General features: G+C 66.4%; 102 protein-coding genes, 1 other RNA gene and 2 pseudogenes (1 of these 105 running past the window's edge). 46 read left to right on the plus strand and 59 right to left on the minus strand.

Annotated elements, in window-relative coordinates:
- Positions 1-1,059, minus strand: a 1,059-nt coding sequence (locus tag NFW30_RS00790) for a transposase (protein WP_295371621.1), incomplete at its 3' end; no start/stop codon positions are given.
- Positions 1,060-1,222: 163 nt separating this feature from the next.
- Here NFW30_RS00790 and NFW30_RS00795 point away from each other — a divergent pair.
- On the plus strand, positions 1,223-1,771 hold the full coding sequence (locus NFW30_RS00795) for a hypothetical protein (RefSeq protein ID WP_295349929.1): 549 nt from the start codon (positions 1,223-1,225) through the stop codon (positions 1,769-1,771).
- Between the two features lie 268 nt (positions 1,772-2,039).
- Here the strand turns inward: NFW30_RS00795 and NFW30_RS00800 are convergent.
- From NFW30_RS00800 to NFW30_RS00840, 9 genes and pseudogenes are all read right to left on the minus strand, one after another.
- Positions 2,040-2,290 (minus strand): annotated as a pseudogene (locus NFW30_RS00800) (hypothetical protein); the annotation flags it as partial.
- 234 nt (positions 2,291-2,524) lie between these two features.
- Entirely contained in the window at positions 2,525-3,490 is a 966-nt protein-coding gene (locus NFW30_RS00805; protein ID WP_295349931.1) for a GAF domain-containing protein, read from the minus strand.
- Position 3,491: 1 nt separating this feature from the next.
- Positions 3,492-4,319: an ABC transporter ATP-binding protein gene (locus tag NFW30_RS00810; protein WP_295349933.1), complete on the minus strand. Its 828-nt coding sequence runs from the start codon at positions 4,317-4,319 to the stop codon at positions 3,492-3,494.
- Positions 4,320-4,327: 8 nt separating this feature from the next.
- Positions 4,328-5,224, minus strand: a complete 897-nt coding sequence (gene ntrB / locus NFW30_RS00815; RefSeq protein ID WP_295349934.1) for a nitrate ABC transporter permease — start codon at positions 5,222-5,224, stop codon at positions 4,328-4,330.
- 99 nt (positions 5,225-5,323) lie between these two features.
- Positions 5,324-6,589 carry a CmpA/NrtA family ABC transporter substrate-binding protein gene (locus tag NFW30_RS00820; protein ID WP_295349935.1) on the minus strand — a complete coding sequence of 422 codons (1,266 nt, stop codon included), beginning with the start codon at positions 6,587-6,589 and terminating at the stop codon, positions 5,324-5,326.
- 524 nt (positions 6,590-7,113) lie between these two features.
- On the minus strand, positions 7,114-9,432 hold the full coding sequence (locus tag NFW30_RS00825; protein WP_295349937.1) for a DNA internalization-related competence protein ComEC/Rec2: 2,319 nt from the start codon (positions 9,430-9,432) through the stop codon (positions 7,114-7,116).
- Positions 9,433-9,519: 87 nt separating this feature from the next.
- On the minus strand, positions 9,520-11,541 hold the full coding sequence (locus NFW30_RS00830) for a methyl-accepting chemotaxis protein (RefSeq protein WP_295349939.1): 2,022 nt from the start codon (positions 11,539-11,541) through the stop codon (positions 9,520-9,522).
- A gap of 93 nt (positions 11,542-11,634) precedes the next feature.
- Positions 11,635-12,321 (minus strand): lipoprotein-releasing ABC transporter ATP-binding protein LolD, encoded by a 687-nt coding sequence (lolD, locus tag NFW30_RS00835; RefSeq protein WP_295349941.1) that lies wholly within the window; start codon positions 12,319-12,321, stop codon positions 11,635-11,637.
- Complete coding sequence (locus NFW30_RS00840; RefSeq protein ID WP_295349943.1) at positions 12,314-13,561, minus strand: lipoprotein-releasing ABC transporter permease subunit; 1,248 nt, start codon at positions 13,559-13,561, stop codon at positions 12,314-12,316. Before NFW30_RS00840 ends, lolD begins: the two co-directional genes overlap by 8 nt.
- Before the next feature lie 183 nt (positions 13,562-13,744).
- On the opposite strand from NFW30_RS00840, the gene NFW30_RS00845 reads away from it, so the two are divergent.
- The 3 genes from NFW30_RS00845 to NFW30_RS00855 all read left to right on the plus strand — a co-directional run bounded on the left by NFW30_RS00845 (position 13,745) and on the right by NFW30_RS00855 (position 17,868).
- Positions 13,745-14,800, plus strand: coding sequence for a hypothetical protein (locus NFW30_RS00845; protein ID WP_295349945.1), 1,056 nt, complete (start codon positions 13,745-13,747; stop codon positions 14,798-14,800).
- Positions 14,797-16,512, plus strand: coding sequence for a single-stranded-DNA-specific exonuclease RecJ (gene recJ, locus NFW30_RS00850; protein WP_295349947.1), 1,716 nt, complete (start codon positions 14,797-14,799; stop codon positions 16,510-16,512). The genes NFW30_RS00845 and recJ overlap by 4 nt, the downstream gene beginning before the upstream one ends.
- Positions 16,513-16,875: 363 nt before the next feature.
- Positions 16,876-17,868: a zinc-dependent alcohol dehydrogenase family protein gene (locus NFW30_RS00855; protein WP_295349949.1), complete on the plus strand. Its 993-nt coding sequence runs from the start codon at positions 16,876-16,878 to the stop codon at positions 17,866-17,868.
- Positions 17,869-17,877: 9 nt separating this feature from the next.
- Here the strand turns inward: NFW30_RS00855 and NFW30_RS00860 are convergent, their stop codons facing one another.
- Both NFW30_RS00860 and NFW30_RS00865 read right to left on the minus strand, forming a co-directional pair.
- Positions 17,878-19,392, minus strand: a complete 1,515-nt coding sequence (locus NFW30_RS00860; protein ID WP_295349952.1) for a DUF1302 family protein — start codon at positions 19,390-19,392, stop codon at positions 17,878-17,880.
- Complete coding sequence (locus NFW30_RS00865; protein WP_295349954.1) at positions 19,376-20,185, minus strand: ABC transporter ATP-binding protein; 810 nt, start codon at positions 20,183-20,185, stop codon at positions 19,376-19,378. Before NFW30_RS00865 ends, NFW30_RS00860 begins: the two co-directional genes overlap by 17 nt.
- 53 nt (positions 20,186-20,238) lie before the next feature.
- Between NFW30_RS00865 and NFW30_RS00870 the strand changes: the two genes are divergently transcribed.
- From NFW30_RS00870 to NFW30_RS00895, 6 genes are all read left to right on the plus strand, one after another.
- Positions 20,239-21,036: an outer membrane lipoprotein-sorting protein gene (locus tag NFW30_RS00870; protein WP_295349956.1), complete on the plus strand. Its 798-nt coding sequence runs from the start codon at positions 20,239-20,241 to the stop codon at positions 21,034-21,036.
- A gap of 177 nt (positions 21,037-21,213) precedes the next feature.
- Positions 21,214-22,086, plus strand: a complete 873-nt coding sequence (locus NFW30_RS00875) for a PEP-CTERM/exosortase system-associated acyltransferase (protein WP_295349958.1) — start codon at positions 21,214-21,216, stop codon at positions 22,084-22,086.
- Positions 22,079-24,292 carry an HDOD domain-containing protein gene (locus NFW30_RS00880; protein WP_295349960.1) on the plus strand — a complete coding sequence of 738 codons (2,214 nt, stop codon included), beginning with the start codon at positions 22,079-22,081 and terminating at the stop codon, positions 24,290-24,292. The genes NFW30_RS00875 and NFW30_RS00880 overlap by 8 nt, the downstream gene beginning before the upstream one ends.
- 2 nt (positions 24,293-24,294) lie before the next feature.
- A complete protein-coding gene (locus NFW30_RS00885; protein ID WP_295349962.1) occupies positions 24,295-26,502 on the plus strand; it encodes an EAL domain-containing protein in 2,208 nt (735 codons plus the stop codon).
- A 22-nt stretch (positions 26,503-26,524) separates the two neighbouring features.
- Positions 26,525-28,153 (plus strand): L,D-transpeptidase family protein, encoded by a 1,629-nt coding sequence (locus NFW30_RS00890; RefSeq protein WP_295349964.1) that lies wholly within the window; start codon positions 26,525-26,527, stop codon positions 28,151-28,153.
- A 12-nt stretch (positions 28,154-28,165) separates the two neighbouring features.
- Positions 28,166-28,720 carry a YcbK family protein gene (locus NFW30_RS00895; protein WP_295349966.1) on the plus strand — a complete coding sequence of 185 codons (555 nt, stop codon included), beginning with the start codon at positions 28,166-28,168 and terminating at the stop codon, positions 28,718-28,720.
- A gap of 33 nt (positions 28,721-28,753) precedes the next feature.
- On the opposite strand, the gene rlmD is transcribed toward NFW30_RS00895, so the two are convergent.
- Entirely contained in the window at positions 28,754-30,061 is a 1,308-nt protein-coding gene (gene rlmD, locus NFW30_RS00900; RefSeq protein WP_295349968.1) for a 23S rRNA (uracil(1939)-C(5))-methyltransferase RlmD, read from the minus strand.
- Between the two features lie 217 nt (positions 30,062-30,278).
- On the opposite strand from rlmD, the gene NFW30_RS00905 reads away from it, so the two are divergent.
- Both NFW30_RS00905 and NFW30_RS00910 read left to right on the plus strand, forming a co-directional pair.
- Positions 30,279-30,758 carry a hypothetical protein gene (locus NFW30_RS00905; RefSeq protein WP_295349970.1) on the plus strand — a complete coding sequence of 160 codons (480 nt, stop codon included), beginning with the start codon at positions 30,279-30,281 and terminating at the stop codon, positions 30,756-30,758.
- Between the two features lie 97 nt (positions 30,759-30,855).
- A complete protein-coding gene (locus NFW30_RS00910; protein ID WP_295349972.1) occupies positions 30,856-31,758 on the plus strand; it encodes a DMT family transporter in 903 nt (300 codons plus the stop codon).
- A gap of 165 nt (positions 31,759-31,923) precedes the next feature.
- Here NFW30_RS00910 and NFW30_RS00915 read toward each other — a convergent pair whose 3' ends face one another.
- The 10 genes and pseudogenes from NFW30_RS00915 to NFW30_RS00960 form a co-directional block, all read right to left on the minus strand.
- Entirely contained in the window at positions 31,924-32,337 is a 414-nt protein-coding gene (locus NFW30_RS00915) for a ClpXP protease specificity-enhancing factor (RefSeq protein ID WP_295349974.1), read from the minus strand.
- A 70-nt stretch (positions 32,338-32,407) separates the two neighbouring features.
- The gene (locus tag NFW30_RS00920; RefSeq protein WP_287463356.1) at positions 32,408-33,004 is read right to left on the minus strand and encodes a glutathione S-transferase N-terminal domain-containing protein; all 597 of its coding nucleotides are present in this window, start codon (positions 33,002-33,004) and stop codon (positions 32,408-32,410) included.
- A gap of 103 nt (positions 33,005-33,107) precedes the next feature.
- Positions 33,108-33,818 carry a cytochrome c1 gene (locus NFW30_RS00925; RefSeq protein ID WP_295349978.1) on the minus strand — a complete coding sequence of 237 codons (711 nt, stop codon included), beginning with the start codon at positions 33,816-33,818 and terminating at the stop codon, positions 33,108-33,110.
- A gap of 13 nt (positions 33,819-33,831) precedes the next feature.
- Entirely contained in the window at positions 33,832-35,151 is a 1,320-nt protein-coding gene (locus NFW30_RS00930) for a cytochrome bc complex cytochrome b subunit (RefSeq protein WP_295349980.1), read from the minus strand.
- Between the two features lie 3 nt (positions 35,152-35,154).
- The gene (gene petA, locus NFW30_RS00935) at positions 35,155-35,751 is read right to left on the minus strand and encodes a ubiquinol-cytochrome c reductase iron-sulfur subunit (RefSeq protein ID WP_295349982.1); all 597 of its coding nucleotides are present in this window, start codon (positions 35,749-35,751) and stop codon (positions 35,155-35,157) included.
- A 100-nt stretch (positions 35,752-35,851) separates the two neighbouring features.
- Positions 35,852-36,454, minus strand: coding sequence for a recombination mediator RecR (recR, locus tag NFW30_RS00940; RefSeq protein WP_295349984.1), 603 nt, complete (start codon positions 36,452-36,454; stop codon positions 35,852-35,854).
- Complete coding sequence (locus NFW30_RS00945; protein ID WP_034936654.1) at positions 36,454-36,777, minus strand: YbaB/EbfC family nucleoid-associated protein; 324 nt, start codon at positions 36,775-36,777, stop codon at positions 36,454-36,456. Before NFW30_RS00945 ends, recR begins: the two co-directional genes overlap by 1 nt.
- 21 nt (positions 36,778-36,798) lie before the next feature.
- Complete coding sequence (gene dnaX, locus NFW30_RS00950) at positions 36,799-38,457, minus strand: DNA polymerase III subunit gamma/tau (RefSeq protein ID WP_295349987.1); 1,659 nt, start codon at positions 38,455-38,457, stop codon at positions 36,799-36,801.
- 114 nt (positions 38,458-38,571) lie between these two features.
- Positions 38,572-38,670, minus strand: an RNA gene (gene ffs / locus NFW30_RS00955) — signal recognition particle sRNA small type.
- A 65-nt stretch (positions 38,671-38,735) separates the two neighbouring features.
- A pseudogene (locus tag NFW30_RS00960) lies at positions 38,736-38,855 on the minus strand ((Fe-S)-binding protein); the annotation flags it as partial.
- Between the two features lie 423 nt (positions 38,856-39,278).
- Here NFW30_RS00960 and NFW30_RS00965 point away from each other — a divergent pair.
- Entirely contained in the window at positions 39,279-39,929 is a 651-nt protein-coding gene (locus NFW30_RS00965) for a histidine phosphatase family protein (RefSeq protein WP_295349989.1), read from the plus strand.
- 154 nt (positions 39,930-40,083) lie between these two features.
- Here the strand turns inward: NFW30_RS00965 and NFW30_RS00970 are convergent, their stop codons facing one another.
- Together NFW30_RS00970 and NFW30_RS00975 are read right to left on the minus strand one after the other, a co-directional pair.
- On the minus strand, positions 40,084-40,512 hold the full coding sequence (locus NFW30_RS00970; protein WP_295349991.1) for a CBS domain-containing protein: 429 nt from the start codon (positions 40,510-40,512) through the stop codon (positions 40,084-40,086).
- A 131-nt stretch (positions 40,513-40,643) separates the two neighbouring features.
- A complete protein-coding gene (locus NFW30_RS00975; protein ID WP_295349993.1) occupies positions 40,644-41,279 on the minus strand; it encodes a c-type cytochrome in 636 nt (211 codons plus the stop codon).
- On the opposite strand from NFW30_RS00975, the gene yihA reads away from it, so the two are divergent.
- Together yihA and hemB are read left to right on the plus strand one after the other, a co-directional pair.
- Positions 41,278-42,186 (plus strand): ribosome biogenesis GTP-binding protein YihA/YsxC, encoded by a 909-nt coding sequence (gene yihA / locus NFW30_RS00980; RefSeq protein WP_363322048.1) that lies wholly within the window; start codon positions 41,278-41,280, stop codon positions 42,184-42,186. The two genes, NFW30_RS00975 and yihA, sit on opposite strands and share 2 nt — an antisense overlap.
- Positions 42,187-42,334: 148 nt before the next feature.
- Complete coding sequence (hemB, locus tag NFW30_RS00985; protein ID WP_295371625.1) at positions 42,335-43,351, plus strand: porphobilinogen synthase; 1,017 nt, start codon at positions 42,335-42,337, stop codon at positions 43,349-43,351.
- Here hemB and NFW30_RS00990 read toward each other — a convergent pair.
- From NFW30_RS00990 to argB, 4 genes are read right to left on the minus strand one after another with little or no spacing between them, the layout of a single operon-like run.
- Positions 43,335-44,402: an acyltransferase family protein gene (locus tag NFW30_RS00990; protein ID WP_295371628.1), complete on the minus strand. Its 1,068-nt coding sequence runs from the start codon at positions 44,400-44,402 to the stop codon at positions 43,335-43,337. The genes hemB and NFW30_RS00990 overlap by 17 nt on opposite strands.
- A 28-nt stretch (positions 44,403-44,430) precedes the next feature.
- A complete protein-coding gene (locus NFW30_RS00995) occupies positions 44,431-47,664 on the minus strand; it encodes a PAS domain S-box protein (RefSeq protein ID WP_295371630.1) in 3,234 nt (1,077 codons plus the stop codon).
- Entirely contained in the window at positions 47,661-48,362 is a 702-nt protein-coding gene (locus NFW30_RS01000; protein ID WP_295350000.1) for a pyrimidine 5'-nucleotidase, read from the minus strand. The genes NFW30_RS00995 and NFW30_RS01000 overlap by 4 nt, the downstream gene beginning before the upstream one ends.
- Positions 48,363-48,393: 31 nt before the next feature.
- On the minus strand, positions 48,394-49,281 hold the full coding sequence (gene argB, locus NFW30_RS01005) for an acetylglutamate kinase (protein WP_295350002.1): 888 nt from the start codon (positions 49,279-49,281) through the stop codon (positions 48,394-48,396).
- Positions 49,282-49,407: 126 nt separating this feature from the next.
- Between argB and gluQRS the strand changes: the two genes are divergently transcribed.
- Entirely contained in the window at positions 49,408-50,355 is a 948-nt protein-coding gene (gene gluQRS / locus NFW30_RS01010) for a tRNA glutamyl-Q(34) synthetase GluQRS (protein ID WP_295350004.1), read from the plus strand.
- Here the strand turns inward: gluQRS and clsB are convergent.
- Together clsB and NFW30_RS01020 are read right to left on the minus strand one after the other, a co-directional pair.
- Positions 50,337-51,497 carry a cardiolipin synthase ClsB gene (clsB, locus tag NFW30_RS01015; protein ID WP_295350007.1) on the minus strand — a complete coding sequence of 387 codons (1,161 nt, stop codon included), beginning with the start codon at positions 51,495-51,497 and terminating at the stop codon, positions 50,337-50,339. The genes gluQRS and clsB overlap by 19 nt on opposite strands.
- A 61-nt stretch (positions 51,498-51,558) precedes the next feature.
- Positions 51,559-52,380 carry a mechanosensitive ion channel family protein gene (locus NFW30_RS01020; protein ID WP_295350010.1) on the minus strand — a complete coding sequence of 274 codons (822 nt, stop codon included), beginning with the start codon at positions 52,378-52,380 and terminating at the stop codon, positions 51,559-51,561.
- A gap of 258 nt (positions 52,381-52,638) precedes the next feature.
- Between NFW30_RS01020 and NFW30_RS01025 the strand changes: the two genes are divergently transcribed.
- Entirely contained in the window at positions 52,639-52,773 is a 135-nt protein-coding gene (locus NFW30_RS01025; protein WP_295350013.1) for a hypothetical protein, read from the plus strand.
- A gap of 228 nt (positions 52,774-53,001) precedes the next feature.
- Here NFW30_RS01025 and rarD read toward each other — a convergent pair whose 3' ends face one another.
- Complete coding sequence (gene rarD / locus NFW30_RS01030) at positions 53,002-53,889, minus strand: EamA family transporter RarD (protein ID WP_295350016.1); 888 nt, start codon at positions 53,887-53,889, stop codon at positions 53,002-53,004.
- A 269-nt stretch (positions 53,890-54,158) separates the two neighbouring features.
- Positions 54,159-55,163 (minus strand): cytochrome c peroxidase, encoded by a 1,005-nt coding sequence (locus NFW30_RS01035; protein WP_295350019.1) that lies wholly within the window; start codon positions 55,161-55,163, stop codon positions 54,159-54,161.
- A 289-nt stretch (positions 55,164-55,452) separates the two neighbouring features.
- On the opposite strand from NFW30_RS01035, the gene NFW30_RS01040 reads away from it, so the two are divergent.
- The 9 genes from NFW30_RS01040 (at position 55,453) to NFW30_RS01080 (ending at position 65,963) form a co-directional block, all read left to right on the plus strand.
- Entirely contained in the window at positions 55,453-57,060 is a 1,608-nt protein-coding gene (locus tag NFW30_RS01040; protein WP_295350022.1) for a methyl-accepting chemotaxis protein, read from the plus strand.
- 213 nt (positions 57,061-57,273) lie between these two features.
- Positions 57,274-58,686 (plus strand): pyruvate kinase, encoded by a 1,413-nt coding sequence (gene pyk / locus NFW30_RS01045; protein WP_295350025.1) that lies wholly within the window; start codon positions 57,274-57,276, stop codon positions 58,684-58,686.
- Between the two features lie 64 nt (positions 58,687-58,750).
- The gene (locus NFW30_RS01050; RefSeq protein WP_295350028.1) at positions 58,751-59,056 is read left to right on the plus strand and encodes a c-type cytochrome; all 306 of its coding nucleotides are present in this window, start codon (positions 58,751-58,753) and stop codon (positions 59,054-59,056) included.
- A gap of 11 nt (positions 59,057-59,067) precedes the next feature.
- A complete protein-coding gene (locus NFW30_RS01055; protein WP_295350029.1) occupies positions 59,068-60,348 on the plus strand; it encodes an NAD(P)/FAD-dependent oxidoreductase in 1,281 nt (426 codons plus the stop codon).
- A gap of 175 nt (positions 60,349-60,523) precedes the next feature.
- Complete coding sequence (locus NFW30_RS01060) at positions 60,524-61,963, plus strand: SPOR domain-containing protein (RefSeq protein WP_295350032.1); 1,440 nt, start codon at positions 60,524-60,526, stop codon at positions 61,961-61,963.
- 125 nt (positions 61,964-62,088) lie between these two features.
- Positions 62,089-62,670 (plus strand): NnrU family protein, encoded by a 582-nt coding sequence (locus tag NFW30_RS01065; protein WP_295350035.1) that lies wholly within the window; start codon positions 62,089-62,091, stop codon positions 62,668-62,670.
- Between the two features lie 525 nt (positions 62,671-63,195).
- Positions 63,196-63,675: a VOC family protein gene (locus tag NFW30_RS01070; RefSeq protein ID WP_295350038.1), complete on the plus strand. Its 480-nt coding sequence runs from the start codon at positions 63,196-63,198 to the stop codon at positions 63,673-63,675.
- A gap of 609 nt (positions 63,676-64,284) precedes the next feature.
- On the plus strand, positions 64,285-65,715 hold the full coding sequence (locus NFW30_RS01075; RefSeq protein WP_295350041.1) for a permease: 1,431 nt from the start codon (positions 64,285-64,287) through the stop codon (positions 65,713-65,715).
- An 11-nt stretch (positions 65,716-65,726) separates the two neighbouring features.
- Positions 65,727-65,963, plus strand: coding sequence for a thioredoxin family protein (locus NFW30_RS01080; protein ID WP_295350044.1), 237 nt, complete (start codon positions 65,727-65,729; stop codon positions 65,961-65,963).
- 207 nt (positions 65,964-66,170) lie between these two features.
- On the opposite strand, the gene NFW30_RS01085 is transcribed toward NFW30_RS01080, so the two are convergent.
- From NFW30_RS01085 to NFW30_RS01145, 13 genes are all read right to left on the minus strand, one after another.
- A complete protein-coding gene (locus NFW30_RS01085) occupies positions 66,171-67,538 on the minus strand; it encodes a serine hydrolase domain-containing protein (protein WP_295350046.1) in 1,368 nt (455 codons plus the stop codon).
- 128 nt (positions 67,539-67,666) lie between these two features.
- Positions 67,667-68,278, minus strand: a complete 612-nt coding sequence (locus tag NFW30_RS01090) for a riboflavin synthase (RefSeq protein ID WP_295350049.1) — start codon at positions 68,276-68,278, stop codon at positions 67,667-67,669.
- A 61-nt stretch (positions 68,279-68,339) separates the two neighbouring features.
- Complete coding sequence (ydiK, locus tag NFW30_RS01095) at positions 68,340-69,461, minus strand: AI-2E family transporter YdiK (protein WP_295350052.1); 1,122 nt, start codon at positions 69,459-69,461, stop codon at positions 68,340-68,342.
- A gap of 164 nt (positions 69,462-69,625) precedes the next feature.
- Entirely contained in the window at positions 69,626-70,069 is a 444-nt protein-coding gene (locus NFW30_RS01100; RefSeq protein ID WP_295350055.1) for a nuclear transport factor 2 family protein, read from the minus strand.
- A gap of 1 nt (position 70,070) precedes the next feature.
- Positions 70,071-70,826, minus strand: a complete 756-nt coding sequence (locus NFW30_RS01105) for an SDR family NAD(P)-dependent oxidoreductase (RefSeq protein WP_295350058.1) — start codon at positions 70,824-70,826, stop codon at positions 70,071-70,073.
- The gene (locus NFW30_RS01110; RefSeq protein ID WP_295350061.1) at positions 70,823-71,344 is read right to left on the minus strand and encodes a DUF3833 domain-containing protein; all 522 of its coding nucleotides are present in this window, start codon (positions 71,342-71,344) and stop codon (positions 70,823-70,825) included. The genes NFW30_RS01105 and NFW30_RS01110 overlap by 4 nt, the downstream gene beginning before the upstream one ends.
- Position 71,345: 1 nt before the next feature.
- Entirely contained in the window at positions 71,346-72,563 is a 1,218-nt protein-coding gene (locus NFW30_RS01115) for an MFS transporter (RefSeq protein ID WP_295350064.1), read from the minus strand.
- Between the two features lie 4 nt (positions 72,564-72,567).
- The gene (locus tag NFW30_RS01120; RefSeq protein ID WP_295350066.1) at positions 72,568-73,110 is read right to left on the minus strand and encodes a chalcone isomerase family protein; all 543 of its coding nucleotides are present in this window, start codon (positions 73,108-73,110) and stop codon (positions 72,568-72,570) included.
- Complete coding sequence (locus NFW30_RS01125) at positions 73,079-74,263, minus strand: cyclopropane-fatty-acyl-phospholipid synthase family protein (protein ID WP_295350069.1); 1,185 nt, start codon at positions 74,261-74,263, stop codon at positions 73,079-73,081. The genes NFW30_RS01120 and NFW30_RS01125 overlap by 32 nt, the downstream gene beginning before the upstream one ends.
- Complete coding sequence (locus NFW30_RS01130; RefSeq protein ID WP_295350071.1) at positions 74,260-75,033, minus strand: DUF1365 domain-containing protein; 774 nt, start codon at positions 75,031-75,033, stop codon at positions 74,260-74,262. The genes NFW30_RS01125 and NFW30_RS01130 overlap by 4 nt, the downstream gene beginning before the upstream one ends.
- Positions 75,034-75,040: 7 nt before the next feature.
- Positions 75,041-76,351 (minus strand): FAD-dependent oxidoreductase, encoded by a 1,311-nt coding sequence (locus NFW30_RS01135; protein WP_295350075.1) that lies wholly within the window; start codon positions 76,349-76,351, stop codon positions 75,041-75,043.
- A 9-nt stretch (positions 76,352-76,360) separates the two neighbouring features.
- Positions 76,361-77,161, minus strand: coding sequence for a GTP cyclohydrolase FolE2 (gene folE2, locus NFW30_RS01140; protein ID WP_295350077.1), 801 nt, complete (start codon positions 77,159-77,161; stop codon positions 76,361-76,363).
- 33 nt (positions 77,162-77,194) lie between these two features.
- A complete protein-coding gene (locus NFW30_RS01145; protein WP_295350080.1) occupies positions 77,195-77,752 on the minus strand; it encodes a glutathione peroxidase in 558 nt (185 codons plus the stop codon).
- A 107-nt stretch (positions 77,753-77,859) separates the two neighbouring features.
- On the opposite strand from NFW30_RS01145, the gene NFW30_RS01150 reads away from it, so the two are divergent.
- The 3 genes from NFW30_RS01150 to NFW30_RS01160 all read left to right on the plus strand — a co-directional run bounded on the left by NFW30_RS01150 (position 77,860) and on the right by NFW30_RS01160 (position 82,255).
- Positions 77,860-78,768: a MerR family transcriptional regulator gene (locus NFW30_RS01150; protein WP_295350083.1), complete on the plus strand. Its 909-nt coding sequence runs from the start codon at positions 77,860-77,862 to the stop codon at positions 78,766-78,768.
- A 330-nt stretch (positions 78,769-79,098) separates the two neighbouring features.
- Positions 79,099-80,598, plus strand: coding sequence for a polyamine aminopropyltransferase (locus NFW30_RS01155; RefSeq protein ID WP_295350086.1), 1,500 nt, complete (start codon positions 79,099-79,101; stop codon positions 80,596-80,598).
- A gap of 4 nt (positions 80,599-80,602) precedes the next feature.
- Positions 80,603-82,255, plus strand: a complete 1,653-nt coding sequence (locus NFW30_RS01160) for an NAD(P)-binding protein (protein WP_295350089.1) — start codon at positions 80,603-80,605, stop codon at positions 82,253-82,255.
- A 75-nt stretch (positions 82,256-82,330) separates the two neighbouring features.
- Here NFW30_RS01160 and NFW30_RS01165 read toward each other — a convergent pair whose 3' ends face one another.
- From NFW30_RS01165 to NFW30_RS01175, 3 genes are all read right to left on the minus strand, one after another.
- Positions 82,331-83,962, minus strand: a complete 1,632-nt coding sequence (locus NFW30_RS01165; RefSeq protein ID WP_295350091.1) for a methyl-accepting chemotaxis protein — start codon at positions 83,960-83,962, stop codon at positions 82,331-82,333.
- Positions 83,963-84,224: 262 nt separating this feature from the next.
- Positions 84,225-84,605, minus strand: a complete 381-nt coding sequence (locus NFW30_RS01170; RefSeq protein ID WP_295350093.1) for a PIN domain-containing protein — start codon at positions 84,603-84,605, stop codon at positions 84,225-84,227.
- Positions 84,602-84,802 carry a type II toxin-antitoxin system VapB family antitoxin gene (locus NFW30_RS01175; protein ID WP_295350096.1) on the minus strand — a complete coding sequence of 67 codons (201 nt, stop codon included), beginning with the start codon at positions 84,800-84,802 and terminating at the stop codon, positions 84,602-84,604. The genes NFW30_RS01170 and NFW30_RS01175 overlap by 4 nt, the downstream gene beginning before the upstream one ends.
- 264 nt (positions 84,803-85,066) lie before the next feature.
- On the opposite strand from NFW30_RS01175, the gene NFW30_RS01180 reads away from it, so the two are divergent.
- From NFW30_RS01180 to NFW30_RS01235, 12 genes are all read left to right on the plus strand, one after another.
- The gene (locus tag NFW30_RS01180; RefSeq protein WP_295350099.1) at positions 85,067-85,738 is read left to right on the plus strand and encodes a TetR/AcrR family transcriptional regulator; all 672 of its coding nucleotides are present in this window, start codon (positions 85,067-85,069) and stop codon (positions 85,736-85,738) included.
- A complete protein-coding gene (locus NFW30_RS01185) occupies positions 85,735-86,847 on the plus strand; it encodes an efflux RND transporter periplasmic adaptor subunit (RefSeq protein WP_295350102.1) in 1,113 nt (370 codons plus the stop codon). The genes NFW30_RS01180 and NFW30_RS01185 overlap by 4 nt, the downstream gene beginning before the upstream one ends.
- Positions 86,844-89,927 (plus strand): efflux RND transporter permease subunit, encoded by a 3,084-nt coding sequence (locus NFW30_RS01190; protein WP_295350105.1) that lies wholly within the window; start codon positions 86,844-86,846, stop codon positions 89,925-89,927. The genes NFW30_RS01185 and NFW30_RS01190 overlap by 4 nt, the downstream gene beginning before the upstream one ends.
- A 286-nt stretch (positions 89,928-90,213) precedes the next feature.
- Complete coding sequence (locus NFW30_RS01195) at positions 90,214-90,852, plus strand: ATPase (RefSeq protein ID WP_295350107.1); 639 nt, start codon at positions 90,214-90,216, stop codon at positions 90,850-90,852.
- A gap of 18 nt (positions 90,853-90,870) precedes the next feature.
- Entirely contained in the window at positions 90,871-91,458 is a 588-nt protein-coding gene (locus NFW30_RS01200) for a DUF2764 family protein (RefSeq protein ID WP_295350109.1), read from the plus strand.
- Positions 91,459-91,465: 7 nt separating this feature from the next.
- Entirely contained in the window at positions 91,466-93,199 is a 1,734-nt protein-coding gene (locus NFW30_RS01205) for a V-type ATP synthase subunit A (RefSeq protein ID WP_295350111.1), read from the plus strand.
- On the plus strand, positions 93,192-94,487 hold the full coding sequence (locus NFW30_RS01210; protein ID WP_295350113.1) for a V-type ATP synthase subunit B: 1,296 nt from the start codon (positions 93,192-93,194) through the stop codon (positions 94,485-94,487). The genes NFW30_RS01205 and NFW30_RS01210 overlap by 8 nt, the downstream gene beginning before the upstream one ends.
- A 33-nt stretch (positions 94,488-94,520) precedes the next feature.
- The gene (locus NFW30_RS01215; protein ID WP_295350115.1) at positions 94,521-95,126 is read left to right on the plus strand and encodes a V-type ATP synthase subunit D; all 606 of its coding nucleotides are present in this window, start codon (positions 94,521-94,523) and stop codon (positions 95,124-95,126) included.
- A 160-nt stretch (positions 95,127-95,286) separates the two neighbouring features.
- Positions 95,287-97,047 carry a hypothetical protein gene (locus NFW30_RS01220; protein WP_295350117.1) on the plus strand — a complete coding sequence of 587 codons (1,761 nt, stop codon included), beginning with the start codon at positions 95,287-95,289 and terminating at the stop codon, positions 97,045-97,047.
- Positions 97,048-97,123: 76 nt separating this feature from the next.
- Positions 97,124-97,594 (plus strand): V-type ATP synthase subunit K, encoded by a 471-nt coding sequence (locus NFW30_RS01225; protein WP_295350326.1) that lies wholly within the window; start codon positions 97,124-97,126, stop codon positions 97,592-97,594.
- A gap of 354 nt (positions 97,595-97,948) precedes the next feature.
- A complete protein-coding gene (locus NFW30_RS01230) occupies positions 97,949-98,536 on the plus strand; it encodes a TRAP transporter small permease subunit (RefSeq protein WP_295350119.1) in 588 nt (195 codons plus the stop codon).
- Positions 98,536-100,035 carry a TRAP transporter large permease subunit gene (locus NFW30_RS01235; protein ID WP_295350122.1) on the plus strand — a complete coding sequence of 500 codons (1,500 nt, stop codon included), beginning with the start codon at positions 98,536-98,538 and terminating at the stop codon, positions 100,033-100,035. Before NFW30_RS01230 ends, NFW30_RS01235 begins: the two co-directional genes overlap by 1 nt.
- A gap of 141 nt (positions 100,036-100,176) precedes the next feature.
- Here NFW30_RS01235 and NFW30_RS01240 read toward each other — a convergent pair whose 3' ends face one another.
- Together NFW30_RS01240 and pmbA are read right to left on the minus strand one after the other, a co-directional pair.
- Entirely contained in the window at positions 100,177-101,256 is a 1,080-nt protein-coding gene (locus NFW30_RS01240) for a TRAP transporter substrate-binding protein (RefSeq protein ID WP_295350124.1), read from the minus strand.
- Between the two features lie 121 nt (positions 101,257-101,377).
- Positions 101,378-102,751, minus strand: a complete 1,374-nt coding sequence (pmbA, locus tag NFW30_RS01245; RefSeq protein WP_295350127.1) for a metalloprotease PmbA — start codon at positions 102,749-102,751, stop codon at positions 101,378-101,380.
- 94 nt (positions 102,752-102,845) lie between these two features.
- Between pmbA and yjgA the strand changes: the two genes are divergently transcribed.
- The gene (yjgA, locus tag NFW30_RS01250; RefSeq protein ID WP_295350129.1) at positions 102,846-103,403 is read left to right on the plus strand and encodes a ribosome biogenesis factor YjgA; all 558 of its coding nucleotides are present in this window, start codon (positions 102,846-102,848) and stop codon (positions 103,401-103,403) included.
- Positions 103,390-104,019, plus strand: a complete 630-nt coding sequence (mog, locus tag NFW30_RS01255; RefSeq protein WP_295350132.1) for a molybdopterin adenylyltransferase — start codon at positions 103,390-103,392, stop codon at positions 104,017-104,019. Before yjgA ends, mog begins: the two co-directional genes overlap by 14 nt.
- On the opposite strand, the gene NFW30_RS01260 is transcribed toward mog, so the two are convergent.
- A complete protein-coding gene (locus NFW30_RS01260; RefSeq protein WP_295371633.1) occupies positions 104,001-105,533 on the minus strand; it encodes a hypothetical protein in 1,533 nt (510 codons plus the stop codon). The genes mog and NFW30_RS01260 overlap by 19 nt on opposite strands.
- 166 nt (positions 105,534-105,699) lie before the next feature.
- Between NFW30_RS01260 and NFW30_RS01265 the strand changes: the two genes are divergently transcribed.
- The 3 genes from NFW30_RS01265 (at position 105,700) to NFW30_RS01275 (ending at position 107,584) form a co-directional block, all read left to right on the plus strand.
- Complete coding sequence (locus NFW30_RS01265; RefSeq protein WP_295350137.1) at positions 105,700-106,521, plus strand: thymidylate synthase; 822 nt, start codon at positions 105,700-105,702, stop codon at positions 106,519-106,521.
- Between the two features lie 9 nt (positions 106,522-106,530).
- Positions 106,531-107,061 carry a dihydrofolate reductase gene (locus NFW30_RS01270; RefSeq protein WP_295350140.1) on the plus strand — a complete coding sequence of 177 codons (531 nt, stop codon included), beginning with the start codon at positions 106,531-106,533 and terminating at the stop codon, positions 107,059-107,061.
- Positions 107,062-107,149: 88 nt separating this feature from the next.
- A complete protein-coding gene (locus NFW30_RS01275) occupies positions 107,150-107,584 on the plus strand; it encodes a DciA family protein (RefSeq protein WP_295350144.1) in 435 nt (144 codons plus the stop codon).
- Here the strand turns inward: NFW30_RS01275 and NFW30_RS01280 are convergent.
- From NFW30_RS01280 to murC, 7 genes are all read right to left on the minus strand, one after another.
- On the minus strand, positions 107,571-107,759 hold the full coding sequence (locus tag NFW30_RS01280; RefSeq protein ID WP_295350147.1) for a hypothetical protein: 189 nt from the start codon (positions 107,757-107,759) through the stop codon (positions 107,571-107,573). The genes NFW30_RS01275 and NFW30_RS01280 overlap by 14 nt on opposite strands.
- 4 nt (positions 107,760-107,763) lie before the next feature.
- Complete coding sequence (gene lpxC, locus NFW30_RS01285; RefSeq protein WP_295350150.1) at positions 107,764-108,693, minus strand: UDP-3-O-acyl-N-acetylglucosamine deacetylase; 930 nt, start codon at positions 108,691-108,693, stop codon at positions 107,764-107,766.
- A 94-nt stretch (positions 108,694-108,787) separates the two neighbouring features.
- Positions 108,788-109,954, minus strand: coding sequence for a cell division protein FtsZ (gene ftsZ, locus NFW30_RS01290; RefSeq protein WP_295350153.1), 1,167 nt, complete (start codon positions 109,952-109,954; stop codon positions 108,788-108,790).
- 64 nt (positions 109,955-110,018) lie between these two features.
- On the minus strand, positions 110,019-111,248 hold the full coding sequence (gene ftsA / locus NFW30_RS01295) for a cell division protein FtsA (RefSeq protein WP_034936527.1): 1,230 nt from the start codon (positions 111,246-111,248) through the stop codon (positions 110,019-110,021).
- Positions 111,245-111,997: a cell division protein FtsQ/DivIB gene (locus NFW30_RS01300; protein WP_295350158.1), complete on the minus strand. Its 753-nt coding sequence runs from the start codon at positions 111,995-111,997 to the stop codon at positions 111,245-111,247. The genes ftsA and NFW30_RS01300 overlap by 4 nt, the downstream gene beginning before the upstream one ends.
- Positions 111,998-112,000: 3 nt before the next feature.
- Positions 112,001-112,918, minus strand: a complete 918-nt coding sequence (locus NFW30_RS01305) for a D-alanine--D-alanine ligase (RefSeq protein ID WP_295350161.1) — start codon at positions 112,916-112,918, stop codon at positions 112,001-112,003.
- Between the two features lie 10 nt (positions 112,919-112,928).
- Positions 112,929-113,120, minus strand: the 3' portion of a protein-coding gene (gene murC / locus NFW30_RS01310; protein ID WP_295350164.1) for a UDP-N-acetylmuramate--L-alanine ligase. 1,197 nt of this gene lie beyond the right edge of the window; the window shows 192 of its 1,389 coding nt (coding positions 1,198-1,389); its start codon lies beyond the right edge, outside the window; the stop codon is at positions 112,929-112,931.

Raw genomic sequence — 113,120 nt, forward strand, 5'->3', positions numbered from 1 at the left:
GTTCGCGGGATGAGCGAGCGCCTCAGCCCTCTGGGAGAGGAAGACGTAACACCGGACCACCACCACCCGTCGGGCGCAGGTCCAACCCATCAGCTGGAGGTTGGCCTCCACGGCTTGCTCGCCAGCTCCGACATCCCGCCAGTCACCGTTCTTCCAAAGACGCTCGATCAAGCGAACCACTCCCGCGCTTTGCCGTAGCTTGAAGAGGTAGGGTTGATCGATCGCTTCCAGTTCCTTCATGATCCGCTCGACCCCGAAGCCGATGTCGCCGCGTACCAGGCGCGGACGCGACTCGGGCGGTAGGCGGCCGAGAATTTCGAGCAGTCGCGGCAAGCCGTGGCACCCTGCGATGGCCTTGCCATTCTGGACTTCGGCATCGAGTACCAGACGCATCCCGGAGATCCAGTACGTGTGTACGACATGGCTTGGCCGACCGGGCTTCACGGGGTTGTAACCGATCTCCGCCCCGGCCTGATGACCATAAAGCACCTTCACCGTCGTGTCGATGTCGAGAATCCACTGCGTCCACAAGGCTTCTCGAATGCTCTCGCTCAACGCCATTTCCATCCAGGCGCCAGTCCGCGCCAAACGAGCTTCTCGCTCCAGACGCTCCGCTTCGGAACAGCGCTTCGGTGCCGGGGCCAAGTGCGCGAGCGCTCGCCGCAGACTCTCATCGCTGATGATCGCGCTCATACCGAGGATCTCCGGCGCCACGCCATCGCTGCGCAGTCCCGTCACATGCGCATACCGGCGTTGTCCATCCAGAATCGACAGCAGCCAAGTGCCCAGGACATTGCGCACAGACGGCGCATTCGGGCTCGTGTAGGCCATCGGGCAGCCTTCCAGCCAACGCTCGAACAAACCCGAGAACTCCAGGAACTCCGCGAAGAACGCGAGCTGCCCCAGCGCCGTGGCGCTGCCACCCTCGTCCCAGCGAACCTGAAAGCGGCCCCCCGGTGTGGTCACCCGCAAGGCCTCTGCCACGATCGCCTCCGGCGCGCTCAGCGCGTTCTGAACCGCCACCACCACCGCTCTTTGCTCGAAGCGCTCTTCACCCATTGGGTGATCCCCCTGTCTCGGCTGAAACCCGCATCACACCACGGTCTCGGCAGGTTTGGCGAGCGTCAACTGAGGAAAATAGGTTTATCACATCAACGCGGTCGATTGCGTCACCCAATGGGAGCTGGTCGCCACCTGCGAGAAGATTTCGGAGGCCTACCTATTGCCGGTCATCGAAGCGCTGCTGGAGGCCTTTCCCTTCCGTATCCTGGGCTTTCATGCCGACAACGGCTCCGAGTACATCAACCACCAGGTCGCCAAAATGCTCGATAAGCTCGCGGCAGAATTCACCAAGTCGCGTCCGCGCCATTCCAACGACAATGGCCTGGCCGAAACGAAGAACGGGGCAATCATCCGCAAGCATCTGGGCTACAGCCACATTCCGCAGCGCTTCGCTGCCGAAGTCAATGCCTTCTGCGCCGAGCACCTGAACCCCTACGTCAACTTCCATCGGCCCTGCCTGTTTGCCGAGGAATATCTCGACACGAAGGGCAAGACCCGCAAACGCTATCCGCTCGATGCGGTGATGACGCCGCTGGAGAAGCTGACCTCTCTGCCCAACGCCAGCGATTTCCTGAAACCCGGCGTGACGCTCGACGCCTTGCGGGAAAAATCCCGCGCCATGAGCGACAACGAGGCGGTAGAGCGTCTGAATACAGCGCGCAATCGCCTCTTCCAATCTCTCAGCAAACGATCCCGAAACGCCGCTTGAAAACTCGCTCCCCCAAAACCCTGACCTGTGGATTTGTGGACAGTCGGCTTCGCCGATTCCCGCCTTTGCGCTTCGCGCAATCCTGTGGATGGCCCGTGGAAAACGCTTCGCGTTTCCCACCGCCCACCCACAGGCCGGCGGCTGCCCACAAGCTCCACAGGCCCTCATCATCGGTTAAGAAATATGACATTCAAAACCGACCGTTCAGACTCATACCTTCATTGGAATTGACTTCGTGGCCCGCACCCTGAGCGCGATCCGGCACTCCCGAGTAGGCGCCACCAGCGGTGAACATCAGCGGTTGCTCGACGAGACCGGTGCACGAACCGCAACTCGCGCTCGCCTTGGTGTGCCTGCACACCTCGTCCAGCGTGAACAGGCCCTTCTCCTTGTCAGGTTGCCGGCCGCGAAGAGGTCGATGCCCCTCACTTTCAGCTTGGTGCTGGTCTGGGTGCCCGTGTAGCGGCCGATGCCGAACTGCGCCAGGTGCGTTGCCACGACCTTGCCCTGCTTCGACAGCAGGACGCGGTCGTAGTCGGGATGCGGCTCGGCGCCGACAACCGCGATGTCATGGAGGTCGGGAGCCAGCTGGAGCAGTTCCTCGACCGCACGCATGCCGGCCATGGCCTCAGCCGATGACCGGCAGCTTCCGGCGGCGGCTGGCGCGCAAGTCGCCAGAAGTCTGGGCGGGCTCAAGGGCGGTCATTGTGTCCATCGTCGAAGCTCTCTCGCCGGATTGGGAATGACGTGGGCTCAGAAGTACCAGGCGACGACGGCGCGCAGCCGGCCATCGTGCAGCACGGGTATTGCAACCATGGCGGCGAGCCCGGCAGCGCTGGCCGCACGGCCGACAAGCCCGGGTTCGCTGGTGGCGCTCTCGCCGACCATCGGCACTCCGGTGAATGCGGCGCGGCCGAGGGTGCCCTGGCCACGTTCGATGCTGTCGCTGGCAGCGCCGGCGCGCACGGTGCCGGTGATCTCGCAAAAACCGCCGGCAAGGGTCAGGCACGCGCCATCGGCTGCGGGCAGCCAGGTTTCGAAACGCCGCACGATCGGCGTCGCGATCGCCGACAGGAAGGCCAAGACGAAGGTCGAGGGCCCGCGCGTGGCGCACGGCAGGACAAAACCGCGGTTGATGCCGACCTTGATCGCACTGTCGGCGCGCAGGAAGCGTTCGCCCTTGCCGAGGTCTTCCTGGAATACCGGCAGCCGCGACTGCCAGGCCAGTCCAGGCAGACCGTAACCCTCGCGGAACGCGGTGCGCCGCGAGATGAACTCGAAAGCATCGGCCGTCGTGCCGTAGTAGCCATCATCGAGCGTCATGTCCTTCGATGCCGCGGGATCGTTGGACCACAGTTCGATGGCGCCAGCGTGGTCTTCGTCGTCACCGCAGAAGATGACCAGCACCGCGGTGAGAAAGTCGCCGGCGAACACGGGCAGCGCGATGCCGCAGGTCAGGCCTTCGGCGTGGGCGGCCTCGGTGCGGCGGAAGTTCGCACCTGCGAAGCGTTGCAGCACGATCGGACGGCCTTCCAGCCAGGCCTGACCCGGCAGGCCTTCGCCGAGGCCGAAGCACATCCGCCGACTGGCGGCGCCAAATCGCCGTGCGCTGCCGTACAGGCCGGCGCTGAACTCGAGCATACTGCGGTCGTTGCCCGGCACCCAGACTTCAACGACGCGGATGAAGGTCTTCTTGCTGGCGACGACGGCGGCGTCCATCTCATGCAGCCTTTTCGACGTGGCTATGTCGCGTGTAGAGGAAGTCGATGACCTCCTTGCGATACTGCACGTAGTCTCGGTTCTCCGCCAGCACCACGCGGGCGCGCGGGCGCGGCAGCTCCACGCGCAGCACCTCGCCGATGGTGGCAGCGGGACCGTTGGTCATCATCACGATGCGGTCGCTGAGCAACACGGCCTCGTCGACGTCGTGCGTCACCATCATCACCGTCGCCCCGGTGGTGGCGACGATCTTCATCAGTTCGTCCTGCAGCCGTGCACGCGTGAGCGCATCCAGCGCACCGAAGGGTTCATCCATCAACAGCATCTTCGGCTCCATGGCCAGTGCGCGCGCGATCCCCACACGCTGCTTCATGCCGCCCGAGATCTCGTGCGGACGCTTGGCAACGGCGTGGCTCATGCCGACCAGTTCCAGCGCTGCGAGCGCGCGTTCGCGCAGTTGCGCCTTGCCCTCCTGGTCGCCGAACACCCGCTCGACGGCCAACAGCACGTTGTCCAGGCAGTTCAGCCACGGCAACAGGGAGTGATTCTGGAAGACGACGCCACGATCCGGGCCGGGCCCCGTCAGCTCACGTTCCTGCAGCAGCAGGATGCCGCTGGACGGCGTGGTCAGGCCGGCCACCAGGTTCAACAGCGTGCTCTTGCCGCAGCCCGAGTGGCCAATGAGGGTGACGAACTCGCCGCGTTGCACTTCGAGGTTGATGTCGCGCAACGCGACGAAGGGGCCACGCCGGGTGGGGAAGACCATCCCGACACCGTCTATCTGCAGCGTTCGCCGGGTATTTATCGCAGGACTGGGATTGACGAGCATGGCGAACCTCAGCTGTAGTCGAAGCGACGCGCCACTGCCAACAGCGACCATTCGAGCAGCAGCCCGACCGCGCCGATGACGAAGATGGCGATGATGATGTGGGCAACGTTGAGGTTGTTCCACTCGTCCCAGACCCAGAAGCCGATGCCGACGCCGCCGGTCAGCATCTCCGCCGCGACGATCACCAGCCAGGCGGTGCCCACGCTCAGGCGCACGCCGGTAAGCATGTACGGCATCACCGATGGCAGCAGGATGCGGGTGGCGATCTTCCACTCGCTGAGCTTCAGCACGCGGGCGACATTGAGGTAGTCCTCAGGTACCTTCTGCACACCGACTGCGGTGTTGATCACCATTGGCCAGATCGAGCAGATGAAGATGGTCCAGATCGCCGCCGGGTTCGCGCTCTTGAAGACCAGCAGGCCGATCGGCAGCCACGCCAGCGGCGACACCGGCTTGAGCACGCTGATCAACGGCGAGAGCATGCGGTGGAACAGTGCGAAGCGGCCGATCACGAAGCCCAGCGGAATGCCGACCAGCGCTGCCAGCCCGAAACCCAGACCTACCCGCTGCAGCGAGAACAGGATGTTCCAGCCGATGCCCTGATCGTTGGGGCCGTTGCTGTAGAACGGGTCGGCAAAGAGCTTCACCGCCGCATCGAAGGTGGCCAGCGGCGTCGGGAAGCTGGTGCTCTTCTGTGTCGCCAGAGCCCAGACGGCAATCAGCGCCGCCAGGCCTACCAGCGGCGGCAGCACGCGCGCGCCGAGGCCGCGCCAGTCGAAGGGCTCACGCGGCGGGGCGGCCGGACTTGCCGGCGGGCTCACGACAGCGATCGCGACTCGGCGCGCCAGTGGCGTGTCGGCGGGCTTCGCCGCGTCGCGCGGGTCATGGAGGACGGCTCTGGCCATGGATGCATCCTGGAAAGTGAAGACAATGAATCGCTCATTGGCGGGTTGCGGGCGCCGGGCTGGCCAGCGAGAGGGAACGATCTGCGTTCAGTGCATGGGTCAGGCCCTGATCCCGAAGCCGTCGGCGTACCTGGCCGGGTCCTTGCCGTCCCAGACGATGCCGTCGATCAGCTTGCCGCTGCGCATGTCGCTCTTGGGCAGCGTGACGCCAGCGGCGGCTGCACCCTGCTTGTAGATGTCGATGCGATTGACCTGCCTTGCGACCGCCAGATAGTCGGGATGACTCTTGAGCAGTCCCCAGCGTTTGTGCTGGGTCATGAACCACATGCCGTCGCTCAGGTAGGGGAAATTCACCAGACCGTCGTTGAAGAACTTCATGTGATTCCTGTCGTCCCAGCTCCTGCCGAGGCCATTCTGGTAACGGCCGAGCATGCGGGCGACGATGACTTCGCTGTCGGTATTGACGAAAGCCTTCTGGGCGATCGTTTCGGCCGTCTTCTGCTTGTTGGCGATCGAGGCGTCGATCCACCTGCTGGCATCGAGGATCGCGGCGACCATGGCGCGCGCCGTGTTCGGGTTCTTGTGCACCCATTCGGCGCTGGTGCCGAGAATCTTTTCCGGATGATCGACCCAGATGTCCTGTGAGGTCACTGCGGTGAAGCCGATGCCGTCGATGATCGCCCGGTTGTTCCACGGCTCGCCGACGCAGTAGCCGTCCATGTTGCCGACGCGCATGTTGGAGACCATTTGTGGCGGTGGCACGGTGATGGTCTTGACGTCCTTCATCGGGTTGATGCCGCTGGCCGCCAGCCAGTAGTACAGCCACATGGCGTGGGTGCCCGTCGGGAACGTCTGCGCAAAGGTGTATTCCCTTTCCTTCCGGGCGATCAGCTTCGCCAGGCTTGCGCCGTCGGTGGCTCCCTTGTCGCGCATCTGGTTGGCAAGCGTGATCGCCTGGCCGTTCTGGTTCAAGGTCATCAGGTTGGCCATGTCCTTCTTCGGCCCGCCGATACCCATCTGGACGCCATAGATCAGGCCGTACAGCACATGCGCGGCGTCGAGTTCGCCATTGACCAGCTTGTCTCGCACCGAAGCCCACGAAGCTTCCTTGGTCGGGATGATCTTGATGCCATGCTTTTCGTCGAATTTCATGACCGAAGCCATGACCACCGAAGCACAGTCGGTCAGCGGAATGAAGCCGATCCTGACTTCCTTCTTCTCGGGGGCGTCCGATCCGGCGGCCCAGGCTCCGCCACGGACGCCGGGAGTGACCACGGCCATGAGCGACGCGCCCAGTGCGGCCGAGACGAATTCACGACGAGAGAAAGACGGTTTGCCTGTTTGCTTCGGGTTGTGGTCGTCCATTGCTTGCTCCGGGATCACTTGAATCTGGAGACATGAGGGGCGCCGCAAGCAGGCCACGAAGTTTCGCCAGCATGAGTGGGCGTCCTTGTCCCCAGGGCCCGATCGGATCGATCGAACTCTTGCCCGGCCACCATTGACCGGGCTTCTGATCAATGGCAAAGCAATCGTCGTGCCAGAACCCTGTGCGAAGCCGGCGGTTTGACTTCATCCATCTGATCCAATTCAGGTTTTCCCGTTTACACGCAGGCTCTTCGGTTTCCCCGACGCTGCGGGTGCATCTGGGCACGCCCTGCTGTGGGGCAGCACCGCAACCTGCCCGCACAGCAACGGGGGGGACGCGACAACGCTGGTGGTGGCCATCCAGAGCGCCGAAGCCGGCGGATGTCCGGGATCAGCGGCAGCCGAGGCCCTGGTGCGGAAGCGCGACCACCGGCCGCTGCGCCGGTGGTGCGGCGATCAGGCGGCATCCCGCTGACACGCGACTCCCGCCCTCCCGATCAATCAGGGGAGACCGGAGCACGGCATCACTGCCCATGCCAGTAACGCCGATACTCATTTCGGTACGCCGCAACCGACAACCCTGCCGCCGCCAGGCTGACGCGCACTGCGCCATCGCGATCGGTCCGCCACAGGCGGCTGGCGGCGTAACGATCGACGACGTCGGCCCGGGGATGCTGGAAGCGGTTGCGGTAACCGACCGGAATGATCGCCTCGCGCGCGCCGACGGCGGCGATGAAGGACGGCGTCGATGAGGTCCCGCTACCGTGGTGCGGCACCAGCAGGACGTCGCTGCGCAGGCGGCCGGCGCTGCGTGCGAGCAGCGCCTGCTCGTCGCGTGCCTCGATGTCGGCGGTGAGCAGGACGCTGCCGTGGGCACTGCTGACCTGCAGCACGCAGCTCATGTGGTTGCTCCGCGCGGCCTGGCGCTCGTAGTCGGCGGCGACCGGATGGAGGATAGCGAACCGCACTCCGTCCCACTCCCACGACTGGCCGTCGATACAGGGCTCGGGCTGCAGTTCGGGCACCGACGACAGCCGGCGGCCGATCGGCAGCGCCTCCTCGACGGCGACGACACCCCCCGAATGATCCTTGTCGCGGTGGGTGACGATCAGTGCGTCGAGTCGGCGCACGCCGTGCGCCCGCAGATGGGGAACGATGATGCGCTGACCGGCGTCGGATTCGGCGCTGTACAGCGGGCCGGTGTCGTAGAGCAGGCTGTGCCCGGCGGTACGGACGACGACTGCCAGGCCCTGACCGACATCGAGCACCTCGACCCAGGCCTCTCCCTGCGCCGGCCTTGCCGCCGGCCAGAAAACCGCCGGCAGCAGCAGGCACAGTCCCAGCCAGCGGGCGGGAAAGCCGCGTGGCAGCAACAGCCAGATGACCCCGAGCACAGCCAGCAAGGTCGCCGCCAGCGGTGGCGCCGGCTGCTCCCACATCGGCCACGTTGCCAGCCAGTCGAGACCCGACATCAGGAAGTCGAGCAAGGTGTGCGCGACAAGCAGCAGCAGCGGCCACGGCAGGACGACGAAGAGCAGCGCCAGCGGTGTGATGACGAAGCTGACCAGCGGGATGGCGAGCGCGTTGGCCAGCGGTGACACGAGCGAGAACTGCTGGAAGAGGAGAAGCAGCAGCGGCAGCGTGCCGATCGTCACCGCCCACTGCGTTGCGCCCCAGGCGGCGAGCATCGCGCGCCAGCCCCGCCCGCTGCCCAGACGCGCCGTGCCGACGAAGAAGAGCAGCGCGACGGCGGCAAAGGAGAGCCAGAAGCCCGGCGCCAGGACCGCCCACGGGTCGAGCAGCAGAACGAGCAGCAGGGCCAGCAGCAGGCTGCGACTGGCGCCGAGGTTGCGCCCCGACCACAGCGCCAGGGCGACGACCGTCAGCATGTAGACGGTCCGCTGCGCCGGCACGGCGAAGCCGGCAAGCAGCGCGTAGGCGAAGGCCGCCAGCCAGCCGCCGGCGATCGCCGCCTTCTGCGCCGGCACGGCGAGCAGCAGTCGTTCGCTGCGTCGCCACAAGCAGCCGATCAGTGCGCCGAACAAGGCCGCGACCATGGTGACATGCAGGCCGGAGATCGACATCAGGTGCGTCACCCCTGTCTGCCGGAAGAGCCGCCACTGCTCAGCCGGAATCGCCTGCTGGTCGCCGACGGCGAGCGCGATCAGGATACCGGCGTAGGTGGCGTCGCCGAGCACCTCGGCGAAGGACCGGCGCAGGCAGTCGCGCAGCCGTTCGATGGCGTAGGCGGGCTGCACGACGAAATCGTCGAGACGTTCCACTGCAGCCTGCGGGCGCACGTAGCCGGTCGCGCGCAGGCCGCGCTCGAACAGCCAGGCCTCGTAGTCGAAGGCAAGCGGATTGGCGTTGCCGTGCGGGCGCTTGAGGCGGACGGTGAAGCGCCAGCGCTCGCCGGGGCGAATCTTCAGTCCGTCACGCCACTCGTCGTCGAGCCAGCCGTGATACCAGGAGAGCATGATCCGCCGCGGCACGACTGCCGCCGGTGTTTCCACCGCCTCGACATCGAAGGCGAAGCGCTCGCCACGCTCGAAGCCATGCGGCAGCGCGGCGACGACGCCGACCACCTGGATGTCGCGCCCCTCCCAGGCTGCCGGCAGCCGGTCGTGCAGGCGCTGCCCGGCGAGCAGCGCCGCCCAGGAGAAGCCGAGCAGCGTGCTCGCCAGCAGCGCCAGGACCGGTCCCCACCGGCTCCGCCGACAGGCCGGCCAGAGCAGTGGCAGTGCGACGAGCGACACGGCGGCGAGCAGTGGCCAGGCGGGCAGGGCCTCCTGCAGCTGCAGGAGGCCGACGCCGAGGGCAAAGGCGAGGATGTTGCTGCGCATGGCGCATTAGAGCAGATTGTCGCAGTGTCCAGCCGTCCTTCCTGCACGGCGACCACCGGCGCCGCAGGAAGATCGGCGGCTTGCGGCTCAGCCGAGGCGAAAACGACTCACCTCGCCCTCCAGGCTTGCCGACAGTTGTGCCAACTGCTCGGCCGTCGCGGCATTGCCGGCCACCGCCGAATTGTTCGCTTGCGCCATGCGGGCTACGCTGTCGACGTTGCGCGCGATGTCGCTGCTGGCCGCGTTCTGCTCGTGCAGGGCCTGCGAGATGCCGGCCACCTTGCTCACCACCTGCGCCGCATTGCCACCGATCTCGTTGATCGCCTCGCCGGCCCGAGTCGCCAGCGTGACCCCTTCGGCAACCCGGCTGACGCCGAGCCTCATGCTCGCGACGGCGTCCTGCGTGCCGCTCTGGATGGCGGTGATCATCTCCGAGATCTCCTGCGTCGAGCGAGCCGTGCGCTCGGCGAGCTTGCGCACCTCGTCGGCGACGACGGCGAAACCGCGTCCCGACTCGCCGGCCCGCGCCGCCTCGATGGCCGCATTGAGCGCCAGCAGGTTGGTCTGGTCGGCGATTTCCTTGATCACGCCAACGATCGCCGAGATGCGCTCGGAGCGACCGCCGAGTTCGCCGACGATCGCCGCTGACTGCTGCACCACTGCGGCGATGCGCTCGATCTCGCGCACCACGTCGCCGACCGCGCGACCGCCTTCCGCCGACAGTTCACCCGCCCGGCTGGCGATGCGGTCAGCGTCGCGGGAATCGGCAGAGAGGTGCGCGATGCACGCGCGCATCTCTTCGATGGCGGTCGCCATGGCCGCGGCGGCCTCGGTCTGCCGCTCGCTGCCGCCCTTGATCTCCTTCGCCGACGCCGCCACCTTCCTCGTCGCCTCGAGGACTTCCCGCGCCCCGCGATGGACGTTCTGCAGCACGGAGCGGAACGCCGCCAGCATGTCGTTGAGGCTGTCGCCGACCCTCTTCAGCTCGTCCCGCGTGCCGAGGTCGACGCGCACGCCGAGGTCGCCGGTGGCGATCGTGCGCGCGTTCGCCGCCAGGCGCTCGATGCTGCCGATGGTCGCGAGGTAGAGGGCGACCGAGACATAGGCGTAGAGCAGCAGGATGAGGACCGACACCGCGATGCTCAGCGCCAGTTTGCCCTCGGCACGGTCGATGCGTTCCTGCAGCAGACGCTCGAGCGTCGGCAACAGGGTCTCGAACATCTCCTTGTACGCCTTCTCGAGCGAGGCGGTGGTCAGTGCGAAGTAGTCGCCCGGTGCGGTCGCGAAGGTGCCGGACAGGATGTCCTGGTTGACCAGCGCCGTGACCCTCGCCGCCGCATCGCCGATGTCGGCAACCGAAGCGAGCAGCGACGACTTGAGCGCCGGGTGGTATTGCGCGGTCCTCTCGGCATTGCGCCGCAGGGCATTGACGGCGACGTTGAGTTCCGCCAGCAGGACGGTGAACTCGACCTGCTGCAACAGCACCAGCGGCTGCTTGCGGGTCAGGACGCCGCTGCCGAGCGCGCGCAGTTGCCCCATGCGCTCGATCGCCTGTGGCGATCGGTCGACCGCGGTATCGATCAGGTAGGCGACGTCGATGTCCGGGTCGTTGGTCAGCGCGTAGGCGTCGGCAACCGTCCCGTGCAGGCTGAGCAGATCATCGATCAGCCGGTTGTGGGCGAGAAAGTTCTCGCGCTGGATCAGGTCGAGGCCATCCTTCTCGATGCTGGCCCAGTCGGCGAGAATCTTCTGCCACGGATCGCTGGCCGCCAGCTCTGGCGACAGGCTCTCGCCGACGGCCTTCAGCGCCGCGCTGACCTCGCCCTGCCGCGCCGCCCGCCGCTCCTTCATCTCCTCGTTGCCGCTGAGGAGACCGGAAGACAACCCGCGGTGCACCTGCAGATGCTGCACGGCGCGGGTCAGCGGCTTGATCACCTGCACCCCCGCCAGCTCCAGACGCGAACTGTCGATCACGCGGTGCAGGCTGTGGTAGAGATTCCACACCAGGACGGCACTGGCGACCAGCGCGAGCACCCCCATGAGGGCGAACTTGCCACGGTAGCCCAGCCGGTTCAGCAGGACGATGGCAGGGGCGAACACGTATCTCATCTTCCTCCTCTTCTCCTCCTGATCTCGGTTGGCGATCCCCTGCCGATATCATCGGCAGCGGCAGCGAAAACTTGAGCCGCCGACGAGCGTGGTCTAGGCAGCGGCCGGATGCAGGCAACCGTCACGCAGCGTCAGGATGCGCTCGGCGCGGCCGGCGAGCGTCGGATCGTGGGTGACGATGACGAAGCTCGTCCGGCGTGAAAGGTTGAGCGCCAGCATCAGCTCGAAGACGCTGGCCGCGGTCTGCCGGTCGAGGTTGCCGGTCGGCTCGTCGGCCAGCACGCAGGCTGGCTCGGTGACCAGTGCACGGGCGATCGCCGCCCGCTGCCGCTCGCCGCCGGAGAGCTCCGCCGGCCGGTGGCGCAGACGGTGCCCGAGGCCGACCTCGTTGAGCACCGCCGCCGCCCGCGCCTCCGCCTCCTCCCTTGCCAGGCGCCGGATGTACAGCGGCATGGCAACGTTCTCGAGCGCGCTGAACTCGGCGAGCAGGTGATGGAACTGGTAGACGAAGCCGAGGTGACGGTTGCGCAACTCGCCGCGCCGGGCATCGGCGATCGCCTGCAGATCGCTGCCCATCAGGAACACCTCGCCACCGCTGGCCGCATCCAGGCCACCGAGGAGATGCAGCAGCGTGCTCTTGCCGGATCCGGAAGCGCCGACGATCGCCAGCCGCTCGCCGACACGCACTTCGAGGTCGACACCGAGCAGCACCGGCACCTCGCTGTCTCCCTGGCGAAAGATCTTGCGCAGGCCCTTGCAGGCGAGAACGACCTCACTCATAGCGCAGCGCCGCTGCCGGGTTGACCCGCGCCGCTCGCCAACTCGGATAGATCGTCGCCAGCAGGGCGAGAACGAAGGCGACACCGGTGATCGTCGTCACGTCGCTCCACTGCAGTTCCGACGGCAGGCTGGAGATGTAGTAAACCTCCTTGGCAAGGAACTGCGTGCCGAGCAGGCGCTCGATGAATGGAACGACGACATCTACGTTGAGCGCCAGTGCGACGCCACCGGCGATCCCCATGCCGAGGCCGATGAAGCCGATCAGCGCCCCCTGCACGATGAACACCGCCATGATGCTGCCCGGGCTGGCGCCCAAGGTGCGCAGGATGGCGATGTCGGCCTGCTTGTCGGTCACCGCCATCACCAGCGTCGACACGATGTTGAAGGCGGCGACGGCGACGATCAGCGACAGGATGATGAACATCATGTTCTTCTCGATCTGCACGGCACGGAAGAAGTTGGCGTGGCTGCGAGTCCAGTCGCTGATGAAGGCATTGACGTCGAGCCGGCCGGCCAGCGAACGCGCCACGCGCGGCGCGACGAAGAGGTCGTCGAGCTTCAGGCGCACGCCCGAGACCTTGTCCTCCAGGCGGTAAAGCCGCTGCGCGTCGGCCAGGTGAACCAGCGCCAGGCCGCTGTCGTACTCGTACATGCCGACCTCGAAGACGCCGGCGACGAGAAAGCTGCGCAGTCGTGGCATGACGCCGGCGGGAGTGACCACCCCCTGCGGGGCGATCAACGTCACCCGATCGCCGACGAAGACGCCGAGCGCGCGCGCCAGTTCGGAGCCGAGGACGATGTGGAAGCTGTCCGGCTGCAGCGCATCGAGCCGGCCGCCCTTCATGTGCGGTCGGAAATCGGCCACCCGGTCCTCCTGTTCGGGAAGGATGCCGCGCACCAGCGCGCCGCGAACGGTTTCGCCGAAGGCGAGCATCCCCTGGCCCTGCACGAAGGGCGCGGCGGCGACGACGTGCGGCTCGCCGGCAACCATCTCGACCACCCGCTGCCAGCCGGCCATCTCGCCACCGGCGCCGGTGATCTGCACATGCGAGACGACGGCGAGGATGCGTGAACGCAGTTCGGTCTGAAAGCCGTTCATCACCGACAGGACGACGATCAGCGCGGCGACGCCCAGGGCGATGCCGAACATCGAGATCAGCGAGATGAACGAAATGAAGTGGTTGTGCTTTTTCGCGCGCGTATAGCGCAGGCCGATCAGCAGCTCGTAGGGAATCGCCATCAGCGACCGACGTCCATCTCTGGCAGGCGCCTCCGGACGCCGAACAGCCCAAAAGCCGCTATGCTACACTGTTCGCGCCACAGTCGCGCCGGTCGGCGGACGTGCGACCCGCGCCACCAGCACCGGTCCGACCACCCCCTCAACCCGTCCCCGTCTCGTTGACCGCAGCTTCATTCCCGGCGCATGCAGATCACTCTCGTCGTTCCCGAACTCGTCTGGCCCGAACCGGACGACCGCGAAACACTGGCCGAACTGGCGGTTCCCGGCCTCGCCACCCTGCTCGCGCGCAGCAGGCTGCAGCGCCACGCGCCACGATCGCTCGAGGCGACGCTCTGCGATGCCTTCGGCGTCGCCGACAACACGGCCTACGCCGCCTGCCGTGTGCATGGCGAGGAACATGCCCCGGCGGCCGGCGGCGCCGTCTGGCTCTGCGCCGACCCGATCCATCTGCGCCTGCATCAGGAGCGTCTGATCCTTGCCGATGCCGCGACGCTGGACATCGCGGCGAGCGAGGCAGGGGCCCTCGTCGATGCGCTCGATCGCCACTTTGCCGATGTCGGCAGATTCCACCTCGCCAGCAGCGACCGCTGGTATCTCGAACTGGCCGCCGGCCACGAACCCGGATACTTCGACGTGCTACCGCTGTCGGCTGTGGCTGGCCGCAGTGTCATCCGGCAACTCCCGGAGACGGCCGAGGCCCGTTGGCTCCGCCGCCTGCTGAACGAGGCGCAGATGTTGTTGCACCAGCATCCGGTCAATCAGCGGCGCGACGAGGCCGGTCGGGCAACGATCAACAGTCTCTGGCTGTGGGGGGCCGGCCGCCTGCCGACCGCCGGCGACGCCTCGGTAACCGACGTCTGGAGCGATCTCGCGCTGACGCGCGGCTGCGGGCGCGTCGCCGGCAGCCACATCCGCGATCTGCCCGATGACGCCGCTGCCCTCCTGGCGCAGGCAGCCCGCGGCGGCCGGCATCTGGTCGTGGTCGACGACTTGCAGTCGTGCGTGCAATACGAGGATGGAGCGGCCTATCGCGCCGCCCTGCTCGAACTCGAGGGACGCTGGTTTGCGCCCTTGCAGCAGGCACTGGCCAGCGGCCGGGTGCGCCGGCTGTGCCTGCAGGCGCCGACGGCCTACGGCCTGCTGTCGTGGACCAGCGACGCACGCGCGCAATGGAAGCTCTGGCTGCGACCGCAGACGCTGCAGGCGATCGCCCGCGGCCTGGCAGCGACCGCTCCATGACGCGCCTGCGGCAGAGAGCGGCCAGCTCGCGCAGCCAGTGGCAGCTCGAGCAGCAGGGGCTGCACCCGCTGCTGGCACGCATCTACGCCGGGCGTGGCGTCCGCTCGAGCGCCGAGCTGGACTACGATTTCCGCTCGCTCCTGCCGCCCGCCGGGCTGACCAACGCCGCCGAAGCGGCGCTGCTGCTGGCCGACCACATCGCCCGGCAGCGGAAGATCCTGATCGTCGCCGACTACGACTGTGACGGCGCCACCGCCTGCGCGGTCGCCGTCCGCGCGCTGCGCGCCTTCGGCGCGCGCGTGGACTATCTGGTGCCGAACCGTTTCACCTACGGCTACGGCCTGTCGCCTGACATCGTCGAACTGGCTGCGCGCGCCGGCCCGGACCTGTTGCTGACCGTCGACAACGGTATCGCCAGCGTCGCGGGTGTCGCCCGCGCCCGCCAGTTGGGCATGGCGACGCTGATCACCGACCACCACCTGCCGGGAGACGAGCTGCCGGCGGCCGATTGCATCGTCAATCCGAATCTCGCCGGCTGCGTCTTCGCGAGCAAGGCGCTGGCCGGCGTCGGCGTGATCTTCTACGTCATGCTGGCGCTGCGGGCGGAGCTGCGCCGCCGCGGATGGTTCGCCGAGCCGGCTGGGCGGAACGAACCGAACCTGGCTGCGCTGCTCGACCTGGTTGCCCTGGGCACCGTTGCCGACGTCGTCACCCTCGATCACAACAACCGCGTGCTGGTCAGCCAGGGACTGCGACGCATCCGTGAGGGCCGGCTGACGCCGGGCGTGCGGGCGCTGTTCCGTGCCGCCGGGCGCAACCCGGCGCAGGCTTCCAGCGTCGACCTCGGCTTCCTGATCGGCCCACGCCTGAACGCCGCCGGGCGCCTCGCCGACATGTCGCTCGGCATCGAATGCCTGATCACCGATGATCCGGGGCGAGCGATGAACATTGCCCAGCAGCTCGACGCCCTCAATCGCGAGCGCCGCGAAATCGAGTCCACAATGCAGGCGCAGGCGTCCGAGCAGCTCGCCGCGTGGGGCGCCGAGATGGCTGGCGATGCGGCAGCGGTTTCCCTGTTCGACCCGACATGGCACCAGGGCGTCGTCGGCATCCTCGCCGCCCGCATCAAGGAGAGGCTGCACCGGCCGGCGTTCGCCTTTGCCCGTGCCAACGATGGCGAGATCAGGGGCTCGGGCCGCTCGATCGCGGGCCTGCACCTGCGCGATGCGCTCGACCTCGTCAGCAAGCGGTCGCCCGGCCTGCTGCTGCGCTTTGGCGGGCACGCGATGGCCGCGGGTGTCAGCCTGCGCGAAAGCGACTTTGCGCTTTTCAGCGAGTCCTTCGCCCGCGTCGCCGACGAGTTGCTCGCCCCGGCCGACCGCACGCAGACGCTGGAAACCGACGGCGGCCTCGAGTCGGCCTACTTCTCGCTGGCGACGGCCCGCCTGCTGGCGGCAGAGGTCTGGGGACAGGGCTTTCCGGCGCCATTGTTCGAGGACGAGTTCGTCGTCGAGAGCCAGCGCATCCTCAAGGAGAAGCATCTCAAGCTCCGCCTGCGCAAGGGCACGCAGATCGTGGACGCGATCCAGTTCAACTTCGAGCGGGCGCCCGGCCGCCACATGCGCGCCGCCTACCGGCTGGCGATCAATGAGTACAACGGTGTCGAGACGGCACAGTTGATGATCGAGCACATGGAGAGCGGCGCGGCCTGACCCGAAAACCACCAAACCGGGAATTGGCGAGGATCTTCCCGCCAGCTGCCAGCGCACCTTGATCCCGGTCCACATCCGCGACGGCAGGCGGCGCGGGTCTTCGGGTCGAAGTCGCGCAACGTCTGCGGCCGCAGCAGTACGGCATGGGGGCAGCGTTCGGGTTGCCGGCGCCGACGAGGTTCCAGCGCAGGATGCCGGCATCGGCGAGGCCGTCGTGCGTCGCCGATGCCGGCATCGCCAACGATTTGCCCTGCGCCACACGCCGGGACTAGAATCGCTGCAGCGGCATCCGGGCTTCGCAGCGAGCGATCGCCAGCCGCCAGAGTTGCGCCGCGAAACCGATCACTGCCGCTGGAGGGAGCCATGCAAGCGATGCTTCTCGATGCCCAGGGCACACCGTTGCGCCTGCGCGACGTGCCCCGACCAAGCCCCGGAGCCGAACAGTTGCTGCTCGCGGTGCGTGCCTGCGGCGTCTGCCGTACCGATCTGCATGTCGTCGACGGGGATCTCCGGCAGCCCCGCTTGCCGCTCATCCTGGGTCACGAAATCGTCGGCGTGGTGGTGCGGAAAGGCGCCGCCGTCGAGCGCTTCGCCATTGGCCAGCGGGTTGGCGTGCCGTGGCTCGGACGCACCTGCGGCCACTGCGCGTACTGTACGGGCGGCAGCGAGAACCTCTGCGACGCGGCCGAGTTCACCGGTTATACGCTCGACGGCGGCTACGCCGAATTCACTCTCGCCGACCAGCGCTATTGCTTTGCCCTGCCTGAGGCATACGCGGACGCCGAAGCGGCGCCACTGCTCTGCGCCGGGCTGATCGGCTACCGCTCGCTGGTGGCGGCGGGCGACGCCCGGCGCCTCGGAGTCTACGGCTTCGGCGCTGCCGCGCACATCATCGCGCAGGTCGCCCGCTGGCAGGGACGCGAGGTGTTCGCCTTCACCAGGCCCGGCGACGTTGCCGGACAAGAGTTCGCGCGATCTCTGGGCGCGGTCTGGGCCGGAGGTGCCGACGAACCCCCACCGCAGCTCATGGACGCGGCGATCCTCTTCGCGCCGGCAGGCGAACTGGTACCACAGGCGCTGCGCGGGCTGCGCAAGGGTGGCACCGTGGTCTGCGCCGGCATCCACATGAGCAACATCCCGGAGTTCCCCTACGACATCCTCTGGGGCGAACGCTGCGTCCGCTCGATCGCCAACCTGACGCGACGCGATGGCGAGGAGTTCTTGGCGATCGCACCGCGCGCCGGCGTGCGCACGGAAGTCGAGTGCTTCCCGTTGGCGGCGGCGAACGAGGCGCTCGAGCGGCTGCGCAGCGGCCAGCTGCGTGGCGCAGCGGTGCTGGTCAATCAGCCGGGCTGACGCTGCGGGTCAAAAACTGTAGCGGACTTCGGTGTACACCCGGTCGTTGGCATCATAGCGGCCAAAATAGCCGAGTGGCGGCCCGTGGAAGATGTCGACACCGACCGCGGCACGCCAGTTCTTCTCGAAGTTCCAGCTGACCCGCGGCCGCAGCATCCAGTCGCTGCGATTGAGGCTCGAGATCCACAGCGCCTGCGCCTCCACCTTGTCGCCGAACTTGTGGTTGACGAGCAGGCTGTAGCCGTTCTCGTTGGTCTCCGGGATGATTCCCGGATCACGGTCGAAGATGTGTTGCTGGAACAACTGGACGTTGATCCGCGTGTCCGCGATCTCGTTGTAGTCGAGACCGACCACCCAGCCCAGGACGTTCTGCTCGACGACGCCGTCGGCATCGCTCAGGCTGCTGAAGTTGTTGAGTTCGAAGCCGCGACCACGGGTATACACGGCTTCGGCTTTCAGTACCACCGATCCGAAGTCCTTGGCCAGGGTGGTACCAAACTGGTCGATGCGCTTGTGTCTCGCCTCATACACCACCGTCGGCTGCGGATTGTCGATGACCTGGCGATAGAAGGTCGGCGCTGCGCTCATGCTGCTGTAGGCAAAGGCGGCGACATCCCAGCCGTCACGCAGGACCGACAACCGCAAGCCGTAGTTGGTGTTGGACAGGCTGCTCGACGGAAACCTCTCGTTGAGAAAGACGGTCTGGAAACCAGGCGGCGGTGGCGGCGTGTAGGCAAAGAACTGGGCACCCGGCTTGCCGATGTTGTCGTAGCTGGCCAGCGGTATCCAGATGAACTCGGCGTGGAAATCGTCCTTGAAATACTCTGCCCGTGCCGCCCACTGCGGGATGCGGAGAATCTCGAATTCAGGCAGCACGAAGTGACGCACATCCTTGGCGGACACGACGTCACCGAAGAACAGGCCGACCATCTCGCCCCAAACGATCTGCTGGCGACCGAGGCGGAAATCCCAGTTGTCGGCACTGATGTCCAGGTAGTTCTCACGCAACAGGAAATTGAAGCGCTGGTCGTTCTCGACCGACTGTGGGTAGAAGCTGGTCAGCGAGTAGACCGCATCATAGTCCACCCGCGCACCGAGCTTCCACTTGACGTTGCTGCTCAGGCGGCCCTGAGCGCTGAGGTCGAAATGGTTCATCATCTCCGACCAGTGTGAGGGATTCGGCCAGGTATAGGCCATCCGGTTCTGGAAGAAGCCCTTGAGCGCAGGCGGCGACGCAATGGCGGCAGTGCCGGCGGCAGCCACCGCCGAGGACTGCAGGTCGTCGCCGGCAAACAACGAATCACGACTGCGCGGTGGCTCGGCCGCCGGCTGCCGGGCCGGCAGATCGTCGCCGAAGAGCGCTTCGCGACTGTCCTCTGCAGCCGGCGTCGCAGCGGGTTCGTCGTCGGCAAATAGCGCGGCGCGGCTCTTCGGCAGGGCATCCGCGGCACTGGCTGCCGGTACCGACAGGCTCGCCAGCAGGACCGCGCGGCCAATCATGCGCAAACTAGGTCTGACCTTCATCTGCCCTTTCTCCGGCCGAAGTCGACAGCGGCGTCGGCCGACTGTCGCCGTTGCTGCCACTTCCCTCGTCTGCGACACGATGACGCGCGAAAGACCATTTGGCATCCTTGCGCATCCCGAGCAGCGAAATCTCGCCATCCTCTACGCGCACCAGCCGGTCAGCCTTGGCAATCACTCGCTTGTCATGAGTCGAGAAGATGAAAGTGGTCTTCAGCTTGCGGTTGATGCGCTTCATCAGCAGCAGGATCTCCTCACCAGTCTTGTGGTCGAGGTTGGCCGTCGGTTCATCGGCCAGAACGATCGCCGGCCGGATCGCCAGCGCCCTGGCAATGGCCACGCGCTGGCGCTGTCCGCCACTCAACTGGTTCGGTCGATGGCTGGCATACTTGGACAGCCCGACGATCTCCAGGAAGTGCGCGACGCGCCGCTGTCGCTCTTCGCGCGACAGATCCTGACGCTGCAGCAGCGGATATTCGACGTTCTCCGCCGCCGACAGAACCGGCAGGAGATTGAAGGTCTGGAAGATGAAACCGATCGTTCGCGCGCGCAGATCGGCAAGTTGATCCGGGGTGCGGCCACTGACGTCCTGATCGTTGATGTAGATCTTGCCGCGCGTCGGCGTGTCGATGCAACCGATCAGGTTGAGCAGCGTCGTCTTGCCGCTGCCGGACGGCCCGGCAATGGCGAGAAAGACACCGGGATCGAACGACAGGGTGATGTCCTTGAGGGCTTGGACTTTCTGCTCGCCGAGCAGATAATCCTTGTATACGTGTTCGATGCGGACAACCTTCATGCGGTGGCGCTTCCGGCCAACCGGATCGACGGTCAGCACACAGGGTTAGAACTATGGAAATCATGACCATCCGTCACAGCGCTGTCAACAACGCCGGCTTGCTTCTTGCCGCCGCACTGTTCATCGGCACTGCTTCGGCGTCGGCATCCGAGACACCAGCGCCAACAGCGACCGACGATGGCGAAGCGCGGATGATCGTCGAAAAGGCCGACCAGGTCCGCTTTCCGGCCGATGGCTTCCAGGTTGACGTGACGGTCACCAGCGTGGACAGGGAGCAGAAGGCCGACATCCGCAAGTACCGGGTCCTTGCCAAGGGCAATACGAACAGCGTCGTGATGGTTGTCGAGCCTGCTTCCGACCGCGGCCAGATCATGCTGATGAAGGGGCGAGACCTCTGGGTATTCATGCCCGAGGTGTCGCAGCCGATCCGGCTGGCGCTGTCGCAACGCTTGACCGGCCAGGTCGCCAACGGTGATTTGGCACGCGCCAATTTCACCGGCGACTACAACCCGCGGCTGCTGCGCAGCGAGAAGGTGGACGGCGATGATCACTACGTCCTCGAACTGACCGGCATCGACCGCAGCGTGACCTACCAGAAGGTCCTGTACTGGGTTCGAGCCAAGGACTACGCGCCGACCAAGGCGGAGTTCTATTCGCTGTCAAACCGTCTGCTCAAGACCTGTCGCTACGAGAACTACAAGACCATGGAAGGCAAGAGGCGACCAGCGCGGCTGGTGATGGAAGATGCCTTGCGGGGAGGCGAGCAGTCGGTCCTCGAGTACACCGGGATGAAGTCACGCGACCTGCCCGACAAGGTGTTCACCAAGGACTATCTCAAGAAGCTGGAGTGACTGCCGGACCGCCCGCCAGAACGACGGCCGGGCCGCTTTGCCCGGTTGCGATCGGCGTCGATCCAGCAGCCACGACGGCCGGGCTCGAAGGCCGCGATGGGATCCGCACTTCGTCTTCGTAGTACTATGCCAACTCTTCCACTGCCCGCGGGCAGGTGAGTGATTCAAGAGAGGCAGATGTTTCTTCCCAGCCTGACGGAACTGACTGTGAGCGAGGGCTACCGCCGCTATTTCACGGTGGTTCCCGCGCTGACCAGTGATCTGCGGACGCGGAACTACCGCCTGCGGCATCAGGTGTACTGTCGCGAACTCGGCTTCGAGCCGGTCAATCCTGATGGTCTGGAACGTGACGAGTTCGATGCACGCTCGGTCCATTGCCTCGTCCAGTCCGTCGCCAGCGGACTGGATGTCGGTTGCGCCCGATTGGTGCTGCTCGACCCGGAAGAGCCCGCGGGGCAGCTGCCCGTGGAGCTTGCCTGCGCGCAGACGATCGACCGTGCGCTCGTCTCTGCCATGGCGGGCGAGCGCAGCCGGATCGCCGAGATATCGCGGCTGGCGGTCATCGGCAGCTACCGTCGCCGGCAGGGAGAGCAGGACAGGCCCATCTCGATTTCGGAAGCGGATTTCGGGACCAGCGAACGTCCGCGGCAGCCGTATCTCGCGCTGGCCGTCTACCTGAGTCTGATCGCTCTCGCACGACAATACCGGGTGAGCATCCTGCTGGTCCTCAGCGAGCGCAAGTTGGCGACGAACCTGGCGCGGCTCGGCGTCCGCCTGCAGCAGATCGGCCAGCCGGTCGACCATCGCGGCATGCGCATTCCATCGCTTCTCCGGGTGGAGCAGGTGATCGATGGCATGAGCGAGCCGCTGCGCGCGCTCTTCCAACTCATCTCGCATGAGCTGTGCCAAGGCATCGAGGCAGCCGGAGCGAGCGCCGTGCGCGCGAATCATCGTCCCCTGGAATGTGCATCGGGAACCCTGCGCATGCCGCCCCCTTGCCTGGCAGTCATCGCTGCTGACGGCAGCGCACACGCGCCGGTCGATGCATAGCCTGCCGGAGTCGATCCGACACGCCGTGCAGTCGGGGCGAGTACCCTCGCCACCGCAGATTCTGCTCCGGCTGCTGCAACTGGTCGATGATGACGGCACGACGATGACCGAGCTCGCCCGCCTGGTCGAACAGGATGCCGGTCTGTGCGCCCGCGTCCTGACGGCAGCCAACTCGTCGGCGGTCCGCCGCGGCAAGGAACTGCAAAGCATCGAGAGTTGCCTGATGGCCCTTGGTACGCGTCTGGTACGTTCGCTTGCCACCTGCCTGTCGGTCCGCAACCTGTTTGAAGAAAGGGGATGCGGACCGGAAGTCGATCTCTCAGAGTTCTGGACGCACTCGCTGCTGGTCGCCGAGATTTCGCGCGGGCTGGCGGTCGCCACCCGTTACCCTCGACCCGACGAAGCTTACCTGGCCGCCCTGCTGCATGATGTCGGACAACTCATCATGCTCTCGGCGCTTGGTGAACCCTACGCGCAGGTGCTGGCGGGCTGCCCCGGCGAGTCCTCATTGTCGGCGATGGAGATCGAACTGCTGGGCACCGATCACTGCGAGATCGGCACCTGGCTGGCTGACCAATGGCATCTGGATTCTTCCTTCGCCGACGGCATCCTGTTCCACCACCAGCCGCCGGAGCGGATTGTCGGTGCCGCACAACTGGCCCAGGTCATCTGGCTGGCACATGCGCTGGCCGACTGTGAAGAGGTCCCGGAGCCGGTGGCCGAGATCGCGCGGCAGATGTTCGACGGCATCGGCGATGGCCAACTCTCGGCCATCTGCGCCCAGGCGACGCAGCGCATGTCGATGGTGGCCGACGCCATCGGCATGCGGGCGCCGGCCAGCCGCGAGGGTGGCGCTGCCCGCGGCCTGCCGCGAGTGATCGGCAGCAGAAAGCCCGCATCTGCCGATGCACAGACCGAACTCGCCAGCCTGATCGGCAACAAGGCACTCTTGCAACCGCTGCAGGACGACCTGCTGGCACTCGACACCGATGCCGAGCTGTTCCTCGCCCTGCGTGAAGCAGCACGCATCCTTTTCGACCTCAGCCACCTCGCGTTCCTGCTCCACGATCCGTCCGACGGCAGGCTCAACGGCCAGCAGGTCAGCGGACAGCCAGCGCTCTTCAGCCAGACGAGCCTTATCTGCGAGCCTCACCGGAGCCTCGCCGCTGCCGCCGCAGTCAGCAACCAGGTCCGCTGTTCTCACGCGGACCGCTCGCCGGCCCCGGCCTCGCTGCTCGACATGCAGTTTGCCCGCGCCCTGTGCAGCAGCGGCTTGTTGTGCATCCCGATGACCGCGCACGGCACGACGACAGGGGTGATGATCGCCGGTCTGGGCCGCGACCAGTACGCTTCGCTTTCGCGGCGCCTGCCCTGCCTGCTGAATTTTGGCCGAATCGCCGGCAGCAGCCTCGATAGCTGGCAACGGGCCAGACAGGTGCGCGCGCAGGCAGCGGAGGAGACCGCGGCGCGCCTCCTGCAACGGACGCGGCGGATGGTGCATGAGGCGGGCAACCCGCTGACGATCATCAGGGGCTACCTGCGGATACTCGATGGCAAGCTGCCGCCAGGCGCCGAGGTACACCGGGAACTCGGGGTCCTGACGGAGGAGATCGAACGCGTCTCGAGCATCGTCCGGCGCATGAGCGAGACGCCCCCGATGCCGGCCCGCGACACGGCATTCGACGTCGGCGACCTGCTGCGTGAAATGCTGCTGCTCTACCGGCAGCCGCTGTTCGATGCGCGCGGCATCGCGGTGCAAACGGCATTGCCCACGCAAGCCATGGACATCGGCTGTGACCGCGACAGTGTCAAGCAGATGGTGCTCAACGTCTGGAAGAACGCGTCGGAGGCGCTGGCCAGCGGGCAGGTGATCAGGGTTTCGCTGACGGGCGATGTCCTGCATCAGGGGCGCCGCTACGTCGAGCTGTGCATCGAAGACAATGGACCCGGGATGAGCGAAGCGGCGATGCAGGCGATCTATCGACCGGTCGCGGCACGCCTCGGCGAGCCGCGAGGAATCGGGCTGTCGATCGTCGGTTCGCTGGCGCGGCGGCAGGGGATTCCCGTCACCTGCCGCAGCAAGCCGGGCAGCGGAACAGTGATTTCCTTCCTCTTGCCAGACATGGATCCGTCCGATAATGTGCCGGGCCAGCGAGGCAGGGCGGACCAGGAAAGGCATGTCTCGCCCGACAGGCGTCAGGAGTAAGGATGAAAGCCATACCCAGCGTCGATTTCTCGCCCCAGTTCCCCGAACCCGAAGAAAGCGGCGGCGGCAGCCGCATCCTCATCGTCGATGACGAGGAACGGATACGCGGTGCCTACCGCCATCTGTTGGCCGCCGAGGGTCGGCTGATCGACGACTGCGGCACCGGCAGCGAGGCGCAACGCCATCTTGAAAGACGCGACGTAGACGTCGTCATCCTCGATCTCAACCTGCCCGACTTTGGCGGCCTCGAAGTCATGCAGTGGATGGTGCAGCAGCACATACCAACGGCTGTGGTGGTCTTCAGTGGCGATGAGTCGATCGACTCGGCGATTCGTGCCCTGCGGCATGGCGCCTGCGAGTTCATCCGCAAGCACGATGACCCGCAGGAACTGATCGACACCGTCGGCCGTGTCCTGCACCGGCGGCGGATCGAGAGGGAGCACGCACTGTTGTCGGTGCGGCTCGAGCACTCCGAGCGCCTGCACCGCTTCCTGGTCGACCACTCGCCGGACCTCATCTACACACTCGACCGGAATGGTCGATTCATCTTCGTCAATGGCCGCGTGCAAGCCCTGCTCGGCTACTCGCGCGAAGAGCTCATTGGCCAGCACTACTCGCTGATCGTGCACCCGGACGACCTGGAACATGCCCGCTTCGCCTTCAACGAACGTCGCATCGGCGATCGTGCCAGCACCAACGTCGAGATTCGTCTGCAGAGCAGGACGCGAGGCGTACGGCACTTCGAGAACCGCACCATCGTCGCCATCCTCAGTGCGCAGGGCCTCTACGCCGCCACCGACGGTCCGGCAAATCTCCATTTCATGGGCACCTCAGGCGTCGCGCGCGATATCACCGAGCGCAAGAAGGCCGAGGAGACGATCAGCTTCCAGGCCTTTCACGACATCCTGACCGGACTGCCCAACCGCATCCTGTTCAAGGACCGGCTGGGCGTGGCACTGAAGCAGGCACGCCGGAAGAACCGGCGGGTCGGGGTCATGTTCATCGACATCGATCGCTTCAAGCTGGTCAACGATACCTATGGTCATCAGGAAGGAGACGAACTGCTGAAGTCCTTTGCCCGTCGCGCTGCCAGTTGCCTGCGTTCGGGAGACACCCTGGCGCGCCAGGGTGGCGACGAGTTCACGGTCATGCTGCCCGAGCTTGGCAGCGGCGATGATGCCGCGGTGATTGCCGCCAAGATGCTCGCGGAGCTAAGGCGGCCCTTCAGGATTGCCGGCATCGACTTTCTCGCCACCGTCAGTATCGGCATCGCGCTCTACCCGGACGACGGCGAAACGCCCGAGTCGCTGCTGCGCAACGCCGATATCGCGATGTACCAGGTCAAGGGGCGCGGCAAGAACGGCTACCTGCAGTACGACCCGAGCATGCAGGATGGACACAGCAGACGGCTGACGCTGGAGTCCGACCTGCGCACCGCACTCGCCACAGGCGATCAGTTCGAGCTGCGTTACCAGCCGCAGATCAGGGTCAGCGAGCGCCGGACGGTCGCCGTCGAGGCGCTGGTCCGCTGGCACCACCCGCAGCTCGGGCTGATACCGCCAGACTCGTTGATACCGCTGGCGGAAGAGACTGGCATGATCGCCGCGCTCGGCGACTGGATACGGCGAGCCGCGCTGCGGCAACTGGCCGAATGGCACCGGCGCGGCCTGCACGGCCTGCGGTTGACCCTCAACCTGGCAGCGAAGGAGTTCGAGGGTCAGGACCTGCCTGAACGGCTCGCGCGGGATCTGAAGGAACACGCCGTCGACGCTGGGCTGATCGACCTCGACATCAGCGAGAGCCTGCTGCTGCAGGACGCGGAACGGCACATCGACCTCGTCAAGCAACTGCGCAACCTAGGCTGCCGCATCACGATCGATGATTTCGGCACCCGTCACTCGTCGCTCAACCTCCTCCGGCGCTTTCCGGTCGACAGCATCAAGATCGATCAGTCCTTCCTGCGCGAGCTCGTCCCGCACAACCCGAATGCGACCGCAATCGTCCACGCCCTCTGCTGCATCGCTCGCAGCTTCGGCCTGCGCACCCTCGCCGAGGGAGTCGAGAACGAGGCGCAGGTGCGGCTACTGGGGGAACTCGGCTGTGCGGACATGCAGGGCCACCTCTTCAGCCAACCGCTGCACGCGTTGGACGTCGAAGCCTTTCTCCGCGATGGAACCTTGCCGGCCGTCCAGACCCGGCGGCTGCAGTGATCCACGTCATGGCGGGGCGCCGATGCCGCAGTTGATGCGCGGAATCGCCAGTTCGCAGCGCCGTCGTACCAGCGGACTGCGAGGCTCGGCGATCGCCCTGGGCATCATCCTCATCTGCTGTGGAGGTGGCGCGACAGCGGTCGAAGGGGCCAGCTGGTTTGCCGTTGCCGGCCCGATGCCGGCAGCCCATCGGGCAGCGGAAATCCTGACGCAGGCCAGCGCGGAAGGGCTCTCGCCCCAGGACTACGACATCGAGTGGCTGCGCACGGTCCTCGGCGACAGCTCGTCAGCATTGGACGCCGATGCGACGGGCCTGGCGAACCGCCGTCTGCACCGCGCAGTGCGGCGGTACCTGAACGACCTGCACGCGGGACGGATCGATCCGCAGCAGTTCGGCATCCGCTACGAGCCGGCACAGCGGCGCGATCTCGGTGCCGGCCTGCCGCTTTCTTCCCCCGTTGCCGACGACCAACTGGCCGAAGCCGTACGCAGCGCCGCTCCAGTCTGGCCACAGTACGATGCGTTGCGGCAGGCGTTGGCCCGCTACCGACAACTGGTGGACGATCCAGCCTGGCAGAAGAACCTGCCGCCGATTCCCGCTGGCAGGCTCAACCCCGGACAGCAGTACGCCGGCCTCGCGTTGCTGCAGCGACGACTACTGTTGCTTGGTGACCTGAAGCTTGCAGGCAACAGCGTCCCAGACCGCTACCAGGGCGCACTCGTCGACGCGGTCAAATCGTTTCAGGTGCGGCACTCGATCGCGCCCGATGGCGTCATCGGCAAGGACAGCCTCGAGCAACTCAGCGTCGACCCGGCGGCCAGGGTCCGCCAGATTGGCCTCGCCATGGAGCGACTGCGCTGGACACCCCTGCCGCTCGCGCCGCGAGCGATCGTCGTCAACGTGCCAGAGTTCATGCTGCATGGTCACGAGGTGCACGCCGGTACCAGCGAGCTCCGGCTGGCGATGAAGGTCATCGTCGGTAGGGCTGGCAAGACGCCCACCCCCCTGTTCGCCGCCGACATGCGCTTCATCGAGTTCAGCCCGTACTGGAACGTCCCGCCGTCGATCGCGCGCAGCGAAACCTTGCCCCGGCTGCGTCGCGATCCGGGCTATTTTGACCGCCAGGGATTCGAATTGGTGGGCAGTGATGGCCGGGTCGTCGGCGGTCTTTCGGAAGCCGGGATCGATGCCGTGCAGGCTGGCCAGATGCGCATTCGCCAGCGACCCGGGGCAAGCAACGCGTTGGGCAGCATCAAGTTCGTCTTTCCCAACAGGGACAACATCTATCTGCACCACACGCCGACGCCGCAACTCTTCAAGCGGCTGCGGCGGGACTTCAGCCATGGCTGCATCCGCGTCGAGGAACCGCTGCAACTGGCGAAGTTCGTTCTCGCCGATGCGCCGGAGTGGACCGAGGCACGCATCGCGGAGGCCATGCGCCGCGGCCGGTCGGCCACCCTTCGCCTTGACGAACCGCTGCCGGTGATCATTGCCTACAGTACGACGGTCGTCCGCGATGGCAGCGTGCATTTCCTGCCCGACATCTACGGTCTCGACGCACCCCTGGAGGAGGCGCTGCGGCAGCGCTCGCGCACGCTTCGGGCTTCCCATACTGGAGAAATTCCTGCAGAATCCCCAGCTTCTCGTTGACGGGGAGAAGAGATGTCGAAGCTGCACGACTCGCGGCGGCGCTTTTTCGGCCATGCCGCCCGGCTGCTGGCGGCCGGTGTGGTACTGCCCCTGACCAAGCCAGCCCTGGCATCGCTGCCGAATGCGCGCCAGCTTGCTTTCGAGCACACCCATACCGGAGAGCGCCTGTCGGTGGTCTTTTCGCTCGGCGACCACTACCTTGCCGAATCGCTCAAACGGCTGAACGTCTTTCTGCGCGACCACTACTCTGGAGAGGTGGGCAACATCGACCCACAGTTGTTCGACCTCCTGTACGGAATCAAGCAGGAACTCGCCTGCGAGACCGCCTTCCAGGTGATCTCGGGCTACCGCTGCCCGCAGACCAACAACAGACTGCGCAAGAGCCGCGGCGGAGGAGTCGCCAGACAGAGCCTGCACATCGAAGGCAAGGCGATCGACATCCGCCTCGCCGGCGTGTCGTTGAGCGACCTGCGTGACGCCGCGCTGGCGCAGTCCCGTGGTGGGGTCGGCTACTACGCCAGTTCGGATTTCGTGCACGTCGATACCGGGCGCGTGCGAGCCTGGTGATTCGGCCAACGCAGTAACGCACGTTGCGCTGGCTCAGTCTGCCGGATGGCGCTCGAAGAGGGCGATCGATTCGACGTGTGAGGTGTGCGGGAACATGTTCACCACGCCGGCCCCGCGCAAACGGTAACCCTTCTGCGTGACGAGGATGGCGGCGTCGCGGGCCAGTGTCGCCGGACTGCAGGAGACATAGACGATGCGTCGTGGTCCATCGACCGGAAGCGACTTGACGAGTTCGACGGCGCCCTCACGCGGAGGGTCGATCAACATCCGGTCGAAATGCCCGAGTGCCGCCAGCGACTCCGGTGTCATCTCGAAGAGATTGGCAGCACGGTACTCGACCAGCGCGGCAAGATCATTCGCGGCGGCGTTTTCGGTTGCCCGGTGCACGAGATCGGGACTTCCCTCGACGCCGACGACGCGGGCACCGGAGCGGGCGATCGGCAGGCTGAAGTTGCCGAGACCGCAGAACATGTCGGCGATGCGCTCACCCGACCGTGGCGCGAGGAGTGCCAGCGCGCGTCGCACCAGGACACGGTTGACAGCATGGTTGACCTGGGTGAACTCGGTCGGCGAGAACGGATGCTCGACGGCGAAGTCGGGCAGAGAATAGGACAGCTGCTCGCCAGCCGGCGGATGAAAGCGGTAGGCTGTCGCGGGTCCCTGCGGCTGCAGGTAGAAGACGATCCGGTGCCGATCCGCGAAGTCCCGCAGCCGTTCCGCATCGGCTGGCGTCGGCGGGTCGAGAACCCGCAGGACGAGAGCAGTGATGCGGTCGCCCACGGCCACTTCGATCTGCGGCAGGCGCTCGCGGATCGCAAGGCCGCCAATCAGTTCACGCAGGGGCAGCAGGAGCATCGACAGATGCGCCGGCAGGATTGCGCATTGCCCCATGTCGGCCACGTAACTGCTTTTTCGCTCGTGAAAGCCGACCAGGATGCCACCCTTCTTGGCGACGAAGCGCACCGACAGTCGAGCGCGACGACGATAACCCCAGGGCCAACCATGGATGGGCGCGTAAAGCTCCTCTGCCCTCACTCTGCCGATGTGCCACAGGTTGTCCTCGAGCAGCCGCTGCTTCGCCGCCACCTGTGCCGCGGGCTCGAGATGCTGCATGCTGCAGCCGCCGCAGACACCGAAGTGCGGACAGCGCGGTGCCACGCGGTCGCTGGACGGCTGCAGCAGTGCCACCGTGCGTGCCAGTTCGTAGGCGGGCTTTCGGCGATAACTGGCGTACTCGACGAGCTCGCCCGGCAGGGCACCTTCGACAAAGACCGTCTTGCCCTCGAGTCGCGTCACGCCACGCGCCTCATGATCGAGTGATTCGATGATTCCGGTCGGCATCGGCGACTTCCGCAGCAATGGGGGTGCGCGATTCTATCGCGAAGCACTGCTGCGTGGGCCCCCGGGGACGACCCCGCGAGGTCGGTGCAGGGATCCTGGCGACGGTGGCCCCGTACCGCGAGGAGAAAGCGCGCTGCGGCTCCCGCTTGACTCCCGGGAGCTTTTGTCTCAGCCTTCGGCATCGACACCGCGGGCGAAGCGAAAGGAAGCGCGAGCGATGGGCAGCAGGCTGATCATGCACTGGAGCGAGTACGACCAAGCGGTACAGGAGATCCTCGACCTGTCCCCGACCAGGCTGGAAATCTTCGACGAGGATCTGTCAGCGCTGAAGCTCGAGACCGCGCCGCGGGTGGCCGCCCTGCGCGCTTTGCTCGTCGCTCCCAGTCACCACCGGCATCTGCGCATCGTCGTTCGCAAACGTGAGTTCGTCTGCCAGTACAGCCCCCACCTGATGAACCTGCTGCAGCTCTACGCGCCGTTATTGACGATCATTCACGCGCCGCCCCAGCTGGACAGACTTGACGATTGCCTGATGATCGCCGACGATCGGCACACTCTCGTCCGCTTTCATCGCGACCAGCCGCGTGCCAGGTTGATCGTCGATGATGCTGGCGAGTGCGCCCCCTATTGCCAGCGCTTCGCTGAAGTCCTGGGAGAGGGAGGAGATGCCCTTGGGTCGACGACGCTCGGACTCTAGCGCCGTCACGATCGTTGCAGAACGCGTCTGGTGTCCGCCGCCGGGCAGCCACGGCCGGCAGCGCCGGCATTTTCCCTTCCACGAAGGCAACGCAGCCTTGACTCGCTCGCAAGCCAACCTCGTCCTGCTCAGCGTGGCCCTGATCTGGGGCCTGGCCTTCGTTGCCCAGGCGGAAGGGATGGCCGGGGTGGGACCGCTGACCTTCACCGGCATCCGTTTCCTGCTCGGCGCGGTGATCGTGCTGCCACTGGCCTGGCGCGAGTGGCGGCAACGCTCGACACAGCGCATGCCAGCCCGAGCCGGCGACGTTCTCGTTGTCTGCGCCCTCGGCGTGCTGCTGATGCTCGGCGCGGCGCTGCAACAGATCGGCATCACCAGCACGACGGTGACCAACGCCGGCTTCCTGACGGCACTATACGTACCGCTGGTACCGCTGCTGGCCTGGCTTCTGCTGCGCACCCGGCCGCACTGGTCGGTCTGGCCGACGTCGCTCGGCTGCCTCGGCGGCACTTGGCTGCTGGCTGGCGCGCAGGGGCTGGAGCCCGCCGGCGGCGATCTGTGGGTCGTCGCCAGCAGCCTCTTCTGGGCGCTGCACGTCCTCTTCGTTGGTCGCGTTGCCGGGCGCATCGCGGCGCCGTTCCTCATCGCCTGCGGACAGTTCATTGTTTGCGGCATCGGCAGCCTGCTCTGGGGAACCCTGACCGAGACCATCACCCTGGGTGGGATTCGCCAGGCGCTGCTGCCGATCGGCTATGCCGGGATCGTCTCGGTGGCCATCGGCTTCACCGCGCAGGTGATCGGACAGCGTTACGCGCAGCCGTCCGACGCGGCGATCATCCTCTCGGCCGAAACCGTCTTCGCCGCGCTCTTTGGCTACCTGCTGCTGGGCGAACGGCTGCATGCAGCCGGAATCGCCGGTTGCGGGCTGATCCTGGCCTGCATCGTCATCGTCCAGCTTGCGCCACTGCATGGGGCCCGCCAGCGCGCGCGCGCAGGATGAGCCGGCGCTCCCTTTGGGGCGAGGCCGCCTGGCCGATGGACGACCGACTCGCGGCGGCAGCGGCAACCCACCCACTCCGCCGCGCCCAGAACGGCAGCAGGCGGCGAAAACGGACAACCACGGACTGTGCCGGCTCCGCGCGCCGCCATTCCGCCGCAGCGTTCCTCACTTGACCCGCTGCAGTCGCGCGCGACCGCCGGCGGGCGGCGGTTCCGGCCGTTCCTCCGGATCCGGATCGACCGTCGCCTCAGGCGCGGCGATGCTTTCCGGCTCGAAAGCCATGCCGGCACCGTTCTCGCGAGCATAGATCGCCGAAACACTTCCCATCGGCACCCAGATGTCTCTTGCAACACCGGCGAAACGAGCCTGGAAGCTGACTCCGTCATTGGCGATAGCGAGCTGCGCGGTCGCCTCGTAACCGACATTGAGCACGATCTGGCCGTCGCGGACATGCTCCCGCGGAACGCGCGTGCTGGCATCCACCACGACGGCGAGGTAGGGGGTGAAGCCGTTGTCGCAGCACCATTGGTGAATGGCACGGATGAGATAGGGTTTGGTGGAGGGTAGGTTGGCGTTCATCTTCCAGCGAGCTCAGTCATGGCGTGCTGGGCGAGCGGCGAGCGTCGGCGCCCTGGCAGCGGCACCGCTCTCAGCGGCGCATCGCCTTCTCCGATGGCGTCAGGGCATCGATGAAGCCTTGACGGCTGAAAATTCGCTCGCCGTACTTCATCAGGGGTGCCGCGGCTTTCGACAGCTCGATCCCGTAATGGTCGAGCCGCCAGAGAAGCGGGGCAATGGCGACATCAAGCATCGAAAACTCCTCGCCAAGCATGTGCTTCTGCTTGACGAAGACCGGCGCCATCTCGGTCAGTCGATCGCGGATCTGGACGCGGGAGCGGTCAGCCGCCTTGCTGTTCTTTTCCAGAGCCTCGATGTAGGAGAAGACCTCGCGCTCCATGGTGATCAGCAGCTGACGCGCGCGCGCGCGCATGATCGGATCGGCCGGCATCAGCTGCGGATGCGGGAAGCGCTCGTCGATGTACTCGTTGATGATGTTCGGCTCGTACAGGATGAGGTCGCGTTCTACCAGCACGGGAACGCGCCCGTAGGGATTGATGATGGCGATGTCCTCGGGCTTGGCGAACAGGTCGACATCGATCACCTGAAAATCCATTCCCTTTTCGTAGAGAACGATGCGGCAGCGGTGACTGAACGGGCAGGTAGTCCCGGAGTAGAGATTCATCATGATCAAATACCTCAAAAACGAATCGGCACCGCAACGGCGACAGGCGTTTCGCGCGCCCTCGCCGGCGATGCCGCGGCCCGATGACCCGGCTCTTCTTCTTGGCTTACTTGACGTCCTTCCAGTAGGCTTTCTTCAATGCGTAGGCAAAACCGAAGAGCACCACGAGGAAGGCGAGGACGCCAAAGCCCAGGTTCTGCCGGAATCCCGCATGCGGCTCGGCAAGCCAGACCATGAAACCGACGAGGTCGCCGATGAGCTTGTCGTACTCGGCGGCAGACAGGCTGCCCGGCGCCATCAGCTCGAGCTTGTGATCCTTGTTCATTACCTGCACACCCTGCAGCTGCCAGAGTACGTGCGGCATGCCGACGTTCTCGAAGACGACGTTGTTCCAGCCGGTCGGCCGCTTGTCATCGACGTAGAAGGATCGCAGGTAGGTGTACAGCCAATCCGCACCGCTGCCGTCTGCCGACGACCGGGCTCGAGCGATCAGCGTCAGGTCCGGCGGCGCGGCACCGAACCATCTCTTCTGCTCATCGGGGCGAGCGGCAACGCGCATCGTCTCACCGATCTTCTCGGCGGTGAACATCAGGTTGTCGCGTACCTGCTGCTCGGTCAGGCCCAGTTCGGTCAGTCGCGAGTAACGGGCGAAACTGGCGCCATGGCAGTTCAGACAGTAGTTGACGAATGTGCGGGCGCCGCTCTGCAAGGCAGCATTGTCGCCTTGTACGTTGGGCGCCCTGTCGAGATGGATGGCAGCGCCGCTGGCCAGGGCAAGGGCCGGCGCGAAGAGCAGCGCGGCAAGCAGTTTTTTCATTTTGTCCATTCCTTTACATCGTCACGCGATCAGGTTCCGGCTCGTACTTGTCTATCTTCGACCACCACGGCATGGTCAGGAAGAAAAGGAAGTAGTAGGCGGTGAGGATCTGCGCAACCGGGGCGCCCGGGATGACACCGAAGAAGGCATACGAAGGCGGTTGCGTACCCAGGAATCCAAGCAGGACGAAGGAAATGACGAACAGGGTCAGCAGGGTCTTGAAGATCGGGCCACGGTAGCGAATGGACTTCACCGGGCTGCGGTCGAGCCACGGCAAAAAGGCGAGGATCACGACGCCGGCCCCCATCAGCACGACGCCCCAGAACTTCGCGTCGATACCGAACAGCGGCCAGACCATCGCCCGCAGCAGAGAGTAGTAGGGCGTGAAATACCAGACCGGGGCAATGTGTGGCGGGGTCTTCAGTGGATCCGCCGGCAGGAAGTTGTTGTACTCGAGGAAGTAGCCACCGCCCTCCGGCGCGAAGAAGACGATGATCGAGAAGACCATCAGGAAGACCACGACGCCGACAATGTCCTTCACCGTATAGTACGGGTGGAAGGGGATGCCATCGAGCGGATTGCCATGGACATCCTTGCGTTTCTTGATCTCGACGCCATCCGGATTGTTCGAGCCCACTTCGTGCAGCGCCAGGATGTGTGCCGCAATGAGGCCGAGGAGGACAAGCGGAACGGCGATGACGTGAAACGAGAAGAAGCGATTGAGCGTCGCGTCGCCGACGACGAAGTCGCCGCGAATCCAGATCGACAGCGGCTCGCCGATCAGCGGAATGGCCGAGAACAGGTTGACGATGACCTGCGCTCCCCAGAACGACATCTGCCCCCAGGGCAACAGGTAGCCCATGAAGGCTTCGGCCATCAGGCAGAGGAAGATCAGCGTGCCGAAAACCCAGATCAGCTCGCGCGGCTGCCGGTACGAGCCGTACAGGAGGCCACGGAACATGTGCAGGTAGACGACGATGAAGAATGCCGACGCGCCCGTCGAGTGCATGTAGCGGATCAGCCAGCCCCAGTTGACGTCGCGCATGATGTATTCGACGCTGGCAAAGGCGACCGGGATGCCGTTTTCGTTGAGCGACGCGTCCGGCTTGTAGTGCATGACGAGGAAGATGCCGGTAACGATCTGGATGACCAGCACCAGCATCGCCAGCGAACCGAAGAAGTACCAGAAGTTGAAGTTCTTGGGCGCGTAATACTCGGACAGGTGTCCGCGCCACATCGAAGTCGCCGGGAAGCGCGCATCGAACCACTCGATCAGGTTGCCCTGCAGCGAGCCGTCAGACTTGTATTTTTCGAAGTTGGTATTCGACGCCATGGCTTAGGCCCCCTTCTTGTCTTCGCCGATAAGGATCCTCTTATCGGACAGGTACATGTGCCGGGGCACCTCGAGATTGTCGGGTGCCGGCTTGCTCTTGAAGACCCGGCCGGCGAAATCGAAGGTCGAACCATGGCAGGGACAGAGGAAACCGCCCAGCCAGGCGCTGTCCATCCCCTCTTCCGTACCGCGCCTGAACTTCGCCGAGGGCGAGCACCCGAGATGCGTACAAATACCCACAACGACCATGATCTCGGGCTTGATCGAACGTGTTTCGTTCCGGCAGTAATCCGGCTGCATGTTCTTTTCCGACTTCGGGTCGGCCATTTCGCCGTCGAGCTTGGGCAGCGTCTCCAGCATGTGCGTCGTACGGTTGATGATCCACACCGGCCGACCACGCCACTCGACGGTGATCATCTGGCCGGGCTCAAGACTGCCGATATCGACTTCAACCGGTGCGCCGGCCGCCCTGGCCCGCTCGGACGGCAGCATGCTGGAGACGAAGGGTACGAGCGCAGCGATCGCCCCCACCCCGCCAACCGCAGCGGTGGCAACGATCAGTCGCCGCCTTCCGCCGTCCACCTTGCACTCATTGCTCATAGCGCTGATCCCTAGGACATAGTAAGAGTTGCTGCATACCAAACCGCAACATTATACGCCAATCTCCATACGGTTTTGAATCCGGAACCGCCGCAAGACCCTATCCGGCGAGCGGTCGGCGTTCTCGCAGAGCCTGCGCCAGAGTCCCGGCATCGACGTATTCGAGCTCGCCACCGACCGGCACGCCGCGTGCGATTCGCGATACGCTGACGCCACGACTGCGCAACATCTCTCCGAGGTAGTGTGCCGTCGCCTCCCCTTCGTTCGTGTAGTTGGTGGCGATGATCACTTCACGCACCACCCCATCACACGCGCGCGCGAGCAATCGCTCGAGGCGCAGTTCGGCCGGTCCGATGCCATCGAGCGGCGAGACACGCCCCATCAGCACGTAGTACAGCCCGGCGTACGCATGCGTCTGTTCGAGCATGTTCATGTCGACCGGCGTCTCGACGACGCACAACAGGGCAGGATCCCGCTTGCTGGACTGGCAGCGCGAACAGATCTCCGATTCGCTGAAGGTGTTGCAGCGCTGACAGTGCCGCAGCGCCGCCAGTGCGAGTTGCAACGACCCAGCGAGACGCTGCGCGCCCTCGCGGTCGTGCTGCATCAGGTGATAGGCCATCCGCTGCGCCGACTTCGGCCCCACGCCCGGCAGACAGCGCAGAGCCTCGATCAGCGACTCGAGGCTCGACGGCGTCGTCATCAGAACGGCATCTTGAACCCGGGCGGCAGGTTTAGTCCTGCCGAGAAGCCGGCCATCCGTTCCTGCGAGGCCTGCTCAGCCCGTCGCATCGCGTCGTTCAGAGCCGCCGCCACCAAGTCCTCGAGCATCTCGCGGTCGTCCATCACCGACGGGTCGATCGTCACCCGCCGCACACTGTGCGCGCAGGTCATCAGCACCTTGACCATGCCGGCGCCGGCTTGCCCCTCGACTTCGAGCTCCGCCAGCTGCTCCTGCGCCTTCTTCATGTTTTCCTGCATCTGCTGGGCCTGTTTCATCAGGCCGGCGATTCCACCTTTCATCATTTCTCTTGCCTCGATGCTTTCTCAAACGGGTTTGATTGACGATTCGATCAGGGTCGCGTCGAACATCTCGATGATCTCGCGCACGAACCCATCCTGCTCGACCGACGCGATCGCGCGGTCCATGCGCTCCTGGCGGTCGCGTTGTGCCGCCGCCGCCGGAGTATCACCCGCGCCCTCCGCAACCGCGATGCCCAACTGCATCGGCATGGCGAAATAATCGACGAGTGCCTGCTGCAGCTTGTCCTGCGCCGCCCTCATCAGTAGATGGCGATGCCTTGGCGCCAGCTGCAGCTGGATGCGGCCGGCTGCCAGCTCGCACAGCTCGCAGTGCTGCGCCAGTTCACGCGCCATGCCACTTGGCTTGATGGCGGCAAGCAGCTCGTGCCAGTCGCTGGCTGGCGATGCCGGCCCCGGCCCGACACGCGCCGGCACCAGTGGCGGCGTTGGCGGTGGCGCGGCTCGCCCGACGCCAACCGAGGCATCGGCACGGGAAGGCTGCGACGGCCTCGTCGCATCGGCGAGCGGCAGTGACTTCGTGGACGGCCGGCCGGCGCTGCTGGCCGCCGCCAGTGCCCGCCCGCTGGCGGCCTCCTCCGACTCGGGACGGAAGGCATGCAGGCGCAACAGGGTCATCACGAAACCGGCCTGCTCGTCTGGCGCCAGCGGCAGCTCCTGACGACCATGCACCGCCATCTGATACGCCAGCTGCACATACTCCGGGTCGAGTCGGGCAGCGATGCCGAGCAGTCGCGCACGCTCCGGAAGATCGTCGGCGATCGCCTGCGGCGCGAGTTGCGCGACCTGCACGCGAGTGAACAGGGCTGCCAGCTCCTGCAGGGCGGCATCGAACGATAGGCTGCGCGCCGCCATATCATCGGCCACCTGCAGCATTCCTGCTGGGTCGCCGGCAAGCAGGGCGTCGAGAATGGAAAACAGGTGGTCCAGATCGACGGCACCCAGCATTTGCCTCACCAGAGCTTCCTCGACCCTCCCCGAACCATGCGCAATCGCCTGGTCGAGCAAGGACAGCGCATCGCGCATGCTGCCCGCAGCCGAGCGTGCGAGCAGTTGCAGCGCCCCCGCCTCGGCGCCGATCGCCTCCTCTTCGAGAATCTGCCGCAAGTGGCTGGCAATCAGGGGCGGCGTCATCTGCTTCAGATTGAACTGCAGGCAGCGCGAGAGGACGGTGACCGGAATCTTCTGTGGATCGGTCGTCGCGAGAATGAACTTGACATGCTCGGGCGGCTCCTCGAGGGTCTTCAACATCGCGTTGAAAGCCGAGTTGGAGAGCATGTGCACCTCGTCGATGACGTACACCTTGAAGCGGCCTCTTGTTGGCGCATAGACCGCATTATCGAGGAGCTGCCGCATCTCGTCGACCCGGGTATTGGTTGCTGCATCGACCTCGAGGAGGTCGACGAAGCGCCCGGCATCGATTTCCTGGCAGGCGGAACAGAGCCCGCAGGGCGCCGCGGTGACGCCTGTTTCGCAGTTCAGTGCCTTGGCCAGGATGCGCGCCAGCGTCGTCTTGCCAACCCCCCGCGTGCCGGTGAACAGGTAGGCATGGTGCAGGCGCTGCGCCGTCAGCGCATGCTCGAGCGCGCGCACGACGTGTTCCTGTCCGACGAGGCTGGCAAACGTGCGCGGGCGCCATTTGCGCGCCAGGACCTGATAGCTCATGCGCGGATTCTAGCAGATGGCGCCGCGGGCCCCGTCACAGTTTGCTTGCCACCGGTGCCGCGGGAGGGCGCCCGGGCCATGCCGTCGGCCTGCATCGACACGACCACAGAAGGAAATGGCGAGCCTTACCCCCGGCACTCGCATCAGACGGCTGTGGCTGCTTCCTTCCGGACCTGACCAGGTTCACCATCCTGCGATGCGGGGAGACCCGCCGGAGCGAATGCTATCACATCAACCGCCGCCGCGCCCGAAATGCGGCAGGAAGTCGGCACGAAAGGAGCCTCGCTGCACTGAGTACAGGTATAAGGAGCCTTGGGAGCCTCGTGATGAAAACCGAAGACCTTGATGCGCGACCGCGAGGGGTTGACCATCCCCGTATTCTCATGAGAACAGGCCATTTCGCACTGCAGGCGCCCGGTACCCTTGCCCGGGTCGATGTGCAACGATTATTCCATGACGTCTCCTCCTCTGGGTGACCGATGATCCTGCGGCCCGACATCGCGTCTTCTGCGATCGATGGATCACTATGGGCAAGAGGAGAGATCAATTGAGGTTGCGCTGCAGCAATTCCTGCTGCGCACTCTGTCGATTGGTCGCTGCGACAAAGCTGGCATGCGGCGGCCGACAGCCGGCGGCGCATCGGCACGAACTCGGGCGGCGGGCAGCGAATGCCTTAGAATCCGCCTTTTTCCGTCCACCCGCCGCCTGGCGGCAGGTCGATGGCGCATGCTGCCGGAGGAGGAGCCCTCTCGCCGCGGCACCAGAAACCCGGCGCAGGTGCTGGTGGCGGCAACGCGCCGCCACCCTACGTGAAAATCGTGATGACCAAGAACGAAGCCACCCGAATCTGCCTCGTCCGCCATGGCGAGACCACCTGGAACGCGGAAAAGCGCATTCAGGGTCAGATCGACATCGGACTCAATGCCGCAGGTCTGGCACAGGCGCAGGCGGCGGCAGACTGGCTCGCTGCCGGAAGCGCGGTGACTGCCCTGTACAGCAGCGACCTCCTGCGCGCACGCCAGACGGCCGAGCGCATCGCCCACAGGCTGAAGCTTGTGCCCGCTTTCCGGCCGGAGTTTCGCGAACGACGCTACGGGTTCTTCGAAGGGCTGACCTACGACGAGTCACGCGCGCGCTATCCAGCGGATTACCACGCCTTCGAGACCCGCGATCCAGACTTCGTGATCCCGTTCGGCGGCGAGAGCCTGCTGCAACTGCACACCCGCGTCAGCGGCGGTCTGGGCCAACTGGCCGCCGCACACGAGGGAGAAACGATCATCGTCGTCACGCACGGCGGCGTCCTCGACATCGTCAACCGCCTGGCGCGCGGCAATCCGCTGTCCGCCCCACGCGACTTCCTGATTCCGAATGCCGCCATCAACTGGCTGTGCGTCCGTGGTCAGCAATGGATCCTGGAAAGCTGGGGTCAGACCGAACACCTTGCCGGTTTCGGGCTCGACGAGTTGCCCTAGACGGTGCGTCGAATCGGGATAGGGAGACCAACCGGCTGGAGCACTGGTGCCCGGATGCCGCCCCCACGGCCACCGTTGGCGGGAGGCATTGCTGGCGGCAGGTGACGAGCGCGCAAGGAGACCCGGAAGTTTCGCCGGGCAAGCGCTACCTGTGTCAGCCGGTGATGTACTTCTCCATCTGCTCGATGATGAACTTCTGCTCGCAGATCGTTTCCTTGACCACATCACCGATGGAAACGATGCCGACGACCCTGCCTTCGGCGAGCACCGGCAGGTGACGGAAGTGCTTCTCGGTCATGATGGCCATGCACTCATCGACGGTCTGCTCCGGTGTCACGTAGAGCACCTTGTCGGACATGATCTCGCCGACGCGGGTTTCCTTGGACGCCTTGCCCTGCAGGATCACCTTGCGCGCATAGTCCCGTTCGGACAGGATGCCGACGAGCTTGTCGCCGTCGAGTACCAGGACGGCGCCGACGTTGGCATCCGACATCACCTGCAAGGCACGGAAAACCGGATCTTCGGGCGAGACAACCGCCAAGTCTGCGCTCTTGGCAGCGAGGATTTGCCTGAGTGTCTTCATGAAGCGTCCTTTCTGGTCCGTGAGGCACCCGCTGTGAAACGCCCGAAGCGCGCTCCGAGGGGTGGGAAAAGGGCTGGCGGTTGCGCAGTGAAGGGCACGGCCACCGCCGGCACCAGCCGGCCGCCAGAGGTCTAGCGCAGACCTGCAGCGTACTCGGCAACCGCGTTGATCTGGTGATCGGAAAGCTTGCCGGCGATGACCCGCATCATCTTCTCCGAATCGTTGGCCCGCTCGTGACTTCGGAAGCTCTTCAACTGGGCTGCGGTATACTCGGCGTACTGACCCGCCAGGCGCGGATACTGGCTTGGCAGACCGCCGCCAGCCGGGCCGTGGCAACCGGCACACGCCGGCACGCCCTTGGAAAAATCCCCCATCCGCCAGATGGACTTGCCCTCCGCCAGGAGCTTCTCCTCCTTGGCCACGGAGGGCTTGATCTTCTGCTGTGCGAAATAGAGCGCGAGAGCGTGCATCTCCTCGTCCGACAGCGCCGCAACCATGCCGCCCATGATCGCGTTGTTGCGCACCGGCGGCTTGCCATCGATCGACTTGAAGTTGCTCAGCTGTTTGTAGAGATACTCGGGGAGCTGACCGGCGATGATCGGATTGGCCGCCGCCGGACTGTTGCCGTCGGCACCATGGCAGGCCACACAGACGCCCTCGGCGATTTCCCTGGCCTTGGCCAGGTCGGGCTTTGCCTTCGCCTGATCGGCGGCAAGGACGGGGAGACTGGCGGCCAGGAGAACCGCAAGTGCCGTGGTACGAATCATGTCCAAACTCCCAATGACAACGATGACTGAGCTGAGGCCTGCGAAGCCGGGCAACAAGCTGGTATTCTATATCAGTTTGGCAGCGGGGCGAGTTCCTCCCACCCACGCCACCTTGGCACCCATCCTCCTTCCACCACCCATCGGCTTCCCCATGCCCCTCTTCCAGAAGGCAGTCTTCCAGACGACGGTGGCCCGACTGCAGGATCTGCCAGGCGATTCGCAAGCCGAAATCGCGTTTGCGGGCCGTTCGAACTCCGGCAAGTCGTCGGCGATCAACGCCCTCGCCAACCACACGCGTCTCGCCTTTGTCTCGCGCACACCCGGACGGACCCAGCACCTCAACTACTTCCGGATAGCAGCCGGGAAGTACCTCGTGGACCTGCCCGGCTATGGCTATGCCAAGGCACCGGAAGAGATCCGTTCCCAGTGGGAAGGTCTGCTGGCGCCCTATCTGCGCTACCGCGAAGCGCTCTGCGGCCTCGTCCTGATCATGGACAGCCGACACCCTCTCACCGAACTCGACCTGCAGATGCTCGGCTGGTTTGCGCCAACGGGCAAACCGATACATGTGCTGTTGTCGAAGGCGGACAAACTGACCCGCCAGCAGCGGGATCTCGCGGCGCGCGAGGTCGCCGCGGTACTGGCGGCCGCCGGCGGCCACTGCACGTGGCAGTTCTTCTCGAGCCTCAGGAGATTGGGCATCGTGCAAGCCGAGGCCGTTCTCGCCGGCTGGGTCGGCGTGAGCGCGCAGGAAGCGGCAGCATCGCCCGCCAGCCCGCCCGGCGAGGGCAGCGCGCGCAAGAAGCGAGCGGCGATCGGCTGGAGCGCACGCAGTGCGATCAACGCCGAGCAAAAACAAAAAAAAACCCCCGGCAAAGGGGGGAGCCGGGGGCAGGACATGCCTTAAGGGAATAAGGCACCCGCTCAGGGAGGTGAAGCGGGAGACGGCAGCGCCATCTGCTGCGATGGAGTGCTGCGGTCCCCGAACAGTTCCCGCAGCACGCCGAAAGTCCGATTCATTGTGTTTATCCACCACCTGCAGACAGACGCCGCCCATGCCCAACCACTGCCAGTTCCCTGCCACCCGCATGCGCCGCATGCGACGTGACGACTTTTCCCGTCGCCTGATGCGCGAGAATCACCTGCGCGTCGATGACCTGATCTACCCGGTCTTCGTCGTCGAAGGCAGCGACCGGGTGGAACCCGTTCCCTCGATGCCCGGGGTCGAGCGACAGAGCCTCGACCGGTTGTTGAAGACGGCCGAGCGAGCTCTTTCCCTGGGAATCCCCGCCATTGCCCTCTTCCCGGTGGTTGACGCCAGCCGCAAGACAGCCGCGGCGGAAGAGGCGCTGAACCCCGACGGCCTGGTACCGCGAGTGGTGCTGGCGCTGAAGAGGGAACTCCCGGAACTCGGCGTCATCACTGACGTTGCACTCGACCCGTACACCAGCCACGGGCAGGACGGCCTGATCGACGCCAACGATCCCCGGGCCTACGTTCTCAACGACCAGACGATCGAGGTGCTCGCCCGGCAGGCGCTGGTGCACGCGCAGGCGGGTGCCGACATCGTCGCACCCTCGGACATGATGGACGGCCGCGTCGGCCGCATCCGTCGCGAACTCGACGACGCCGGCGAGATTCACACCCGCATCCTGGCCTACGCGGCAAAGTATGCATCGAGCTTCTATGGCCCGTTCCGTGACGCGGTCGGCTCGGCAGGCAACCTCGGCAAGGGCAACAAGTACAGCTACCAGATGGATCCCGCCAACAGCGACGAGGCTTTGCGTGAGGTGGCTCTCGACATCACCGAGGGGGCCGACATGGTGATGGTCAAACCAGGCATGCCGTACCTCGACATCGTCCGCCGCGTCAAGGACGAGTTCCGGGTGCCGACCTATGTCTATCAGGTCAGCGGCGAGTACGCGATGCTCAAGGCCGCGGCGCAGAACGGCTGGATCGACGAGAAAGCCTGCGTGCTGGAGAGCCTTCTGGGGTGCAAGCGCGCGGGCGCCGACGGCATCCTCAGCTACTACGCCCTGAGCGCCGCCGCCTGGCTCAGGAACTCTGCCTGACGGTGGCGGGCGCGGCATGCTGGCGGCGCGAGCCCTGCATCGCGGCTTCGACGAAACGGTAGAAGAGGGCGGCAGCGGCCATGCTCAGCAGCCACGCAACGACGAGGCCGACGAGGTTGAACCAAGGGTCGTTGCGGGCAAAGCGCGAGAAAAGGGCGTTCACCAGCAGGCAGACCGGAAAATGGACCAGGAACAGGGAATAGGACGTGCGTCCTAGATAAGCGATCAGGCGTGACTTCGGCCAGCGCTCGAGGACGCCGAAGAGCCGGGCGAGGGCAAGCGCCAGCGCCACCACGAGGGCAACCGCGATGCGCGGCCGATACTCGAGCAGCAGGGTGAGCATGACCACCGCCACCACCGGCGCGAGCCAGCAGGCGGCACGCCGCGGCCGATCATTGGTCGCCCAGTAGCTGGCCACTCCGAGCGCGTAGGAGCCGAAGAAATAGACACCCCAACTGTCCCAATCGCCATCGCGATTGAAGTGAACGAGCGACGCCAGTGCCAGCGCCGCGACGAGGCAGGCTGCAACCACCGCTTCGTGCGCAGCGCCAACCGTGACCTGCCGTGCCAGCCACAAGAGGCCAAGCAGGAGCACGAACAACTGGAAGTCTATGGCGATGTACCAGACGCCTGCCGACAGGCCTTCATGGCCGAGAACGCTCTGCAGCAGAAGCACATGTGCCAGCACCTGCGACACGGATGGAGGCGCCGGCAAGGAATCGTGCGTCATCAGCGCGCGACCTGCGGCCGCGCTGAGCAGGGCGACGAGGAGCGCAACCAGATAGGGGCTGGCGAGCTTGCAGTAGCGCTTCCAGAGCACGCCAAGCGGCTCGCTGACCCGCAGGCAACCAGCGGGTGCCAGGCTATGCACGGCCAGGAAGCCACCGACCACGAGAAACACCTGGACCGCGTAACGCGCTTCCTGGCTCAACCAGGAGATCAGATCCGGCGCCAGCGCATGGGCGTGGTCGGACATCGGACCGTAAAAGGCCAGGTGATGGAGGACGATCAACTGCGCAGCGAGCGCCTTGAGCGCGTCTATGAATGGCAATCGGGAAGGCATCGTTCGCACTCTCGGCTCAATGGTCAAGGAAGCGTTGGCGGTATTCGTCGATCGGCAGCGGTCGTCCGCAAAGGTAGCCCTGCATCTCGTCGCACCCTGCGCCGGCCAGGAAGTCGCGCTGCAGGTCCAACTCGACCCCCTCCGCGATGACCGTCAGTTGCAGACTGTGCGCCAGCGCGATCACCGCCTTCGTGATCGCGCAGTCCTCGAGGTCGGCCGGCAAGCCGCGTACGAAGCTCTGATCGATCTTCAGCTTGTTGATCGGCAACCGCTTGAGATACGCGAGCGAGGAATAGCCGGTGCCGAAATCGTCGATGACGAGGCTGATGCCCATCGCCCGCAGATTGTCGAGCACCTGCACGCTGCTTTCGGCATGACTCATGATGGCACTCTCGGTGATCTCCAGCTCGATGCAGCTCGCTGCCAGCCCCGAAGAGGCGATCGCCTTGCGCGCCGTCTGCTCGATTCCGCCACGGCTGAACTCGACGCCGGAGACGTTGATCGACAGCACACCGGGGGCGAGACCGGCGGCAACCCAGTCCGCCCAGTGGCTTGCCGCCGTCAGCAGGACCCATTCGCCGATCGCCACGATCAACCCCGACTCCTCAGCCAACCTGATGAACTCGCCCGGCATCACCAGCCCGTGCGCCGGTCGCAACCAGCGTACCAGCGCCTCGGCCCCGAGCAGCCGGCCATCGCGCAGGGAGAACTGCGGTTGCAGGTAGACGCGCAGATCGCCCCGTTCGATGGCACGGCGCAGGTCGGTCTCCATCTGCAGACGCTCGAGTGACGATCCGGTCAGTGCCTTGGTGAAGAAGTCGTAGGTATTCCGGCCGCGTTCCTTCGCCCGGTACATCGCCACGTCGGCATTCTTCATCAGCGATTCGACATCGTTTCCATCCTGGGGGAAAACGCTGATACCGATACTTGCGCCGACAAAGAACTCCTGCCCGACCGTCACCGGAGCATCCTGCAGAACGGCGAGAATCTTCTCGGCAACCAGCGAGGCGGCACCCGGCTCGGCGATGCCCTCGACGATGATCAGGAATTCGTCACCGCCGAGGCGGCCAACGGTGTCCGATTCCCGCATCAACCGGCGCAGGCGTCGCGCCACCTCGCAGAGGACCCGATCGCCAGCCTGATGGCCGAGGGTGTCGTTGATGATCTTGAAGCGGTCGAGGTCGATGAACAGGACGGCCAGCTCGTCTTCGTCGCGATGCGCCCGCTGCATTGCCTTGTGCAGCCGGTCCGACAACAGCAGCCGGTTCGGCAGGCCGGTAAGGGGGTCGTGGTGAGCCTGATGGTCCAGTTGGTCGTGTGCCCGGCGCAACTCGGTGATGTCCGAAAAGACGCCGACGTAGTGGGTGAGGCGACCCTCGCTGTCCTTGACGGCACTGATCGTCAGCGATTCCAGGAAGGTCTGTCCGTCCTTGCGCCGGTTCCACAGCTCGCCCTGCCAGCGCCCTGCCGTGATCAGTTCGTGCCACATCTGCCGGTAGAGCTCGCGATCCTGGCGACCCGACTGCAGGATGCGCGGGTTGCGTCCGATGACCTCATGCTCGCCGTAGCCGGTGATGTCCGAGAACGCCCGGTTGACGGCAATGATGCGACCGTCGGGGGCGGTGATGGTGATGCCCTCCGCACTGCTGTCGAAGACGGTGGCCGCCTGCTGCAGCCTCTCCTCCATCCGCTTGCGCTCGGTGATGTCGAGCATCACGCCCACCAGACCGCTGCCGGCCTCATCGGCATTGCCGTAGGTCGCCTTGTGGAAGATGACGTCACGATAGGAACCGTCGGCATGCAGGACCTTGGCCTCATGGACCTTGGATCCCCCGCGCGCGAGGAGTTCGTTGTCGGCCGCCTGATAGCGGTCGGCGAGTTCCTGCGGCGCGAGGTCGTGCACGGTGGCGCCCACCACTTCGCTGCGGGACCTGCCGATCATTCGCAGGAAGGCCTGATTGCAACCCAGGTAACGCCCTTCGCGACTCTTGTAGAAGACCGGACCGGGAATTGCCTCGATCAACTGCCGCATGAAATGGAGTTGCTGTGACAGCTCGCGCGTACGATCGGCGACCCGCTGCTCGAGTTCGAGATGGCTTTGCCGCAGTCTCTCCTCGGCCGCCCGCTGCGCCGTGACATCTTCGTAGGTCCAGATCCAGGTATCGGCCTTCTCGTTCTCGCCAATCGTGCGACCGATCACCCGCACCCGGATTGGCTCTCCGTCGCGCCGGCAGTAGACGAACTCGCCGGCAAGTGTCTCCCGTCCCGGACGGTGGTCGTAGACCAGCCGCCCCTCCTCCTCCCATGCCTCGTCGCTGGCAAAGAGGATGCGCACCGACTGCCCGTTCAGTCCTCCCGGGGGATAACCGAAGATCTCTTCGCAGCGACGATTGCAGCGCAGGATGGTTCGCTGCCGCTGGTAGGAGATGCCGATCATCGCGTTGTCGAAGATCAACTGCTGCTCCCACAGGCTGTCGACCAAGGCCTCTTCGGCAGCACGCCGCGCTGTCACGTCTTCGAAGAGCCAGACCAGGCCCTCATCCGGGTTGTTCGGGTTGAGGCGACTGCCCGTGACCTGGCACCAGATCGGCGTGCCATCGGCCTTGCGGTATTCCAGCTCGCCGCTGTACCGCCCGCTTGCATCGATCACCGCGTGCGCACGTTCGCCGGCCTCGCGCCAGAGTGCGTCGTTGGCGAAACAGATGCGGGTCGATTGGCCCGGCAGTGTTCCGGGTTGGTAGCCGAACATCCTCTCGAAACTCGGATTGCAGCGCTGGATGATCCGGTCGCGCAGGAAGGCAATGCCGATCGGCGCCCGCTCGAAGATGAGTGTCTGCTCGCGCAACAGGCTGTCGTTGGCAGCACGGGCGCGAACCTCGTCCGAAATGTCGCGCACGATCCAGACCGTGCCGTTTCGCGGTGTCGCCGGATCGATGGCCCGGGCCACGAGGTGGGCGACGAAGGCGCCGCCATCACGGCGCGTCATCTCCGTCACCAGGTCGAGTACCTGCCCGACGCGCAAGGAGGCGCGCGCTCTTGCGCGAAGGGCGTCGCAGGACTCGCTGTCGGGATAGAAGACGAGGTCTGGCTGTCCGACCAGAGTTCCCGGCAGCCAACCGAAGACTTCCTCGGCGCGCGGGTTGCAACGATAGACCCGACGGTTGCGGATGCAGACCACTGCCACCCCCGAATGATCGAGAATGGCGCGGTATTCCAGCAACTGCTGTGCGAGTGAGTCGGACTTCCTCATGGCGCTCCAGGCGTTCCGCCAGCGTGCCGCCTTCTTGTCCCGGGCAGCGACCGCCAGCCAGACTGCGGCAACTGCAGGCGATGCCAACGCCGTGGCAGATCGAGCACCGAGCGCAAGCGCAGATCCAGCCACGGCGGCTGACGCGTGCTGCAACTGATCCAGACAGTCTTCATCCCGAGATGTTTCGCCGTCTTCAGGTTCACCAGCGAATCCTCGACCATGATGCAGTGCTGCGGCGACAAGCTCTCGCTGCGCAGCAGATGGCGGAACCCGCCGACCGCTGGTTTCGGCTGGAAGCGGAGCCGCTCCACCGAGTAAAGCGCTGCGAACCGGTGGCGCACCCCGACCAGTTCGAGAACCGCTTCGCTGTAGGCCAGTGGCGCGTTCGAGAAGAGGATCTTGCGTCCGGGCAGGCGACCCAGCATCGCGTTCAGCCCGCGCTCGAAGACCAGCATCCGCTCGAGGTCGGGCAAGTCATGCGTGTGGTGAAGGAAGTGGTGCGGGTCGGTGCCATGATGGCGCATCAGGCCCAGCAGCGTCGCACCGTAGCGCTGCCAGTAATCGAGTCGCAGGCTGGTCGCCTCGTCTTCATCGACACCGAGGTGCTGGCGGATATAGGTCGAGATCGCACGGTTGATGTGCGGAAAGATGTGCGGCGTGGCATCGTGCAGCGTGTTGTCGAGGTCGAACAGCCACACCGGCGACACCGCGTTCAGCGCGATCTCCGGCTCAATGCGACCTGATCATCGTGCCGACGCCGTGGTCGGTCAGGATTTCCAGCAGCAGTGCGTGCTCGACGCGGCCGTCGATGATGTGCACGCTCTTGACCCCGTTGCGCGCGGCATCGAGCGCCGAGGCGATCTTCGGCAGCATGCCGCCCGACAGGCTGCCGTCGGCAACCATGTCGTCGATCTGTTTCGGCGTCATGCCGGTGATCAGGGCGCCGCGCTCATCGAGCACACCCGGCGTGTTGGTCAGCAGCACCAGTTTCTCGGCCTTGAGGATCTCGGCCATCTTGCCGGCGACGACATCGGCGTTGATGTTGTACGTCTCGCCATTCTTGCCGACACCGATTGGCGCGACGACGGGGATGAAGCCACCGGCCTCGAGATGGCCGATCAGCGACGGGTCGATCTGCGTGATGTCGCCGACCTGGCCGACGTCGATCAGGTCTTCCGTGTTGTCGCGATCCGCCAGCAAAAGCTTCTTGGCGCGGATGAAGCTGCCGTCCTTGCCGGTCAGCCCGACGGCCTTGCCGCCCGCCTGGTTGATCAGGTTGACGACGTCCTTGTTGACCTGGCCACCGAGAACCATCTCGACGATCTCCATCGTCTCCGCATCGGTGACGCGCATCCCCTGCACGAAACGGCCCTTCTTGCCGACGCGCTTGAGCAGCGTCTCGATCTGCGGCCCACCGCCGTGGACGACGACGACATGCATCCCCACCAGCTTCAGCAGGACCACGTCGCGGGCGAAACATTGCTTCAGGTGCTCGTCGGTCATCGCGTTGCCACCGTACTTGACGACGATGGTCCGGCCATGAAAACGTTTGATGTAGGGCAGTGCCTCGGCGAGAATGGCGGCTTCGTCGGCAGGAGTGAGCGAACGGTCGCGCATGGCGGAAATCCTGATGATGACCGGAAGATTCTACCCGGGCACACGGCAAACACCAAGGCTCCACGCGGCGGAGAACGCGCCGGCGCGGCCCGCCGGGGGCGCGGCGTCGACCGCGGGCGGGCGGCGATGAACGGCAGTGTCGAATCACCGGGCAGGCGCCCGGCTGCCTGCCGTGGCCGCTTTGCCCCTTCACCGACGGGCCGGCTGCACTTCGGCTCGCTCGTCGCGGCCGTCGGCAGCTATCTCGATGCGCGCGCGAGCGGTGGCAACTGGTTGCTGCGCATCGAGGACATCGACCGACAACGAACGGCTCCCGGTGCCGCCGATGCCATCCTCCGCACGCTCGCGGGCCTCGCCTTCGAGTGGGATGGCGAGGTCCTCTACCAAAGCCGGCGCCTCGATGCCTATCGCGCCGCGTTGAGCCAGCTGCGCGACAACGGCGACATCTACCCCTGCGCCTGCTCACGGCGCGAGATTGCCGCCCACGCGCCGGCAGTGGGCGTCGATGGTGCTCCGGTATACCCGGGCACCTGCCGTTCCGGCCTGCCGCACGGCCGCGACGCGCGCTCCTGGCGCATGCTCGCGCCGGCCGACGAGGTCGCTTTCGAAGATCGCGTGCAGGGAACGCAGCGGCAGGATGTCGCCACGGCCGTCGGCGATTTCGTCCTGCTGCGAGCCGACGGTCAGTTCGCCTACCAACTCGCCGTGGTGGTCGATGACGCGGCGCAGGGAGTCAACTCGATCGTCCGTGGCGCCGACCTGCTGGACTCGACGCCTCGCCAGATCTGGCTCGCGCAGCGCCTGCGCCTGACCGTCCCCGCTTACGCGCACCTGCCACTGGCGAGCAACGCCGCCGGCGAGAAGCTGTCGAAGCAGACGCGCGCCAGAGCCATCGACGCCAGCATCGGCAGCCCGCTGCTGGCGGCGGCGCTGGAGTTCCTCGGACATGCCGTGCCGGCCGATGTGCGCCAGGCGCCGCTGCCCGAGTTCTGGTGCTGGGCCATCGCCAACTGGTCGATCACTCGCGTACCGGCACGACGCAGCGCCACACTGGGTCAGCGCCTGCCGCCGTAGCCGCTGATGCCGACGAAGATCCGCAGCACGCCGTAGCTGGCCCGACGCAGCAGGCGCGAGTACCACGGCTGACGTTGCCAGCTGTCAGCCGGCAGCTCCCGTGCGCCGTCGCTCATGGCCGCCGCCAGGCTCTGTCGCAGCTCATCGGCAAAGCCCCCGTCGAGGACGACGACGTTCGCCTCCCGCGCCAGCAGGAGACTGAAGGGATCGATGTTCGACGAACCGACCGTCGCCCAGTGGCGGTCGATGACCGCCACCTTGGCATGCAGGAAGCTGCGCTGGTATTCGAAAATCCTGATCCCGGCGGCGAGCAGGTTGCCATAGAGCGCCTGCGTCGCGTAGTGCAGCAGGCGATACTCCACCAGCCCCTGCAGCAGGATCGTCACCCGTACGCCGCGACCGGCGGCAGCCCGCAGCGCCCGCCGGAAGCGCCGGCCGGGCAGGAAATAGGCGTTGGCCAGGATGATCTCGTCACGTGCGGCGCCGATCGCTTCGAGATAGGCACGCTCGATGTCGCGGCGATGGCGAAGGTTGTCGCGCACCAGGAAAGCGGCCGTCTGCTCGCCGCGCACCGCGGCGCTCGCTTCGACGAGTCCCGCCAGGCGGTAGCGGCGATTGAGCCGGGCCCAGAGGACGAGTTCCCACAGACGATGGAGCGCCCGCTGTATCGGCACCAGCAGGGGTCCTTCGACGCGCACCGCATAGTCGTAGCGCGGCGAGGAACGATACGGCGAGTTGAAGTCGTCGATGACGTTGATGCCACCGACGAAGGCGACCCGCCCGTCGATCAGGGCAAGCTTGCGGTGCAGTCGTCGCAGGCGATGGCGTCGCAGGCGGAAACGTGCAATCTCGGGCCGGTAGACCAGCGCCTGCACGCCGGCAGCGTGCAGGTACGGTTGCTGTCGCGCGGCGAACGCCGGCGCGCCGAAGCCGTCGACGAGAACGCGCACGACGACGCCGCGGCGTGCGGCGGCCGCCAGCGCGGCGGCAACGGCCTGCCCGGTCTCGTCATCCTCGAAAATATAGCTCTCGAGGTGCACCTCGCGCTCCGCCGCGTCGATCGCTGCCAGCAGCGCCGGGAAATACTCGCCGCCGCTGTTGAGCAGCCGCAGACGGTTGCCGGACAGGAACTGGGGGGCCACGCCTGTCCCGGATCAGGGCGCGCTGAACGCCTGCTGCCGTCCAGCGCACCCGCCGCGGGAGCTACTGCTGATTGACGAAAACCACCTGCGCCGGCATCGGCGCCGGAAAACCGGCGGCACCGAGCGACTCGCGAATCGTCCTGTTGGTATCGAAGTACACCTGCCAGTAATGATCGGTGTGGCAATACGGACGGACTGCCAGCAGCGGACCAACTAGATTCAGTTCGAGGATCTCGACATCGACCGCCGGGCTTGCCAGGACGTTGGGAATCTCCGCGACCTTTTCCCTGAGCAGCGCCATCGCCGCCGCGTGATCGGCTGCGCCGGACAACTGCGCCTTCAGGTCAACGCGGCGATAGGCGTTCGACGAATAGTTCTGGATCGTGTCGCCGAAGATCTTGCTGTTGCCGACGAGCGTCAGCACGTTGTCGGGCGTGTTGATCGCCGAAGTGAACAGGCCGACTTCCTTCACCGTACCGGTGACGCCACCGACGGTGACGAAATCGCCGACCTTGATCGGCCGCAGGATGATCAGGAAGACGCCGCCGGCGAAATTGGCGAGCAGTCCCGACCAGGCGAGACCGATGGCGACACCGGCGGCGGCGAAGAGGGCGGCGAAGGTGGTCGTCTGGATGCCGAAGTATCCCAGGATGCCGACCACCAGCAGAATGTTCAAGGTGACGTTGATCACCGTGCCGAGGTAGCGCATGACGGTCGCGTCGACCTTCTGCCGCTCGAGTGCGCTCTGCACCAGGTGGCCGACGGTGCCGATCAGCCAGCGTCCGACGACCCAGAAGGCGATCGCGGCAATGATCTTGATTCCAAGCTCCGAACCATACTGCAGCGCCAGCTCCTGCCAGCGCGAAATATCCTGACTCGTCATGAGGTTCTCCCGTTTATGAGTAGGCCGAAGTTTCCCATCGTCAGCACGGTAGCGCAAGCACCAGCCGCCAGCAGCAGGTTCCTAGCCGAAAATAGGGATGAGAAAATCTCATCCGTGGGCTGAGTTTATATCGTTTGTCTGCCGACGGTGCCGCCGATATATTGCCCGCGTGATCTCCTCGGTCGTACCCGACGGACGACGGTGAGGGGGGTCCGGTCTCGCAGACTGCGGGACCATCGACGACACTGGAGAACGAAAATGTCAGAGAGCATCCCGCTGCTGGGCGCCGGGTTCACGCTCGTGGTCATGGTGGCCTTCCTCTCTTCGCCGGGAATCGGCATCGCGATCGACTGGCTCGCACGGCATCGGCAGGAAACCCGCTCCGGCAGCTAGTCCTGCCCAAACTTTGACAACACCGGCCCGCGGTATCCTGCGCGGAAGGATACCGCGCTCGCCTGCCGGGCAATCTCCACCCACCCGGGCAGCGTCGCGCAGTTCGACGCCACGGACGCGTGACACTGACGCTGGCACGCGCCAGCGGGGTCGAGCGGCCACTCCGGGTGGCATCCAGGCAATGCCCGTTGCCCGCTCCGGCGGTGCGCACGATGGCGGCATCCCCGGTCACCGCGGACCGCGGTACTTGCGCCACGCGCTCCAGCTGAAGATCAGGAGTCCCAGCCAGATCAGGCCAAAACTCAGCAGCCGGCTGGCCTGCATCGGCTCGCCGAAGAGCCCGACGGCGGTGACGAACTGCAGCGTCGGGTTGATGTACATCAACATGCCGACCGTCGCCAGATCGAGGCGCCGCGCCGCGGCAGCGAACGCCAGCAACGGCAGGGCCGTGAGCACGCCGGACCCGATCAGCAGCGCCATGGTCGGCGGCGCGTGCCCGACCCAGACGGAGTGCCCGCGCTCGGCCTGCCACGCCGCATAGAGCACGCACAGGGGCAGCATCGCCAGCGTCTCCAGCCAGAGACCCGGGGCGACATCGACCGGCAGGCGCTTGCGGATCAGGCCGTAGGTGCCGAAGGTTGCGGCAAGAACCAGCGAGACCCACGGCAAACTGCCGAATGCGAGGATCTCGTTGGCGATCGCCGCGACCGCCAGGCTCACCGCCAGCCACTCCAGCCGATCGAGGCGCTCGCCGAGAACGACCAGTCCGAGAACGACGTTCACCAGCGGCGTCAGGAAGTAGCCAAGACTCGACGCGACGACCTGCTGCGTGTCGACCGCCCACAGGAAGACCAGCCAGTTGACGCCGATGAGCAACGCCGCGCCAGCCAGCAGCAGGAGATGCGTGCCGTTGCGCACGACTGCCGCGACGCTGGACCACTGTCGGCGCAGCGTCAGCAGCCCGCTGACGAAGACGCAGGCCCAGAAGGCGCGGTGGCTGAGGATGTCCATCGGCGGCACCTGCGAGAGCTGATGGAAGAACAGCGGAAAGAATCCCCACATGCCATAGGCGACGAGACCGCAGGCGATGCCGGCGAGTTGCGTCCCGGCCTTCAACGCTCGGGCTGCCGGCTCTTGGCGGCAACGGTCGCGCCGGCGGCTGCCGGTGGGCGTGACGACGCAGGCGGCAATCCCCGTACCTCGCCGGCGCGGTCATCGCAGCGATCGCCGGGCAGCGGCTGCCTCCTGGCCGCCTCCCCATCGACGCCGGTTCGCGCCCTCGCGCGGGCTCCGGCGCAGCGCCGGCAGCCGCTGTCCGGCAGCCGCGACGGGATACCGGCTTCGCCGACGCCAGCCGGCAGCCTCTCGTCGCCCATCGGCAGCGGTTACGGCAGCTTCGGCGGGTCGAAACGCTCGTGACTGGTCAGCGTGTCGAGAAAGGCAAGCAGTTGCGCGATCTCGCGGTCGGCGAGCTTGCGGTCGACCAGCAGGCCACTCTTGTTCGGGTCGGCCTTGCCGCCCGAAGCCATGTAACGCACTGCGGCATCGAGGCTGCCGACACTGCCATCGTGGAAATAGGGTCCCGAGATCGCCACCGAGCGCAGCGACGGCGTCTTGAACGCCGACAGATCCTTGACATCCTTGGTGACGGCAAAGCGGCCCGGATCCGGATTCGCCTTGCCCGCTTCGAGGCCGACGTTGTGGAACTGGGCGTCACTGAAGAGCGGTGGCTTGTGGCAGCCGGCGCAGCCGGCCTTGCCGACGAACAACTCGTAGCCGGCGACTGCATCGGCCGAGACGGCGGTCCTGTCGCCGGCAGTGTAGCGATCCCATGGCGACTCGCCGCTGTTCAGCGTCCGCAGGAACGCCGCCAGCGCCTGCGCAGTGTTGTCGGCATTCGGGGCAGCGCCGAACACCGCCTGGAACTCGGCCTGATAGGCGGGAACGGCCGCGATCACCGCTGCCGCCCGGGCTGGATCGGCACCGATCTGCGCCTTCCAGGCCGCCGTGACCTGACCCTCCAGTGTCCTGGCCCGCCCATCCCAGTACCAGGAGGTGTAGTAGCCCGTGTTGTAGACGCTCGGCGTATGGCGCGTGTTCATGCCACCGCCCACCTTGCGTGACAGCGCCAGCCCATCGGTCCAGCCGAGATGGCGGTAGTGGCAACCCTGGCAGGCCATGCTGCCATCGCCGGAAAGCCGCGGATCGAAGAACAGCTTCTTGCCCAGCGCGGCCTTCGCCGGCGTCGTCGGATTGTCGGCTGGGTCGGGTGGCGCCGGCAGCGCCGAGGAACGCGGTTGATCGCCACCGGGTCCCGGGGTGCCGACGCAACCGAAAACGGCTGCGGCGACGGCAATGGTGGCAAGCCAGCGACGTGGTGTCGTTTGCATCGTTTCTCCTCCTCGGTGGTGAACGCGGCTAGATTACCACCGCGCGAGCGCGACGGGCAAAGTCGGGCGGCTCGCCTGCCGGGCGTCGCCGCAGGCCAGAGCACGGCAGCAGGGCAGAGGCCACTCAAGATCGCCGCACGATCGCCGTTGACAGTGGCGTAACCGGAAGGAACACTGCCGTCGGGGTGACCGTGACCACGGGCCGATCCTTGCCCGACTGCGACCGCGACGCCGGTATCCCCTGCCCGGGCCAGCCCCCACAACCCCGACCGGATCAAGTCCCCTGATCATGAAACAGCTCTCGCTGAAAAGCTCCCTGTTCTTCCTGGCACTCCTCATAGGCGCCCTGCTGGTCGCTGGCAACGTCGTCATCTGGCGCAGCAGCAACGCCATGGCGCTCGCTGCCGACGAAGCGGCCCGTGCCGAGCAGGCAGTCCGCCTGTTCAAGGACAGCCGCTACCATGTCGCCCAGATTCAACAGTTCCTGACCGATGCCGCTGCCATTGGCGAAGCCACCTTCAGCGAGGCCGTCGAGCACCGCAGGCAGGCGCTCGACCACATCGACCGCCTGGCTGCCCTGGTTCCCGAGCGGCAGGCTGCCTTGCGGCAACTCGGCGACGCCGTCCGGCGCCTGTACGAAGCCGGGGAGCGCATGGTCCACGCCTACGTCGCGCAGGGTCGCGAGGCCGGCAACGCACTGATGAAGGGCGAGGGTGGCTTCGACGGTTCCGCCGCCAGTGCCGCCGCGGCACTCGCCAGCCTGGCCGGCGAACTCGAGGCCACTGCCGCAAGCGCGCAGGCCGGCGCCGACGCGACGCGCGAACGCATGCTGCACAGCAGCATGGGTGTCGGTATCGTGACGCTGCTCTGCGTCATCGTGTCCTGCTTCGGGCTGGCGCGGATGCTGCTCAGGCTCCTCGGCGGCGAGCCAGCAGCGGCCGCGGCAGCCGTTTCGCGGCTGGCTGCCGGTGACCTGACGCAAGCGCTGCAACGCCATCCGGATGACCGGGGAAGCCTGCTTGCCGACATCGGCGCCATGCAGGCCGGCCTGCGCGAGACGGTCAGCGCGATTCGCAGTGGGTCGCAGGAGGTATTGGGCGCGGCAGCCAGACTGGCTGCCGAAGCGGCGCATGGAGTTGATGGCTCGCGCGCGCAGAGCGCAGCCGCCACTGCCATGTCGAGTTCGGTGGAGCAGATGGCGTGCAGCGTGATGCAGACGGCGGACTTCGCATGCGTGCGCCAGCATGGCGGCGAAGCGGAAGCGCGGGCGCAGCAGGGCGGCGACGAGGTGCGCGCGGTCAGCGCCGACATCGCTCGCGTGGCCGACTCGGTGCGCCTGGCGAGCGACCTGATCGTGGCGCTTGGCGACGAGACGCGGCGCATCACGGCGATCACCGAGACCATTCGCGAGATTGCCGAACAGACCAACCTGCTGGCGCTCAACGCCGCCATCGAGGCTGCTCGCGCCGGCGAGCAGGGACGTGGTTTCGCCGTCGTTGCCGACGAGGTGCGCAAGCTGGCGGAACGTACCGCCGGGTCGACGCGCGAAATCTCCGCCATGATCGAAGCCATCGGTACGCGCTCGAACGAGGCCGCGGCAGGCATGCAGCAGAGTCTGCTGGCGGTCGACCAGAGCGTGGCGCAGGCGCAAAGAGCCTTCGCCTCGATGACGACGGCGCGCGAGCAACTCGCTGGCCTGGCGCAAGAGGTCGGCGAGATCAGCGGCGCGATCGAGGAACAACGCGTCACGAGTTCGGCGATCGCGGTCAGCGTGCAGCAGGTGGCACAGATGGCGGAAGAGGGTCGCCACTCGCTGGGCAAGATTGCCGGCAGCGCCAGCCGTCTCGAACAACTCTCGCGTGAACTCGACCAGGTCGTCGGCAGGTTCCGGTTGTGAGTGCCCGGCGGCGCGGCGCCAACCCTGCCAGCGGGCCACGGGCCACCGGGCTACCCGGCTGCACGCACATTGACTGGCTGCGCTGCCCCCCCATATACTTCGGCGTTTTTTTCGCGTTTCAGCATCCTGGACCCAGGCTGCAGGCTGCCCGGCAGGGCGTCGGCAGGGTTCGGACCGGTCCGCCGGTAGCGTGAAACGAGCGAGGAGTAGTTGATGCGCCGAACCAAGATCGTCGCCACGATCGGCCCCGCCACCGCCGAGACGGAAGCGCTGCGGGATCTCCTGAAGGCCGGGGTCGACGTGGTTCGTCTGAACGCCGCGCACGCCGACATGGCAACGCACAGTGCAAACGTCCGCCGCGTCCGCGAACTGTCACTGGTGCTTGGGCGCAGCATCGGCACCCTGGTCGACCTGCCCGGCCCGAAGATCCGCTCGGGCGTCATCGCCTGCGGTGAAGTCGAACTGGAAAACGGCCAGGAATTCGTCCTCAGCGGCAGCGACGACGGGCAAGGCGATGAGCGGCATGTGGCGACGACCCTCGACGACCTGGCGCAATGGGTCTGCCCGGGCGACGACGTCTATCTCGCCGACGGCGCCATCGTCCTGCGCGTGCTGCAGTCGCTGGGCGACGACGTGCGCACCGAGGTCGTCCGCGGCGGCACGCTGCGCTCGCGCAAGGGGATGCACCTGCCGCGCGCCGAGGCGCACGTCGAACCCTTCACCGAACGCGACGCGCAGGCGCTCGAAATGGCGATCGCCGCCAAGGTGGATTTCATCGGTCTCTCCTTCGTTCGCCGCGCCGAAGACGTCGAGCGGGTGCGCGCAATGCTCCCGAAACGCGGTGTGCGTCCGGCGCTGGTGCCGAAGATCGAGACGGCAACCGCCATCGACAACCTCGACGGCATCATCAGGGCGGCCGATGCGGTGATGGTCGCGCGCGGCGATCTCGGCATCCAGATGCCGGCCCGCAGCGTGCCACTGCTGCAGAAGGAGATCATCCGCCACTGCAACCTGGCGGGGAAACCGGTGATCACGGCAACGCAGATGCTCGAATCCATGACCCGCTCGCCGCTGCCGACCCGCGCCGAAGTCAACGACGTCGCCAACGCCGTCCTCGACGGAACCGATGCCCTGATGCTTTCCGAGGAAACGGCGGTCGGCCTCTACCCGAGCCAGGCCGTGCGCATGATGAGCGAAGTCGCCGAATCGGCCGAGGGCTGGCCACGACAGCGCGTCGCCCCGGAGGCGAGCGGTGCCGACGGCGACCGCGTCGCCTGGGCGGTGGCACACGCTGCCGTGCAGGCCGCCGAGGAACTCGGGGTCGCCGCGATTCTCTGCCCCACCCGCAGCGGGCAGACCGCGCACCGCGTCGCCGCCTTCCGGCCAACGGTGCCGATCGCCGGCATCTCGACGAGCAGCCAGGTCCTCGGCGACCTTTCGCTGGTCTGGGGAGTCCGCCCGCTCGTCGTTCCGGCAAATTCGGACCCCGGCGAGCAATTGCGGCTGGCCATCGTCGCCGCCCGCGGCGCCGGACTGGTGCGCGAGGGCGACCTGCTGGCCTTCGTCTTCGGCTCGGCCGGGCCGCGCGCCGGCAGCACCGACAGCGTTCGCATCGTCCGCGTGTGAGCAGGCTCGCCGGCGGCCAGGGCCAGCCCGCGCCCGCCGGCTTTTCGGATTCGGAGGACATTCGATGAAAAAGCCAGCAGCCCTTGTCGCATTGTTGTTGCTCAGCGGCAGCCCGCTTGCCCAGACAGCGGACCCGGAACGGGCACGCAATCTCGCGGCCACCTGCGCCAACTGCCATGGCACCAATGGCCACGCGGTCGCCGGTTCCGGGATCGACCCCCTCGCCGGAGTCGACAGGCGCAGCAGCCTGCAGAAGCTGCGCGACTTCAAGAGCGGCCAGCGACCCGGAACGATCATGCCGCAGATTGCCAAAGGCTACAGCGAGGAGCAGCTGGAACTGATCGCCACCTACCTCGCGGCACAGAAGTAGGGAGCAACGACATGGCAGACCTCGATCGACGCGCGTTCCTGAAGGCCGGCGCCCTGGCCGGAGCCCTCGCCCTGACTGGCTGTGCCGGCAGCGGGATGCGGCCGGCGCGTGGCCACGTCGTCGTCGTCGGCGGCGGCTACGGCGGCGCCACGGCAGCGAAGTACCTGCGCATGTGGAGCGCGCGCGGCGTCGACGTGACGCTGGTCGAGCGCGCACCGCGTTTCGTCTCCTGCCCGATGTCCAATCTGGTGATCGCGGGCTACCGCAGCATGGCCGACATCACGCTCGACTACGACCGCCTGCAGCATCACTGGGGCGTGCGCGTAGTGCACGGCGAGGTGCTGGCGATCGACACCGCGGCGCGCCGCCTGCGCCTTGCCGATGGCGGCGAGCTGCACTATGACCGGCTCGTCCTCTCGCCCGGAATCGACTTCCTGTGGCAGGAGGTGCCCGGGCTCGACAGCGCCACCGCCCAGGGCAGCATCCCGCACGCCTGGAAGGCAGGCGCACAGACGGTAGCGCTGCGCCGCCAGCTCGAAGCAATGCCGGATGGCGGCGTCTTCGTCCTGTCGATCCCGCGCGCGCCCTACCGTTGCCCGCCGGGCCCGTACGAGCGGGCCTGCCTGGTCGCCGACTACTGCAAGCGGCACAAGCCACGCGCCAAGGTGCTCGTTCTCGATGCCAACGACGAGATCGTCTCCAAGAAGGGGCTCTTCGCCAAGGCGTGGGCCGAACTCTATCCGGGGATCATCGAATACCGGCCGCAGAGCGAGGTGCGCGACGTGCACGTCGCGACGAGGACCGCCCGCCTCGATTTCGACGAGGTCAGGGCCGACGTCCTGAACGTCATTCCGCCGCAGCGTGCCGCCGACATCGCCGCGACATCGGGTCTGAGGCTGATCAACCAGCGCTGGGTCGAGATCGACTGGCTGTCGATGGAGTCGAGCAACACGCCGGGAGTGCATGTGCTCGGCGATGCGATCTTTCCGGCACCGACGATGCCCAAGTCGGGGCACGTCGCCAACCAGCAGGCGAAACTCGCAGCAGCGGCGATCCTCCGGCTGCTGGCGGGCGAGCAACCCGATCCGGCACCACTGCTGATGAATACCTGCTACAGCTTCGTGGACGCGCGCAGCGCGATCCACGTCGCCGCCGTGTTCCAGTACGACCCCGCCTCACGCGTCCTGCAACCGGTAGCGGGCGCCGGTGGCGTGTCAGGCGCACGCAGCGAACTCGAGGGCCGCATCGCCAACGGCTGGGCACAGAACATGTGGGCCGACATGCTGTCCTGAGCGGTCGTCGATTGACCACGATCGATCACGCAACCTATACTGCCGCGAGCGTGTCTCACCGGCACGCGTGTCGCCATCGAGGGAGGTCCGGGAAATTCGCCGAACTGCCGTTGCAACGTGCGCCAGCACACGCTTTCCTGGACGCATGACCGTCAATCCACTGGAGGGACCGAACATGACCGAAACTGCCAAACTGGTGCTGCCAAGCGATGCGCAGCTCGAGACCGAAGCCAACGCGACCGACGCAGCCGCCAGGCAAACGCCCGTCATCCGCCCGGAAATGGCCAGGCTGCTCGAGCTGACGCAGGCCAACGGCAGCAGTACGACGGCGAAGGAAATCAACGCCCAGCTCGATCGAGTCCTGCGCGACTACGAAGAACTGACGGCGCTCTACGCCGACAACAATCGGCGGATCGACAGCGAGCTGGACGACCTCCGCCAGTCCAGCGGTGCGCTGTCGGGCCGCGTGCATCAGCTCGGGGCCGACCTGCAACAGCAGGGTTCGTCGCTGGTTGCCCGCGCCACCGGTGTCGAGCAGCGTATCGAGGTGGTCGGGGGGCAGGCACAGGCCGCTCTCGCCGACGCCGAGCAGCGCTGGGAAGGGCGCCTGGCGAGCAGCAACTCGCGCATCGCTGCAGAACTGGCGCAACTCGATGCCGGCATCGGTTCGCTCGAGGCGCTGTTCCGGGCGCAGGAGCAGATCGTCGGCGAACAGCGTGCGCGTCTGGACCAGTTCGACATCGCCTGTCAGCTGCTCGATGGCGCGACACGCGGCAACAAGAGCCGCATCGAGGCGGTGCGTGAGCAGACGGAGAGGCAACACGCGATCTTCGAGGCACGGATCGACGGCCTCGGCGCACTGCAGCGCGAGCATTACGCCGAGTTCCAGGACCTGCAGCGCCTGGTCGGCGTCCTGCGCTCCGAGACGCACCGCCTTGACGAGGAGATCGGCAAGCTGGCGGCGGCACTGGCGACGCACCGCGACGAGACCGGCGAACGGTTCAAGCGGACCCATCTGGCGATCGCCGCCGTCTTCCTGCTGACCGTTGTCGGCTTCGCCCTGGTCAAGTGGCTGCCTGCCTTCGCACCCGCCGGCACTGAGTCGGCGTTGGCCGAAAGCCAGTCGCGCATCAGCGCGGTGGACGCCCAGGTGGCCGCATTGGCTTCGCGGCTGAACGCGCAGCAGGAAGTCGACGCACAACAGCAGGCGAGCATGGACCGGGTCGGCGGCAAGCTCGGCAGCCTCGAGAAGAGCCTCGCCGACCTGCGCGGCGCGATCCGCAAACTGCGCCCGCAGGGCGCCGGCGCCGCGGTGTTGCATGACAGCCAGTGGCTCCTGCAGCAGAACCCGAAAGCGTACACGGTGCAGTTGGTCACCTCGCCAAGCCAGGCCGACATGGCGCGCTTCATCGACCGCAACATCGCCCACCTGGCGCTCGACTCGCTCGCCTACTCGGTCAGCGAGGCGGCCCAGGGCGATCGCTACAACCTCTTCTTCGGCGTCTTCCCGACGCTGACGCAGGCACGCGCCGCCATCGCCACCCTGCCGCCAGAGCTGCAGGTCAACCAGCCATGGGTGCGCCCGCTGCGCTCGGTACAGGAGTCGCTGCGCTGAAGCGGTCCGCCGGGGACTGAAGCGGTCAGCGGTACGGCGCCTCGCGGCGCCGTACCGTCGGTCGTTGGCCGTGCGGCCGACCGCGAAGGATGCGACCCGGAAGAAGAAGTTCACCCGGAGGCAACATGACCCTGCTGATCCTCGGCCTCGCGATTTTCCTCGGTGTTCATTCCACACGGATCTTCGCCGACGGGTTTCGCGACGCCCAGGTGGCGAAGCTCGGGCTGAACGGCTGGAAGGCCGTCTACTCGATCGTCTCGATCGCCGGCTTCACGCTCATCGTGTACGGCTACGCGACCGCGCGGATGACTCCGGTGGTGATCTGGAGTCCGCCGCTGTGGTCCACACACGTCGCCGCCCTGCTGACCGTTCCGGCATTCGTCCTGCTGGCAGCGGCGTACGTACCCGGTACGCGAATCAAGCGGGCGGTCGGCCATCCGATGGTCGCGGGCGTCAAGGTCTGGGCCTTCGCGCACCTGATCGCCAACGGCACCCTGGCCGACATCCTGCTGTTCGGCAGTTTTCTGGCGTGGGCGATCCTCGATTTCGCTTCCGCCCGTCGCCGCGACCGCGCCGCGGGCACCGAGTACGCCAGCGGGCCGCTGACGCGCGACCTGACCGCGCTGGTCTTCGGTCTCGCGGGCTGGGCCGCGTTCGCCTTCTGGCTGCACGCCTGGCTGATCGGCGTACGGCCGTTCGGCGCCTGAGATCGCCGCCGACCGACGCGCACTTCGGCACCGGTCAAGGCCAGCGCAACGGGTGACGCGCGCCATTGCTACCGTGGTCGCCGGTCGCGAGACGGTCGGCGCGCCCGGTCGGAATTCCAAGCGGAAGGCGATGGCGCATCGACGAATCCGGTGGCTGCGATTTGACCCGGAAGCCGGAGCGTTCCCGGGGCGCTGGATGCCTGCGCCCGGCAACCGGCCAGGGGCCGAGGGCCGCAACGCTTGCCCGCAGCGAAAGTCCGCCGCGGGGCGATCGATCGCAAGCGGTCAGTTGACAACGGGCCTCGGTGTTCCCGGCGGACCGGCGGACCGGCCGAACGATCGCAATGGTCGGCAAGGCAGCCTGTGGGTGTAGGATGCGGCCTGGAGTCGACCGGTCGGGAGCTGCCGCTTGACGCGCCGGATCGTGAGCGCGCCTCGTTCCTTTCGGCTGCCTGTCGATTCCACATGCCTCTGGTCGACCGGATCTGGGGGGACGACCCCCTGGGTACCGATGGGAGTACTGAAATGGTCACGAAGAACACGGTTTGCCTGTGGTACGACGGTGCTGCCCTGGACGCCGCCCGGTTCTACGCCGAGACCTTCCCGGACAGCACGGTGGGCGCGGTGCTGCGCGCACCTGGTGATTATCCGGATGGCAAGGAGGGCGATGTCCTGACGGTCGAGTTCACCGTGGCCGGGATTCCCTGCATCGGGCTCAACGGCGGCTCGCAGTGCAAGCACAACGAGGCGTTCTCCTTCCAGATTTCGACTGACGATCAGGCCGAAACCGATCGCTTGTGGAACGTGATCGTTGGCAACGGCGGCCAGGAAAGCGCGTGCGGCTGGTGCAAGGACAAGTGGGGGTTGAACTGGCAGATAACGCCACGCGCCCTCATCGAGGCGATCGCCGACCCTGACCGCGCGGCGGCCAAGCGTGCGTTCGAAGCGATGATGACGATGGGAAAGATCGACATCGCAGCGATCGAGGCGGCGCGGCGGGGCTGAAGGGGAAAGTGGCGCACGACGATCGCGTGCAGCGTGCAGGCGCGGTAGGCCGCCCATTGGAAAGTGATTGACTGCGCGATCCCTGTGACGCCCACTGCCGGTCGGTTGCCGTCAGCCGACGACGGGAACGCCGCGACCGCCATCGGTTCGGTGCGGCCTGCCAGGCGAGAAACTGTTGCAGCGAAGCGCGAAGGGCCGGTTCAGATTGACAGCGGTCGTTCGGGTTCCCCGGGGCACTGGCAGCCAGCGACCCAGAGCAGGGTCGAGGTTGGTGAAAGCAGCCGTTCGCCGTACCCCCGCGACAAGTCGAAGGCCGCCGTTCGATACTGAGAGTGCCACGCTTGCGTGATCGGCAGCCTGGAAGCGGGAGCGGTCAGTGACTGCACGATGGCGGGTGGCGGCAGTCGGCCAGAAGCGGAGGTTGCCCGCACGCCGGTTCCACGTCTGGTACATGTAACAAATGAGTCACGGAACTTTGCTTGATAATTCGACAATGCTAGAATCATGGAAACCTTGAAGGCCGCAGAACTTCTCGCCACACTGGGACATGAATCCTGATTCAGGTGTTCTTCAAACGACGCAGCAAACCAGGGCAACGGGGAGTCAAGAATGAACTGGATGATGACCGCGTTTCAGGGTGGCCTCGATAGCCTGGCCTCCTATTTGGCAGCCCACGTGCTGCTCTGCCTGGTGCCGGCATTCTTCATTGCCGGGGCATTGTCGGCGCTGGTGCCGCAGCAGCCCATCATCCGCTTTCTCGGCCCGGATGCACCCAAGTGGAAGTCCTATTCCGCCGCCGCTGGTGCGGGTAGCTTGCTTGCCGTTTGCTCCTGTACCATCCAGCCGCTGTTTGCCGGCATCTACAGGAAAGGCGCCGGTCTTGGCCCGGCCATTACCTTCCTGTTCTTCGCGCCAGCAGCCAACATCCTGGCCCTGGCCTATACCGGCGTCGCACTGGGCGCTGAATTCGCCATCGCCCGCATCCTGTTGGCGCTGTCCTTTGGTATAGGCATCGGGATGATCATGGCCATCGTCTTCCGCGAGACGGATGTCGCCCGCCTTACTGACGCCCAGACCTTTGCCGAAGGTGGCGGCATTCCAGGCAAGACGCTGCTCTTTGTCGGGACGCTGGTCGCCCTGCTGATGTCCGGCACCCTGAAGCTGGATTTCCTGAAGGCGGTGTTGTTCAGTACCCATCTGCCTTGGCAAGGGGCACCGGCCATCCAGCAAACCCTCGACCTGTGGGTGCCGGTCAATGAGGCCATCGGTGCCGAAGGCTTGAGCCTCCATGGCGCCCTGTTGATCGCCTTGCTGGCAGGTATCGGCGTCTTTGCCTGGCGTGGGCTGGGCAAGGTCGATGAGGGCTTCAATCGCTGCACGCCCATAGCGCTTGGCCTGACCATACTGACCCTTGTCTTTGCGGCGCTGGGCTTCAAGGTGATCGATGCCGGTATCGCGCTGACGGTGACCGGCCGAACCCTGGCGGTGACTTTGTTCTGCCTGGCACTCTTTCCGTTGGCCCGCAGCTTTGATGACTGGGATGTGCAGCAATGGCTGTGCGAAACTTGGCGGTTCGTGAAGATGATATTTCCGCTGCTGGTTCTTGGCGTGTTCTTGGTCGGCGTCATCAGGGTATTCATCCAGCCTGAGTGGATTCGGTCGGTGGCTGGCGAGAACACCGTGCTGGCTAACCTGGCAGGCGTCGTGTTTGGCGTGTTCATGTATTTCCCCACGCTGGTCGAAGTCCCTATTGCCAAGATGTTCCTGTCACTGGGCATGCATCCGGGGCCGCTGATTGCCTACCTGATGGCCGACCCGGAATTGTCGCTGCAGAGTATCCTGATTACGGCAGCCATCATCGGTAGGTTGCGGGCCTGGACTTACGTCGGTCTGGTCGCCCTGTTCTCGACAGTCTCGGGATTGACCTACGGTGCCTGGGTCAATGGCATGTCGTTGTGGATGCTGGTCGGAGTCATCGGCAGCTTCGTTGCGCTCATCATCGGCACCCTGCACTTGATTGAAACCCGCCGCAAGGCATAACGGAGAACATCATGCTTATCAGGATCCTGGGAAGTGGCTGCGCCAAGTGCAGTCGTCTGGAACAACTGACTCGTGATGTCGTCGCCGAACTCGGCGTGGATGCCACTTTCGAGCACGTGAAGGAGCTGGACAAAATCATGGGCTATCCCATCATGACCACGCCGGCCTTGGTTGTCGATGAAAAGGTCCTGGTGTCTGGGCGGATGCCGAGCAAGGATGAATTGCTGGGTTGGCTGAAGGACCGCTGACAAGCTGGTTGCGGTCCTTCAGGTTGAATCGACCCAAAGACAGCTTTGGGTCGATTGCCGCCACACGGTATCCTGCACCACCTGGCCGCTTTGCCGAAGGCAGCGGTCGGTCCGCCGCGGAAAGCCGCGATCCGCAGACCAATGGCCCGGGCGGCCGCTGCCGCTGGTTCAGGTGACACAGCGACCGGCAGCGGCTCGTCCGCGCTCTCAGGGCCAGCTGGCGATCGAATCGGCAGCGGCTTCGAGCATGCCGCCGATCTCGTCGCCTTCGGGCATCGGGCCCTCGGCGGTGGCTTTCCAGTGGCGCTTGTTGAACACCGCCGCGAAGACGATGCCGCCGCTGTGCCAGCGCAGTACCGCGGTCGTACCCGGCAAGGAGCCGGTGTGCGAGATCGGCGCGGCGTCGCCCATGTTGGGCCGGCCGTCGTACTTGAAGCGCAGCGCGAATCGCACCAGGTCGGGCGCCGAGAAGATCAGACCGCCGTGCGAGTCCATCGCTTCGATGTGGAAGCCGCCGTCGCACAGCGGCCCGGGCGGCTGCGAGCGGTCGACGACGTTGGGCACCGGCGGCCCGGGGCTCGAGTAGACCGGCTCGCGCGGGTGGCGGTCGCGCGGCAGGCTGCGCGCCAGGCGCACGCTGGTGTTGTTGCCGGGTCCGAGCAGGTCGTCGCGGACGAAGTCCAGGTACGGCTTGTTCGCCACCTGCTCGATCACGCGGCCGAGCACGCAGTGGCCGAAGTTCGAGTAGGCCTTGCGGCTGCCCGGATCGAAGTCGAGCCGCCGGCCGAGCATGAAGCGGATGATGTCCACCGCGTCGGCCGGCCAGTGCCCGACCCGGGCCGAGATCAGCGCGGTCTGGAACATCGGGTCGAAGAGTGGCGCCTTGTCGCTCTCCCAGCCGCCGCGGTGATCCGCCAGGTGCTGCACCGTGACGTCCTGCAACCGCGCGTCGAGCTTGGCGCGCGGGCTGCGCAGCGGACTCAGTCCGAGCAGTGGAAAGGCCAGCGTCGCCGGCGTCAGCCGGCCCTGTGCGATCAGCAACTGGATCGCCGCTCGCGTCACCGGTTTGACGACGCTCGCCACCCGCATCGGCGTATCGGGCTGCACTGCCTCGCTGCGCCGGGTGTTCAGCCAGCCATAGCCGCGCTCGAGCCGGATCACCCCGGCACGCGCGACCGCCAGCACGCCGGCTTCGATCCGGTGCCGCTCCATGTACTCGCGCATCGCACGATCGAACGCTGCGAGCGTCGCTGGCAGCGTGCCGGTGGCGACCAGTTCGGGACGAGGCGCTTCGATCTCGATCGGCGGCGGGGTGACGGTCAGCGGTGGCGGATCGATCGTCAGCGGCGGCGGGTCCACCGTCAGAGCGGGTGGCTGAACGACGAGCGCCGCCGGCGTGACGGTGATCGGCGGCGGGACGACGGTGATCTGGCCCGCGCGCAGTGGCGGCGGCTGCACGGTGATCGCCGGTGGCTGGACGGTGATCGGCGGTGGCGTCACCGTCAGCGCGGGCGGGTCGACGGTGACCGCGGGCGGGTCGACGGTCAGGGGCGGCGGCTGGATGCGGATCGTCAAGGGATGGCTACTCCAACGGGGGTGGAAGGACGCGGACTGCAAGCCTGGTAGAGCAGGCAGCCGCCACCGTGTTCCCGGCTGGTCATCATCCCGGCGCCCCGCGACTCGGGCGCACGGCAACCGGGCGGCTATCTGACGGCATCGGACACGCCGAGGAGGCGCTCACAATAGCGTGCGATGAGGTCGACCTCGAGATTCACCCGGCTGCCGGGAGCCAGCCGGCCGAGCGTCGTCGCCGCCAGGGTGTGGGGAATGAGGTTGATGCTGAAGCTCGCGCCATCGACGCTGTTGGTCGTCAGGCTGACGCCGTCGACGGTGACCGAGCCCTTGCGCGCGATGTACCGGGCGAGCGACTCGGGAGCGCGGACCTCGAGCCGGCGGTTGTCACCGACGGCATCGAAGCGCAGCACCTCGCCGACGCCGTCGACATGACCGGAGACGAGGTGGCCGCCCAGGCGGTCGGCAAGCCGCAGCGCCTTCTCCAGATTGACCGGACCACCCGCCTGCGCCAGGCCGACGGTGCAGTCCAGCGTCTCGGGCGACACGTCGACCGAGAACGACCGGCCGGCCAGGTCGACCACGGTCAGGCAGACGCCGTTGCAGGCGATCGAATCGCCGCGGGCCACATCATCGAGCGCGAGCCCGCCGGCGTCGATGCTCAACCGAACGGTTGCCGCACCGTCTCCGCGGGGCGTGATGGCGGTGATCCGACCGACCGCTGCGATGATTCCTGAAAACATCCGTATGACCTCGACGAAGGAATGGAGAAGGCGGCTGCGTACGTGCCCGCAAACGACGGCATCAGCCGTTCGGCCGCCCTGTCGCCGGCGGGCGAGGCACCGTCGCGGGAGACCTGCCGACCTCGCGCGGCACCTCGTTGATCCAGGCCTCGAGCAGCGTGTAGGCGACCGCCAGGACGACCGGGCCGACGAAGAGACCGACCAGTCCGAAGGCCAGCATGCCGCCGATGACCCCGGCGAGGATCAGCAGCAGCGGCAGGTCGGCTCCCTGGCGGATCAGGACCGGACGCAGGAAGTTGTCCATGGTGCCGACGAAAATCGTCCATACCAGGAGGAAGCTGCCCCAGCCGGTCTGGTCGCCCCAGTACAGCCAGACCACGGCCGGCGCCAGGACCAGTGTCGGACCGAGCTGCGCGATGCAGAACATGAACATCACCGCCGTCAGTACCGGCGCGAACGGCACACCGGCGATGGCCAGGCCGATACCGCCGAGCAGCGACTGGACGATGGCGGTGACGCCAACGCCGAGGGCGACCGCACGCGCCGCCTGGCCGGCGAGGATGACCGCACCCTCGCCGCGTTCACCGGCGAGGCGATAGCCGAAGCGGCGAACACCCCTGGCCGCCTTCTCGCCCGAAGCGTAGAGGACGGCAGCGAGGGCAACGGTGAGCAGGAACTGCACGAAGACCAGTCCGAAACTGCCGATCTCGCTGACGAACCAGCGCGTCAGGTTGCCGGCGTAGGGCGCGACCTTGCCTGCCAGCTCGGCGGTGCCGGTCGCGGCGACCTGCCGCCACGCGTGCTCGAGCCGCCCGCCGAGCAACGGCACCTCGCCGACCCATTCCGGTGGCGACTGCGGCACGCGCAGTCCGCTCAGCGCCTTGCCCCATTCGGCGATCTGGTCGGCGTTGTCAACGATGGTGGCGATGGCCACCGACAGCGGCACGACCAGGCCAAGGAGAACCAGGAAGGTCATCAGGATCACCGCCGGCAGACGACGATTGCCGAAGCATTGCTGCGCGCGGAGCAGCAGCGGCCATGAGGCGACGACGACCATCGTCGCCCAGATCAGCGCTGGCAGGAATGGCTGCAGGATCCACAGCGATGCCGCGATGAGGACGCAAAGGAAGAGCACCGCCAGGGTCGGCCGGGCCATTTCGAAAGGCCTGTCGGGGGAGTTCATCAGTGGTTCATCCAGGTTCTCGCCATCGTTGTCGGCGCGCTTGGCGCGCCGGGGCGGCAACGCCACCGCGCCGGCACAGGGCGCATGGTAGCCGATTTCACCGTCGCGATGTCTGCCACCCCAGCCCCTTCGCCGCCGGCACGACGCCGATGGGACGCCCCGGATCAGGACCTGACGCCGGCGACCGGTGCCGCCAGCACCCGGCGCAAGCCGCGCAGCAGCATGCCGACGACGGGAAGCTTCATGTAGAGTTCCTCGGCCGCGTCCCAGTAGTCGCGGTGGTGACTGACCTTGCCGGCGGCGTCGAAGCGCAGGTGGGAAACGCCGCGGATGATCTGCGTCCTGCCGCCGCCCCAGCGCGCAGCCCGGAAGCTGAAGGTCCAGACCAGCATGGCGCCGCCTTCATCGGCCACCCTTTCGCTGACGACGAAGCGCGGCTCGCCGACCTGCTCGAACATGTGGGCGAAGATGCGCTGGATCGCGGCGACCCCACGCACCTCGTTGAACGGGTCCTTGAAGCAGGCATCGGCGCTGTAGAACTCGGGAAAGCGGGCGACGCTTTCCGGCGTCAGGCCGTGGAAGAATTCGATCAGCTCATCCAGGTTCATCTCAACTTCCGGTCAGGCGACGGACGAGGGGAAAATACCAGCGGTAGGGCAGCAGCGCGAGCAACTTCATGATGCGGGTGAAGCGCCGCGGGTAATGGATCTCGAAGCTGCCCGCCCGCCAGCCTTCGACGGTGGCGAGCGCCGCCTCCTCGGGCGTCAGCAGAGCCGGCATGGCGAAATCGTTCCGCGCGGTGAGCTGCGTCGCAACGAAGCCGGGATTGACGAGCCAGACGCCTATCCCCTGTGGCGCGAGATCGAGGTGCAGGCATTCGGCGAAGTGGATCAGCGCCGCCTTGCCCGGCCCGTAGGCCAGCGCCCTGGGCAGGCCGCGGTAGCCGGCGACGCTGGCGACGAAGGCGATGCCGCCGCCGGCCCGCAGGTCGGGCAGCACGGTCGCCGCCAGGCGCATGGCGCCGTTGAAGTTGACGCTGACGATCCTTTCGGCGGCCGCCAGGTCGAAGTCCGCGGTGCGCATCGGCACGTAGTCTCCGGCCAGGTAGATCACCAGGTCGACGCCGCGCCACGCCGCCAGCAGGCTCGCGCGGGCAGCCGCCAGGCTGGCGCTGTCGGTGGCGTCGCAGGGCAGCAGCAGCGCGCCGTCGATGCCGAGCGCGCGCAGCCGGTCGGCGCTGCGCGCGGAGAGCGCGACGCGCGCGCCGCGCCGCGCCAGCTCGCCTGCCAGCGCGGCGCCGATCCCGCTCGACGCGCCGACCAGCCAGACGCGCCTGCCGCACCAGTCGGTGATCTTTGGGTTCATCGCTTGACGAAGGTGAGCGTGACTTCGCCGAGATCGAAGCCCCACTTGCTCATGTAGGAGCGGTTCAGCATCACCTTGTCGTCCATCAGGAACATCCAGTCGTCGAAATCGACGTGGTACACCGTGCCGTCGACCGGCAGCGCCAGCACGTAGCGCCAGCGCAGTGCATTGCCGGCCACCTCGCCGATCGCCTCGCCGACGACGTCATCGGCCGTGCCGCGGAAGCTGCCGTCGGCCTGTTTCGTCAGGGTCCAGACGCGGTGCGAGGTGCTGCCGTCCGACCAGCTGAAGCGCTCGTCGAGGATGCCGGTATCGCCGGTCCATCTGGCGTCGATGACGACGTGGAAGCGCTTCTGGACGTCGCCACGCCGCCCCTGGAAGATGCCCCAGGCGTCGAGGGTGCCGTTCAGGTAGGCCTTGAGGTCGAGGACCGGCTGTTCGGCACGGTACTGTTCGACTCCCGGCGAGGCGCAGGCGGTCAGACCGAGGGTGAAGGCGGCGGCGATGAGAAGCTTCATTTCAGATCTCCAGGGAATGACGCCAGCGCCAGAGCAGCGCTGCGGCCAGCGCCTTGAAGGCCAGCGGCAACAGGGCGTAGGCGAAGGTCAGCGAGGACAGGCCGTCGCCACCGCCCGGCACGTAGCCGAGCAGGGCGAGGAGCGGCAGCGCCAGCCCGGCGGCCAGAGCCAGGTTGAGTTTGGCGATGAAGTTCCAGACGCCGAAGCACGCCCCGGCCTGCCCCTGACGCTCGCCGAGGTCGGCGGCGATGGCGGCGGGCAGGGCCAGGTCGGCACCCAGCGCCAGTCCGGAAGCGACGCAGATCGCCGCGAATGGCCACAGGTCGCCGGCGCCGAGAAGGCTGGCGCCAGCGAAGGCGATGATCGACAGGCCCATCGCCGCCAGCCAGGCAACCACCCGCCCGCAGCACGCCGCCAGTCTGACCCAGAGCGGCAGCGAGGCGGCGCCGGCGACGAAGTACGACGCCAGCAACGGGCCGCTCGCCCGCTCCAGTTGCAGCACGTCGGCGACGAAGAAGAGGAACAGCGTCGCCGGCAGGGCGGCGGCGACGCCGTTGGCGATGAAGACGCCGAGCAGACGGCGAAAGGCACGGTCGCCGAGGATCAGACGCAGGCTCGGCAGCAGCGGCTGTCGCGGCGCGTGCACCGGCTGGCCGGCGCCGACCCGGCTGAAGGTCGTGGCAGCGGCGAGCAGCAGCAGCGGCGGCAGGATCCATGAGAGGCGCCTGATCCCCTCGCCGAGGTCGCTGGCGAGCAGCGCCGGCAGGGCGGCGGCGAGGACGACGCCAAGCAGCCCGAAGCCCTCGCGGGCGGCGGTCAATCGCGTGCGCTGCGCGGAATTGGCGCCGACGTCGGCGCCCCATGCCTGGTAGGCAACCGATGCGGCCGAGAAACCAAGGTAGGTCAGCGCCAGCGAGCCCGCCAGCCAGAGCGCCGCGTGGTCGATCGGCGGGTTGAGCAGGGCGACGAAGCCGGCCGCAAAGGGCACGAGGGCCAGCGCGACCATGGTCGGGCGCGGCACGCGATCGGCGAGCCAGCCCAGCCACGGGTCGATGCCGGCGTCGAGCAGCCGCGTGCCGAGCAGGATGGCGCCGAGCAGCGCGAGTTCCAGACCGGCCACCTCGGCGTAGAGGCGCGGCACGTGGACGTAGATCGGCAGCGCCGCGAAGGCCAGTGGCAGACCGAGGAGGCCGTAGGCGAGCGTGTGGCCGGCGTTCATCGCCTTACGATTCCAGGCGCGTCAGCAGCGCGGCGCGCAGGTCGGGAGCGCTGGTTCCGGCATCGAGCCAGATGGCGAAAAAGGCCCGGGCAAAGGCGGGGTCATCGATCGAGCCGATGCTGCGGTCGTTGAAGTAGAAGCGCGCCGCCTCGGGCAGCTGCACGCCGACGATACGGTCGCCGCGCCGGACATCGGGAAAGATCGCGAGCATCCGCTCGCCCCACGCGCGCAGGCGGGCCTCGCCGGCAACGCCGAGTTTGCGCATCTCACCGATGCTGGCGTCGGCGATATCGCGGCCCTTGATGGTCCGCTTGTAGGTCAGCTCGAGCGCCAGCGGCGGCTGCAGCGGATCGTCGCCGCTGGCCCACAGCGTCGCCGCGTAAATCAGCAAGCCGAAGCGGCGGAACTCGCCGCTTCCCCAGCGCCGCAGGCCGGTGGTCGGTGCCGCGGTCGCCGTTCCGGTCATCGCCAGCCCTGCCAGCGGCGATGCGGCCAGCGCCAGCAACAGGCGGCGCCTATTGATGAGCAAGTTCGAACTGGACGACATCGATGCTCCCGGCGAGGAAGCCCGCCTCGCAGTAAGAGAGATAAAGACGCCAGAGGCGCCGGAACTGCTCGTCAAAACCGAGCGCGGCGATCTGCGGCCAGTTGGCTTCGAAGGCGCGGCGCCATTCGCCCAGGGTGCGCGCGTAGTCGGCGCCGAAAGCGTATTCGCCGTGCACCGCCAGCCCCTGCCTCGCCGCGGCGGCACGGAAGGCCGGGCGCGACGGCAGCATGCCGCCCGGGAAGACGTATTGCTGGATGAAGTCGGTTCCCTTGCGGTAGTCGGCGAACAGGTCGTCGCGGATGGTGATGCTCTGGATCACCGCCCGGCCGCCCGGCTTCAGCGCCCGAGCAACCGAACGGAAGTAGGTCGGCCACCAGCGCTCGCCGACGGCCTCGAACATCTCGATCGAAACGACGTGGTCGAACTGCCCGCAGGTATCGCGGTAGTCCTGCAGCCGGAGATCGGCTCGTGGCACCCGCTGTCGTGCCCATTCGAGCTGTGCCGGCGACAGGGTCAGTCCGGTGACCTGCAGTCCTGCCGCGACCGCGATCTCGGCGAAGCCGCCCCAGCCGCAGCCGATTTCGAGGACGCTCTGCCCCGGTCCGGCCTGCAGGCGGCGCAGGATGCGGCGGTACTTGGCGCGCTGGGCGCCTTCCAGGTCGCCGCAGTCGGTCGCGGGGTAGATGGCCGCCGAATAGCTCATGCCGGGATCGAGCCACAGCCGGTAGAAGTCGTTGCCAAGATCGTAGTGGGCCATGATGTTGCGCTTGCTGCCGGACCGGCTGTTGCCGTTCAGCCAGTGGCGCACGCGCGCCGCGAGCAGGTTGCGCCACGAACCGTACACCGCCTTGCGCAGGGCGTCGCGATTGCGCGCCAGCAGTGCCAGCAGGCCGGCGACGTCGGGCGAATCCCAGTGGCCGTCGAGATAGGCTTCGGCCAGGCCGATGTCACCGCGCGCCAGAACCTGCCCGAACATCGCTTCGTCATGCACCTGCAGGGTGACGCCGTGATCGCCCGCGCCATACAGGCGGCAAGACCCGTCGGGCAGGCGAACCTCGAGAATGCCGCCGGCAATCCGCTCGAGGAGCGCGAGAACGCGGGAGGTGGCTGGCGCCGGGCCTTGGCCGCTGCGCAGGATCATCGTCTCATTCATTTGGTTGATTCCTGAAGGGGTTGCCGTTGATCGGAAGGACGCGCGCCAAAGAAGGGCACGCCCTTGATCCAGAGCCGGAGCGCCTGCCAGTGGATGCGGAGGACGACGCCGGCGGTCAGCAGCGGCATGCGCAACAGGGTGCCGAGCAGGGCGCGGGTGGACCAGGTCGTCGGTCTGCCGGTGATCGAGGTCAGCAGCAGGGCACCGGCGGTGTCGTCGTAGTCGATGCGGACCAGCGGACGCTCACGCTCGACAAGGAAGCGGAAGCGGTAGCCGCCTGTCACTTCGCAGAACGGCGAAACGTGGAAGGTCTTGCTCGCCCTGACCGTCTGCGCCGCGCTTAGCGGAGCGCCGTCGGCGTTGTGCAGCAGGTAGCAGTGGCGACCGCCAAAGGTATTGCTGACTTCGGCGAGGACGGCGAGCAGTTCGCCGTCGCGGTTGCGGCAGAACCAGAAGCTGACCGGATTGAAGACGAAGCCGAACACCCGCGGGAAGCACTGCAGGACGACCTCTCCGTCATCGGGCAGGCCGCGGCTGCGCAACTGCGACTGGATCCAGGGCAGCAGCGGCGAACCATCGCGTGGCCCGTGGTCCCTCTGGTGGAAACTGAGCAGATTGAAGCGATCGACCGAGAAGAGTGGCCCGCTGGCCGCCGCCAGGTCGGCCAGCGGCAACTGGACGAAAAAGACCGGGTAGGTGAAGGCATTGACCACCGGGCGCAGACGGCGGTGCATCACTTGGCCGATCAGCAGTCGAGGACGGGCAGGCATGTCGGCCTCAGGCGCTCGCCCGTGCGCGGACGCGCCGCGCGCCCTCGCCCTGCCACGGAGCGGCGATGCCCATGGCGTTGGCGACGCGCAGGGCCGACTTGAGGCCGTCTTCGTGGAACCCGTAGCTGCCCCAGGCGCCAGCGAGCCAGATGCCGCCCTCACCCTGCACCTCGGCGAGTCGCTGCTGCGCGGCGATGGCCGGGCCGTCGAAGATCGGGTGGGCGTAGTCGAATTCGGCGATGACCCGGGCCGGATCGGGCGCGCGCACCGGATTGAGGGTGACGACGACCGGCGTCGCGAAGGGCAACGGCTGCAGGCGGTTGATCAGGTAGGAAACCGCCACCGGCTGCTCGCCCGGCGTGCCGCTGCCGGCACTGTAGTTCCACGCCGACCACAATTTTTCGTCGCGCGGCAGGAGGGCTCGGTCGGTGTGCAGGACGGCACGGTTGGGCTGGTAGCGGATCGCCGCCAGCACTTCGCGCTGCGCCTCGCTGGCGGTGCCGCCGAGAATGGCTCGCGCCTGGTCGCTGTGGCAGGCCATCACGACCCTGTCGAAGCGCTCGACGCCGCCGGCGTGGGTCAGGCGCAGTCCCTCGCCATCGCGGCTCACCGTGCTCACCGGGCAGGCGAGGCGGACGTCGTCGAGCTGTTGCGCGATGCGGCGCACGTACTCGCGGCCGCCACCCCTGACGGTACGCCACAGGGGGCGGTCGAAGACCTGCAGCAGGCCGTGGTTGCGGCAGAAGCGGACGAAGGTGGCGAGCGGCGTATCGAGCATCTGCCCGGTCGGGCAGGACCAGATCGCTGCGGCCATCGGCAACAGGTACCATTCGGAGAATGCCGCGGAGTAGCCACCCGCGCCCAGGAAGTCACGCAGGCTGCGCTGGTCGTCGGGGTACGCGTGCAGCCACGCGACGGCCTCGCGGTTGAAGCGCAGGATGTCGGACAACATGGCCCAGAACTGCGGGCGCACCAGGTTGCGCTTCTGCCCGAAGATGGTGGCGAGGTTGCTGCCCGACCATTCGATGTCCGGGTCCTCCAGGCTGACCGCGAACGACATCTCGGTCTCGACGCTGTCCACCCCGAGCAGCGCGAAGAGCGCGATCAGGTTGGGATAGGTCTTGTCATTGAAGACGAGGAAGCCGGTATCGACCGGATGCGTCCTGCCTTCAAGGGTGACGTCGACGGTGTTGGTGTGACCACCGAGATGGCTGCCGGCCTCGAACAGGGTCACCGCGTGCCGGCGGCCAAGCAGCCAGGCTGCGGCGAGACCGGAGATGCCGGCGCCGACGACGGCGATTCGTTGCGTGTCGCGCATGACCGTCTCCTACGCGTTGGCGCCGAAGAGTTCAGCGTAGGCCGAATGGTTGTGGATCGACTCGAAGTTCTCCGAGGCGACCTTCCATTCGGCGATGCGTGGCTCGCCCATCAGACGCAGCGCGATGTCGCGCACCAGATCCTCGACGAACTTCGGGTTGTCGTAGGCGCGTTCGGTCACCCACTTTTCGTCGGGGCGCTTGAGCAGGCCGAAGACTTCGCACGACGCCTCTTCCTCGGCCACGCGGACGAGTTCCTCGATGGTCATGGGCGAGCGCAGTTTCGCTTCCAGCGTGAGGTGCGAGCGCTGGTTGTGCGCTCCGTAGTCGGAGATCTTCTTCGAGCAGGGGCAGAGACTGGTCACCGCCGCCGTCACGCGCAGCGTCAGCGCTGCGGGCTGCCCGTGCGGCCGGTCGATGAGCAGCGTCGCGTCGTAGTCGAGCAGGCTTTCGACGCCCGACACCGGCGCCGTCTTGCGGATGAAGTAGGGAAAGCTCATCTCGATGCGGCCGCTCGTCGCGTCGAGGCGCAGCAGCATGTCCGCGAGCAACGCGAACAGGCCCTCCTGCGTCAGCGCGCCGCTGCGACCCTCGAGGAGTTCGACGAAGCGCGACATGTGGGTACCCTTGACCTCGGGCGGCAAGCCGACGGTCATCGTCAGGCTGGCCACGGTGTTCATGATCTCGCCACTGGCGGTCTGGATCTGCAACGGGTAGCGCAGCCCCTTGACGCCGACGTTCTGGATCGCCAGTCGGCGGCCATCGGCGGCCGACTGGACGTCGGGCAGGAAGAAGTGTTCTGGTGCGTTCATTACAATCTCTCCATGTGGGTGGGGGCGGTCGAGCTACTTGAGGAACTCGTCGATCTTCTGCAGCAGCTCGCGGTCATCCGGCCTGGTCGCGCTGGCGTAGGCGACGACCCGCGAGGCATCGCGGTTGATCAGGTACTTGTGGAAATTCCAGCGCGGCTTGCTGCCGGTGGTTTCCGCCAGCATGCGGTAGAAGGCATTGGCGTTGCCGCCACTGACCGTCGTCCTGGCGAACATCGGGAAATCGACGCCGTCGGTCAGGCGGCAGAACTCTGCGATCTCCCTGTTGCTGCCGGGCTCCTGCTCGCCGAAGTCGTTGGACGGGAAGCCGAGGACGACCAGCCCCTTGTCCTTCAGCCGCTCATGGAGCTTCTCCAGCCCGTCGTACTGCGAGGTAAAGCCGCAGAAGCTCGCCGTATTGACCACCAGGATGACCTTGCCGGCGTACTGGCAGAGTGGCACCGGCTTGCCATCCTGCAGAGCGGGAAACGTGTGGTTGAGCAAGGGCGGGCAAGCGCTGGCGGACGACGGCGCGACGATCCCCAGCGTCAGCAGGGCGGCGACCAGCGTGGAACGTTTCCAGTCAGTGACCATGCCGAACCTTTCTTCCCTTTGTCCTGGACATTTTCGTCATTTGTCGCTAATGTACGCGCCGAAGTTCCCAGTGTCAACAGTTTGTCTAACTTTTGTTCAGGACAATTATGATCAATCCCGGCTTCAACATTGCTGCCGTCGAACGCGATACGGGTCTGTCCAAGGATGTCCTGCGCGTCTGGGAGCGGCGCTACGGCTTTCCCGCCCCTGCCCGCGACGACCATGGCGAGCGCATCTATCCGGCGGATCAGGTGGAGCGTCTGCGCTTGGTGAAGCGCCTGATGGATGCCGGGCACCGGCCGGGCAAGCTGCTGGCCACCCCCAGCGAGGAACTGAACGCGCTGGCGCCGCGGCGTCCGCAACCGGCGCTGGCGGTCGCCGGCGCCAGCGCCGGCGAGGAACTCGGTGACCTGATTTCGCTGATCAAGCGGCATGACGGCGCCGCCTATCAGGAGGCGATGCAGCAGCGATTGGCGCGCCAGGGGCTGGTGCGTTTTGTCCAGGACACCGTTGCTCCGCTCACCCGCCTCGTCGGCGCAGCCTGGGAGGAAGGCCGCATCGAGGTATTCGAGGAGCACCTGTTCACCGAACTGACCATGCGCCTCCTGCGCCAGGTGATCGGCAGCCTGCCCGGAGGCAGGCGAAGCCCGCGGATCATTCTCACCAGCGTCCCGGACGAACTGCACGGCCTCGGACTGCTGATGGCCGAGGCCCTGTTCGCGCTCGAAGGTGCCGAATGCATTCCGCTTGGCACGCAGATGCCACTGCTTGAAATCGCCAGTGCCGCCGGCGCCCACCGCGCCGACATCGTCACCCTGTCGTTCTCGGTCGCCTTCCCGCAACGCCAGATCCCCGGACTGCTGCAGCAGTTGCGCGCGCTCCTGCCCACCGCAGTGGGACTGTGGGCCGGCGGCGGCGGCGTCAGGCGCCTGCCCGAGGTGGCGGGCGTCGAACTTCTCGCTTCACTCGAACAGTCCATCGACGCGTTGGCAGCGTGGCGAGGGAAACAGACCTGAACCGCCCCGCGCCGGACGGGGACTGCCGGACTGTTGAGCATCCGGCAGGCGCTTCGGCCGCGTCCGTGCCTGGCGCGCCAGGAAGCAGATCTCGCGGAATCGGTCGCTTGCCTGGCGGACGCCTCCCCCGCCGGCCGACGGCATCGCCTTGCGCCCACCGCTGGCGCATGCGCATAGAATGCCGGGCATGCCCCCTTCTCCGATCGCCCACGAACGACGTCGCCCGCGCATGCGCAGCACCAGCCGCTGCCTGCCGGCGGCGGCACGGACGCGGGGCGCGACGGCGCGCCGTCGTCGCAGCTGTCGGCGCGCTGCGCCGGCCGGCGGAAGATGAAACGGGCGCTGCTCCTCTCGGTCTTCGTCATCGCCTCCTGCGGGCTGGCGTATGAACTGATCGCCGCGACGCTCGCCAGCTACCTGCTCGGCGATTCGGTGACGCAGTTTTCGACGGTCATCGGCAGCTACCTCTTCGCCATGGGCGTCGGCTCGTGGCTGTCGCGCTACGTCGGCGAGCAGCTCGTCCAGCGCTTCATCCAGGTCGAGCTGCTGGTCGGCGTGCTCGGCGGCTTCTCGGCAGCCCTGCTGTTCTTCTCCTTCACCTGGTCGCCGGCGCCCTTCCAGCTGCTGCTCTACCTCGTCGTCTTCGCCGTCGGGGTGCTCGTCGGCCTCGAGATCCCGCTGGTCATGCGCATCCTCAAGCGGGACCTGGCGTTCCGCGAGCTCGTCTCGCAGGTGCTCACCTTCGACTATCTCGGTGCGCTCGCGGTATCGATCCTCTTCCCGATCCTTCTCGTGCCACACCTCGGGCTGATCCGCAGCGCGCTGCTCTTCGGCGTCCTCAACGTCGGCGTGGCGCTCTGGACGTGGTGGCTGTTCCGCGAACAGTTGCCGAACGCCGGCTGGCTGCGGGCGCAGGGCGGCTTCGCGCTGCTCTCGCTGCTGACGGCGTTCGCCGCCGCCGGCGAACTGACGACGCTCGCCGAAAGCCAGCTCTATGCCGACGAGATCGTCTACAGCGAGAGCACGCCGTATCAACGCATCGTCCTGACGCGCTGGAAGGATGATCTGCGCCTGCACCTGAACAACAACCTGCAGTTCAGCTCGCGCGACGAGTACCGCTACCATGAGGCGCTGGTGCACCCGGGCCTGGCGACCCTGCCGTCGGCGCGGCGCGTGCTCGTCCTTGGCGGTGGCGACGGGCTGGCGGCACGCGAGATCCTCAAGTACCCGCAGGTCGAAAGCATCGTCCTCGTCGACCTCGACCCGGCGATGACGCGCCTGTTCGCCAGCGCGCCGCCACTGCGCAGACTCAACCAGGACGCGCTGAACTCGCCGCGCGTGCGGGTGATCAATGCCGATGCGCTGCAGTGGCTGGAGGAGAACGACGAAAGCTTCGATTTCGTCGTCGTCGACTTCCCCGACCCGTCCAACTTCTCGCTTGGCAAGCTGTACAGCGCTTCGTTCTACCGCCTGCTCGACCGGCACCTGGCAGCGAACGGGCTGGCGGTCATCCAGTCCACCTCGCCGCTGTACGCCCGCCGCTCGTTCTGGTGCGTCGTCACGACACTGGAAAGCGTCGGCCTGCTGGCAACGCCCTACCATGCGCTGGTCCCCTCGTTCGGCGAGTGGGGCTTCGTCATCGCCGGTCGCCGCCCGTACCGGCCGCCGCAATCCTACGACGTCGACACCCGTTTCCTGACGCGCGAGACGACGCCGGCACTGTTCGTCTTTCCGCGCGACATGGAGCGTGTCGATGCCGAGGTCAACCGCCTCAACAACCAGGTCCTGGTGCGCTACTTCGAGCAGGAGTGGCGGCAGGTGATCCGTTAGCGCGATGCACCGGCGCGACTTCCTGGCCTCGATCGCCGCCGCCGGCGCGGCATCGCTCGCCGCCTGCCGCAGCCAGCCGCCAGCGCTGCCGCCCGGCGAACTGCTCGGGACCGCGCTCGACATCGGCCATCGCCTGCGCGAACAGGCGCTGCCGGCAGCCAGCGAGACGCGCAAGGTGCCGGTGCTGATCGTCGGCGCCGGCGTCGCCGGACTGGCCGCCGGCTGGAAACTGGCGCAGGCGGGCTTCGCTGATTTCCTGCTCGTCGAACTCGAAGGAGAGGCCGGCGGCAACTCGCGCGCCGGCCGCAACATCGTCAGCGCCTACCCCTGGGGCGCGCACTACCTGCCGCTGCCGACCCGCGAGTCGACCGCGGTGCGCGAACTGCTGGCGGAACTGGGCGTCCTGCAGGGAGATGCGCGCGCCGCGCGCCCCGTGTACGACGAACGCCATCTCTGTGCGACACCGCAGGAGCGCCTCTACCTCGACGGCCGCTGGCAGGAAGGGCTGCTGCCGCTGACCGGGGTCGGCGCCGGCGAGCGCGCGCAGTACCGCCGCTTCGCCGACATCATCGCGGCCTTCGCGCAGCGGCGTGACGCCGCCGGCCGACCGGCCTTCGCGCTGCCGATGGCGTTGTCGAGCCGCGATGCGGATCTGGTTCGGCTCGACCGCGTCAGCATGCGCGACTGGCTGCTGGCACAGGGATTCGACTCGCCGCAGCTGCACTGGTACGTGAACCACGCCTGCCGCGATGACTACGGCACCGCCAGCGCTGCCGTCTCGGCCTGGGCCGGGATTCACTACTTCGCCAGCCGCAGCGGCGAGGCGGAGAATGCGGCCAGCGACACCGTCCTCACCGCGCCCGAAGGCAACGCCTGGCTGACCAGCGGCATGCTGCGCTCGATCGAGACGCGCGTCGGCCAGCGCCTGCTGACCGGTGCACTCGCCTTTCGCGTCGAGGGGGGGGAAGGCGGCACCGGCAGCGGTCCGCTGGCGGTCGACCTCTGGCTGCCCGGCGAACGGCGGACGCTGCGCGTGCTCGCCGAACAGCTGATCTGGGCGGCACCGCTGTTTCTCGTTCCCTGGGTGTTCCGCGGCCACACCCGGCTCAAGGACGCCGCGCGCCGTTACAGCTACGCGCCGTGGCTGATCGCCAACCTGACGCTGTCGCAGCTCCCGGCCGAGCGCAGCGGCGCGCCGCTGGCCTGGGACAACGTCCTCCATCGCGGCAGCGGCCTCGGCTACGTCGTCGCGACGCACCAGCAGATGCGCCTCCGGCAGGGCGCCACCGTGCTGACCTGGTACCGGAGTCTGGACGAACTCGCCCCGGCGATCGCCCGCGCCGCACTGCGCGAGACGCCGCGCGAGGCCTGGGCGGAGCAGATTCTCGCCGAGCTCGAGAAGCCGCATGCGGACATCCGGCACGTGACCAGCCGCCTCGATGTCTTCCGCAATGCGCACGCCATGGTCCGACCGCTGCCCGGACTGATCTCGAGCGACGCGCGCGCGCTCTTTGCCGCCGATGGCGAGCGCCTGCGCTTCGCGCACGCCGATGTCAGCGGCTTCTCGTTGTTCGAGGAGGCGCAGTACCGCGGCATCCTCGCCGCCGAGCGAACGCTGCGCCGGTTGCGGGTGCGCTTCGTCTCGTCGCTGGCGTAGCCTGCCGGAAGAACCTGGCTGGAATCAGGCGGCGCAATGGCGGCGGCCGTCTTGCTGCCCGGACGCCGGGACACATCAGACGCGAAAGAGCCCGACCGACTGCCGCAGCTGCGCGGCCGTTCCCGCCAGATCCCTGGCCGTGCCGGCAAGCCGGTGTGCCGCCCCGCTGTTCTCGCCGGCCCCACTCGCCATCTTCTCGACGGAACGGGAAATGTCGCCACTACCCTGCCGCTGCGCCGCGAGTCCCTCGGCGATCTGCCGCATGTCGGCAACCAGGAGGCGAGCCAGGGCGACGATGTCCGCCATCGTCGCGCGCGCCCGGTGAACGGCATCGGTGCTGGCGCGCGCGCGCGCCGAACCCTCGCGCATCCCCTGCATGGCACCCTCGACGCCGGACTGGATCTGGGTGATCATCGTCGCGATGCGGTCGGTCGAATGCGCCGTTCTCTCCGCCAGCTTGCGCACCTCGTCGGCGACGACGGCAAAGCCGCGCCCCTGCTCGCCAGCCCTCGCCGCCTCGATGGCAGCATTCAGCGCCAGCAGGTTGGTCTGATCGGCAATCTCGCGGATCACGCCGACGATACCGGAAATCTCCCGCGAATGCTCGCCGAGCACCAGCATCGAATCGGCGGTCGCCTGGACATCGGCGGCAAGAGTCTCGACGACGGTCGCCGTGGCGGTGATCTCCTCACTCCCCTGATCGCAACGGGCACCCGCCTGCTGCACCCGCTGCTCCACCGAAGCAGCCTGGCCCGCCATCAGCGAAATGCCGTTCGAGATCTGGTCAATTGCGGCAACCATCGCACTCGCTGCGGAATCCTGGCTGCGCGCGCCTTCGGCGACAGCGTCGACGGTTTCCCCGACGCGTGCCGCCGAGTCACTGACCGTTTCCGCCGCAGCGCGAATCTCCCGGACGGTCTGTGCAATGTGCTCACCGGCCACCTCGATCGACCGCAGCAGGTCCCCCACTTCGTCACGACGGCTGGCGGCGCGCGTTGCCGCAGTCAGATCGCCGCGCGCCAGATCGCCCAGACGCCTCGCCGCTTCACTCATGCCGGCGAGCAGCGAGCGGTCGAACAGGTAATTGGCGACGATGGCGAGCGAGATGCTGGCGACGAACACGGCCAGCAACACCCACAGGTCGGTATGCAGATCCGCCGTCTCGTTCGCCTCGACCTCCTGCAGCTCGCGCGTGCTGAGGGCGACCACATCGTCGATCGCCTGCCGATGTTCGAGATAGCGCTCTTCGAGCCTGCGCAGCGCGTCCTGCGTCGCCACGCGGTCGCCAGCACGGATGGCAGGCAGGAGCTGGCGATCCGCCAGATCGAAGAACCCCACCGCGGCCTGGTGGGCATCCTTGAGGAAACGGGCCTTGATTCCCTGCGGCAAGTCCTGTTCAAGCCAGAACCTGTGGCGCTGCTCGTAATCCTTGCGCAGCTGTCCCATCTTGGCGACGAGGGCTTCACGCTGGCTCGCCCGCTCCGGATCGGCGAGCTGCAGGACACTGAGGTACGTTTCGATGATGTAGTTCGGTGGCGGCAGGATGTCGGCAACCAGATCCTTGTAAAGCACGATGCGATTGTAGCCAGGACCGCCGATCCTGGTCTGGCTGATGGTGTGCCACGTCCAGGCGCCGAAGACCGTGAAACCGACCGCCAGTGCAAGGCACACCAGGAAGAGCTGCATGCGAAGAGGAAATCTGCTCATCGGAGGGTCTCCAGAAGTTGGCGACGCAGGATGTTAACAGATTTGGTCGGCACATCGATCCGGCTTCGGCGGGCGCGCCCCTCACGGGGCGCGCGTTGATTGAAGCCAGCGGGAAGCACAGCCCTCTGTGGCAGCAGAGGGAAATCAGCGACAGACCACGGTTTCCACTGCCAGTACGAACCGAGCGCGGTGAGAGTCTGGCCCGCGCGCCTTTCGTTCCCGCGATGCCTCAAACGGAACCTTCTGCGCGGGCAAAGCTGCCTCAGTGCCCGGTGGGCCGGTGCATCACGCCAAAGCGGTTCGCCAGCGCACCAAGCCGTTTGTCCAGCGTCCACAGCTCGGCGTCTGGCGTCATCAGGGTGGAGGCGAGCAGCAACAGGTCGACCAGCCCGCAGCCCAACCCAAACAGCCGTTCGTGCTCGATGAAGTCGATGACTTCCCGGACGCTGGCCTGCTGGGTCAGTTGCAAGGCGCTGAGATCGAGCAGTGTTCGATTACGCTGCGGTGGCGCTCCGCACGCGATTTCACCGACGATCAGTGGATGCACCATGACCCGGTCAAGCTCAAGTAGAACGGCCAGCGCGTCGTTGCGTTGGCGAAAGTGATCGACCCATACTGAGGTATCGACGAGTACGCCGGTCAACGGGTTTCCTCGCGGCGGCGAGGAATCTCCGGCATGCCCGGCATTTCGGCGCCCAAGGCGGCAAGCCGTTTCGCGGCCTGAACTCGCACGAAGGTCTTGATGGCTTCGCGAAACAGATCGGCTTTGTCCATCGCCGGATCAGCAACTTCCAGCGCCCTCTCGTACAGGGCATCATCAATCGTCACGGTCGTTCTCATGGGCATCTCCCGTCATCTCTATGGATGGCATTGTGCATCGGAAGTGATGCCGAAACAAATGGTGATCGGGGCGACGCCCGGAGCGCAGCCTGAATTTCCTCTGCCTGCAACGGTCCGGAGCCACTTCTGCGGACAGGAGCGGCGATGCTGCGCGCCGTGCTCAACGCTCTATCGAGCCGTGGCTGACAGTGATCCCGACACCACATTTGACACTCGCGGCGATGACGGCTATATTACTGACCGGTCAGTCACTAAACAGAACCCATGCCCTCCACGGCCCACATCGAGTCTTCGTCCACCGCGCCGGGCGCGCCAGCGACTCGCCGTCGGCGCAAGGACGCGCGGCCGTCCGAACTGCTGGCGGCGGGACTGGAGATCTTCGTGGACAAGGGCTTCGCCGCCACCCGGCTCGACGATGTCGCGCGCCGCGCCGGGGTCGCGAAGGGCACCCTCTATCTCTACTTTCCGGGCAAGGAAGCGCTGTTCCAGGCGGTCATCGAGGACGGCATGGTGGCGGCGCTGCTGGCCGCCGAGGAACGGATGGCGACCCATCAGGGCAGCAGCGCCGACCTGTTGCACGAGTTGCTGCTCGGCTGGTGGCAGCACATCGGCAGCACGGCGCTGGCCGGCGTCAGCAAGCTGATCATTTCGGAGGCGCGGAACTTCCCCGAGATCGCCGACTACTATCGCGAACGGGTCATCGGCCGCGGCCGCGCGCTGCTGCGCCAGGCGCTCGAACGGGGCATCGACCGTGGCGAGTTTCGTCCGCTGAACGTCGAGGCGGCGATCGACGTCATCATCGCGCCGCTGCTGATGCTGGCCATCTCGCGCTCCTCGCTGCGCCTCTGCGGGCAACAGGTGTCGCCCGAGGACTATCTGGAGACGCATTTCGAGCTGCTGCTGCGCGGCCTGCAACCCGCCGGGGAACGGGCGTGAGAGCCGGCGACGGGCGCTCCGCCCTTGCCCGGCCGCTGCCTGCCCTGCTGCCCGCGCTGCTGCTGCTCGCCGCGCTCGCCAGCTGTGGTCGGGAGGAGCCGGCGCCCGAGCCGGCGCGACCGGTGCTGACACGCGTCCTCGGCGAAACCGCCGGCGAGGCGACGCTGAGCTATTCGGGCGAGGTCCGCTCGCGCCATGAGACGCCACTCGCCTTCCGCATCCCCGGCAAGATCACGGCCCGGCCGGTCGATGCCGGCGCCGTCGTCAAGGCGGGCGAGATCCTGGCCCGCATCGACCCGGCGGACAGCCTGCTGTCGGTCGAAGCCGCCAGCGCGCAACTCGAACTCGCCGCCGCCGACGTGCAGCGCTGGCGCAACCTGCGGGCGCAGAACTTCGTCAGCCAGGCGGCGCTCGACGGCAAGGAAACCGCCTACCGCGCGGCCCGCGCGCAGGCCGAGCTGGCGCGCAACCAGTCGGCGTACACCGTGCTGCGCGCCGACCAGGCGGGAGTCATCGGCCTGGTGACGGCGGAGGTCGGGCAGGTGGTGGCTGCCGGCCAGACGGTCATGCGCCTGGCGCGGGCCGACACCCTCGAGGTGGCGATCTCGATCCCCGAGGCGCGCATGCCCGAGGTGCGTTCGCTCGGCAGCGCGGAAATCAGCCTCTGGGCCGACCCGCAGGCGCGCTACAGCGGAACGCTGCGCGAACTGTCGCCAGTGGCCGATCCGGTGACGCGCACCTATGCGGCCAGGGTGGCGATCGGCGAGCCCGATGCGCGCGTGCTGCTCGGCATGACCGCGACGGTCCGCTTCCTGCGCCAGGACGGCAGCAACCGGCTGAGCGTGCCGTTGACAGCGATCTTCCAGCACGCCGGGCAGCCGGCGCTCTGGGTGGTCGACGCGGCGCAGTCCGTCAGCCTGCGACCGGTGACCATCGCCGCCTACCGCGAGGACAGCGCCGTTCTCGCCAGTGGCGCGACGGTCGGCGAGCGCATCGTCGTTGCCGGCGTGCACAAGCTGAGCGAGGGCGAACGCGTGCGCGTGATCGAGCAGCCCGACCGCCGCGGCACGCCGCCGGGTAGCCGCGCGGCCGATGCGGCGGCGCGATGACGCTGCCGAATCTTTCCGAGTGGGCGTTGCGCCACCGCTCGCTGGTGGCCTACCTGATCGTCGTCCTGATGCTCGCCGGCATCTTCTCGTACTTCCGGCTGGGCCGCGCAGAGGACCCGGACTTCACCTTCAAGGCGATGGTCGTGCGCACGCTGTGGCCCGGCGCGACGGCGCCGGAAGTGCAGTTGCAGATCACCGAGCGCATCGAGAAGAAGCTGCAGGAGGTGCCCTGGGTGGACGTGCTGCGCTCGCAGACCCGACCCGGCGAGTCGCTGATCACCGTCCTGCTGAAGGATTACACGCCGAAGAGGGAAGTGCCGGAAGCGTGGTACCAGGTGCGCAAGAAGATCGGCGACATGCGCCACACGCTGCCGCAGGGCGTCGTCGGCCCGTTCCTCAACGACGAGTTCGGTGATACCTTCGTCACCATCCTGGCGCTGACGGGCGACGGCTTCGACCTCGCCGCGCTGCGCCGCGAAGCCGACCGCATTGGCCGCGAGCTGCGGCAGCTGCCGGATGTGAAGAAGATCGAACTGTTCGGCGTGCAGGACGAGAAGATCTTCATCGAGGTGTCGCACGCCAAGCTGGCGACGCTCGGTCTCAACCCGCTGGCCATCTTCGATGCCCTGCAGCGGCAGAACGCGATGACGCCGTCGGGTTTCTACGAAACGCCGTCCGACCGCGTCCGCATCCGCGTCTCGGGGGATTTCGAATCGGTCGCGAACATTCGCGAAATCGGCATCCAGGCCGGCGGCCGCCTTTTCCGCCTCGGCGACATCGCCAGCGTCAAGCGCGGCTTCGCCGACCCGCCGGCGCCGCGCATGCGGGTGCAGGGACACGATGCGATCGGCATCGGCATCGCGATGAACCGGGGTGGCGACGTGATCAGGCTCGGCGAACGGCTGCACGCCGCACGCGAACGCCTGCAGCGGCAGTTGCCGGTCGGCATCGACCTGCACGTCGTCGCCGACCAGCCGGAGATCGTCCGCCAGTCGATGAACCTCTTCATGTCGTCGCTCGGCGAGGCGGTGGTGATCGTCCTCATCGTCTCCTTCATCAGCCTCGGGCTTCGCACCGGCGCCGTCGTCGCGCTGTCGATTCCGCTGGTGCTGGCGGTGACCTTCCTGCTGATGTACGCCTTCGGCATCGACCTGCAGCGCATCTCGCTCGGCGCGCTGGTGATTGCCCTCGGCCTGCTGGTCGACGATGCGATCATCGCCGTCGAGATGATGGTGGTGAAGATGGAGCAGGGCTGGGACCGCTTCCGCGCCGCGACCTTCGCCTACACCTCGACCGCCTTCCCGATGCTGACCGGCACGCTGATCACCGCCGTCGGCTTCATGCCGGTGGGTCTGGCGAAGTCTGGCGCCGGCGAGTACACGTTCTCCATCTTCGCCGTCGTCAGCATCGCGCTGCTGGTGTCCTGGGTGGTGGCGGTGGTCTTCACGCCGTACCTCGGCCATCTGATACTCGATGCGGCGAAGCTGCAACGGGCAGCAGCGAAGCATGGCGCGGATCCCTACGACACGCCCATCCATCGTCGCGTGCGGTCGAGCGTCGACTGGTGCCTGCGTCACCGCTGGCTGGTCATCGTCGCGACGCTGCTCGCTTTCGTGGCTGCCCTGGCCGGGCTGACCCTCGGCGTGCAGAAGCAGTTCTTCCCCGCCTCGAGCCGGCCCGAGGTACTGGTCGACCTGTGGTTGCCGAACGGCTCGTCGCTGCAGGCCACCGAGTCCTACGCCAGGCGCGTCGAGGAACTCCTCGCCGAGCCGGAGATGGCACGTTCGATCCGCCATTACGCGAGCTATGTCGGCAACGGCAGCCCGCGCTTCTACCTGCCGCTCGACCAGCAACTGTTCAACGACGGCTTCGCGCAGTTCGTCATCACGACGCACGACATCGCGGCACGCGAGGATCTGCGGCGCCGCCTGGAGCAGCGCTTTGCCGATCCCGGTGGCGAATGGAGCAACCTGCGGACGCGCGTGCTGCGCCTCGAGAACGGCCCACCGGTGGGTTTCCCGGTCGTCTTCCGCGTCTCCGGCGAGGATATCGGCGAATTGCGGCGGGTGGCCGCCGAGGTGGCGGCGGTGATGCGCGACAGCCCGCACCTGAAGGAGGTCAATTTCGACTGGAACGAACTCGGCAAGTCGATCCGCGTCGACATCGACCAGGACCGAGCGCGCGCACTGGGCATCAGCTCGCAGGAACTGGCCGCCTTCCTCAACTCGATGCTGACCGGCGTCGCGGTGACGCAGATGCGCGAGGGCGACCAGTTGATCGACGTCGTCGCGCGCGCCGCCGGCGACGAGCGCGCCCGCATCTCGGCGCTGGCCGATATCAACATCCACACCGGCAGCGGCCGCTACGTGCCGCTGGCGCAACTGGCGAAGATCAGCTACGAACTGGAAGAACCGGTGATCGCCCGCCGCAACCGGCTGCCAACGGTGACGGTGCGTGCCGACATCCGCGACGGCATGCAGGCGCCGGCGGTCACGGCGCGCATCGATCCGCTCCTCGACCCGCTGCGCGAGCGCCTGCCACCGGGTTTTCGCATCGAGGCCGGCGGCGCCACCGAAGAGTCGGCGAAGGGCGAGAACTCGATCAAGGCGGTGATGCCGCTGATGCTGGTCAGCGTCGTCACGCTGCTGATGATCCAGTTGCAGAACGTCGGCCGTACGCTGCTGGTGCTGCTGACGGCCCCGCTCGGGCTGATCGGCGTCGCGGCGGCGCTGCTGGTCTTCCAGGTTCCCTTCGGTTTCGTCGCCAACCTCGGCGTCATCGCGCTCTCCGGAATGATCATGCGCAACTCGGTGATCCTCGTCGACCAGATCGAACAGGACGAGAAGGCCGGCAAGGCTCCCTGGGAGGCGATCGTCGGTTCGACCGTGCGCCGCTTCCGGCCGATCATGCTGACCGCCGCGGCGGCCATCCTGGCGATGATCCCGCTGACGCGCAGCGTCTTCTGGGGCCCGATGGCGGTGGCGATCATGGGCGGGCTGATCGTCGCCACGCTGCTGACGCTGCTTTTCCTGCCGGCACTCTACGCGGCGTGGTATCGCGTGCAAGCAGGCGAGCGCTGACAGCCACGGCGCGGCAATCGCCCGGATCGCTGGCCCGCGCCAACCGCTTTGGCATTGGCCCCGCCGACAGCCCCTGCCACATCGCCGCACGCAGGACGGTCACCGCCGGCAGAGTGGCTGGTCTCAACCAGGCACTCCCCCCAAGAGCGGCCTTGCCGGGGCGAACCGAACTTCGGGATGCCCCCGAAAAGGCTGCCGGAAACGGTTTGACTCGGCCCGCAGATGTCGGCGATACTGCCGCCGAACGGCAGGCACATTTGCCATCTGGATCGGGCAGAGGCTCTTCATGGCTATAGAATTGCAACACCTGATTGATCGAATCAATCAGGAAGCGGTGGAAAAGGGTGAGCAGGAAGCCAATCGCATCGTTGCGCGGGCACGGGAGCAGGCCGCTGCCCTGGTAAGGGAAGGCGAAGCGGCGGCCCGGGCGCACCTCGAGAAGGCAGAGAAGGACTCCGAGGTCTTCGTTGAACGGAGCACGCGGACCCTCGAGCAGGCGGCGCGAGACCTGCTGATCAGCGTCGGACAAGCTGTGGAAAACATCATTGCAGACATCGTCAGCGACGCCACCGACGAGGCCCTCGACCCCGACACCCTGAAACGCATGATGGTGAAGATGGCGCAGGCTTACGCCGAAAAGAACGGTACCGAGAGCCGCATCGAAGTCCTCGTCGGCAAGGAGGACCAGTCGGAACTGGTACGATTTTTCGCCCGCCAGTACCGGCACCGCCTGGTCCGGGGACTCAACATCCGCGCCGACGCCGGCGTGCACCGGGGCTTTCGCGTGATTCTCGACAACGACCGCGTGCACCACGATTTCACCCGGCCAGCTATCGCCGAAGCTCTCGGCAACTTTCTCCGCCCTCACCTGGCCGAGATCGTCTTTCGTGCTGCGCGTGCGGCGAGCAGCAGTGAGCCCGGCTGATCCGCGCACCGGCTGACCATGTCCTACCACTACCTGGTCGCCAGCCTGCCAATGTTGTCCCTGGATGCGCCGCCGCCGTTCTCTTCGCTAGACTTCCTGTCACGCTGTCACGGCGTGCTGAAGTCGAGCGATCTTGCCGTCCTCGAGGCCATCGTCAGCGGCAGTGTGGTGGTCGGGAATGCCGTTGCTGCCACCTGGACGGCACGCGAGACGCAGACACGCAATCTCATTGCACAGTTTCGCGCTGCGCGTCTGGGGGTCGACCCCCGTCCTTTCCTGCGCGATCACAGTGGCTACGACGTGGCCCTGGCGCAGGCGGTCACCGACGCGCTGGCCGCAGCCACACCGGTCGAACGTGAGCAGGCCCTCGACCGGTGCCGCTGGCGCATTGCCGAAGAGCTGTCCCTCGCGGATCCCTTCGGCTTCGCTTCGATCCTGGCTTTCGCCATCAGGCTGCGCATCGCCGAACGCTGGGCCCGGCTGACCGAACCGGCAGGCGAGCGCCAGGCCGAGGCGCTGCTGGCGACCATGAGTCAGGCACCGGATACTGCAGCGCACGGCGACACTCCGGACAATCCGGCGCGACCGGCAGCGCCACGAGAATGAGCAGACCATGAGTGAAAACAGCGGAACGATCATTGGCATCAACGGCAATCTGTTGACCGTGGAGTTCACCAGGGCAGTGGTGCAGAACGAAGTCGCCTACGCGGTGATGGCTGACCGACGACTGAAGGCCGAGGTGATCCGCATCCGCGGTTCCTACGCCGACCTGCAGGTATTCGAGGACACCACCGGACTCAAGGAGGGTGACCGGGTCAGGTTCACCGGCGAGTTGCTGGCTGTCGAACTGGGTCCCGGCCTCCTGACACAGGTCTTCGACGGTCTCCAGAACCCGCTGCCACAGCTGGCAGAGCATTGCGGCTTCTTCCTGCAGCGGGGCGTCTATCTCGATGCCTTGCCCCGCGACCGCCTGTGGGCCTTCTCGCCGACGGCCGCACCGGGCGACCGTGTCACGGCCGGCGAGGCGCTCGGCAGCGTCCCCGAGGGTATCTTTCAGCACCGCATCATGGTCCCCTTCGGACTCCGCGGAGCGTTTACGGTCGAGCGAATCGCCGCGCCCGGAGACTACACCGTCAGCCACCCGATCGCCACACTGCGGGGGGCCGACAATGAGGTGGTCGAGGTGACGCTGATGCAGCGCTGGCCGGTGAAGATGCCCATCCGCGCGTACAGGGAGCGACTGCGTCCGGGCGAGCCGCTGGTGACCAAGGTGCGCATCATCGATACCTTCTATCCCGTGGCACGCGGCGGCACCTACTGCATACCTGGGCCCTTCGGCGCCGGCAAGACCGTTCTGCAGCAGATCACCAGCCGCTACGCGGATGTGGACATCGTCATCATCGCGGCGTGTGGCGAGAGGGCCGGCGAGGTCGTCGAGACGCTGCGCGAGTTCCCGCAACTGACCGACCCGCGAACGGGCAAGAGCCTGATGGATCGGACGCTGATCATCTGCAACACCAGTTCGATGCCGGTTGCAGCGCGCGAAGCATCGGTCTATACAGCCGTCACGATCGCCGAGTATTACCGCCAGATGGGCCTGAACGTACTCCTGCTGGCCGACTCGACTTCGCGCTGGGCGCAGGCCCTGCGCGAGATGTCGGGTCGGCTCGAGGAAATTCCCGGCGAGGAGGCGTTCCCCGCCTACCTCGAATCGGTGATCGCCGCCTTCTATGAGCGCGGCGGCATCGTCCGGCTGAAGGACGGCAGCCTGGGCTCGGTAACCATTGGCGGCACGGTCAGTCCGGCCGGTGGCAACTTTGAAGAACCCGTCACCCAGAGCACGCTCAAGGTCGTCGGCGCCTTTCACGGTCTTTCCCGCGAACGCTCGGACCAGCGGCGCTTCCCGGCCATTGATCCGCTCGATAGCTGGAGCCAGTATTCCGGGGTGGTTGCTGCCGAGCAGGTGAGTCTCGCACGCGGCATCCTGCACAGCGGCAACGAGGTGAAGCAGATGATGAAAGTGGTTGGCGAGGAAGGCACTTCGATCGATGACTTCGTCGTCTTCCTCAAGAGCGAGTACATCGATGCGGCCTACCTGCAACAGGACGCCTACCACGAGGTGGATGGAGCGAGCAGCGCCGAACGCCAGCGCTACGTGTTCGAGCGCATCCACCGTCTGCTGGGCAGCAGGATGAGCTTCAACGACAAGGACAGTGCACGCCGCTTTTTCCAGAGCCTGACGCAGACGACCAGAGACTGGAACCGGGTGGACCAGAATGACGCAGACTTCCTGCAGATCGAGCGGCAGCTCGAGCAGATGATCGCGGAGGTGTCACAAGATGCATAGGGTATACCAAGGCGTCGATCGCATTGCCGGCAACGTCATCACCGTCAGGGCAACCGGCGTCGGCTACCGTGAACTGGCCCAGGTCAGCTCACGTCATGGCAGCTCGCTGGCACAGGTGATTCGCCTGCAGGGCGGCAGCGTCGATCTGCAGGTATTCGCCGGCGGTCGCGGCATCGCCACCGATGCCGAGATCCGCTTTCTCGGACGGACGATGCAGGTGCCCTTCTCACGCTCCCTGCTTGGGAGGGTGTTCAACGGCAGCGGGCAACCGCGGGACAACGGGCCGGAGATCAACAAGAACCTCATCGACATCGGCGGTCCATCGGTCAACCCGGCGCGGCGAATCATCCCGCGGCGCATGGTACGCACCGGCATCCCGATGATCGATGTCTTCAACACTCTCGTGGAATCGCAGAAGCTTCCCATCTTCTCCGTCGCCGGCGAGCCCTACAACCAGCTGCTGGCGAGGATCGCCATGCAGGCCGAGGTGGACGTGATCATCCTCGGCGGCATGGGACTGAAGCACGACGACTACCTGTTCTTCCGCGATCTGCTCGAGGAGAACGGTGCTCTCTCGCGCGCCGTTCTCTTCATCCACACCGCCTCCGACCCGGTGGTCGAATGTCTTCTGGTACCGGACATCGCACTGGCCGTGGCCGAGCATTTCGCGCTGCTGAACCAGCGTGTCCTGGTCCTGCTGACCGACATGACCAACTTCGCCGATGCAATGAAGGAGGTCGCCATCACGATGGAGCAAATCCCTTCGAATCGCGGTTACCCCGGCGACCTGTACTCGCAGCTCGCGGCCCGCTACGAGAAGGCGGTCGACTTCGATGCTGCCGGCTCGATCACCATCCTGGCAGTGACCACGATGCCGGGGGACGACGTCACGCACCCGGTACCGGACAATACCGGCTACATCACCGAGGGACAGTTCTATCTGCGCAATGGCCGCATCGAGCCCTTCGGTTCGCTGAGCCGACTGAAGCAACTGGTCAATGACCAGACGCGCGCAGACCACCGGACGATCATGAACACCATGATCCAGCTTTACGCCTCCTACATGGAGACGCTCGAGAAGCAGTCAATGGGCTTTCGCATGAGTGCCTGGGACAACAAGCTGCTTGCCTACGGCCAGCGCTTCGAGAACGAGCTGATGGACCTGAAGGTGAACATCCCGCTCGAACAGGCACTGGATCTCTGCTGGCAGATCCTTGCCGACACTTTCGAGCCGGCGGAGACGGGAATCGCGTCGAAACTGACCGACCAGTTCTGGCCCAGCCGCTGACATCCGGCAAGACAAGGACGCTGACCACCACCGATGGCGACCATCAAGCACACCAAGAACGAGTTGAAGGCGCAGCGGGAAGCTCTGAAGCGCTTCCAGCGCTACCTGCCAACCCTGCAGTTGAAGAAGCAGCAACTGCAGCTGGAGGTTCGCCAGCTCGAAGCCACGCTCGAGCTGGCGCGCGCTGCCGAGCAACAGGACCGTGCGGAGCTTGCGAAGTGGGTTCGTCTCTTCGCCGAACCGGTGGAATGGAAAGACTGGCTGAGCGTGCGGGACGTTCGCCTCGGTCAGGGGAACATCGCCGGAGTGGCGATCCCCGTGCTCGCCGGCGTCGATTTTTCCCGCCAGGTGCCCGACCTGTTCACCACGCCGGCCTGGCTGGACGACGCCCTCGACATGCTGCAGCGACGCATCCGGAGGCGCCTGGAGCTGCAGGTGCTCGAAGAGCAACTGCGCCGGCTGGCTGCCGAGTTGCGCACCACCAGCCAGCGCGTGAATCTTTTCGAGAAGGTCAAGATACCCGAGGCCCGAGAACACATTAGGGTGATTCGAATATTCCTCGGCGACCAGATGACCGCCGGAGTGGCACGCTCGAAGATGGCCAAGGCGAAGGCCGTCGAGCAGTTGACCGCCACCTGACGAAGCCCATGGCCGCCCATCCAGTTAGCTCGTCCATGCAGGCCGACGGCACCGACCACTGCACGTGCGCCGGGCGCGACCAGCGCGCGCAGTGGGGCGACGGTGACCGGCCCATTGTCCTAGCGGCCTGCCCGCAACCCCCAGGAAGAGGTGCGAGTCAATGATCGTCCCGATGCAGAAGGTAATCGTCCTCTCCCGTGCCGCCGGCCGCGAAGCGGACCTGCTGTCGCTGCGGCAGCTTGGCGTGCTGCACCCAGTACTTGAGCAGGCCGTCGAACACGAAGACATCGAGGACGGGCGACGGCGTCTCGAATACATCAGGCGCGCCGCCGAAATCCTGCCCAACCTGCCACGCGCGCAGCCTTCAGGAAGAAGCCCCGGCGAGGTGGTCGACGAGTTGTCGCGGCTCCTTCGGCTTCGTCGGGAGACGGCCGAGGAACTCGAACGTCTGCGTCAGGAGTGCGCGCGCGTGTCGCCGTTCGGCGACTTCTCGCCCGAGGATCTCGCCGCTCTGGCCGAGAAGAAGGTGAGCATCCGCCTTTTCCAGGCGGCTCCGGACCGTCTGCCGGTGGTGCCGGCGGAGGCGGTATGTCTCGAAACGTCCCGCACTCGGGCCGCTGTATCGTTCGTCATCGTGACGGTCGGCGAAACGCCCGAGATTGCCGCCCAGGACGTGCGCCCGCCGGCGATGTCGCTGGCCGAGGTCAAGAGCCGGATCGGCGAACTGGAAGCGACTCAGGCCAGGATCGCCGACCAGATAGGATGCTTCGCCGGCGATCGTGCCGCTCTGGCCGACATGCGGGCCGAGGCGGAGGAGGCGGTCCAGATGGCCGAGATCCGCGCCGGCATGAGCTGTGCTGCGGCCGAACTGGTCTACCTGCAGGGCTATTGCCCCAGCGATGACGTCCCTCGCCTGCGCGACGCTGCAGGGAAGAACGGCTGGGGGCTGGTCATCGACGAACCTGCAGACAGCGACTTGGTGCCGACGTTGATCCGCAACCCGCGCTGGCTGAAGCCGATCGAGTCGGTCTTCGAACTGATCGGCATCCTGCCCGGCTATCGTGAGATCGACGTCAGCCTGTGGTTCCTGCTCTTTTTCAGCCTGTTCTTCGCCATGCTGGTGGGCGACGCCGGCTACGGGGCGATCTTCCTCGGGCTGACGCTTTGGGCGCAGCGCAGATTCCCCGCGAGTCCGGCCCATGCCTTCTCCCTGCTCAAGATCACCAGCGTCGCGACGATCGCCTGGGGCGTGCTGACCGGCACCTACTTCGGGATTCCCGACCTGCCGGCACCACTCGCTGCCCTGAAGCTGAGCTGGCTGGGCGACGAGGAGCACGTCAAGGACCTGTGCTTCTGGATTGCCGCCATCCACCTCTCGATCGCGCACGTGTGGAACATCGCCAACCTCATCCGCAGCCCGCAGGCGCTGGCCCAGGTCGGCTGGCTGTGCGTCGTCTGGTTCATGTTCTTCAGCGCCCGTTCGGTGGTACTCAACCTGCCGTTTCCGTCGATCATGATCTGGGTGTTCGGCGCGGGCGTCGTGCTCATCGTGCTTTTCATGACACCGCGCCGGAACCTGAGGGACGAATGGTTCAACCACGTGATGCTGCCACTGAATCTGGTCGGCAGCTTCGTGGACGTGATTTCGTACATCCGGCTCTACGCCGTCGGCACCGCCAGCTTTGCCATCGCATCGACCTTCAACATCATGCTGGCACCGATGTTCGACGGCTGGCTGAGCGGGCTGCTCGCGGCATTGCTGTTGTTCGTCGCGCACACGGTGAACATCGTCCTCTCGGTAATGGGCGTGATGGTGCACGGCATCCGGCTGAATACGCTGGAATTCGCCAGTCATCTCGGGCTGCAGTGGAGCGGTTTTCCCTACCGGCCGTGGCAGCGCATGCGGCCAACGTCCCCTTGAACGGCACGCTGCGGTTGTTGGAGACCACGATTGGCAAACACCTGACATAAAGGAGATTGAGTTGGATACAGATGTGATGGTCAGCCTTGGGCGTCTGGGAGCGGCAGCAGCCGTCGGCCTGGCTGCCGCCGGTTCGTCTCTGGGCGTTGGCGCAGCCGGACCGGCCGCTGTCGGCGCCTGGAAGAAATGCTACGCGCAGGACAAGGCAGCTCCTTTCGTGCTCTTCGCCTTCATCGGGGCGCCGATGTCGCAGACGATCTACGGCATGATTCTGATGGGCTGGATCAATACCGCACTTGATGCCTCGCTGGCTGCACATCAGGCGATCAACTGGGGGGGAATGCTTGGCGCCGGGATCTTCGGTGGTCTCGGCATGGGTGTCTCGGCTTGGTATCAGGGAGTCATTGGCGCCGCGGCAGCGGATGCGATGGCTGAAACGGGCAAGGGTTTCGGCAATTACCTGATGACCTTGGGCATCATCGAGACGTTGGCGATCCTGGTGCTGGTATTCATCCCGCCCGCGTTCCGTCTTGCTGGTGGCGCCTGACCGATTGTCACGAAATCGTCGCAAGCAGAGACAGAACCTACCGTTGGATCGTCGGCACGGCATCTGTCAACGATCCGCCGAGAGCCGGCGGAATCCCTGCAAGGCATCCGCGAGAAGGATCATCTTGCTGATTAATAATCAGTTTGGTGATCCGGCAGCGGACTGCATGCGAGTCGCCAAACCGTTCTCCCACGCATCGCAGATGTGCCATAATCGCTGACGCTGCTTACGGCCTCCGTGGCAGCAAGTTCGTGTCTGACGGCACAGCCCGATGATTCGCCCATCAAGAGGCGAAGCGCAGGCAATCGGGTCCGGGAGGAGACGCATGTTCTGTCGTCCATGGAGGGATGTCCGGTGAATGGTTTGCTCAAACTCTCGCAGCTGATCGACGGGCTCACCGAGCGCGTCGGCAAGACACTGATCTGGATCGTCCTGATCGTCACCCTGATCGCAGCCGGCAACGCGGTCATGCGCTACGTCTGGAACTACAGCTCGAACGCCTTTCTCGAAATCCAGTGGTACCTGTTCTCGGCGATCTTCCTGCTCGGCGCCGGCTACACGCTGCTGCGCAACGAGCACGTGCGCATCGACCTGATCGCCGGCCGGCTGAGCCCCCGCGGCCAGGCGTGGATCGACATCTTCGGCATCATCTTCTTCCTGATGCCGATGGCGATCGCCGTCATGTACATGTCGTGGCCGATCTTCCTCCTCGCCCTGCACACCAACGAACAGTCGAGCAACGCCGGCGGCCTGACGGTCTGGCCGGTCCGCCTGCTGGTGCCGATCGGCTTCTTCCTGTTGGTCCTGCAGGGAATCTCGGAACTGATCAAGCGCTTCGGCTTCCTGCAGGGTCTCTGCCCCGACCCGACGGCGAAAGGGCACAAGCCGACCGCAGAAGAGGAACTGGCCCTGGCAATCAAGGCGCAGAAGGGAGAGATCTGATGACCGACTTCCTGATCGCCAACATGGCGCCGATCATCTTCGCCTCGATGGTCGTCTTCCTCCTCGTCGGCTTCCCGGTCGCTTTCGCACTGGCGGCGAACGGCATCGTCTTCGGCCTGATCGGCATCGAGCTCGGGCTGCTCGGGCCGCAGCTGTTCCAAGCCCTGCCGGACCGCATCTTCGGCATCATGAACAACGACACGCTGCTGGCGATCCCGTTCTTCACCTTCATGGGCCTGATCCTCGAGCGATCGGGGATGGCCGAGGATCTGCTCGACACCATCGGCCAACTCTTCGGGCCCCTGCGCGGCGGCCTGGCCTTCGCGGTGATCTTCGTCGGCGCCCTGCTCGCGGCGACGACCGGCGTCGTCGCCGCGTCGGTGATCTCGATGGGCCTGATCTCGCTGCCGATCATGCTGCGCTACGGCTACGACACCAGGCTCGCGACCGGTGTGATCGCAGCGTCCGGGACGCTGGCGCAAATCATTCCGCCGTCGCTGGTGCTGATCATCATGGCCGACCAGCTCGGCAAGTCGGTCGGCGACATGTACAAGGGTGCTTTCATCCCGGGGCTGACGCTGACCGCCTTCTACGTCGGCTACGTCATCCTGGTCGCCATCTTCAGGCCGCGCTGGGCACCGGCGCTGCCAGCCGCAGCACGCACGCTGCACGGCGCCAGGTTGCTGATGCGCGCGGTGACGACACTGCTGCCACCACTGTTCCTGATCTTTCTCGTCCTCGGGACGATCTTCCTCGGCATCGCGACGCCGACCGAAGGCGGTGCCATGGGTGCGACGGGCGCCCTGATCCTGGCGCTGGCGCGCCAGCGCCTGAACTGGGGCCTGCTGCGGCAAGCCATGGAAACGACCGCCAAGCTGACGACCTTCGTCGTCTTCATCCTCGTCGGCGCGCGCGTGTTCTCGCTGACCTTCTATGGCGTCGATGGCCACCGCTGGGTCGAGCATCTGCTGACCGGGCTGCCCGGCGGCGAGGTCGGTTTCCTGATCGTCGTCAACGTGCTCGTCTTCCTGCTCGCCTTCTTCCTCGACTTCTTCGAACTCTCGTTCATCGTCGTGCCGCTGCTCGGGCCGGTGGCGCAGGCGCTGGGAATCGACCTGATCTGGTTCGGCGTGCTGCTGGCGGTGAACATGCAGACTTCGTTCATGCATCCGCCTTTCGGCTTCGCGCTCTTCTACCTGCGGTCGGTGGCGCCGGCATCGGTCAAGTCGACCGACATCTACTGGGGGGCAATCCCCTTCGTCTGCATCCAGATCATCATGGTCGGCATCCTGATCTTCTTCCCGCAGCTGGTGACCTTCGGCCTCGACCAGGACGCCAAGGTCGATCTCGATTCGGTGCAGATCGAAGTGCCGGCCTCGGACTACGGCACACCGGCCACCCCGCCCGGGCTCGAAGCGCCGAAGGACGCGGCTGCCGGCGGGGAGGATGCCGCCAGCAAGGCGATCCGCGATGCGATGAAGCAGGATCAGGCGAAGTAGTCCTGCGGCGATCGGCAAGCGCAGCGCGCAGCGAACGGCGGCAGAAAAAAAGCGGGGGCGGGGCAACAGCCCCGCCCCCCTTCCACTGTGGTCGATCTGCGCGCCGCGGGCAAGCAACGGCCGCGGCGCGGGAAAGACCTGCTAGCGCTTGCTGAAGATGTAGTTGGTGTACGAACCCTCGGCGACCCGCAACCAGAGGATCTGGTCGTCCATGAACTTCTTGTAGTCGTCGTACACCTTCTTGAACTCGGCATTCTTCGCCGATGTCTCGGCGTAGAGATCCATCGCCGCCTTGTAGCACGCGTCCATGACTTCCTTCGGGAACTGCTTCAACACCGTTCCCGAGCCGACGAGTTGCTTGAGCGCCGTCGGGTTCCTGGCATCGTACTTGGCGACCATGTCCACGTGCGCGTCGGCGCAGGCGATCTGCAGGATGGTCTGGTACTCCTTCGGCAGTTCGGCCCACTTCTTCAGGCTGACGTAGGCCGACACCTGCGGACCACCCTCCCACCATCCCGGGTAGTAGTAGAACTTGGCGACCTTGTTGAAGCCGAGTTTCTGGTCATCGTACGGGCCGATCCACTCGGCCGCGTCGATCGTCCCCTTCTCGAGCGCCGGATAGATGTCGCCACCCGGGATCTGCTGCGGTACGGCGCCGAGCTTGCTGAGGACGGCGCCGGCGAAGCCGCCGATGCGGATCTTCAGGCCATTGAGGTCAGCAACGGTCTTGATTTCCTTGCGATACCAACCGCCCATCTGGGTCGTCGTATTGCCGCAGGGAATGGTCATGATGTTCGACTTGGCGAAGAACTCGCCAAGCAGCTTGCCGCCGTTGCCGTGGCGCATCCAGGCGTCCATCATGCGGTTGGTCATGCCGAAGGGAACCGCGGTCTCCAGCGCGTAGGTCGGGTCCTTGCCGAAGAAGTAGTAGGAAACGGTATGCCCCATTTCGACGGTGCCGTCCTTGACCGCATCGAAGACGGCCGGACCGGGAACGATCTCGCCGCCGGCGAAGACCTGGATCTGGAACTTGCCGCCGGTCGCTTCGGCAACCCGTTTGGCCATGACTTCGGCACCACCGTAGATGGTGTCGAGGCTCTTCGGGAAGCTCGAGGCCAAGCGCCACTTGATCGTCGGCGCATTCTGGGCGATCGCCGGCATGGCCATGGTGCCGGCAGCCAGGCCGGCACCGGCATTCTTCAAGAACGAACGTCTTTCCACGACTTTGTCTCCTCTCAGCATTGTTGTCAGGGAATTGCACGGTGATTATAGCCAAAGCAGCCGTGCCTGCAGCAAGGACATGCCACCGCAGGTGGCGGCACGCCTTGATCGGCGTCGCAGGTCAGTCACCCGCCACCTTCATCTGCTCGATCAGGATCGAACCGACCTGCTTCGAGCCGCGCACGACGACGTCGGTGCCGACTGCCGCGATGTTCCGGAACATGTCGCGCAGGTTGCCGGCAATGGTGATCCCTTCCACCGGATGCGCGATGACACCACCGTCCACCCAATAGCCGGCAGCACCGCGCGAATAATCACCGGTCACATAGTTGACGCCGTGGCCGAGCAGTTCGGTGACCAGCAATCCGCGCCCCATCTTGCGCAGCAGCCCTGGCAGGTCGCGCTTGCCCGGCCGGACGATCAGGTTGTGACAGCCACCGGCATTGCCGGTGGTCTGCATCCCCAGCTTGCGGGCACTGTACGCGCTGAGGAAATAGCCTTGCAGTCGTCCGCCTGCGACCACTTCTCGGTCATGCGTGGCGACGCCGTCGTTGTCGAAATGGCTGCTGGCGAGCGCGCGCGGCAGGTGTGGCCGCTCGCTGATGTGCAGCCTGCGCGAGAAGACACGCTTGCCCAGGCTGTCGATGAGGAAGGAGGTGCGGCGATAGAGGCTGCCGCCGCTCGCCGCGTGCACGAAGTTGCCGATCAGCGATGCCGCCAGGGGCGCCTCGAACAGCACCGGCACCTTGCAGGTTCGGATCTTGCGTGCGCCGAGACGCGACAGAGCGCGCTGCGCAGCGCGCTCGCCAATCGCCTCGGCTGCAGCAAGCGCCGACGGGTCGCGTGCGACCTCATACCAGTCGTCCCGCTGCATGCCGTCGTTCGTTCCGGCGATCACCGAACACGACAGGTAGTGGCGCGAACTCGGATAGCCGGCGATGAAGCCGAGGCTGTTGGCGGCAACGAACTGACCCTCCTGGATGGAAACCGTCGCGCCTTCGGAATTGCTGATGCCGGGACCGACGGCGAAGGCGGCCTGCTCGCAGCGGCGAGCGATCGCCACGGCGTCTTCGACCGAAAGCATCCACGGATGGTAGAGGTCGAGGTCCGGCTGGCGGTCGGCATCGGTCGCCAGCAGCGCGGCATCGGCGAGACCGGCACTGGGGTCCTCAGCGGTGAAGCGGGCGATGTTCAGCGCCGCCTCGACGGTTTCGCGAACCGCCTTGGGCGAGAAATCGGAGGTGTTGGCATGCCCCTTGCGCTGGCCGAGGTAAACCGAAACGGAGACACCCTTGTCGCGGTTGTACTCGATGGTTTCCACCTCGCCGCAGCGCACCGTCACCGACTGCCCGAAGCCGGTCGACACATCGACCTCGCAGGCGCTCGCTCCCTGCCGGCCGGCCTGCGCGAGGACATCGCTCGCCAGCTCGCGCAACGTATCGAGGCTGTGACTGAAACGTGATTCGCGGCTGGCGGGCGGCTGCGGACGGGTCATGAGGTCTGCTGTGCGGCGAAAGCCGCTATCATAGCAGTTCCGGTAGCGGCCGCCTGACCAGCCGGCGGTCGACCACAACCATCGCACGGTGATCATGAGCAGGGACAGCGCAGCCGCAGACAGACACGACGATCCGCAACCGCAGTCGAAGACGAAGCGCAAGCGCGCCATGCTGGAACTGCAGGAACTCGGCGAGGAACTCGTCGCGCTGCCCGCCGACCGCCTGCGCCAGGTCGAACTGCCCGAGGATCTGCGGCTGGCCGTCGAGCAGGCACGCGGCATGGCGCGTCACGATGACGCGCGCCGCCGACAGATGCAGTACATTGGCCGCCTGATGCGGTCCGTCGACCCGCAGCCGATTCGTGCCGTCCTGGCAGCGGTGCGCGGCGACTCCGCCGACGAGACGGCGACGCTGCACCGGATCGAGCGCCTGCGCAGCGAGCTCCTCGCCGATGAGAGGCTTCTTTTCACGATCGCCAGCCGCTCGCCGTCGGTCGACCTGCAGCAGTTGCGCTCGCTGCGGCGGGCAGCCCTCGCCGAGCAGGAGCAGGGCAGGCCGCCGCGCAGCCAGCGTGCGCTGTTCCGGCTGCTGCGCGAGATCCACCGGAAAACGGCCACGACAGAAGGGGGTGCGGACGATGAGCGGGAATGAAGAGTTGCTGGTCGGCCTGGTGTCGATCAGCGATCGCGCCTCGCAGGGCGTCTATCGGGATCAGGGGCTGCCGGCGCTCGAAGAGTGGTTGCGGCTTGCGATCAGCAGCGCCTGGCGAAGCGAAGCGCGCCTGATCGCCGATGATCGCACGACGATCGAGCAGACGCTGATCGAGCTCGTCGACCACCTCGGCTGTCATCTCGTCCTGACCACCGGCGGTACGGGACCGGCCGCCCGTGACTTGACTCCAGAGGCGACGCTGGCCGTGGCCGACAGGCTGATGCCCGGCTTTGGCGAGGAGATGCGGCGCATCAGCCTGCACTTCGTGCCGACGGCGATCCTGTCGCGCCAGGTGGCGGTGATTCGTCGTCAGGCCCTGATCGTCAACCTCCCCGGACAACCGAAAGCCATCCGCGAGACCCTCGAAGGACTCAGGGCGGCAGATGGCAGCGTCCAGGTCAACGGCATCTTCGCCGCCATACCCTACTGCATCGACCTCCTTGGCGGTCCCTGCATCGAGACGCGACAGGAGGTCGTCAAAGCCTTTCGGCCGAAGTCGGCGCAGCGGTCGCAGCCCGGCGGTTGCGCCCCGGTTTCTCAGCCGGCCGGCTCCTGACGAAAGCGGGCGATCTCGAAATCACCGCCGCTCTCCTCGACCTCCAGCGGCACGAGCGCGATGAGGCGGCCATCGAGGCTCAGGTCGAGGTTGTCGCGAACCTGAAAACCGCCAAGCGGCAGGAGGACGCGCAGCACGTCGGCAGCGCCATGTTCATCGCCAAGATGGATGCCGGGAATGGCCACGGCGGCGGCGAAGCCGCTGCGCCGCGGCCGCAGGTCGATGCTTCTTGCCCGCCTCGACAGCACCTGCACGCCGACGGTGGCGGCACCATCGGGCAATGAGCCGAGCCGCCTGACGACACCGAGAAGCCAGTTGTCGCTCCCTTCGGCGCGCATGCAGAGCAGGGCGCCCAGGCGCACTCTGCCCTCGGACGAGCGGTCGAGCAGCGCCCGGAAACCACCGAGGCTGATATCGTCGACCAGCCATTGTTGCCGCGCCGGATCCTCCTGCAACTGCAGGGTGGCCCCGGCGAAAACCATGTAGCACTGCTCGAAGCCCTCGAACACCGTCATCTGCGTCCTGATGGCGTGTCGTCGATGCTGCCGCTGCGGCGGCTGCAGCGCCCAGTAGGGACGCAGGTGGCGCATCACCGCCAGCACCGTCTTCGGCGGGTACTCGCCGCCGAGATTGAGGTCCGTCGGCAACTCGCCATGTTCGAGGCGGTGGATCAGGTCGTTGAGAGCAGTCAATGCCGGCACCGGTGAGAGATAGCGCAGGCTGGGGCTGATCACGCCCGGTCGCCGGCCCAATCGGGAGGGTGGATCGCCCGTGGCTGCGTCGACCCAATAGACACTGTCCGCACGCGGCGTCGGCAAGAGAACGAAAGCCGAGAGGAAGTGTGCGATCAGGCGGTCGGCGATCTCGATCTGCTCCGGCAGGAGGCCGTCCATCGACGACGAGCCGAAGACCAGGGCATGGATGTACTGCTGCTGGGCGCTGGTCAGACCGTGCTGTGCCGGATAGAGCGGCAACGACTTCTGCGCGTAGCCAGCTTGCTCGGCTGCCAGATAGCTCGCTCCCAGCGCCTGCCAGACCTCCGCGCCGGCGGCTGCGTAGCGGAACGCGAGCCACTTCAGCTGACAGCGACGCGCCGCGAGCAGGCGCACCTCGATCAGCGGCAGTGACGCCTTGAGCGCATCGCTGCCCCTGCCGCGCGGATCCAGCCGCGCCCGCGACAGGCACAGCGAGTAACTCGCTGCCACTTCGCTGCAGAAGACGTGGCAGCGCGTCCAGATGCGGTCTCGCTCGGCCGGTGAGAGGTGTTGCGACTGCACGTAGTCCCGCCCCAGGCGACGCAGATGCGGCTGGGCAGCCTCATCGAGCTGGCGCAGGACATCGAAGTAGCGATCGACCCGGAAGTTGCGGGCATGCTTGAGCGACTCGAACCAGGTCGTCACTTCCTCGATGGCGTTTGTCGGCCGGGCGACCAACAGCTCGGCGACGATCCGCTTCAACTCCTTGCCATCGGCCAGCGGATGGTCGGGACGCTGCGGGAACAGGTTGAGAATCATCGGTGAGCCGTCCTCGTCACGGGTCGCCAGGTTGGAGGAGCAATTGTAATGCATGCGCGCAGGGCCGAGGTCGCAGCCATGTGGCTCGGCAGCGCCCGGGGCCTGGGGCAGGCCGGCGCTCCAGCATCGCTTACAATGCGGCCTGGGACATCGGCCGGGACAAGGGATGAGGCAGTATCTGGACCTGATGCAGCACGTGCTGGACAAGGGATGCGTGAAGGGGGACCGTACGGGCACCGGTACGAGGTCGGTGTTCGGCTGGCAGATGCGCTTCGCGCTTGACGACGGCTTTCCCCTGCTGACGACCAAGCGGCTTCACCTGCGCTCGATCGTGCATGAGTTGTTGTGGTTCCTGCGCGGGGAGACGAACATCCGCTACCTGCGGGAGAACGGGGTCCGCATCTGGGACGACTGGGCCGACGAGAACGGTGATCTCGGGCCGGTCTACGGCCATCAGTGGCGTCATTGGCAGACGGCAGACGGCCGACACATCGACCAGATGGCGCAACTGGTCGATGGACTCAGGCACCATCCCGACTCACGCCGCCATCTGGTTACGGCGTGGAACCCGGGCGACGTGGAGCGCATGGCGCTGCCGCCCTGCCATGCCTTGTTTCAGCTCTACGTCGCGCCCGCGCCGGCCGACGACGCGGACCGACGATTGCGTTTGTCCTGCCAGTTGTACCAGCGCAGCGCCGACATCTTTCTCGGCGTTCCCTTCAACATCGCATCCTATGCCCTCCTGACACTGATGCTGGCCCAGGTCTGCGGCTACCGTGCTGGCGAATTCGTGCACACCTTTGGCGATGCGCATCTTTACAGCAACCATTTCGATCAGGCGCGGCTGCAGTTGACCCGCGAACCACGCGGCCTGCCGCGGATGCGGCTGAACCCGGCGGTCGGCGACCTGTTCGCCTTCCGCTTCGAGGATTTCGAGCTCGAGGGCTACGATCCGCATCCGCACATTGCCGCGGCTGTTGCCGTCTAGGCGGTGGCGATGATCTCGTTGATCGCCGTCGTGGCACGAAACCGGGCGATCGGCAGTGGTCAGCAGTTGCTTTGGCGCCTGCCCGAAGACCTGCGCCATTTCCGCGCGACGACCGGAGGCAAACCGGTGATCATGGGCAGGAAAACCTGGGAATCGTTGCCGGAGGCCTTTCGTCCGTTGCCCGGCCGGCACAACATCGTCGTCAGCAGGAATCCGGCCTACCAGCCGCCCGGGGCCAGCCGGGCGTCCTCGATCACGGAAGCGCTGCAGCTCGCCGGCGACGCCGGCGAGGTCTTCGTCATCGGCGGTGCCGAGATGTATCGTCAGACGCTGCCGCTGGCCGACCGTCTCTACCTGACCGAGGTCGCTGCCGAAGCCAGCGGCGATGCGTTCTTTCCCGACCTGCCGGCGGGGCAATGGCGGGAGGTTTCACGCCGCGTCGGTTCTTCGCAGGGCACCAGGGATGGCAGCGTGCCCGATTTCGACTTCGTCATCTACGAACGGGCGCAGCGACAGGTCTCCCTGCCAGCAGCCCCATGAACGGGGTTGCTGGTTGGCGGTGCTGATTGCCAGGTGCTCGGCAAGCAGGATAGCATGCGTCCATCGTCCTTCGTGAGGGCTGCGGCAAATGGCCGAAACGCTGCACCGCTTTCTCACCGCGCCAGATGGCGCGGCAAAGGTCATGGCGCACGCGCAACTGTTGCGCCGGCTGGACGACATCTTCCGGCGCGTCGCGCCGGCGCACCTCGTGCAGGCGAGCAACCTGGCGAATTTCAAGTCGGGCATCCTGGTCATACACGCGCACAACGGCGCGGTCGCGGCGAAACTGCGCCAGCTCGCGCCAACGCTGGCAAACGAGGTCACGGAACGGGGCATCGACTGCCGCGGCCTGCAGATCCGGGTCCATGCACCGCAGACGCGCATCCCGACGGCGATGCCGCAATCCAGGCCGCTCTCCGCCGGTAGTCGCGAGCGCCTGGCGGCCCTGCGCCAATCGCTCCCCGCGTCTCCCCTGCAGCAGGCCGTCGAGCGCCTGCTGGCGCGGTCGGCTAAACAGGAATGACGGCGACACGCTCGATGATCATCAGCGCAAAGACCAGCAGCGCGATTAGCAACGAGTAGCGAAGGAGCCGCCAGGAGAAGGTCAGGTAGCGCCTGTCACGGGTGAAGACGAAGAGCGCTGCCCCCGCAGCCACTGCCAGCACCGTCAGGACGGCGAGCAGGCGCAGCAGCCACATGCGCTCAGAAAGCCGGCGATTCCAGCCAGCGCGCGACGGCCTGCGGCGCCAGGTCGCCGTTCTCGAAGCTGACGAACTCCCACGCCTCGGGGCTGGCCAAAAGCCTGCGCGCAAGCAGGTTGTTCAGGGCGTGTCCCGACTTGTGCGCGCTGAAGGCCGCCAGCAACGGGTGGCCAAGCAGGTACAGGTCACCGATCGCGTCGAGCACCTTGTGCTTGACGAACTCGTCGTCGTAACGCAAGCCGTCGGCGTTGAGCACGCGGTACTCGTCGAGGACGACGGCGTTGTCGAGCCCGCCACCCTGCGCCAGACCGTTCTCGTGCAGCCACTCGACTTCCTGCATGAAACCGAAGGTCCGCGCCCGTGCCACTTCGCGCACATAGGAATGGGCGGCAAAATCGATCGTCACGTGCTGCCCCGTGCGATCGATCGCCGGGTGGTTGAAGCCGATCGAGAAAGACAGCCGGAAGCCGTCATGAGGATCGAGCCGGGCCCACTTCGCGCCGGCCGGATCGTCCTCGCGCACTTCGACGGGCGTCTTGATGCGAATGAATCGCTTGGCCGCCGGCTGTTCCTCGATGCCGACCGACTGGATGAGGAAGACGAAGGGCGAAGCCGACCCGTCGAGGATCGGCAGTTCGGCAGCATCGACGTCGACGAAGGCGTTGTCGACCCCGAGGCCGGCGAAGGCTGACATGAGGTGCTCGACCGTCCCGACCTTGGCGCCGTCGCGCTCGACGCACGAGCACATGCGGGTGTCGGTGACGAGCAATGCGGATGCCGGCAGGTCGACGGGCGGGTCGAGATCGACCCGGCGAAAGACGATGCCGGTCCCCGGCGCCGCCGGACGCAGGCTCATGTTAACCTTGACGCCGGAATGCAGACCGACGCCAGCCGCGCTGACGACAGCCTTGAGCGTTCGTTGCTTCAACATATGTCTGAAAAAAGGAGGGAATCGGCTGATTCTAGCACAGGCCGGGCGGCCCGGACAGACGCCGATTCCCGCAGAGGAGTGATGGGGATCGCGTTCAGTCCGCCTGCTTGCGCAGGAACGCGGGGATGTCGTAACGGTCGACGCCGCTGTTGGCCAGCGCTTCGACGGTGGCGCTGCGTCCCTTGCGGACGATCGCCGGTACCTGGTCGAGCGACGAGTAGTCGATGGCACCGCCGCCAAACGGTCCATCGGTTCCGGTTGCCTGACGGTCGATGTTGCGGATCACCTCGAAGGGACGCTGCCTGGCTTGCGCCTGACCGAGGCCCGTGGCCACCACCGTGACGCGGATCTCCTCAGCCATCTGCTCATCGTAGACGGCGCCGAAGATGATGTGCGCATCGTCAGCGGCGAACGCGCGGACGGTGTTCATCACTTCGTTGACCTCCTTCATCTTCAGCGAGCGGGAGGCCGTGATGTTGACCAGCACGCCCTTGGCGCCGGAAAGGTTCACACCTTCGAGCAGCGGCGACGAAACCGCGCGCTCGGCAGCAATCCGCGCGCGGTCGACACCGGCGGCGTTCGCTGAGCCCATCATCGCCATGCCCATCTCGCCCATCACCGTCCGCACATCCTCGAAGTCGACGTTCACCAGGCCCGGGAAGTTGATGATCTCGGCAATGCCGCCGACGGCGTTGCGCAGTACGTTGTCGGCCGCGCGGAAGGCTTCATCCATCGAAACGTCCTCACCGAGGACGTCCATCAGGCGGTCGTTGAGGATGACGATGAGCGAGTCGACGTGCTTCTGCAGCTCGGAAATCCCGACCTCGGCGACCTTCAGCCGCTTGCCCTCGAAAGCGAAGGGCTTGGTGACGACGGCAACCGTCAGTACGCCGAGTTCGCGCGCCACCTCGGCGACGATCGGCGCGGCACCGGTACCCGTGCCACCGCCCATGCCGGCGGTGATGAACACCATGTGCGCACCCTGCAGTGAAGCGGCGATCGCCTCGCGCTCCTCGATCGCCGCACTCTTGCCGGCTTCCGGCTTGGCACCGGCGCCGAGGCCGGTCTTGCCAAGCTGCAGCTTCTGCAGGGCAATGCTGCGGCCAAGCGCCTGCGAGTCGGTATTGGCGGTGATGAAGTCCACGCCATTCACCCCCTCGCGGATCATGTGATCGACGGCATTGCCGCCGGCGCCGCCGATGCCGATCACCTTGATCACGGTATCGCGCTCGCTCTGTTCCTTCTCGATGATTTCAAACATTGTCGCCTCCTCTGCAAAAAAGTTCACCAACTGCAAGAAACGCCTCTCGTCATCGCTGACAGGCTTAGAAGTTCTTTTCGAACCACGACTTCATGCGACCGAACACCTGCTTCACATCGCGCGTCTCGCGCACCTTGAGACCGCGCTTGCGCTGCGTGTGGGCCTCGAGCAGCAGACCACAGGCAGTCGCGAAACGCGGGCTCTGAACCACATCGGCAAGCGCCCCCTGATACTTCGGCACGCCCAGACGCACCGGCATGTGGAAGATCTCCTCGCCGAGTTCGATCATCCCGGGCATCACCGAGGCGCCTCCGGTGAGGACGATTCCCGATGAGAGGACATCCTCGAACCCCGAGCGCCGCAGTTCCGCCTGGATCAGTTCGTAGAGTTCCTCGACGCGCGGCTGGATGACATCGGCCAGCGCACGGCGCGACAGCTTGCGCGAGGGACGGTCGTCGACCCCGGCAACGTCGAGGACGTCCTCGGGATCCGCCAGATGCGCCAGCGCACACCCGTACTTGCGCTTGATGTCCTCCGCCTCGCGTGTCGGCGTGCGCAGCGCCATGGCGATGTCGTTGGTCACCTGGTCACCGGCAATCGGGATCACCGAGGTGTGGCGGATCGCCCCCTGTGTCCACACCGCGAGATCGGTCGTGCCGCCGCCGATGTCGATCAGGCAGATGCCGAGATCCTTCTCGTCATCGGAAAGGACCGCGCAGCTCGACGCCAGGGGTTGCAGGACCAGGTCATTGACTTCGAGGCCGCAGCGGCGCACGCACTTGACGATGTTCTGGGCGGCGGAAACGGCACCGGTGACGATGTGCACCTTGACTTCGAGGCGGAAGCCGCTCATGCCGATCGGCTCGCGTATGCCGTCCTGGTCGTCGATGATGAACTCTTGCGTCAGGATGTGGAGGATCTCCTGGTCGGCCGGGATCGGCATCGCACGAGCCGTCTCGATGACCCGTTCGACATCCATCGGAGTGACTTCCTTGTCCTTGATCGCCACCATCCCGTTCGAGTTGAAGCTGCGGATGTGGCTGCCGGCAATCCCGGTGTAGACGTCGCGCACCTTGCAGTCGGCCATCAGCTCGACTTCCTGCAGGACGCGCGAGATCGTCGCTACGGTCTCCTCGATATTGACGACGACCCCCTTCTTGAGCCCCCTCGACTCCTGTGAGCCCATGCCGATGACGTTGAGCCGCCCCTCGGGAGTGAGCTCGGCAACCAGCGCAACAATCTTGGACGTACCAATGTCGAGTCCAACGATCAGATCCTTGCTATCCCTGCTCATCTCTTTCCTTTGACTTCCTGAACCGCACTGGCCGCGAAGCGGAGTGCGAAACCATTCGGATACCGCATGTCTACCGCGACCGGCCGCCCGTGGCGGGCGTCCGGCATGGTCGGGTAGTACTCGACGAATCGTTGCAGGCGCATGCGGATCGGCGCCTTTGCCTGCTCGCGTCCCAGCTCAACCAGCATCCCGTCCTCCAGCTTCACCGTCCAGGCCAGGCGCGGCGACAGGCTCAGCTGCGCCGGGCGCAGGCTGGCCGGTTTGAGCAGCTCGACGAACTCCCCATGGCGACGCAGGACTTCGCGTGAGGAGCCGCTCGGTCCACTGAGTCTGGGCAGCCGCTGCTCGTCGGGAAGTGAGGCGGCGAAGACCTCGCCAAAGATGTTGACCAGCTCGCCATGCCCGTCTCCCCAATGCGCTGCAGCTTTCTGCTCCTCGATGCGCACTTCGATGCGCGATGGCCAGCGGCGCCACAGCTCGGCGCGGCGCACCCACGGCAGATCCTCGAGTGCCCGGCGCAGTGCCTCGAGATCGACGGTGAAGAAGTTGCCACGCAACAAGCCGGCCAAGGTTTCCTCCAGCTCGTGTCTCTGCACGACCCGCAGCTCGCCCAGCACCTGCACCTCGGCGAGCGGGAACAGGCGCAGGCGCGCCGAGCCCCAGACGACCGCAGCCGCCAGGAAGGCTGCCGCGGCGCCGAGAAGGAGCAGGTCGGCGATTGCTTTCAGCAGGTGTGGTTTGTGCCACATCGTTCATCCCAGTGTGGCCAGCGCCAGGACGCGGACCACCAGCTCGTCGTAACCGATGCCGGCGGCGCGAGCCGCCATCGGCACCAGCGAGTGGTCGGTCATTCCTGGCGAGGTGTTCACTTCGAGCAGGTACGCCCGACCGCCGCAGGCTTCGTCCATCAGGAAGTCCACCCGCCCCCAGCCGCGACCGCCGAGGACGCGAAAGGCCTCCAGCGCCAGTGCCCGCAGCTCGTGCTCGCGCTCCTCGGGCAACCCGCAGGGGCAGCGATAGACGGTGTCATCACGCAGGTACTTGGCCTCGTAGTCGTAGAAATCCCTGCCCGGCTCGATCTTGATGATCGGCAACGCCAGGTCACCGAGGATCGCCGCGGTGTACTCGCCGCCGAGAATTGCCCGCTCGGCGAGCACCAGCGGATCGTGGCGAGCGGCTGCCGCATGCGCGGCGGCCAGTTCGCTGCTGTGCCGGACCTTGGTGATGCCGATCGAAGAGCCTTCGCAGGCCGGCTTGACGAAGAGGGGCAGCCCCAGTTCCGCCGCGACGCGCGCGAAGTCTCCGCCTGCTTCCAGCAACCGATACTCGGGGATGGGCAACCGTGCCGCCTGCCACAGCAGCTTGCTGCGCCACTTGTCCATCCCCAGCGCCGAAGCCATCACGCCACTGCCGGTGTAGGGGACGCCCATCAGCTCGAGCGCGCCCTGGATGGTTCCGTCTTCGCCGTAACGCCCATGCAGGGCGATGAAGGCACGATCATAGGCGGCCAGTTCGTCGAGACGACGTGTCGCCGGATCGAAGGCATGGGCGTCGACTCCCTGCCGCTGCAGCGCGGCGAGAACCCGCGCGCCGCTGTTCAGCGAGACATCCCGCTCGGCCGAGTGGCCACCGAAGAGCACTGCCACCTTGCCGAATTCCGTGCGGCTCATCATTCTCTCCCTAGGCGGCCAGCAGCTTGCCGGGAATCGTGCCGATCGATCCCGCACCCATCGTCATCACCACGTCGCCATCGCGCGCGGCATCGCGAATCGCCTGCGGCAGATCGGCAACGTGCTCGACGAAGACCGGTTCGACCTTGCCGACGACACGCAGCGCACGGGCAAGCGCGCGGCCATCGGCAGCGACGATCGG

The sequence above is a fragment of the Accumulibacter sp. genome (assembly GCF_023806635.1).
In the GTDB taxonomy this organism is placed as follows: Bacteria; Pseudomonadota; Gammaproteobacteria; order Burkholderiales; family Rhodocyclaceae; genus Accumulibacter.

What these genes read in the sequence shown, in the direction of transcription:
- NFW30_RS00805 (WP_295349931.1), bottom strand. Translation starts at nt 3,490, where the DNA reads ATGGACGCCGCCGTCGTCGCCAGCAAGAAGACCTTCATCCGCGTCGTT.
- NFW30_RS00810 (WP_295349933.1), bottom strand. Translation starts at nt 4,319, where the DNA reads ATGCTCGTCAATCCCAGTCCTGCGATAAATACCCGGCGAACGCTGCAG.
- ntrB (WP_295349934.1), bottom strand. Translation starts at nt 5,224, where the DNA reads ATGGCCAGAGCCGTCCTCCATGACCCGCGCGACGCGGCGAAGCCCGCC.
- NFW30_RS00820 (WP_295349935.1), bottom strand. Translation starts at nt 6,589, where the DNA reads ATGGACGACCACAACCCGAAGCAAACAGGCAAACCGTCTTTCTCTCGT.
- NFW30_RS00825 (WP_295349937.1), bottom strand. Translation starts at nt 9,432, where the DNA reads ATGCGCAGCAACATCCTCGCCTTTGCCCTCGGCGTCGGCCTCCTGCAG.
- NFW30_RS00830 (WP_295349939.1), bottom strand. Translation starts at nt 11,541, where the DNA reads ATGAGATACGTGTTCGCCCCTGCCATCGTCCTGCTGAACCGGCTGGGC.
- lolD (WP_295349941.1), bottom strand. Translation starts at nt 12,321, where the DNA reads ATGAGTGAGGTCGTTCTCGCCTGCAAGGGCCTGCGCAAGATCTTTCGC.
- NFW30_RS00840 (WP_295349943.1), bottom strand. Translation starts at nt 13,561, where the DNA reads ATGGCGATTCCCTACGAGCTGCTGATCGGCCTGCGCTATACGCGCGCG.
- NFW30_RS00845 (WP_295349945.1), top strand. Translation starts at nt 13,745, where the DNA reads ATGCAGATCACTCTCGTCGTTCCCGAACTCGTCTGGCCCGAACCGGAC.
- recJ (WP_295349947.1), top strand. Translation starts at nt 14,797, where the DNA reads ATGACGCGCCTGCGGCAGAGAGCGGCCAGCTCGCGCAGCCAGTGGCAG.
- NFW30_RS00855 (WP_295349949.1), top strand. Translation starts at nt 16,876, where the DNA reads ATGCAAGCGATGCTTCTCGATGCCCAGGGCACACCGTTGCGCCTGCGC.
- NFW30_RS00860 (WP_295349952.1), bottom strand. Translation starts at nt 19,392, where the DNA reads ATGAAGGTCAGACCTAGTTTGCGCATGATTGGCCGCGCGGTCCTGCTG.
- NFW30_RS00865 (WP_295349954.1), bottom strand. Translation starts at nt 20,185, where the DNA reads ATGAAGGTTGTCCGCATCGAACACGTATACAAGGATTATCTGCTCGGC.
- NFW30_RS00870 (WP_295349956.1), top strand. Translation starts at nt 20,239, where the DNA reads ATGGAAATCATGACCATCCGTCACAGCGCTGTCAACAACGCCGGCTTG.
- NFW30_RS00875 (WP_295349958.1), top strand. Translation starts at nt 21,214, where the DNA reads ATGTTTCTTCCCAGCCTGACGGAACTGACTGTGAGCGAGGGCTACCGC.
- NFW30_RS00880 (WP_295349960.1), top strand. Translation starts at nt 22,079, where the DNA reads ATGCATAGCCTGCCGGAGTCGATCCGACACGCCGTGCAGTCGGGGCGA.
- NFW30_RS00885 (WP_295349962.1), top strand. Translation starts at nt 24,295, where the DNA reads ATGAAAGCCATACCCAGCGTCGATTTCTCGCCCCAGTTCCCCGAACCC.
- NFW30_RS00890 (WP_295349964.1), top strand. Translation starts at nt 26,525, where the DNA reads ATGCCGCAGTTGATGCGCGGAATCGCCAGTTCGCAGCGCCGTCGTACC.
- NFW30_RS00895 (WP_295349966.1), top strand. Translation starts at nt 28,166, where the DNA reads ATGTCGAAGCTGCACGACTCGCGGCGGCGCTTTTTCGGCCATGCCGCC.
- rlmD (WP_295349968.1), bottom strand. Translation starts at nt 30,061, where the DNA reads ATGCCGACCGGAATCATCGAATCACTCGATCATGAGGCGCGTGGCGTG.
- NFW30_RS00905 (WP_295349970.1), top strand. Translation starts at nt 30,279, where the DNA reads ATGGGCAGCAGGCTGATCATGCACTGGAGCGAGTACGACCAAGCGGTA.
- NFW30_RS00915 (WP_295349974.1), bottom strand. Translation starts at nt 32,337, where the DNA reads ATGAACGCCAACCTACCCTCCACCAAACCCTATCTCATCCGTGCCATT.
- NFW30_RS00920 (WP_287463356.1), bottom strand. Translation starts at nt 33,004, where the DNA reads ATGATGAATCTCTACTCCGGGACTACCTGCCCGTTCAGTCACCGCTGC.
- NFW30_RS00925 (WP_295349978.1), bottom strand. Translation starts at nt 33,818, where the DNA reads ATGAAAAAACTGCTTGCCGCGCTGCTCTTCGCGCCGGCCCTTGCCCTG.
- NFW30_RS00930 (WP_295349980.1), bottom strand. Translation starts at nt 35,151, where the DNA reads ATGGCGTCGAATACCAACTTCGAAAAATACAAGTCTGACGGCTCGCTG.
- petA (WP_295349982.1), bottom strand. Translation starts at nt 35,751, where the DNA reads ATGAGCAATGAGTGCAAGGTGGACGGCGGAAGGCGGCGACTGATCGTT.
- recR (WP_295349984.1), bottom strand. Translation starts at nt 36,454, where the DNA reads ATGACGACGCCGTCGAGCCTCGAGTCGCTGATCGAGGCTCTGCGCTGT.
- NFW30_RS00945 (WP_034936654.1), bottom strand. Translation starts at nt 36,777, where the DNA reads ATGATGAAAGGTGGAATCGCCGGCCTGATGAAACAGGCCCAGCAGATG.
- dnaX (WP_295349987.1), bottom strand. Translation starts at nt 38,457, where the DNA reads ATGAGCTATCAGGTCCTGGCGCGCAAATGGCGCCCGCGCACGTTTGCC.
- NFW30_RS00965 (WP_295349989.1), top strand. Translation starts at nt 39,279, where the DNA reads ATGACCAAGAACGAAGCCACCCGAATCTGCCTCGTCCGCCATGGCGAG.
- NFW30_RS00970 (WP_295349991.1), bottom strand. Translation starts at nt 40,512, where the DNA reads ATGAAGACACTCAGGCAAATCCTCGCTGCCAAGAGCGCAGACTTGGCG.
- yihA (WP_363322048.1), top strand. Translation starts at nt 41,278, where the DNA reads ATGTCCAAACTCCCAATGACAACGATGACTGAGCTGAGGCCTGCGAAG.
- NFW30_RS00975 (WP_295349993.1), bottom strand. Translation starts at nt 41,279, where the DNA reads ATGATTCGTACCACGGCACTTGCGGTTCTCCTGGCCGCCAGTCTCCCC.
- hemB (WP_295371625.1), top strand. Translation starts at nt 42,335, where the DNA reads ATGCCCAACCACTGCCAGTTCCCTGCCACCCGCATGCGCCGCATGCGA.
- NFW30_RS00995 (WP_295371630.1), bottom strand. Translation starts at nt 47,664, where the DNA reads ATGAGGAAGTCCGACTCACTCGCACAGCAGTTGCTGGAATACCGCGCC.
- argB (WP_295350002.1), bottom strand. Translation starts at nt 49,281, where the DNA reads ATGCGCGACCGTTCGCTCACTCCTGCCGACGAAGCCGCCATTCTCGCC.
- gluQRS (WP_295350004.1), top strand. Translation starts at nt 49,408, where the DNA reads ATGAACGGCAGTGTCGAATCACCGGGCAGGCGCCCGGCTGCCTGCCGT.
- NFW30_RS01020 (WP_295350010.1), bottom strand. Translation starts at nt 52,380, where the DNA reads ATGACGAGTCAGGATATTTCGCGCTGGCAGGAGCTGGCGCTGCAGTAT.
- NFW30_RS01025 (WP_295350013.1), top strand. Translation starts at nt 52,639, where the DNA reads ATGTCAGAGAGCATCCCGCTGCTGGGCGCCGGGTTCACGCTCGTGGTC.
- NFW30_RS01035 (WP_295350019.1), bottom strand. Translation starts at nt 55,163, where the DNA reads ATGCAAACGACACCACGTCGCTGGCTTGCCACCATTGCCGTCGCCGCA.
- NFW30_RS01040 (WP_295350022.1), top strand. Translation starts at nt 55,453, where the DNA reads ATGAAACAGCTCTCGCTGAAAAGCTCCCTGTTCTTCCTGGCACTCCTC.
- pyk (WP_295350025.1), top strand. Translation starts at nt 57,274, where the DNA reads ATGCGCCGAACCAAGATCGTCGCCACGATCGGCCCCGCCACCGCCGAG.
- NFW30_RS01050 (WP_295350028.1), top strand. Translation starts at nt 58,751, where the DNA reads ATGAAAAAGCCAGCAGCCCTTGTCGCATTGTTGTTGCTCAGCGGCAGC.
- NFW30_RS01055 (WP_295350029.1), top strand. Translation starts at nt 59,068, where the DNA reads ATGGCAGACCTCGATCGACGCGCGTTCCTGAAGGCCGGCGCCCTGGCC.
- NFW30_RS01060 (WP_295350032.1), top strand. Translation starts at nt 60,524, where the DNA reads ATGACCGAAACTGCCAAACTGGTGCTGCCAAGCGATGCGCAGCTCGAG.
- NFW30_RS01065 (WP_295350035.1), top strand. Translation starts at nt 62,089, where the DNA reads ATGACCCTGCTGATCCTCGGCCTCGCGATTTTCCTCGGTGTTCATTCC.
- NFW30_RS01070 (WP_295350038.1), top strand. Translation starts at nt 63,196, where the DNA reads ATGGTCACGAAGAACACGGTTTGCCTGTGGTACGACGGTGCTGCCCTG.
- NFW30_RS01075 (WP_295350041.1), top strand. Translation starts at nt 64,285, where the DNA reads ATGAACTGGATGATGACCGCGTTTCAGGGTGGCCTCGATAGCCTGGCC.
- NFW30_RS01080 (WP_295350044.1), top strand. Translation starts at nt 65,727, where the DNA reads ATGCTTATCAGGATCCTGGGAAGTGGCTGCGCCAAGTGCAGTCGTCTG.
- NFW30_RS01090 (WP_295350049.1), bottom strand. Translation starts at nt 68,278, where the DNA reads ATGTTTTCAGGAATCATCGCAGCGGTCGGTCGGATCACCGCCATCACG.
- ydiK (WP_295350052.1), bottom strand. Translation starts at nt 69,461, where the DNA reads ATGAACTCCCCCGACAGGCCTTTCGAAATGGCCCGGCCGACCCTGGCG.
- NFW30_RS01100 (WP_295350055.1), bottom strand. Translation starts at nt 70,069, where the DNA reads ATGAACCTGGATGAGCTGATCGAATTCTTCCACGGCCTGACGCCGGAA.
- NFW30_RS01105 (WP_295350058.1), bottom strand. Translation starts at nt 70,826, where the DNA reads ATGAACCCAAAGATCACCGACTGGTGCGGCAGGCGCGTCTGGCTGGTC.
- NFW30_RS01110 (WP_295350061.1), bottom strand. Translation starts at nt 71,344, where the DNA reads ATGAAGCTTCTCATCGCCGCCGCCTTCACCCTCGGTCTGACCGCCTGC.
- NFW30_RS01115 (WP_295350064.1), bottom strand. Translation starts at nt 72,563, where the DNA reads ATGAACGCCGGCCACACGCTCGCCTACGGCCTCCTCGGTCTGCCACTG.
- NFW30_RS01120 (WP_295350066.1), bottom strand. Translation starts at nt 73,110, where the DNA reads ATGTCGTCCAGTTCGAACTTGCTCATCAATAGGCGCCGCCTGTTGCTG.
- NFW30_RS01125 (WP_295350069.1), bottom strand. Translation starts at nt 74,263, where the DNA reads ATGAATGAGACGATGATCCTGCGCAGCGGCCAAGGCCCGGCGCCAGCC.
- NFW30_RS01130 (WP_295350071.1), bottom strand. Translation starts at nt 75,033, where the DNA reads ATGCCTGCCCGTCCTCGACTGCTGATCGGCCAAGTGATGCACCGCCGT.
- NFW30_RS01135 (WP_295350075.1), bottom strand. Translation starts at nt 76,351, where the DNA reads ATGCGCGACACGCAACGAATCGCCGTCGTCGGCGCCGGCATCTCCGGT.
- folE2 (WP_295350077.1), bottom strand. Translation starts at nt 77,161, where the DNA reads ATGAACGCACCAGAACACTTCTTCCTGCCCGACGTCCAGTCGGCCGCC.
- NFW30_RS01145 (WP_295350080.1), bottom strand. Translation starts at nt 77,752, where the DNA reads ATGGTCACTGACTGGAAACGTTCCACGCTGGTCGCCGCCCTGCTGACG.
- NFW30_RS01150 (WP_295350083.1), top strand. Translation starts at nt 77,860, where the DNA reads ATGATCAATCCCGGCTTCAACATTGCTGCCGTCGAACGCGATACGGGT.
- NFW30_RS01155 (WP_295350086.1), top strand. Translation starts at nt 79,099, where the DNA reads ATGAAACGGGCGCTGCTCCTCTCGGTCTTCGTCATCGCCTCCTGCGGG.
- NFW30_RS01160 (WP_295350089.1), top strand. Translation starts at nt 80,603, where the DNA reads ATGCACCGGCGCGACTTCCTGGCCTCGATCGCCGCCGCCGGCGCGGCA.
- NFW30_RS01165 (WP_295350091.1), bottom strand. Translation starts at nt 83,962, where the DNA reads ATGAGCAGATTTCCTCTTCGCATGCAGCTCTTCCTGGTGTGCCTTGCA.
- NFW30_RS01175 (WP_295350096.1), bottom strand. Translation starts at nt 84,802, where the DNA reads ATGAGAACGACCGTGACGATTGATGATGCCCTGTACGAGAGGGCGCTG.
- NFW30_RS01180 (WP_295350099.1), top strand. Translation starts at nt 85,067, where the DNA reads ATGCCCTCCACGGCCCACATCGAGTCTTCGTCCACCGCGCCGGGCGCG.
- NFW30_RS01190 (WP_295350105.1), top strand. Translation starts at nt 86,844, where the DNA reads ATGACGCTGCCGAATCTTTCCGAGTGGGCGTTGCGCCACCGCTCGCTG.
- NFW30_RS01195 (WP_295350107.1), top strand. Translation starts at nt 90,214, where the DNA reads ATGGCTATAGAATTGCAACACCTGATTGATCGAATCAATCAGGAAGCG.
- NFW30_RS01200 (WP_295350109.1), top strand. Translation starts at nt 90,871, where the DNA reads ATGTCCTACCACTACCTGGTCGCCAGCCTGCCAATGTTGTCCCTGGAT.
- NFW30_RS01205 (WP_295350111.1), top strand. Translation starts at nt 91,466, where the DNA reads ATGAGTGAAAACAGCGGAACGATCATTGGCATCAACGGCAATCTGTTG.
- NFW30_RS01210 (WP_295350113.1), top strand. Translation starts at nt 93,192, where the DNA reads ATGCATAGGGTATACCAAGGCGTCGATCGCATTGCCGGCAACGTCATC.
- NFW30_RS01215 (WP_295350115.1), top strand. Translation starts at nt 94,521, where the DNA reads ATGGCGACCATCAAGCACACCAAGAACGAGTTGAAGGCGCAGCGGGAA.
- NFW30_RS01220 (WP_295350117.1), top strand. Translation starts at nt 95,287, where the DNA reads ATGATCGTCCCGATGCAGAAGGTAATCGTCCTCTCCCGTGCCGCCGGC.
- NFW30_RS01225 (WP_295350326.1), top strand. Translation starts at nt 97,124, where the DNA reads ATGGTCAGCCTTGGGCGTCTGGGAGCGGCAGCAGCCGTCGGCCTGGCT.
- NFW30_RS01235 (WP_295350122.1), top strand. Translation starts at nt 98,536, where the DNA reads ATGACCGACTTCCTGATCGCCAACATGGCGCCGATCATCTTCGCCTCG.
- pmbA (WP_295350127.1), bottom strand. Translation starts at nt 102,751, where the DNA reads ATGACCCGTCCGCAGCCGCCCGCCAGCCGCGAATCACGTTTCAGTCAC.
- yjgA (WP_295350129.1), top strand. Translation starts at nt 102,846, where the DNA reads ATGAGCAGGGACAGCGCAGCCGCAGACAGACACGACGATCCGCAACCG.
- mog (WP_295350132.1), top strand. Translation starts at nt 103,390, where the DNA reads ATGAGCGGGAATGAAGAGTTGCTGGTCGGCCTGGTGTCGATCAGCGAT.
- NFW30_RS01260 (WP_295371633.1), bottom strand. Translation starts at nt 105,533, where the DNA reads ATGATTCTCAACCTGTTCCCGCAGCGTCCCGACCATCCGCTGGCCGAT.
- NFW30_RS01265 (WP_295350137.1), top strand. Translation starts at nt 105,700, where the DNA reads ATGAGGCAGTATCTGGACCTGATGCAGCACGTGCTGGACAAGGGATGC.
- NFW30_RS01270 (WP_295350140.1), top strand. Translation starts at nt 106,531, where the DNA reads ATGATCTCGTTGATCGCCGTCGTGGCACGAAACCGGGCGATCGGCAGT.
- NFW30_RS01275 (WP_295350144.1), top strand. Translation starts at nt 107,150, where the DNA reads ATGGCCGAAACGCTGCACCGCTTTCTCACCGCGCCAGATGGCGCGGCA.
- NFW30_RS01280 (WP_295350147.1), bottom strand. Translation starts at nt 107,759, where the DNA reads ATGTGGCTGCTGCGCCTGCTCGCCGTCCTGACGGTGCTGGCAGTGGCT.
- lpxC (WP_295350150.1), bottom strand. Translation starts at nt 108,693, where the DNA reads ATGTTGAAGCAACGAACGCTCAAGGCTGTCGTCAGCGCGGCTGGCGTC.
- ftsZ (WP_295350153.1), bottom strand. Translation starts at nt 109,954, where the DNA reads ATGTTTGAAATCATCGAGAAGGAACAGAGCGAGCGCGATACCGTGATC.
- ftsA (WP_034936527.1), bottom strand. Translation starts at nt 111,248, where the DNA reads ATGAGCAGGGATAGCAAGGATCTGATCGTTGGACTCGACATTGGTACG.
- NFW30_RS01300 (WP_295350158.1), bottom strand. Translation starts at nt 111,997, where the DNA reads ATGTGGCACAAACCACACCTGCTGAAAGCAATCGCCGACCTGCTCCTT.
- NFW30_RS01305 (WP_295350161.1), bottom strand. Translation starts at nt 112,918, where the DNA reads ATGAGCCGCACGGAATTCGGCAAGGTGGCAGTGCTCTTCGGTGGCCAC.